105 protein-coding genes, 1 tRNA gene and 2 rRNA genes (1 of these 108 running past the window's edge) are annotated in these 113,360 nt (G+C 60.0%); 53 read left to right on the forward strand and 55 right to left on the reverse strand.

Translation table 11 applies throughout. From position 1 onward, the window contains the following. From OJHNALOF_RS03300 to OJHNALOF_RS03310, 3 genes are all read left to right on the forward strand, one after another. Window positions 1–110: ribosomal RNA gene (locus tag OJHNALOF_RS03300) — 23S ribosomal RNA — on the forward strand; the annotation flags it as partial. 86 nt (window positions 111–196) lie between these two features. Further along, window positions 197–311 (forward strand): 5S ribosomal RNA (rrf, locus tag OJHNALOF_RS03305). Window positions 312–584: 273 nt separating this feature from the next. Continuing rightward, window positions 585–1,964, forward strand: coding sequence for a PhoH family protein (locus OJHNALOF_RS03310; protein WP_094202172.1), 1,380 nt, complete (start codon window positions 585–587; stop codon window positions 1,962–1,964). A gap of 25 nt (window positions 1,965–1,989) precedes the next feature. On the opposite strand, the gene thiQ is transcribed toward OJHNALOF_RS03310, so the two are convergent. From thiQ to thiB, 3 genes are read right to left on the reverse strand one after another with little or no spacing between them, the layout of a single operon-like run. Then, the gene (gene thiQ, locus OJHNALOF_RS03315) at window positions 1,990–2,706 is read right to left on the reverse strand and encodes a thiamine ABC transporter ATP-binding protein (RefSeq protein WP_165661157.1); all 717 of its coding nucleotides are present in this window, start codon (window positions 2,704–2,706) and stop codon (window positions 1,990–1,992) included. Then, window positions 2,690–4,288, reverse strand: a complete 1,599-nt coding sequence (gene thiP, locus OJHNALOF_RS03320; protein ID WP_165661158.1) for a thiamine/thiamine pyrophosphate ABC transporter permease — start codon at window positions 4,286–4,288, stop codon at window positions 2,690–2,692. Before thiP ends, thiQ begins: the two co-directional genes overlap by 17 nt. Beyond that, the gene (thiB, locus tag OJHNALOF_RS03325; RefSeq protein WP_206063601.1) at window positions 4,288–5,259 is read right to left on the reverse strand and encodes a thiamine ABC transporter substrate binding subunit; all 972 of its coding nucleotides are present in this window, start codon (window positions 5,257–5,259) and stop codon (window positions 4,288–4,290) included. Before thiB ends, thiP begins: the two co-directional genes overlap by 1 nt. A 146-nt stretch (window positions 5,260–5,405) precedes the next feature. On the opposite strand from thiB, the gene OJHNALOF_RS03330 reads away from it, so the two are divergent. Continuing rightward, window positions 5,406–5,696, forward strand: a complete 291-nt coding sequence (locus OJHNALOF_RS03330) for a PilZ domain-containing protein (RefSeq protein ID WP_094202176.1) — start codon at window positions 5,406–5,408, stop codon at window positions 5,694–5,696. Between the two features lie 43 nt (window positions 5,697–5,739). Here OJHNALOF_RS03330 and leuD read toward each other — a convergent pair whose 3' ends face one another. The 4 genes from leuD to leuA are packed head-to-tail and all read right to left on the reverse strand — an operon-like array spanning window position 5,740 to window position 10,415. Further along, window positions 5,740–6,339, reverse strand: a complete 600-nt coding sequence (gene leuD, locus OJHNALOF_RS03335) for a 3-isopropylmalate dehydratase small subunit (RefSeq protein ID WP_165661160.1) — start codon at window positions 6,337–6,339, stop codon at window positions 5,740–5,742. Between the two features lie 10 nt (window positions 6,340–6,349). Continuing rightward, window positions 6,350–7,747 (reverse strand): 3-isopropylmalate dehydratase large subunit, encoded by a 1,398-nt coding sequence (gene leuC / locus OJHNALOF_RS03340; protein ID WP_165661161.1) that lies wholly within the window; start codon window positions 7,745–7,747, stop codon window positions 6,350–6,352. Then, complete coding sequence (gene leuB / locus OJHNALOF_RS03345; RefSeq protein ID WP_165661162.1) at window positions 7,747–8,847, reverse strand: 3-isopropylmalate dehydrogenase; 1,101 nt, start codon at window positions 8,845–8,847, stop codon at window positions 7,747–7,749. Before leuB ends, leuC begins: the two co-directional genes overlap by 1 nt. Before the next feature lie 2 nt (window positions 8,848–8,849). Next, window positions 8,850–10,415, reverse strand: a complete 1,566-nt coding sequence (gene leuA / locus OJHNALOF_RS03350; protein WP_094202180.1) for a 2-isopropylmalate synthase — start codon at window positions 10,413–10,415, stop codon at window positions 8,850–8,852. 716 nt (window positions 10,416–11,131) lie between these two features. On the opposite strand from leuA, the gene OJHNALOF_RS03355 reads away from it, so the two are divergent. From OJHNALOF_RS03355 to OJHNALOF_RS03425, 15 genes are all read left to right on the forward strand, one after another. Further along, window positions 11,132–12,850 (forward strand): acetolactate synthase 3 large subunit, encoded by a 1,719-nt coding sequence (locus OJHNALOF_RS03355; protein ID WP_165661163.1) that lies wholly within the window; start codon window positions 11,132–11,134, stop codon window positions 12,848–12,850. Next, window positions 12,850–13,344: an acetolactate synthase small subunit gene (gene ilvN / locus OJHNALOF_RS03360; RefSeq protein ID WP_094202182.1), complete on the forward strand. Its 495-nt coding sequence runs from the start codon at window positions 12,850–12,852 to the stop codon at window positions 13,342–13,344. The genes OJHNALOF_RS03355 and ilvN overlap by 1 nt, the downstream gene beginning before the upstream one ends. 90 nt (window positions 13,345–13,434) lie before the next feature. Further along, window positions 13,435–13,737 carry a DUF2845 domain-containing protein gene (locus OJHNALOF_RS03365; RefSeq protein WP_094202183.1) on the forward strand — a complete coding sequence of 101 codons (303 nt, stop codon included), beginning with the start codon at window positions 13,435–13,437 and terminating at the stop codon, window positions 13,735–13,737. Between the two features lie 173 nt (window positions 13,738–13,910). After that, entirely contained in the window at window positions 13,911–14,558 is a 648-nt protein-coding gene (locus tag OJHNALOF_RS03370) for a transcriptional regulator (RefSeq protein ID WP_240919632.1), read from the forward strand. Between the two features lie 12 nt (window positions 14,559–14,570). Continuing rightward, window positions 14,571–14,954: a RidA family protein gene (locus OJHNALOF_RS03375; protein ID WP_094202184.1), complete on the forward strand. Its 384-nt coding sequence runs from the start codon at window positions 14,571–14,573 to the stop codon at window positions 14,952–14,954. A gap of 53 nt (window positions 14,955–15,007) precedes the next feature. After that, window positions 15,008–15,409: a sulfurtransferase complex subunit TusD gene (gene tusD, locus OJHNALOF_RS03380; protein WP_165661164.1), complete on the forward strand. Its 402-nt coding sequence runs from the start codon at window positions 15,008–15,010 to the stop codon at window positions 15,407–15,409. After that, on the forward strand, window positions 15,409–15,765 hold the full coding sequence (gene tusC / locus OJHNALOF_RS03385; RefSeq protein ID WP_165661165.1) for a sulfurtransferase complex subunit TusC: 357 nt from the start codon (window positions 15,409–15,411) through the stop codon (window positions 15,763–15,765). Before tusD ends, tusC begins: the two co-directional genes overlap by 1 nt. 6 nt (window positions 15,766–15,771) lie before the next feature. Continuing rightward, window positions 15,772–16,056 (forward strand): sulfurtransferase complex subunit TusB, encoded by a 285-nt coding sequence (tusB, locus tag OJHNALOF_RS03390; RefSeq protein ID WP_165661166.1) that lies wholly within the window; start codon window positions 15,772–15,774, stop codon window positions 16,054–16,056. A 168-nt stretch (window positions 16,057–16,224) separates the two neighbouring features. Next, a complete protein-coding gene (rpsL, locus tag OJHNALOF_RS03395) occupies window positions 16,225–16,599 on the forward strand; it encodes a 30S ribosomal protein S12 (protein ID WP_014293656.1) in 375 nt (124 codons plus the stop codon). An 84-nt stretch (window positions 16,600–16,683) separates the two neighbouring features. Beyond that, on the forward strand, window positions 16,684–17,154 hold the full coding sequence (rpsG, locus tag OJHNALOF_RS03400) for a 30S ribosomal protein S7 (protein ID WP_094202188.1): 471 nt from the start codon (window positions 16,684–16,686) through the stop codon (window positions 17,152–17,154). Between the two features lie 75 nt (window positions 17,155–17,229). Further along, entirely contained in the window at window positions 17,230–19,332 is a 2,103-nt protein-coding gene (gene fusA, locus OJHNALOF_RS03405) for an elongation factor G (protein ID WP_165661167.1), read from the forward strand. A gap of 60 nt (window positions 19,333–19,392) precedes the next feature. Continuing rightward, complete coding sequence (gene tuf / locus OJHNALOF_RS03410) at window positions 19,393–20,577, forward strand: elongation factor Tu (RefSeq protein WP_165661168.1); 1,185 nt, start codon at window positions 19,393–19,395, stop codon at window positions 20,575–20,577. Between the two features lie 147 nt (window positions 20,578–20,724). Next, a complete protein-coding gene (locus tag OJHNALOF_RS03415; protein WP_165661169.1) occupies window positions 20,725–21,150 on the forward strand; it encodes a TIGR01244 family sulfur transferase in 426 nt (141 codons plus the stop codon). Between the two features lie 103 nt (window positions 21,151–21,253). Next, window positions 21,254–21,445, forward strand: a complete 192-nt coding sequence (locus OJHNALOF_RS03420; protein WP_094200490.1) for a (2Fe-2S)-binding protein — start codon at window positions 21,254–21,256, stop codon at window positions 21,443–21,445. Between the two features lie 121 nt (window positions 21,446–21,566). After that, window positions 21,567–22,028, forward strand: a complete 462-nt coding sequence (locus OJHNALOF_RS03425) for a methylglyoxal synthase (protein ID WP_094200489.1) — start codon at window positions 21,567–21,569, stop codon at window positions 22,026–22,028. A 9-nt stretch (window positions 22,029–22,037) separates the two neighbouring features. Here OJHNALOF_RS03425 and OJHNALOF_RS03430 read toward each other — a convergent pair whose 3' ends face one another. After that, on the reverse strand, window positions 22,038–22,610 hold the full coding sequence (locus tag OJHNALOF_RS03430; RefSeq protein WP_094200488.1) for a superinfection exclusion B family protein: 573 nt from the start codon (window positions 22,608–22,610) through the stop codon (window positions 22,038–22,040). A gap of 246 nt (window positions 22,611–22,856) precedes the next feature. Between OJHNALOF_RS03430 and OJHNALOF_RS03435 the strand changes: the two genes are divergently transcribed. Further along, the gene (locus OJHNALOF_RS03435) at window positions 22,857–23,288 is read left to right on the forward strand and encodes a heme-binding protein (protein WP_165661170.1); all 432 of its coding nucleotides are present in this window, start codon (window positions 22,857–22,859) and stop codon (window positions 23,286–23,288) included. 172 nt (window positions 23,289–23,460) lie between these two features. Further along, complete coding sequence (locus tag OJHNALOF_RS03440; RefSeq protein WP_094200486.1) at window positions 23,461–24,081, forward strand: TetR/AcrR family transcriptional regulator; 621 nt, start codon at window positions 23,461–23,463, stop codon at window positions 24,079–24,081. Window positions 24,082–24,084: 3 nt separating this feature from the next. On the opposite strand, the gene OJHNALOF_RS03445 is transcribed toward OJHNALOF_RS03440, so the two are convergent. After that, window positions 24,085–25,467, reverse strand: a complete 1,383-nt coding sequence (locus tag OJHNALOF_RS03445; protein WP_165661171.1) for an MFS transporter — start codon at window positions 25,465–25,467, stop codon at window positions 24,085–24,087. Between the two features lie 223 nt (window positions 25,468–25,690). On the opposite strand from OJHNALOF_RS03445, the gene xdhA reads away from it, so the two are divergent. From xdhA to OJHNALOF_RS03485, 8 genes are all read left to right on the forward strand, one after another. Beyond that, window positions 25,691–27,136 carry a xanthine dehydrogenase small subunit gene (gene xdhA, locus OJHNALOF_RS03450; protein ID WP_165661172.1) on the forward strand — a complete coding sequence of 482 codons (1,446 nt, stop codon included), beginning with the start codon at window positions 25,691–25,693 and terminating at the stop codon, window positions 27,134–27,136. After that, window positions 27,129–29,528 (forward strand): xanthine dehydrogenase molybdopterin binding subunit, encoded by a 2,400-nt coding sequence (gene xdhB / locus OJHNALOF_RS03455; RefSeq protein WP_165661173.1) that lies wholly within the window; start codon window positions 27,129–27,131, stop codon window positions 29,526–29,528. The genes xdhA and xdhB overlap by 8 nt, the downstream gene beginning before the upstream one ends. A 53-nt stretch (window positions 29,529–29,581) precedes the next feature. Continuing rightward, a complete protein-coding gene (gene xdhC, locus OJHNALOF_RS03460; RefSeq protein WP_165661174.1) occupies window positions 29,582–30,409 on the forward strand; it encodes a xanthine dehydrogenase accessory protein XdhC in 828 nt (275 codons plus the stop codon). 29 nt (window positions 30,410–30,438) lie between these two features. Next, window positions 30,439–31,752, forward strand: coding sequence for a guanine deaminase (gene guaD / locus OJHNALOF_RS03465; protein ID WP_165661175.1), 1,314 nt, complete (start codon window positions 30,439–30,441; stop codon window positions 31,750–31,752). Between the two features lie 200 nt (window positions 31,753–31,952). Continuing rightward, the gene (locus tag OJHNALOF_RS03470; protein ID WP_094200481.1) at window positions 31,953–32,687 is read left to right on the forward strand and encodes a GntR family transcriptional regulator; all 735 of its coding nucleotides are present in this window, start codon (window positions 31,953–31,955) and stop codon (window positions 32,685–32,687) included. 243 nt (window positions 32,688–32,930) lie between these two features. After that, window positions 32,931–33,326: a nuclear transport factor 2 family protein gene (locus OJHNALOF_RS03475; protein ID WP_094200480.1), complete on the forward strand. Its 396-nt coding sequence runs from the start codon at window positions 32,931–32,933 to the stop codon at window positions 33,324–33,326. 38 nt (window positions 33,327–33,364) lie between these two features. Next, on the forward strand, window positions 33,365–34,789 hold the full coding sequence (locus tag OJHNALOF_RS03480) for an FAD-binding oxidoreductase (protein WP_094200479.1): 1,425 nt from the start codon (window positions 33,365–33,367) through the stop codon (window positions 34,787–34,789). Window positions 34,790–34,911: 122 nt separating this feature from the next. Further along, the gene (locus OJHNALOF_RS03485) at window positions 34,912–36,378 is read left to right on the forward strand and encodes a PLP-dependent aminotransferase family protein (protein ID WP_094200478.1); all 1,467 of its coding nucleotides are present in this window, start codon (window positions 34,912–34,914) and stop codon (window positions 36,376–36,378) included. A gap of 56 nt (window positions 36,379–36,434) precedes the next feature. Here the strand turns inward: OJHNALOF_RS03485 and OJHNALOF_RS03490 are convergent, their stop codons facing one another. After that, window positions 36,435–37,475, reverse strand: a complete 1,041-nt coding sequence (locus tag OJHNALOF_RS03490; protein ID WP_094200477.1) for a YeiH family protein — start codon at window positions 37,473–37,475, stop codon at window positions 36,435–36,437. Between the two features lie 131 nt (window positions 37,476–37,606). Here OJHNALOF_RS03490 and OJHNALOF_RS03495 point away from each other — a divergent pair, with 131 nt between their 5' ends. The 5 genes from OJHNALOF_RS03495 (at window position 37,607) to OJHNALOF_RS03515 (ending at window position 43,805) form a co-directional block, all read left to right on the forward strand. After that, the gene (locus tag OJHNALOF_RS03495) at window positions 37,607–38,503 is read left to right on the forward strand and encodes a LysR substrate-binding domain-containing protein (RefSeq protein WP_094200476.1); all 897 of its coding nucleotides are present in this window, start codon (window positions 37,607–37,609) and stop codon (window positions 38,501–38,503) included. Between the two features lie 258 nt (window positions 38,504–38,761). Continuing rightward, window positions 38,762–40,525 (forward strand): sulfoacetaldehyde acetyltransferase, encoded by a 1,764-nt coding sequence (gene xsc, locus OJHNALOF_RS03500; RefSeq protein WP_094200475.1) that lies wholly within the window; start codon window positions 38,762–38,764, stop codon window positions 40,523–40,525. Between the two features lie 131 nt (window positions 40,526–40,656). Further along, on the forward strand, window positions 40,657–41,625 hold the full coding sequence (locus OJHNALOF_RS03505) for a bifunctional enoyl-CoA hydratase/phosphate acetyltransferase (RefSeq protein ID WP_165661176.1): 969 nt from the start codon (window positions 40,657–40,659) through the stop codon (window positions 41,623–41,625). Between the two features lie 15 nt (window positions 41,626–41,640). Continuing rightward, window positions 41,641–41,934 (forward strand): DUF6506 family protein, encoded by a 294-nt coding sequence (locus OJHNALOF_RS03510; RefSeq protein WP_165661177.1) that lies wholly within the window; start codon window positions 41,641–41,643, stop codon window positions 41,932–41,934. Between the two features lie 554 nt (window positions 41,935–42,488). Next, a complete protein-coding gene (locus OJHNALOF_RS03515; protein WP_094200472.1) occupies window positions 42,489–43,805 on the forward strand; it encodes an amidohydrolase family protein in 1,317 nt (438 codons plus the stop codon). A 169-nt stretch (window positions 43,806–43,974) separates the two neighbouring features. Here the strand turns inward: OJHNALOF_RS03515 and OJHNALOF_RS03520 are convergent, their stop codons facing one another. The 7 genes from OJHNALOF_RS03520 to OJHNALOF_RS03550 all read right to left on the reverse strand — a co-directional run bounded on the left by OJHNALOF_RS03520 (window position 43,975) and on the right by OJHNALOF_RS03550 (window position 52,587). Continuing rightward, a complete protein-coding gene (locus OJHNALOF_RS03520) occupies window positions 43,975–44,475 on the reverse strand; it encodes a universal stress protein (RefSeq protein ID WP_165661178.1) in 501 nt (166 codons plus the stop codon). 124 nt (window positions 44,476–44,599) lie between these two features. After that, on the reverse strand, window positions 44,600–45,943 hold the full coding sequence (locus OJHNALOF_RS03525) for a TRAP transporter large permease (RefSeq protein ID WP_094200471.1): 1,344 nt from the start codon (window positions 45,941–45,943) through the stop codon (window positions 44,600–44,602). Then, window positions 45,936–46,571 carry a TRAP transporter small permease gene (locus tag OJHNALOF_RS03530; protein WP_094200470.1) on the reverse strand — a complete coding sequence of 212 codons (636 nt, stop codon included), beginning with the start codon at window positions 46,569–46,571 and terminating at the stop codon, window positions 45,936–45,938. Before OJHNALOF_RS03530 ends, OJHNALOF_RS03525 begins: the two co-directional genes overlap by 8 nt. 60 nt (window positions 46,572–46,631) lie before the next feature. Beyond that, window positions 46,632–47,645 (reverse strand): TRAP transporter substrate-binding protein, encoded by a 1,014-nt coding sequence (locus OJHNALOF_RS03535; protein ID WP_094200469.1) that lies wholly within the window; start codon window positions 47,643–47,645, stop codon window positions 46,632–46,634. A 308-nt stretch (window positions 47,646–47,953) separates the two neighbouring features. After that, window positions 47,954–49,708 carry a cobalamin biosynthesis protein CobT gene (locus tag OJHNALOF_RS03540; protein WP_165661179.1) on the reverse strand — a complete coding sequence of 585 codons (1,755 nt, stop codon included), beginning with the start codon at window positions 49,706–49,708 and terminating at the stop codon, window positions 47,954–47,956. Window positions 49,709–49,710: 2 nt separating this feature from the next. After that, window positions 49,711–50,691, reverse strand: coding sequence for an AAA family ATPase (locus OJHNALOF_RS03545; RefSeq protein ID WP_094200467.1), 981 nt, complete (start codon window positions 50,689–50,691; stop codon window positions 49,711–49,713). A gap of 114 nt (window positions 50,692–50,805) precedes the next feature. Next, on the reverse strand, window positions 50,806–52,587 hold the full coding sequence (locus OJHNALOF_RS03550; protein WP_165661180.1) for a SulP family inorganic anion transporter: 1,782 nt from the start codon (window positions 52,585–52,587) through the stop codon (window positions 50,806–50,808). 166 nt (window positions 52,588–52,753) lie between these two features. Here OJHNALOF_RS03550 and OJHNALOF_RS03555 point away from each other — a divergent pair, with 166 nt between their 5' ends. Both OJHNALOF_RS03555 and OJHNALOF_RS03560 read left to right on the forward strand, forming a co-directional pair. Continuing rightward, window positions 52,754–54,079, forward strand: a complete 1,326-nt coding sequence (locus tag OJHNALOF_RS03555; RefSeq protein ID WP_165661181.1) for an aldehyde dehydrogenase family protein — start codon at window positions 52,754–52,756, stop codon at window positions 54,077–54,079. A 209-nt stretch (window positions 54,080–54,288) separates the two neighbouring features. Next, entirely contained in the window at window positions 54,289–54,693 is a 405-nt protein-coding gene (locus OJHNALOF_RS03560) for a DUF3461 family protein (protein WP_094200464.1), read from the forward strand. A 42-nt stretch (window positions 54,694–54,735) separates the two neighbouring features. Here the strand turns inward: OJHNALOF_RS03560 and OJHNALOF_RS03565 are convergent, their stop codons facing one another. Continuing rightward, complete coding sequence (locus OJHNALOF_RS03565; protein WP_094200463.1) at window positions 54,736–54,984, reverse strand: hypothetical protein; 249 nt, start codon at window positions 54,982–54,984, stop codon at window positions 54,736–54,738. A 210-nt stretch (window positions 54,985–55,194) separates the two neighbouring features. Here OJHNALOF_RS03565 and OJHNALOF_RS03570 point away from each other — a divergent pair, with 210 nt between their 5' ends. Continuing rightward, window positions 55,195–55,533 (forward strand): DUF3461 family protein, encoded by a 339-nt coding sequence (locus OJHNALOF_RS03570; protein ID WP_094200462.1) that lies wholly within the window; start codon window positions 55,195–55,197, stop codon window positions 55,531–55,533. A 142-nt stretch (window positions 55,534–55,675) separates the two neighbouring features. On the opposite strand, the gene OJHNALOF_RS03575 is transcribed toward OJHNALOF_RS03570, so the two are convergent. Further along, the gene (locus tag OJHNALOF_RS03575; protein ID WP_094200461.1) at window positions 55,676–57,019 is read right to left on the reverse strand and encodes an NCS2 family permease; all 1,344 of its coding nucleotides are present in this window, start codon (window positions 57,017–57,019) and stop codon (window positions 55,676–55,678) included. Window positions 57,020–57,110: 91 nt separating this feature from the next. After that, the gene (gene uraH / locus OJHNALOF_RS03580; RefSeq protein ID WP_094200460.1) at window positions 57,111–57,464 is read right to left on the reverse strand and encodes a hydroxyisourate hydrolase; all 354 of its coding nucleotides are present in this window, start codon (window positions 57,462–57,464) and stop codon (window positions 57,111–57,113) included. Between the two features lie 360 nt (window positions 57,465–57,824). Here uraH and puuE point away from each other — a divergent pair, with 360 nt between their 5' ends. From puuE to OJHNALOF_RS03595, 3 genes are all read left to right on the forward strand, one after another. Next, window positions 57,825–58,745: an allantoinase PuuE gene (puuE, locus tag OJHNALOF_RS03585; RefSeq protein WP_094200459.1), complete on the forward strand. Its 921-nt coding sequence runs from the start codon at window positions 57,825–57,827 to the stop codon at window positions 58,743–58,745. Continuing rightward, on the forward strand, window positions 58,745–59,260 hold the full coding sequence (gene uraD, locus OJHNALOF_RS03590) for a 2-oxo-4-hydroxy-4-carboxy-5-ureidoimidazoline decarboxylase (protein WP_094200458.1): 516 nt from the start codon (window positions 58,745–58,747) through the stop codon (window positions 59,258–59,260). The genes puuE and uraD overlap by 1 nt, the downstream gene beginning before the upstream one ends. 61 nt (window positions 59,261–59,321) lie before the next feature. Beyond that, a complete protein-coding gene (locus OJHNALOF_RS03595) occupies window positions 59,322–59,828 on the forward strand; it encodes an ureidoglycolate lyase (RefSeq protein ID WP_211284215.1) in 507 nt (168 codons plus the stop codon). Between the two features lie 68 nt (window positions 59,829–59,896). Here the strand turns inward: OJHNALOF_RS03595 and OJHNALOF_RS03600 are convergent, their stop codons facing one another. Together OJHNALOF_RS03600 and OJHNALOF_RS03605 are read right to left on the reverse strand one after the other, a co-directional pair. Continuing rightward, window positions 59,897–60,934 (reverse strand): AI-2E family transporter, encoded by a 1,038-nt coding sequence (locus tag OJHNALOF_RS03600; RefSeq protein ID WP_165661182.1) that lies wholly within the window; start codon window positions 60,932–60,934, stop codon window positions 59,897–59,899. 135 nt (window positions 60,935–61,069) lie between these two features. Next, entirely contained in the window at window positions 61,070–62,740 is a 1,671-nt protein-coding gene (locus tag OJHNALOF_RS03605; RefSeq protein WP_165661183.1) for a methyl-accepting chemotaxis protein, read from the reverse strand. 205 nt (window positions 62,741–62,945) lie between these two features. On the opposite strand from OJHNALOF_RS03605, the gene OJHNALOF_RS03610 reads away from it, so the two are divergent. Then, window positions 62,946–64,874: an alkaline phosphatase family protein gene (locus tag OJHNALOF_RS03610; protein WP_165661184.1), complete on the forward strand. Its 1,929-nt coding sequence runs from the start codon at window positions 62,946–62,948 to the stop codon at window positions 64,872–64,874. Here the strand turns inward: OJHNALOF_RS03610 and OJHNALOF_RS03615 are convergent. From OJHNALOF_RS03615 to OJHNALOF_RS03635, 5 genes are all read right to left on the reverse strand, one after another. Then, a complete protein-coding gene (locus OJHNALOF_RS03615; protein ID WP_094200453.1) occupies window positions 64,837–65,256 on the reverse strand; it encodes a VOC family protein in 420 nt (139 codons plus the stop codon). The genes OJHNALOF_RS03610 and OJHNALOF_RS03615 overlap by 38 nt on opposite strands. 121 nt (window positions 65,257–65,377) lie before the next feature. Continuing rightward, window positions 65,378–66,937: a BCCT family transporter gene (locus OJHNALOF_RS03620; RefSeq protein ID WP_165661185.1), complete on the reverse strand. Its 1,560-nt coding sequence runs from the start codon at window positions 66,935–66,937 to the stop codon at window positions 65,378–65,380. Window positions 66,938–66,957: 20 nt separating this feature from the next. Further along, window positions 66,958–68,076: a mandelate racemase/muconate lactonizing enzyme family protein gene (locus OJHNALOF_RS03625; RefSeq protein ID WP_094200451.1), complete on the reverse strand. Its 1,119-nt coding sequence runs from the start codon at window positions 68,074–68,076 to the stop codon at window positions 66,958–66,960. A gap of 11 nt (window positions 68,077–68,087) precedes the next feature. Continuing rightward, on the reverse strand, window positions 68,088–69,266 hold the full coding sequence (locus tag OJHNALOF_RS03630) for a UxaA family hydrolase (RefSeq protein WP_094200450.1): 1,179 nt from the start codon (window positions 69,264–69,266) through the stop codon (window positions 68,088–68,090). After that, entirely contained in the window at window positions 69,263–69,601 is a 339-nt protein-coding gene (locus OJHNALOF_RS03635) for an SAF domain-containing protein (RefSeq protein WP_094200449.1), read from the reverse strand. The genes OJHNALOF_RS03630 and OJHNALOF_RS03635 overlap by 4 nt, the downstream gene beginning before the upstream one ends. A gap of 202 nt (window positions 69,602–69,803) precedes the next feature. Here OJHNALOF_RS03635 and OJHNALOF_RS03640 point away from each other — a divergent pair, with 202 nt between their 5' ends. Together OJHNALOF_RS03640 and OJHNALOF_RS03645 are read left to right on the forward strand one after the other, a co-directional pair. After that, the gene (locus tag OJHNALOF_RS03640) at window positions 69,804–70,493 is read left to right on the forward strand and encodes a GntR family transcriptional regulator (protein ID WP_165661186.1); all 690 of its coding nucleotides are present in this window, start codon (window positions 69,804–69,806) and stop codon (window positions 70,491–70,493) included. A gap of 69 nt (window positions 70,494–70,562) precedes the next feature. Continuing rightward, window positions 70,563–71,381 (forward strand): DUF2797 domain-containing protein, encoded by an 819-nt coding sequence (locus OJHNALOF_RS03645; RefSeq protein WP_165661187.1) that lies wholly within the window; start codon window positions 70,563–70,565, stop codon window positions 71,379–71,381. Window positions 71,382–71,443: 62 nt separating this feature from the next. On the opposite strand, the gene OJHNALOF_RS03650 is transcribed toward OJHNALOF_RS03645, so the two are convergent. The 13 genes from OJHNALOF_RS03650 to OJHNALOF_RS03710 form a co-directional block, all read right to left on the reverse strand. Next, complete coding sequence (locus OJHNALOF_RS03650) at window positions 71,444–72,880, reverse strand: carbon starvation protein A (protein ID WP_094200446.1); 1,437 nt, start codon at window positions 72,878–72,880, stop codon at window positions 71,444–71,446. A 140-nt stretch (window positions 72,881–73,020) separates the two neighbouring features. Further along, a complete protein-coding gene (gene btsR, locus OJHNALOF_RS03655) occupies window positions 73,021–73,731 on the reverse strand; it encodes a two-component system response regulator BtsR (RefSeq protein WP_165661188.1) in 711 nt (236 codons plus the stop codon). Then, window positions 73,728–75,404: a sensor histidine kinase gene (locus tag OJHNALOF_RS03660; RefSeq protein WP_165661189.1), complete on the reverse strand. Its 1,677-nt coding sequence runs from the start codon at window positions 75,402–75,404 to the stop codon at window positions 73,728–73,730. The genes btsR and OJHNALOF_RS03660 overlap by 4 nt, the downstream gene beginning before the upstream one ends. A 132-nt stretch (window positions 75,405–75,536) precedes the next feature. Continuing rightward, a complete protein-coding gene (locus tag OJHNALOF_RS03665) occupies window positions 75,537–76,898 on the reverse strand; it encodes a hypothetical protein (protein ID WP_165661190.1) in 1,362 nt (453 codons plus the stop codon). A 69-nt stretch (window positions 76,899–76,967) separates the two neighbouring features. Next, entirely contained in the window at window positions 76,968–78,134 is a 1,167-nt protein-coding gene (locus OJHNALOF_RS03670; RefSeq protein WP_165661191.1) for an iron-containing alcohol dehydrogenase, read from the reverse strand. Between the two features lie 59 nt (window positions 78,135–78,193). Then, window positions 78,194–79,639 (reverse strand): NAD-dependent succinate-semialdehyde dehydrogenase, encoded by a 1,446-nt coding sequence (locus OJHNALOF_RS03675; RefSeq protein ID WP_165661192.1) that lies wholly within the window; start codon window positions 79,637–79,639, stop codon window positions 78,194–78,196. A gap of 380 nt (window positions 79,640–80,019) precedes the next feature. After that, window positions 80,020–81,276 carry an ABC transporter substrate-binding protein gene (locus tag OJHNALOF_RS03680; RefSeq protein WP_165661193.1) on the reverse strand — a complete coding sequence of 419 codons (1,257 nt, stop codon included), beginning with the start codon at window positions 81,274–81,276 and terminating at the stop codon, window positions 80,020–80,022. A gap of 17 nt (window positions 81,277–81,293) precedes the next feature. After that, entirely contained in the window at window positions 81,294–82,631 is a 1,338-nt protein-coding gene (locus OJHNALOF_RS03685; RefSeq protein ID WP_165661194.1) for a sigma-54 dependent transcriptional regulator, read from the reverse strand. Further along, window positions 82,624–84,321, reverse strand: a complete 1,698-nt coding sequence (locus tag OJHNALOF_RS03690; protein WP_165661195.1) for a PAS domain-containing sensor histidine kinase — start codon at window positions 84,319–84,321, stop codon at window positions 82,624–82,626. Before OJHNALOF_RS03690 ends, OJHNALOF_RS03685 begins: the two co-directional genes overlap by 8 nt. A gap of 134 nt (window positions 84,322–84,455) precedes the next feature. After that, entirely contained in the window at window positions 84,456–84,788 is a 333-nt protein-coding gene (locus OJHNALOF_RS03695) for a gamma-glutamylcyclotransferase (RefSeq protein ID WP_165661196.1), read from the reverse strand. Between the two features lie 242 nt (window positions 84,789–85,030). Further along, window positions 85,031–85,882, reverse strand: coding sequence for an NAD-dependent protein deacetylase (locus OJHNALOF_RS03700; protein ID WP_165661197.1), 852 nt, complete (start codon window positions 85,880–85,882; stop codon window positions 85,031–85,033). A 111-nt stretch (window positions 85,883–85,993) separates the two neighbouring features. Continuing rightward, the gene (locus tag OJHNALOF_RS03705) at window positions 85,994–86,881 is read right to left on the reverse strand and encodes a dihydrodipicolinate synthase family protein (RefSeq protein WP_165661198.1); all 888 of its coding nucleotides are present in this window, start codon (window positions 86,879–86,881) and stop codon (window positions 85,994–85,996) included. Window positions 86,882–87,077: 196 nt separating this feature from the next. Continuing rightward, window positions 87,078–87,977 (reverse strand): LysR family transcriptional regulator, encoded by a 900-nt coding sequence (locus OJHNALOF_RS03710; protein ID WP_165661199.1) that lies wholly within the window; start codon window positions 87,975–87,977, stop codon window positions 87,078–87,080. Window positions 87,978–88,198: 221 nt separating this feature from the next. Between OJHNALOF_RS03710 and OJHNALOF_RS03715 the strand changes: the two genes are divergently transcribed. From OJHNALOF_RS03715 to OJHNALOF_RS03725, 3 genes are read left to right on the forward strand one after another with little or no spacing between them, the layout of a single operon-like run. Beyond that, window positions 88,199–89,356 carry a M20 family metallopeptidase gene (locus OJHNALOF_RS03715; RefSeq protein ID WP_165661200.1) on the forward strand — a complete coding sequence of 386 codons (1,158 nt, stop codon included), beginning with the start codon at window positions 88,199–88,201 and terminating at the stop codon, window positions 89,354–89,356. Between the two features lie 14 nt (window positions 89,357–89,370). Further along, complete coding sequence (locus OJHNALOF_RS03720) at window positions 89,371–90,768, forward strand: YfcC family protein (protein WP_165661201.1); 1,398 nt, start codon at window positions 89,371–89,373, stop codon at window positions 90,766–90,768. Between the two features lie 13 nt (window positions 90,769–90,781). Further along, window positions 90,782–91,888, forward strand: coding sequence for a mandelate racemase/muconate lactonizing enzyme family protein (locus OJHNALOF_RS03725; protein ID WP_165661202.1), 1,107 nt, complete (start codon window positions 90,782–90,784; stop codon window positions 91,886–91,888). 73 nt (window positions 91,889–91,961) lie between these two features. On the opposite strand, the gene OJHNALOF_RS03730 is transcribed toward OJHNALOF_RS03725, so the two are convergent. Further along, window positions 91,962–92,420, reverse strand: coding sequence for a hypothetical protein (locus tag OJHNALOF_RS03730; RefSeq protein ID WP_206063553.1), 459 nt, complete (start codon window positions 92,418–92,420; stop codon window positions 91,962–91,964). 271 nt (window positions 92,421–92,691) lie between these two features. Here OJHNALOF_RS03730 and OJHNALOF_RS03735 point away from each other — a divergent pair, with 271 nt between their 5' ends. Continuing rightward, complete coding sequence (locus OJHNALOF_RS03735) at window positions 92,692–93,306, forward strand: TetR/AcrR family transcriptional regulator (protein ID WP_165661203.1); 615 nt, start codon at window positions 92,692–92,694, stop codon at window positions 93,304–93,306. Window positions 93,307–93,411: 105 nt separating this feature from the next. On the opposite strand, the gene OJHNALOF_RS03740 is transcribed toward OJHNALOF_RS03735, so the two are convergent. The 5 genes from OJHNALOF_RS03740 to rpsU form a co-directional block, all read right to left on the reverse strand. Further along, window positions 93,412–93,488 (reverse strand) — tRNA-Ile (locus tag OJHNALOF_RS03740). 280 nt (window positions 93,489–93,768) lie between these two features. Continuing rightward, a complete protein-coding gene (rpoD, locus tag OJHNALOF_RS03745; protein ID WP_094200434.1) occupies window positions 93,769–95,613 on the reverse strand; it encodes an RNA polymerase sigma factor RpoD in 1,845 nt (614 codons plus the stop codon). A gap of 231 nt (window positions 95,614–95,844) precedes the next feature. Beyond that, window positions 95,845–97,620 (reverse strand): DNA primase, encoded by a 1,776-nt coding sequence (dnaG, locus tag OJHNALOF_RS03750; RefSeq protein WP_165661204.1) that lies wholly within the window; start codon window positions 97,618–97,620, stop codon window positions 95,845–95,847. Between the two features lie 75 nt (window positions 97,621–97,695). After that, on the reverse strand, window positions 97,696–98,139 hold the full coding sequence (locus tag OJHNALOF_RS03755; protein WP_094200432.1) for a GatB/YqeY domain-containing protein: 444 nt from the start codon (window positions 98,137–98,139) through the stop codon (window positions 97,696–97,698). Window positions 98,140–98,154: 15 nt separating this feature from the next. Next, window positions 98,155–98,370 (reverse strand): 30S ribosomal protein S21, encoded by a 216-nt coding sequence (rpsU, locus tag OJHNALOF_RS03760; RefSeq protein WP_014293599.1) that lies wholly within the window; start codon window positions 98,368–98,370, stop codon window positions 98,155–98,157. Between the two features lie 174 nt (window positions 98,371–98,544). On the opposite strand from rpsU, the gene tsaD reads away from it, so the two are divergent. Next, window positions 98,545–99,570, forward strand: coding sequence for a tRNA (adenosine(37)-N6)-threonylcarbamoyltransferase complex transferase subunit TsaD (tsaD, locus tag OJHNALOF_RS03765; RefSeq protein WP_094200603.1), 1,026 nt, complete (start codon window positions 98,545–98,547; stop codon window positions 99,568–99,570). 58 nt (window positions 99,571–99,628) lie between these two features. Here the strand turns inward: tsaD and plsY are convergent, their stop codons facing one another. After that, window positions 99,629–100,237 (reverse strand): glycerol-3-phosphate 1-O-acyltransferase PlsY, encoded by a 609-nt coding sequence (gene plsY / locus OJHNALOF_RS03770; protein WP_094200431.1) that lies wholly within the window; start codon window positions 100,235–100,237, stop codon window positions 99,629–99,631. Window positions 100,238–100,340: 103 nt separating this feature from the next. Between plsY and folB the strand changes: the two genes are divergently transcribed. Continuing rightward, window positions 100,341–100,709, forward strand: coding sequence for a dihydroneopterin aldolase (folB, locus tag OJHNALOF_RS03775; protein ID WP_165661205.1), 369 nt, complete (start codon window positions 100,341–100,343; stop codon window positions 100,707–100,709). Window positions 100,710–100,772: 63 nt separating this feature from the next. Beyond that, complete coding sequence (locus OJHNALOF_RS03780; RefSeq protein WP_094200429.1) at window positions 100,773–101,573, forward strand: undecaprenyl-diphosphate phosphatase; 801 nt, start codon at window positions 100,773–100,775, stop codon at window positions 101,571–101,573. Here OJHNALOF_RS03780 and OJHNALOF_RS03785 read toward each other — a convergent pair. Together OJHNALOF_RS03785 and putA are read right to left on the reverse strand one after the other, a co-directional pair. Beyond that, entirely contained in the window at window positions 101,564–102,793 is a 1,230-nt protein-coding gene (locus OJHNALOF_RS03785) for a multifunctional CCA addition/repair protein (protein WP_094200428.1), read from the reverse strand. The genes OJHNALOF_RS03780 and OJHNALOF_RS03785 overlap by 10 nt on opposite strands. A 181-nt stretch (window positions 102,794–102,974) precedes the next feature. Then, complete coding sequence (gene putA / locus OJHNALOF_RS03790) at window positions 102,975–106,142, reverse strand: bifunctional proline dehydrogenase/L-glutamate gamma-semialdehyde dehydrogenase PutA (protein ID WP_165661206.1); 3,168 nt, start codon at window positions 106,140–106,142, stop codon at window positions 102,975–102,977. Window positions 106,143–106,283: 141 nt separating this feature from the next. On the opposite strand from putA, the gene OJHNALOF_RS03795 reads away from it, so the two are divergent. Beyond that, window positions 106,284–107,258, forward strand: coding sequence for a hypothetical protein (locus tag OJHNALOF_RS03795; protein ID WP_094200602.1), 975 nt, complete (start codon window positions 106,284–106,286; stop codon window positions 107,256–107,258). Window positions 107,259–107,349: 91 nt separating this feature from the next. On the opposite strand, the gene OJHNALOF_RS03800 is transcribed toward OJHNALOF_RS03795, so the two are convergent. From OJHNALOF_RS03800 to OJHNALOF_RS03810, 3 genes are all read right to left on the reverse strand, one after another. Then, on the reverse strand, window positions 107,350–107,967 hold the full coding sequence (locus tag OJHNALOF_RS03800) for a TIGR04211 family SH3 domain-containing protein (protein WP_094200426.1): 618 nt from the start codon (window positions 107,965–107,967) through the stop codon (window positions 107,350–107,352). 98 nt (window positions 107,968–108,065) lie between these two features. Further along, window positions 108,066–109,331 carry an inorganic phosphate transporter gene (locus OJHNALOF_RS03805; RefSeq protein ID WP_094200425.1) on the reverse strand — a complete coding sequence of 422 codons (1,266 nt, stop codon included), beginning with the start codon at window positions 109,329–109,331 and terminating at the stop codon, window positions 108,066–108,068. Window positions 109,332–109,353: 22 nt separating this feature from the next. Then, window positions 109,354–110,034, reverse strand: coding sequence for a TIGR00153 family protein (locus OJHNALOF_RS03810; protein ID WP_094200424.1), 681 nt, complete (start codon window positions 110,032–110,034; stop codon window positions 109,354–109,356). A 167-nt stretch (window positions 110,035–110,201) separates the two neighbouring features. Between OJHNALOF_RS03810 and OJHNALOF_RS03815 the strand changes: the two genes are divergently transcribed. Beyond that, window positions 110,202–111,713, forward strand: a complete 1,512-nt coding sequence (locus tag OJHNALOF_RS03815) for a CYTH domain-containing protein (RefSeq protein WP_165661207.1) — start codon at window positions 110,202–110,204, stop codon at window positions 111,711–111,713. Window positions 111,714–111,783: 70 nt separating this feature from the next. Here OJHNALOF_RS03815 and OJHNALOF_RS03820 read toward each other — a convergent pair whose 3' ends face one another. From OJHNALOF_RS03820 to OJHNALOF_RS03830, 3 genes are read right to left on the reverse strand one after another with little or no spacing between them, the layout of a single operon-like run. After that, the gene (locus OJHNALOF_RS03820; RefSeq protein ID WP_094200422.1) at window positions 111,784–112,122 is read right to left on the reverse strand and encodes a hypothetical protein; all 339 of its coding nucleotides are present in this window, start codon (window positions 112,120–112,122) and stop codon (window positions 111,784–111,786) included. Further along, window positions 112,119–112,745 (reverse strand): hypothetical protein, encoded by a 627-nt coding sequence (locus OJHNALOF_RS03825; protein WP_165661208.1) that lies wholly within the window; start codon window positions 112,743–112,745, stop codon window positions 112,119–112,121. Before OJHNALOF_RS03825 ends, OJHNALOF_RS03820 begins: the two co-directional genes overlap by 4 nt. Before the next feature lie 10 nt (window positions 112,746–112,755). Further along, a complete protein-coding gene (locus OJHNALOF_RS03830) occupies window positions 112,756–113,169 on the reverse strand; it encodes a YjfI family protein (protein ID WP_094200421.1) in 414 nt (137 codons plus the stop codon). Window positions 113,170–113,325: 156 nt separating this feature from the next. Between OJHNALOF_RS03830 and glnE the strand changes: the two genes are divergently transcribed. Beyond that, window positions 113,326–113,360, forward strand: partial view of a bifunctional [glutamate--ammonia ligase]-adenylyl-L-tyrosine phosphorylase/[glutamate--ammonia-ligase] adenylyltransferase gene (glnE, locus tag OJHNALOF_RS03835; RefSeq protein WP_165661209.1) — the beginning only. It continues 2,839 nt past the right edge of the window; the window shows 35 of its 2,874 coding nt (coding positions 1–35); its start codon is at window positions 113,326–113,328; its stop codon lies off the right edge, out of view.

The raw sequence follows: 113,360 nt of genomic DNA on the forward strand, positions 1-113,360 counted from the left end.
ACTTGATGCCTCTAAAGGGCCGTCCGAGACCAGGACGTTGATAGGCAGGGTGTGGAAGCGCTGTGAGGCGTGCAGCTAACCTGTACTAATGACCCGTGCGGCTTAACCATACAACACCCAAGAAGTGTGAGAGACTTGCGGTCTCGAGACTACAAACAGCATTCATCATAAAGTTTTTTCCGAATTAAGTTTTATGCCTGGCGGCCATAGCGTTGTGGAACCACCTGACTCCATGCCGAACTCAGCAGTGAAACGCAACCGCGCCGATGATAGTGTGGCAGCTGCCATGTGAAAGTAGGTCACTGCCAGGCACCCAATACCGAAAAGCCCGATACGAAAGTGTCGGGCTTTTTTCGTTTCTGAACTCGACTCGCTCCGTTTCCATGGTAACGGTCGTAAGCCCAGGTATCATCACCTCTCGTGTCCTAAACGGATGATTTATGTACAGTCAGGCTGTCCTCGTCCTTTCGGTGCTTGCCGAGCAAAGAAAAAAGGCATAGCGTTAAATTGTAATAAAGCTGTCACGGCCCGGTGTTTTAACTGGGCCATGACCATGACAAGGGCCAGGCCCGGGGAGCACGCCTATGGACGGCTACGACCGCAAACGCTTTATTCTCGATACCAACGTACTGCTGCACGAACCCCTCTCCATTTATTCCTTCAAGGAACACGACGTTGTCATTCCCATGACGGTGCTGGAAGAGCTTGATCGCATCAAGGACCGGCAAAAGGATGTCAGCCGGGATGCGCGAGTGGCCATTCGCACCCTGGAGGACATTTTCCACGACGCCACTCCCGAGCAGATTATTGCCGGGGTGCCACTGGGCCTGAAGGACGACGAGGCCTCGGGCCGTATTGCCATCATTTCGGATCGTCACCTGCCAGAAGGCTATGCGGTATTTACCGATGATGAGGCCGATAACCGTATTATCAATACCGCGCTTTACCTGCAGAAACAGCATGGCGACAGTAAGGCGGTGCTGGTTACCAAAGACATCAACATGCGGCTCAAGGCCAAGGGGGCCGGTCTTGAGCATGTGGAGGACTATCGCTCCGATCAGCTGGTGGACGATATTCGGTTGTTGTCCAAGGGCTTTTGCCATCTGGAAGACAGCTTCTGGGATCGGGTGGGAGAATGTGAAAGCGCAACCCATGGCCGTGAAGTCATCCATACCGTCTCGGACGAGCTGCTGCCGGGCGCCCATATAAATCAGTACCTGATTGACGACACCGACGACTTTGCCGGCCGAGTCCTGGACAAGGACAACGGCCAGTTGCGTTTTGTGGATCTGGGCCGCGAGCGCATGATGGGACGCAAGGCCTGGGGCATACAACCCAAGAACATCTATCAGGCCATGGCCCTGGATGCCTTGCTTGATCCCCATATCGAAATGGTGATCCTGACCGGCCCGGCGGGCTGCGGCAAGACCCTGCTGGCCATGGCGTCGGCCCTGGAAATGACCATAGAAAAGGGGATTTACGATCGTGTGATCGTGACCCGTAACACGCCGGAAATTGCCGAGAGCATTGGCTTTCTGCCGGGGTCGGAAGAGGAAAAGATGGCCCCCTGGCTGGCGGCCATCACCGATACTTTGGAAGTGCTGCACAAGCAGGATGAGTGTATGGACGGTTCGCTCAGTTACATCATGGGCAAGGCCAATATTCAGTTCAAGTCGGTTAACTTTATGCGCGGCCGCAGCATTCAGAACACCTTTGTGCTGCTGGACGAATGCCAGAACCTGACCGCGTCCCAGCTCAAGACCATCATTACCCGCTGTGGGGAAGGCACCAAGCTGGTGTGCTCGGGCAACCTGGCGCAGATTGACTCCAACTACCTGACACCGGTGACCTCCGGCCTGACTTATATCGTGGAACGCTTCAAGGACTTTGAAGGCAGCGCCAATGTCTACCTTAACGGCGTGATGCGCAGCCGGCTGGCATCCTTTGCCGAAGAGAACCTTTGAAAATAGCGTGAGGAGTGAAGCATATTCACTCCTCCTCCCTCTCGGCCGATCTTCCCAGATAGGCCTTCAATTCCGACGTGCGGGGCGCCAATAACAGGGCTCCGTCACCCTGTTCAATAATGCGGCCATCATGTACATAGGCAATGTGGTCGGCAACTCGGGCCGCTTCTTCCGGGTGATGAGTCACCAGCAGCACGATAAGCCCGAGTTGATCGGTTTGTTCTCGCAGCAACTGCAATAATTCAAAACGCAGTGCCGGATCCAGCGCCGAAAAGGGCTCATCCAGTAACAGCACCGGCCGCCTGCGCACCAGGCAGCGGGCCAGTCCTACCCGTTGTTGCTGCCCGCCCGACAGCTGTGCCGGCTTGCGTTTGAGCAGGTCACCAATGCCGACCTGTTTGGCTACCTCATGGACCTGTTGTTGTTGGGACTGTGTCAGTTTCAGTCCCGCGTGCAACCCGATGGCGATATTCTGGTACACGCTCATGTGCCAGAACAGGTTGTTGTCCTGAAACAGGGTGGTCATGGGCCGATCCGCCGGGGCCAGGTCATGCAAATCCTGGCCATTCAGGCTAAGTTCGCCTTCGTCGACCCGGGCAAAGCCACCCAGCATGGCCAGCAGGGTGGACTTGCCGGCACCACTGGGGCCAATCAGCGCGGTGATGGTGCCCGGCGCGGCGGTGAGGGAAAAACACTGGCGCTGCTCCGGGTAGCGGGCACTCAGGTTATTCAGCGTGAGCATGCTTGCCTCCGAGTACGCGCTCAATCAGCAGAAACAGTGTCAGGTTCAGTGCCAGCAACACCAGGGCGGTGGCAGCGGCATCGGTCATCTGGTAGCTGCCCAGCTGCTGATACAGCAGCCAGGGCAGGGTCTGCAGCCGCTGGCTGCCAAACAGGGCAATGGCACTCAGGTCCCCCAGCGACAGCATCATCGCCAGGGACAATGCCAGGGCCAGGGGTTGGCGCAGCAGGGGCCATTCCACCAGCCGAATGCGGTGCATGCCGCCGACCTTAAGGCTGGTGCACAGACGGTCGTAGCGGCGGGCCACCCGCTCCATCGGCTGTTGCAGGGTGCGCAGGCCATAGGGCAGGGCCATGAGCGCGTTGACCAGCACCACCAGCAGGGGACCCAGCGCAAACACATCGGCCACTCCCCGTAACAGAATAAACAGCCCGGTCGACAGCACCACCGCAGGCAGCACCAAAATCACGGAGCCGCTGGCTTCCAGTGTGCCCGCCAGCCCGCGGCGGCCAAGATGTAGTCGCAGATAGCGGCTGGTCAACAGCAAAGCCAGGGTCAGCAATACCGACAGCAGGCCGGCACCGAGGGCAATGGTCACCGACTGCCCCAGGGCCGACCATAAGCGAGCCGAGGTCAGTGCCGGCAGCAGCCTGGAGTTCAGCCCGGCGGTAATGATGGCCAGCAACGGCGGCAGAAAAATGGCCAGCGCCACTGTCATCACCAGTGCATCGGTCAGCCGGGTACGCCACCAGGGTGCATCGTGTCGCAGGCAGGTGCTGAGCCGATCCCCCCGGTATTGCGGCGGCTTGCTGAGGGTATATTGCAGCAGCAGAAAGGCGCCGCAAAACAGCAGTTGCAACAGGGCCAGGCTGCCGGCCAGGGGCAGATCAAAGTCGTAGCGCAGGGCCTGATAGATGGCCACTTCCAGGGTGGTGGATTTGGGACCGCCGCCCAGCGCCATCACGGTGGCGAAACTGGTAAAGCAGAGCATGAAGATCAGGCTGGCCAGCCCCGGCAGGGAGCCGCGCACCGCCGGCCAGATCAGCCAGCGAAACAGCTGCCGGCTGTTAAAGCCCAGCTGACTGGCCAGCCGCCACTGGCTGGCGGGAATGGCCTCGATGTTCTGCAGCAGAATGCGCGCCGCCAGCGGCATGTTGAAAAACACATGGGCCAGCAAAATACCGCTCAACCCATAGAGATAACTGACCGGTTCAAGGCCAAACTGGGTCAGCAGCTGATTGCTCCAGCCCTGCCGGCCGTGAACCGCCACCAGTCCGAATACCACCAGGATCACCGGCAGCACCAGCGACAGGCCAAACAGCCTGAGCAGCAGGGCCCGGCCGGGAAAGCGCCGGCGCGATAAGGCCTGGGCCAGGGGCAGAGCCAGTCCCAGGCTGAGCAGGGTGGACAGACCGGCCTGATAAAAGCTGAACCATACCACATGGCGCAGATAGGGATCGGCGAGCACCTGTCCGGCCTGACCGCCTCCCTGCAATAGCAGGGCGGCAATGGGCGCGGCGGTCAGCAGTACAATGGCAAGCAGGCTGAGACCACCCGGTAGCCACCATAAACGCCATGGCATCAGCGGGTGGTGGCACTCAGCCACTGGCGCAGCCATTGCCTACGCTGGTTGGCCACTTGCTCGGGGCTGAAGCTCAGGGGCTGGCTGGGGGTCACCAGCTCGGCAAAACCGGCGGGCAGTTCGGTGTCGATCACCGGATACATCCAGTTGCCGGCGGGAATGTGCTGCTGGAAACCGGGGCTGGTCATGAACTGCAGAAAACGCTCGGCCAGCTCGGGTTGGCTCGAGCCCTTGATCTTGCCGGCCACTTCCACCTGCATATAGTGACCTTCTTCAAAGGCGGCGGCCCGGTACTGGTGTTTCTGCTCTGCCTCGATGTGGTAGGCGGGAGAGGTGGTATAAGACAGCACCATGTCGGCCTCGCCTTCCAGGAACATGCCGTAGGCCTCGCTCCAGCCCTTGGTCACCGACACGGTGCGCCCGGCCAGATTCTGCCATACCTGCGGGCTTTCGTCGCCATAGAGCTTTTGTACCCACAACAGCAGGCCCTGGCCCGGGGTACTGGTGCGCGGATCCTGATACAGCAGGGTCAGCTCCGGGCGCTCCAGCAGTTCGGCAAAGCTGGCAGGCGGGTTGGCCAGTTTGTCTGCGTTATAGATAAAGGCGAAATAGCCGTAATCAAAGGGCAAAAAATAAGGGTGGCTCCAGCCGCCGGGCAGGGTCAGCCCCTCGGGGCTGAGACCGTGAGCCGCAATCAGGCCGGTTCCTTCCGCCGCCTGCAGCAGGTTGTTGTCGAGGCCCAGCACGATATCGGCCTTGGTATTCTCACCTTCCAGCCGGAGCCGGTTGAGAATGGACACGCCGTCATCCAGCGCCACCCATTCCAGGTTGCAGCCGCATTCGGCTTCAAAGGCGGTTTCTATGGCCGGTCCCGGACCCCATTCCGAGGCAAATGAGCTATAGGTATAGATAGTCAGCGTCGGCGTTTGTGCCGCCAACGGTGCGCTGGCCGCCAGCAGCAAGGCAAGCAGAGTCTTTTTCACTGGGCCACTCCCTGGTTGAATTGTCAGCATCGGGGCGAAACAGTTGCCTTAGCCGGCGAGCCCGATTGCGAGGGGTAAGGGCGCTATTGTAGGAAGATTTACCCTGTGAAACCAGCCATTGAAAGGACAAGCTCATGTTATTCGCCAACAAGGATCAGCGGCTTTACAGCCGTCTTCAGCTCAACACCACCGTGATCCTGGCCACCACTAGCACGCGCGTGCAGGGAACCTGCCTGAACCTGAGTCCGGAAGGCGTGTTGATGGAGGTGGAATGCGGCTGTTGCCAGCCGGGTCAGCTGTGGCAACTGGTGTTGCCGGCGGCCGGAGAGCGGGTACCGCCACTCAAGGCCATGGCCCGGGTGCTGCGGGTGGAGCAGGGCGTCACCAGTGATCTGGTGGCGCTGTTTCTGGAAGACGTGCATTAAAACGCCGGCACTGGGCCGGCGTTTTGCGTTTATCGATTGAGGGTTAGAGCCAGGCGGGCTGTTGCGCCTCATAGGCATCGATCTGATCCGCGTGCTGCAGGGTCAGGCCGATGTTGTCGAGGCCGTTCAGCAGGCAGTAGCGGCGGAACTCGTCAATCTCAAAGCCAAAGGCGAGCTCGCCGGCGCGCACTTCACAGGCTTCCAGATCCACGGTGATCTCGGCGCCCTTGCTGGCCGCCACATGCTGGAACAGGCTCTCTACCTGCTCGTCGGTCAGGCGCACCGGCACCATGCCGTTGTTGATGGCATTGCCGTAGAAGATATCGGCAAAGCTGGGTGCGATTACTGCCTTTAGGCCAAAGTCAGCCAGGGCCCAGGGGGCGTGCTCGCGGCTGGAGCCACAGCCGAAGTTTTCCCGGGCCAGCAGGATCACCGACTGGTCGTAGGGGGCCTGGTTAAGCACGAACTCCGGGTTCGGCTGCTCGCCGGCGTCATCGAGAAAGCGCCAGTCGTGAAACAGGTGCTTGCCAAAGCCGGACCGGGTCACCTTTTGCAGAAACTGCTTCGGAATGATCTGATCGGTGTCTACGTTGGCCGCATCCAGGGGGGCGGCGATACCGGTTAATTGCTTGAATCCGCTCATACTATTCCCCTTACAGATCCCGAATGTCGACAAAGTGACCGAACACGGCGGCGGCGGCGGCCATGGCCGGGCTCACCAGGTGAGTGCGGCCACCCCGGCCCTGACGGCCTTCAAAGTTACGGTTGCTGGTGGCGGCACAACGCTCGCCCGGCTGCAGCCGGTCGTTGTTCATGGCCAGACACATGGAGCAACCGGGCAGGCGCCATTCAAAACCGGCTTCGATAAAGATTTTGTCGAGGCCTTCGGCTTCGGCTTGGGCCTTCACCTGCTGGGAGCCGGGCACCACCAGCGCTTGTACCCCGGCGGCCACCTTGCGGCCACGGGCCACGTCGGCGGCGGCGCGCAGGTCTTCAATGCGGCTGTTGGTGCAGGAGCCGATAAATACCTTGTCGACGTGCACGTCGGTGAGCTTACCACCGGCGGGAATGTCCATGTACTGCAGCGCCTTGACGGCAGACTGACGCTCCACGGCATCGTCAAAGTCTTCCGGCGCCGGAATGGTGCCGTTGACCGGCATCACCTGACCCGGGTTGGTGCCCCAGGTCACCTGCGGCGCAATGGCGTTGCCGTCGAGCTCGACCACGGCGTCAAACGCGGCGCCTTCGTCGGACTTGAGGGTGCGCCAGTAGGCCACGGCCTGCTCCCACTGCTCGCCTTCGGGGGCGAACGGGCGGCCCTTGAGGTAGTCAAAGGTGGTCTGATCCGGGGCGACCAGGCCGGCCTTGGCACCCAGCTCGATGGCCATGTTACAGATGGTCATGCGCGCTTCCATCGACAGCGCCTCAATGGCGCTGCCGCAGAATTCCACCACATAGCCGGTACCGCCGGCGTGGCCGACTTCACCGATAATGGCCAGCACCACGTCCTTGGCGCTGATGCCCGGGTTGAGCTCGCCGTTGACCTGAATCTTCATGGTTTTGGCTCGGCCCTGCTTCAGGGTCTGGGTGGCCATGACGTGTTCTACTTCGGAGGTACCGATACCGAATGCCAGGGCGCCAAAGGCACCGTGGGTGGCGGTATGGGAGTCGCCGCAGACGATGGTGGTGCCGGGCAGGGTCAGGCCCAGCTCGGGGCCGATCACGTGCACTATGCCCTGGTACTTGTGGTGCAGGTCATACAGGGGCACGCCGAACTCTTCACAGTTCTTGGCCAGGGTTTCCATCTGAATACGGGCCATTTCACCGGAGGCGGCAATGTCGTTGGTCTCGGTGGACACGTTGTGATCCATGGTTGCCCAGGTGCGGTCGGGGCGGCGCAGCTTGCGGCCCTTTTCGCGCAGGCCGTCAAAGGCTTGGGGCGAAGTCACTTCGTGCACCAGATGGCGGTCAATGTAGAGCAGCGGAGTTTCACCGGCTTCATTACGCACCAGGTGGGCGTCAAATACTTTCTGATAAAGGGTCTTGGCCATTAGCTTGCTCTCCGAATGCGGGACACTATCTGCTCACCCATTTGACTGGTGGACTGCACCGGATGTTCGGCCTTGTCGCTGTAAAGATCGCCGGTGAAGTAACCGGCGGCCAGGGTTTCGGCCACGGCGCGCTCAATGGCCTGGGCCGCTTCTTCCTGCTTGAAACTGTAACGCAGCATCAGGGCGGCAGACAAAATCTGGGCGATGGGGTTGGCAATGCCCTTGCCGGCGATGTCCGGGGCCGAACCGCCGGCGGGCTCGTACAGGCCAAAGCCTTGGTCGTTCAGGCTGACGGAGGGCAGCAGGCCCATGGAGCCGGTGATCATCGCCATTTCGTCGGAGACGATGTCGCCGAACAGGTTGGAGCACAGCAGTACATCGAACTGGGACGGATCCTTGATCAGCTGCATGGTGGCGTTGTCGATGTAGATGTGATTCAGGGTCACGTCCGGGTAATCCTTGGCAACTTCGGTGACCACTTCGCGCCACAGAATGGAGGCCTGCAGTACGTTGGCCTTGTCCACGGAAGTGACCACACCACGGCGGCCCTGAGCCGCTTCAAAGGCCAGGCGAGCGATGCGCTCGATTTCATAGCGGTGATACACTTCGGTATCAAACGCCTTTTCTTCCGGGCCTGAGCCTTCCCGGCCCTTGGGCTGACCGAAGTAGATGCCGCCGGTGAGCTCGCGCATGCACACGATATCAAAGCCCCGGGCGCTGATGTCGGCGCGCAGCGGCGAAAAGCCCTCCAGACCCTGATAGATTTTGGCCGGACGCATGTTGCAGAACAGCTTGAAGTGACCGCGCAAAGGCAGCAGGGCACCGCGCTCGGGCTGCTCGTTGGGGGGCAGGTTTTCCCACTTGGGGCCACCTACCGAGCCAAACAGCACGGCGTCGGCGGCTTCACAGCCGGCCAGGGTGGCGGCGGGCAGGGGCGAACCGTGGTTATCGATGGCGATACCGCCCACGTCATGGTGGCTGAATTCCAGCTGCAGGCCGAACTCGGCCTGCACCTTATCCAGCACGTGAATGGCTTCGGCCATTACTTCCGGGCCAATGCCGTCACCCGGCAATACCGCGACCTTGTAGCTTGCGCTCATGTTCACACTGTCTCCATACGAATTTTTTTCTGAATTTCTTCTTTCTTTTCCGCGACCTGTTCGGCCCGGTAAATACAGTTAATCACGTGTATCAGCGCCTGGGCAGAGGACTCGACGATGTCGGTGGCCAGGCCCATGCCGTGGAACTTGCGGCCCTTGTATTCGGCGACGATGTCCACCTGACCGAGGGCGTCTTTTCCTTCGCCTTTGCTCTGCAGCTCATATTTGTCGATGCGAATGTCGTAGCCGGTGACCCGGTTGATGCACTGGTAGACGGCGTCGACCGGGCCGTTGCCCACGGCGGCTTCGTTGACCACGTCGCCGCCCACTTCCATGCGTACGCTGGCGGTGGACATGACGTTGCTGCCGGACTGCACGCTCAGGTACTTGAGCTTGAACTGCTCGGGTTCCTCGTGGATCTGGCTGAAGAACACCAGGGCTTCCAGATCGTAGTCAAACACCTGGCCCTTGCGGTCGGCCAGTGCCAGGAAGCTGGCATAGAGGGTGTCGAGATCATAGTCCTGCTCGCTGTAGCCCATTTCACTCATGCGGTGCTTGATCACATGACGGCCGGAGCGGGACGTCAGGTTGAGCTGGTTCTTGGGCAGACCGATACTCTCGGGGGTGATGATTTCGTAGGTGTTCTTGTTCTTGAGCACGCCGTCCTGGTGAATACCGGAGGAGTGGGCAAAGGCGTTGGCACCGACGATGGCCTTGTTGGGCTGCACCGGCATGTTGCACAGGTTACGCACCAGCTGGCTGGTCCGGTAAATTTCCTGGCTCTTGATGTTGGTGTGCACGCCGAGCAGCTCGCCCCGGGTCTTCATCACCATGGCCACTTCTTCCAGCGAGCAGTTGCCGGCCCGCTCGCCGATGCCGTTGATGGTACATTCAATCTGGCGCGCACCCTGCTGCACGGCGGCGATGGAGTTGGCCACCGACATGCCGAGGTCGTCGTGGCAGTGCACCGAGATCACCGCTTCGTGAATATTGGGCACCCGCTCGAACAGGGTCTGAATAATGCCGCCAAACTCGCTCGGCACGGTATAACCCACGGTGTCGGGAATGTTCACGGTGCGGGCACCGGCCTTGATCACGGCTTCCACCATGCGGCACAGGTTGTCGATGGGGGTACGACCGGCGTCTTCGCAGGAGAATTCCACGTCGTCGGTGTAGCCGCGAGCATGCTTGACCGCCGCCACGCTCATTTCCACCACGGAATCGAAGTCCTTGCGCAGCTTGCTCTGCACATGAATGTCGGAGGTGGAGATAAAGGTGTGAATACGGAACTGATCCGCTACCCGCAGGGCCTCGCCGGCGGCGTCGATGTCGGCCTTGAGGGCGCGGGACAGGGCACAGACCCGGCTGTTCTTGATGTGGCGGGCAATGGTCTGCACCGACTCGAAATCGCCGGGTGAGGAGATGGGAAAGCCCACTTCCATTACGTCGACACCGAGCCGTTCCAGAGCCTGGGCGATCTGCAGTTTTTCCTTGACGGTCAGGCTGGCGGAAAGCGCCTGTTCACCGTCCCGCAAGGTGGTATCGAATATAATGACCTGGTTCGACATGTCGCTTTCCTCTGTGTGTCCGTGCCGCCCGAAGCAGAATGAAAAAAAACCCGTGCGGACGGCACGGGTTTTTGAATGTGAAACTGTGTGAATGATGAATTCCAGCTACGCCTAACCCCGCGCGTTATTGCACCTTGTCGGTTAGTAGTAGTAGCTGAATTTGCTTTTGCATGGTCACTCACATCAGAAAGAATCCGTTAACAACGCTATACAGATAACGATTAACGACGGCGCTGTCAACTTTGTGCTGAACCCAAAACGATGGGGGTTAAACGGAATGCTAGCGCCACAAAACCTTAATGTGGTTTTTTGTGCTGCCTTTTGAGTTTTGGTCTAAATAATGATTCTGGCAATTGCGGGGTTATTGTTGTGATTGTTTTGTTGTTGCACTTGCGTCATTCGTTTGGAGTGTTTGGCGAGGCTTTGACCGCTGGCGCTAGCCGCGGCGTTTTGTTGGCGCTGTCCTGCGCGAGACGGGCGTGGCAGGCTGTTTAGCGCGGAGCCAAGGTATTTGCCAAAGCCCGTAGACAACGGATTTAAAGCAGGTTAAGGTGATTTTTCATCCTTTTTCTGCTTATCTTCAGCTTCGCTGTTGTAAGTTGTTGTTTTATAAATATAAAAAGTCACTCATTTTGTCACATTGCCCGGCTGCCGGCCGTGCGCCGTGGTGCCAGGGAGTGGCAAGGTGAACGGAGCAGAGCCTGGAGGGCTTTACCATGGAGATGTTATCAGGCGCAGAAATGGTCGTGCGGGCGCTGGAGGACCAGGGAATTGATTACCTGTTTGGTTATCCCGGTGGCTCGGTACTGGACATCTATGATGCCTTGTTTGAAAACAGCAAAATAGAGCACGTGCTGGTGCGCCATGAACAGGCGGCCGTGCACATGGCCGATGGTTATTCACGGGCCACCGGCAAGGTGGGCACCGTGCTGGTTACCTCGGGTCCCGGTGCGACCAACTGCATTACCGGCATTGCTACCGCCTATATGGATTCCATTCCCATGGTGGTGCTGTCGGGCCAGGTACCGACCAACTACATTGGTGATGATGCCTTTCAGGAAACCGACATGATCGGTATTTCCCGCCCCATCGTGAAGCACAGCTTTTTGTGTAAAAAGGCGTCCGATATTCCGCTGGCGATCAGGAAAGCCTATTACATCGCCGCTTCCGGCCGGCCCGGTCCTGTGGTGGTGGACCTGCCCAAGGACATTCAGAACCCGAAGGAAAAGCACCCCTACGTCTATCCGGCGTCGGTGGATATGCGCTCCTACAATCCTACCGGGGTGGGCCACAAGGGCCAGATCAAGAAGGCGATGAAGGCCCTGGCCGACGCCAAGCGCCCGGTGATGTATGTGGGCGGCGGCGCCATTACCGCCGACGCCAGCAGCCTGGTGGTACAACTGGCCGAGCAGTTCAACCTGCCGGTCACCAACACCCTGATGGGTCTGGGCGTGATGCCCGGTACCCACAAGCAGTTCATCGGCATGCTGGGTATGCATGGCACCTATGAAGCCAACAAGACCATGCATAACTCGGACCTGATCCTGGCCATCGGTGCCCGCTTCGACGACCGGGTTACCAACAACGTGGCCAAGTTCTGCCCCCATGCCACCATAGTGCATGTGGACGTGGACCCCACCTCCATCTCCAAGACTATTCAGGCTCACATTCCCATTGTGGGTTCGGCCGACACCGTGCTGGCCCAGATGCTGGAAGCCATTCGCGAGCTGGGCCTGCAGCCCGACACCCAGGCGCTGGACGACTGGTGGGTGCAGATCGAGCAGTGGCGTGAGCGTCAGTGCCTGAACTATGAAAAGAGCGACAAGTACATCAAGCCCCAGCAGGTGATGGAATCGGTCTACCGCATCACCGAGGGCAAGGCCATCATCAGTTCCGACGTGGGTCAGCACCAGATGTTTGCCGCGCTCTACTACCCCTATGACAAGCCCCGGCAGTGGATTAACTCCGGTGGTCTGGGCACCATGGGCTTTGGCCTGCCCGCCGCCATGGGCGCCAAGCTGGGTTGCCCCGAGGCGGTGTCGGTGTGCGTGACCGGTGACGGCTCCATTCAGATGAACATTCAGGAGCTGTCCACCTGTATGCAATACAACATACCGGTGAAAATCATCTCCATGAACAACAGCGCCCTGGGCATGGTGAAGCAGTGGCAGAAGATGTTCTATGAAGGCCGCCAGAGCCATTCCTACATGGACTCGCTGCCCGACTTCGTCAAGCTGGCCGAGTCTTACGGCCATGTGGGCATGAAGGTGACGGATCCGGCCAAGCTGGATGAAGCCCTGGAGAAGTGCTTCTCCATGACCGACAAGCTGGTATTCATGGATATTCAGATCGATCCGGAAGAGCATGTATATCCCATGCAAATCAAGACCGGAGCCATGGATGAAATGTGGTTGAGCAAAACGGAGCGAACCTGATGCGGCGTATTATTTCCCTGTTGCTGGAAAACGAGTCCGGTGCCCTGAGCCGAGTGGTGGGGCTGTTTTCCCAGCGGGCCTATAACATTGAAACCCTGACAGTGGCGCCCACCGAGGATCCCACCCTGTCGCGCATGACCATAGTCACCACAGGTGACGAGCGGGTGATCGAGCAGATCACCAAGCAGCTCAACAAGCTGGTGGATGTGCTTAAGGTCAGCGACCTGACCGACGGCGATCACATCGAGCGGGAAATTGTGCTGGTCAAGGTGCGCGCCGACGGCAGTAACCGCGACGAGGTTAAGCGCACCGCCGACATCTTTCGCGGCCAGATCGTGGATGTTACGCCGCACCTGTATACGGTGCAGCTGGTGGGCACCAGCGACAAGCTCGACGCCTTTATTCGCAACATGAGCGACACCACCGAAGTGGTGGAAGTGGTGCGCAGCGGCGTCTGTGGCGTGTCCCGGGGTGAAAAGGCCCTGCGCGCCTGAGCCGCCGGCCGCTGAATGCAAAAACCGCCCGCGGGCGGTTTTTTTGTGGCCGTAAACGGGGGCTCCTATGCTTTAACGCAGGAGGCTCTGATGCGCTATCACTCTTTGTTCTGGCTGTCGTGGTTCTGGCTGGTGCCGGCGCAGGCCGATACCATGCGCTGTGACAACCACCTGATCACCCGCGGTGATCCGGTGGCCCTGTTGTTGCTGCACTGCGGTGAGCCTCTGGTGCGGGAGCGGGCCTGGCGTCATTTTCATGACCGCTACGGTTACCGCCACAGCCGTGCCGACGGTGAACGCTGGACCTATCATTTCGGCCGGCATCAATTTATGCAGATCGTCACCATTCGCCACGGCCGCGTGGTGCGCATTGAAAACGGCCCCCGGGGCTGACCCCGATTAGCTTGACCCGGCTCCCGGGGCGTTTCAAAAAAAGTTGACATTCGTTACCAGCGATTGAAAATCAGAGCCAGAGATATGGGTGGGAGCCAGCAATGCCAACGGAGAGTGGAACGGCCCGGAGCGGGTCGGCCCTTGTGCTGAACAATACGGCCACGGATATCGCCTTGAGTGCACCGCACGAGGCGCTGTTGCTGTATGCGGAGCTGGTCGAGGGACTGGCGACGCTCTACGGCCGGCATGCCGAGGCGGTGCTCTATTCCCTGCATGAGCCGGCCGGCGTGGCCCTGCGGGTAGCCGGCGGCAACCGCCAGCCCGGTGCCGCCATGACCGATGCCGAGCAGCGGCTGCTGGCCGAGCTGCAGCGTCGGGGCGGCAACCGGCTGTGCCTCACCCATCAGCGCCTGGGGGCACCGGTGCGCAGCCTGTTGCAGGCCTTGCGCGGCCCCGCCGGTGAGCTCACCGGCGTGCTCTGCCTGCACCTGGATCTAAGCGCGCCCCTGCATCAGCTGGTGGCCGATTTGCTGCCACCGGAAAACGAGCGGCCCCAGGCCTCGGCGGAAAACTTCAGCAACAATGTGGAAGAGCTGGTCACCCTTACCGTGGAGCGCACCATAGACGCCATCAATGCCGATCCGGACGTGGCCAACAACGCCAAGAACAAGCAGATTGTCACCACCCTCTTTGAAAAAGGCATCTTCGACATCAAGGACGCCATTGCCATGGTGTCGGACAAGCTCAACATTTCCAAACACACTGTCTACCTCTATATCAGACAGAAGAAACGCGATGACGAAGAGACATCGCCCAAATAACCAGGAGAACCCATGACTAAAACCGTAATCGCCACCGACCAGGCTCCCGCCGCCATTGGCCCCTATGTGCAGGCCACCCGTGTAGGCAACATGGTCTACACCTCAGGCCAGATCCCCCTGGACCCGGCCAGCATGGACGTGGTGGAAGGCGGCATTGAGGCCCAGACCAAGCAGGTAATGGACAACCTGATGGCGGTACTGGCCGAAGCCGGTGCCGATGCCTCCAGCGTGGTCAAGACCACCTGCTTCCTGTCCGACATGAACAACTTCCTGGCCTTCAACGAAGTCTATGCCAGCTATTTTGCCGCCGGCGCCCCGGCCCGCTCCTGTGTGGAGGTGGCCCGCCTGCCCAAGGACGTGCTGGTGGAAGTGGAAGCCATCGCCCTGGTCAAGTAAGTGCCTCAAAGAGCGGCTACGGCCGCTCTTTTTCTTTCTGCGGATTTACTCTCATGACCGAGACTCCCCTGCATTTTGCCCTGCTGGTCACCGGCCCCTGTTACGGCACTCAAGGCGCCGCCGACGCCTGGCGTTTTGCCGCCGCCGTGCTGGCGCAGGGCCATGCCATCGACAGCGTGTTCTTCTATCAGGAAGGGGTGCATAACGGTAATGCCCTGGTGCAGCCCGCCGGTGATGAAGTTGACCTTCACCGGGCCTGGGTGGAACTGGCCGATCGCCATGCATTCACCCTGGACCTGTGTGTGGCGGCGGCGCTGCGACGAGGGGTGTGTGACCAAAGCGGTGCCAGTGAAACCGGCCTGGCCGCCGGCAATGTAACCGCGCCCTTTCGCCTCAGTGGCCTTGGCGCCCTGGCCCAGGCGGCGTTGACCGCCGATCGCGTGGTGCAATTCTGATGAACAAGGTTGCCTTTATATTTCATACGCCGCCCCATGGCAGTGCCGCCGGCCGTGAAGGACTGGACGCGGTGCTGGCCGCCTCGGCCCTGAGCGAGGAGCTGGCGGTGTTCTTTATCGATGACGGTGTCTATCAGCTCAAGTCCGGTCAGGCACCGGCGGCCATTCACGGCCGGGACTATGCCCCCACCTTTGGCCTGCTGGAGCTATATGACATTGAGCGAGTGTATGTGTGCGCCGAGTCCCTGGCCGAACGGGGGCTGACCCAGGCCGAGCTGACCATAGATACCATTCTTTGTGACGCGCACGAGATCGGCCGCCGCCTGGCCGAGCACCATGTGCGCCTGACTTTCTGAGGGCCTATGCTGCATACCGTCAAGGACTCCCCCTTAAGCCATCGCAGCCTGGAACGGGTGTTGCACCGCCTGCGGCCGGAGGATCACCTGGTGCTGTGGCGGGATGCGGTGATCGCTGCCACCCTGCCGGCCTGGCAGGCCCGGCTGCAGCCCCTGGCCGACGTCGGTCACCTGCATGTGATGCGCGAAGATCTCGAGGCTCGCGGCCTTGAAGCCCTTGTGGGCAAGCCGCTCACCATGACCGGCCTGGTCGAACTGGTGGTGGAGCAGGGCAGTCCCACGGCCTGGTAACCGGCATGGCGGGCACCAGTGACGGCGGTCGGCACGCAGAACATCCTGCCACGGCCCGCCGGTAACTGTATAAATCTTGACTTGCCTCAAGGGCAGGAATAGAATTTTGCGTCCCCGCATTTGGGGATGGATTTTTTCAACTGTAGAACGACATTATCAGGAGCTGTAATGGCAACTATTAACCAGCTGGTGCGCAAGCCTCGCCAACAAGCCGTTGCTAAAAGCAACGTGCCGGCGCTGGAAGCCTGCCCGCAGAAGCGCGGCGTGTGCACCCGCGTATACACCACCACTCCGAAGAAGCCGAACTCCGCACTGCGTAAAGTGTGCCGTGTTCGTCTGACCAACGGCTTCGAAGTGAACTCCTACATCGGTGGTGAAGGCCACAACCTGCAGGAGCACTCCGTTGTTCTGATCCGCGGTGGTCGTGTTAAAGACCTTCCCGGTGTGCGTTACCACACCGTGCGCGGCGCGCTGGACACCTCCGGTGTTTCCGCTCGTCGTCAGGGCCGCTCCAAGTACGGCGCCAAGAAGCCCAAGGCTTAATGGTTCTCCGTTAAGTAAGGCCAAACATTTATTTTATTAACCTGTTTTGTTTTGGGTTATTCCTGAAGTTACGGAGAGTTTGCAATGCCAAGACGTCGCGTAATCGGCCAGCGTAAAATCCTGCCGGATCCCAAGTTCGGATCCGAGCTGCTGGCAAAGTTTGTTAACGTAGTAATGGTAGACGGCAAGAAGTCTACCTCTGAAAAGATTGTTTACGGTGCCCTGGACATCGTTGCTGCCAAAACCAGCAAAGAACACCTGGCGCTGTTCGAAGAAGCCCTGGACAACGTTCGTCCTACTGTTGAAGTTAAATCCCGCCGGGTTGGTGGTTCTACCTACCAGGTACCGGTTGAAGTTCGCCCTGTGCGTCGCAACGCCCTGGCCATGCGCTGGCTGGTGGAAGCTGCGCGCAAGCGTGGTGAAAAATCCATGGCCCAGCGTCTGGCTGGCGAGCTGATGGATGCCTCTGAAAACAAAGGCTCCGCGGTTAAGAAACGTGAAGACGTTCACCGCATGGCCGAAGCCAACAAGGCCTTCGCTCACTACCGCTGGTAATGAGAGCGGGCGCGGCGCATGCCGCGCCCCTTGTGGCTCACTAAGGACATTCGACCTTGGCAAGAGGATCTTATTGTGGCTCGTACAACTCCGATTGAGCGCTATCGTAATATCGGTATCAGTGCTCACATTGACGCCGGCAAAACCACCACCACCGAGCGCATCCTGTTCTATACAGGCGTGAACCACAAGCTGGGTGAAGTGCATGATGGCGCCGCCACCATGGACTGGATGGAGCAGGAGCAGGAGCGTGGTATTACCATCACCTCTGCGGCCACCACCTGTTTCTGGGACGGAATGGCGCACCAGTTTCCCCAGCATCGCATCAACATCATCGATACTCCCGGACACGTTGACTTCACCATTGAAGTGGAACGTTCCATGCGGGTACTCGACGGTGCCGTGATGGTGTATTGCGCGGTGGGTGGTGTTCAGCCCCAGTCCGAGACGGTATGGCGTCAGGCCAACAAGTATCACGTTCCCCGTATTGCCTTCGTCAACAAGATGGACCGTACCGGTGCCAACTTTCTGCGCGTGGTCGAGCAAATCAAGACCCGCCTGAAAGGCATGCCCGTGCCGGTTCAGCTGCCCATCGGTGCGGAAGACCACTTCCGTGGTGTGGTGGATCTGGTCAAGATGAAAGCCATTGACTGGAACGAAGACGACAACGGCACCAGCTTTGAATATCACGATATTCCTGCCGAGCTGCAGGAGCTGGCCGAAACGTGGCACCAGAACCTGGTTGAAGCCGCCGCCGAAGCCAGCGAAGAGCTGATGGAAAAATACCTGGAAGAAGGCGAGCTGAGCGAGGAGGAGATCAAATCCGGCCTGCGCAGTCGCGTCCTCAACAATGAGGTGATTCTGGTTACCTGTGGATCCGCGTTCAAGAACAAGGGTGTACAGGCCATGCTCGACGTGGTGGTGGAGTACCTGCCGTCTCCGGTGGAAGTACCTGCCATTGCCGGTGTGAAGGAAGACGGCGAAACGCCCGATACCCGTCCCGCCGACGACGCCGCGCCTTTTGCCGCGCTGGCGTTCAAGATCGCCACTGATCCCTTTGTGGGCAACCTGACCTTCTTCCGCGTCTACTCCGGTGTGGTCAGCACCGGCGATACCTTGATGAACTCGGTCAAGGGCAAGCGCGAGCGCATCGGCCGCATCGTACAGATGCACGCCAACAAGCGTGACGAAATCAAGTCGGTGTGTGCCGGTGACATCGCCGCCGCCATCGGCCTGAAAGACGTGACCACGGGTGACACCCTGTGTGCCCCGGATGCACCCATCATTCTGGAACGGATGGAATTCCCCGAGCCGGTTATCTCCGTGGCGGTCGAGCCGAGAACCAAGGCCGATCAGGAGAAAATGGGCCTGGCCCTGGGCCGTCTGGCCCAGGAAGATCCTTCGTTCCGGGTCTGGACCGACGAAGAGTCCGGCCAGACCATTATTGCCGGCATGGGCGAACTGCATCTGGACATCATCGTGGACCGCATGAAACGCGAGTTCAAGGTGGAGGCCAACGTGGGCAAGCCCCAGGTGGCCTTCCGCGAAACCATTCGTGGTTCCGTGGAGCAGGAAGGCAAGTTCGTGCGCCAGTCCGGTGGTCGTGGTCAGTTTGGTCATGTCTGGATCAAGATCGAGCCCCAGGAGCAGGGCGCCGGCTACACCTTCGTGAACGCCATTGCGGGCGGTGTGATTCCCAAGGAATACATACCCGCCGTGGACAAGGGCATTCAGGAGCAGATGAAGCAGGGCGTACTGGCCGGTTACCCGATCGAAGACCTCAAGGTCACCCTGTACGATGGCTCGTTCCACGATGTTGACTCTTCCGAAATGGCCTTTAAGATCGCCGGTTCCATGGCGTTCAAGGCGGGTTTCATGAAGTGTAACCCGGCTCTGCTCGAGCCCCTGATGAAGGTGGAAGTGGAAACGCCGGAGGAGTATATGGGTGATGTGATCGGCGATGTAAACCGTCGTCGCGGCATCATCGAAGGCATGGAAGATGGCGCCACCGGCAAGATTGTGAATGCCCTGGTTCCGCTGTCCGAAATGTTCGGTTACGCTACCGACCTGCGTTCGCAGTCTCAGGGTCGTGCTTCCTACTCCATGGAGTTTGCCAAGTACGCCGAAGTGCCTGCGAACATGGCCGAGGCAGTGGTTGCTGCCCGCCGAGGTTATTAATTTTTGTTAAATCTTCCCGTCCGCCGTTTCGGACGGGAGCAAATCAGGAAGGACTAGTCCGTGTCTAAAGAAAAATTTGAACGTACGAAACCGCACGTTAACGTTGGTACCATCGGCCACGTTGACCACGGTAAAACCACTCTGACCGCTGCCATCACCAACGTGCTGGCCAAGCAGTTCGGCGGTGCCGCTCGCGCCTTCGACCAGATCGATAACGCTCCGGAAGAAAAGGCCCGTGGTATCACCATCGCCGCTTCTCACGTTGAGTACGACACCGAAACTCGTCACTACGCTCACGTTGACTGCCCCGGCCACGCCGACTACGTGAAAAACATGATCACCGGTGCTGCCCAGATGGACGGCGCGATCCTGGTAGTTGCCGCCACCGACGGCCCCATGCCGCAAACCCGTGAGCACATCCTGCTGGCCCGCCAGGTAGGCGTACCTTACATCGTTGTGTTCATGAACAAGTGTGACATGGTTGACGATGAAGAGCTGCTCGAGCTGGTAGAAATGGAAGTGCGTGAGCTGCTGTCCGAGTACGACTTCCCGGGCGACGACATTCCGGTTATCCAGGGCTCCGCTCTGAAGGGCCTGGAAGGCGACGCTCAGTGGGAACCGAAGATTCTGGAACTGGCCGCTGCCCTGGATTCCTACATCCCCGAGCCCGAGCGTGCCGTTGACGGTGCCTTCCTGCTGCCGATCGAAGACGTATTCTCCATCCAGGGCCGTGGTACCGTTGTTACCGGTCGTGTAGAGCGTGGTATCGTTCGCGTTGGTGAAGAAGTGGAAATCGTTGGTATCAAAGACACCACCAAGACCACCTGTACCGGCGTTGAAATGTTCCGCAAGCTGCTGGACGAAGGCCGTGCCGGTGAGAACGTTGGTGTTCTGCTGCGTGGTACCAAGCGTGAAGACGTTGAGCGTGGTCAGGTTCTGGCCAAGCCGGGCTCCATCACCCCGCACACCGACTTCGAATCCGAAGTATACGTACTGTCCAAAGACGAAGGCGGCCGTCACACTCCGTTCTTCAAGGGCTACCGTCCGCAGTTCTACTTCCGTACCACTGACGTGACCGGTACCATCGAACTGCCGGAAGGCGTTGAAATGGTAATGCCTGGCGACAACATCAAGATGGTTGTAAGCCTGATCGCTCCCATCGCGATGGAAGACGGTCTGCGCTTCGCTATCCGTGAAGGTGGCCGCACCGTAGGCGCCGGCGTTGTAGCCAAGATCATCAAGTAATTGATGACTGGCGCAACCCGCGCTGTAAAAAAGGAGGCTTCGGCCTCCTTTTTTCGTTTATGGCTTGCGTGCAGTCCTTTACGTTAGTAGCTTCTAATCTAAAGGCCTGCGGGCAGTCCGCGCCGAACACAGCATGAGGAAGCCAGCATGGATATCAAGCCGGTCACAGCGAATTTTGCGGTGGCGGATCAGGTGACCACCGAGGATTTGCCCCGGTTACAGGCCCTGGGCTACCGCACCCTGATCTGCAACCGCCCCGACGGTGAAGCCGCCGGCCAGCCGGCGGCCGAGGCACTGGCCGAGCAGGCGAGGGCCCGTGGCTTTGCCTGGGAGTGGATACCTATCAGCTCCGGTCAGTTTACCGAGGGCGCCATTGCGCGTTTTGACCAGGCACTGCAGGCACACCCGCAACCGGCGCTGGCATTTTGCCGCAGCGGCACGCGTTCCATCACCCTGTGGGCGCTGTCACAGGCTTCCCGTCAGCCGGTGGCCAAGCTGCTGCAGCAGTGCGCCGCCGCCGGCTATGATATGTCGGCCCAAGTCGATGCCCTTGCCGCCAGGCAGCGAAACTGAACCCGGCAAAAACGCCGTGATCGACGTCGTTTTTTTCAACAAAATTGACTTGCACTGATAACTGATATCATTTAGATTTGTCCTGAGAGCGGAGGACATTTCCATGTATGTGTGTTTGTGCAAGGGTATTACAGAGCGCCAGCTGAAAGAGGCCATCGCCGAGGGTCATAGCGAGTTTATGGATCTCAAGCGCGAGCTGGGTGTGGGTGCCCAGTGTGGCAAGTGCATACCCGTGGCCCTGGCCATTCTGGCCGAGGAGACCGCCAAAAACGCCGTCTATTACGAGGTGGCCTGAGTCCGGAGCTCACGATCATTGAAAAAGCCCCCGAAAGGGGGCTTTTTGTGTTTTGCAGGGCTGCTTATTTGAGGCAGCTTTGGCTACCATGGGGGCAGTTATCATTAAGGATGCCGTAGCCATGAAAGAGACGCAACGAACCCTTTCCGCCCGCAAGAACGTGGCCCTGGTGGCCCACGATCACAAGAAATCCCAGTTACTGGACTGGGTATCCACCCACGCCGAGGCGCTGCGCCCCCACCGCCTGTATGCCACCGGCACCACCGGCACCATGCTCGGTCGTCGGGTCGGGCTGCCGGTCGAGTGCCTGCTGTCGGGCCCCATGGGCGGCGATCAGCAACTGGGCGCCCTGATCGCCGAGGGCAAGATCGACGTGCTGATTTTCTTCTGGGATCCGCTCAACGCCGTACCTCATGATCCGGACGTCAAGGCGTTGTTGCGGCTGGCCTCGGTATGGAATATTCCGGTAGCCACCAATGCCGCCACCGCCGACATGCTGATTAACAGCGCTCAGATGAGCGCCGACTTCAGCATTTGCATTCCCGATTATGAAGGTTACCTGAAGGAAAGAACCGGCGACTGAAGTGCCGGCTCAGCCCCGGCCCAGCTGCCTGCTGGCATAGCGGGGTCGGTTGCTCATGATCTGACTTTTTTGCTCGTCGGTCATGCTGGCCGGGTTCAGTCCCAGCACGCGAAAGGTGAGCAGCGGCCTGGCCTCCAGGGTTACCATCAGTGGCCGAATCCCCTGCAGGACGGTGTCGCCGGGCTCGCCATAGGCATGGCTGAGAATACCCTGCTGCAACAGATTTTTGACGGCGGGCTCGGTTACCGGCAGTTTTATGACGTTTCTGCGCTGAATGACGAACTCCCGCAGCACCGCCTTTTCACTGGCGTCCAGATAATCCAGCAGTTCCTTCAGCAGCTTTTGTCGGGTCAGCCGTTGCTTTCGGTAAAACACGTGCTGAAACAGCATGATGGCCGCGATGGACAAAAAGTAGGTGGCCGACAGTACCATCATCAGCACAAACAGCAGGCGGTAATCTGCCAGCCAGGTACCCAGGGCGCCTGCAAACAGCCGCTCGGGCAGCAGGGTGATCATCAGGCAGCTGAGCATCAACCAGCACATCAACCAGTTCAGCGTGGAAACCTGTCGCAACTCCGGCATTGTTCGTCTCTCCGAGGAAGGGCCAGGCAGGCCCGAAAGTCCATGGCACAGTTCAGGCAAAATATGTGCCACTGAGGCCACACTGAGGGAATGTTAACACCGAGCGCAGGATGGTGGGAAAGGTAATAAGATAATTATCTTTATATTAAACGTATACAAAAATCTGTTAACTTTGTCCCGGTTTTATGTTTTATTAGGGCCCAGTTGGTAATACTTTAGTATGGCTAGACAGGGAGTCATTAAGTAATGAATACAGTTTCACTTGAACAGGCACTGGTGATCATTCAGGGCGCACTGAACCGGGCGAAGGAAGTCTCGGCCGCGCCGCTGACCGTGGCTGTGCTGGACAATGCAGGCGTATTGGTGGCCCTGCAGCGGCAGGACGATTCCAGTCTGATGCGCCCCGATATCGCCATTGCCAAAGCCTGGGGCTCCATCGCCCTGGGACGCAGCTCTCGCGGGCTGGCGGAAATGGCCGCAGCCCGGCCGGGCTTTATGCAGTCACTCAATACCCTGGGCGAAGGCAAAATTCTGCCGGCGCCGGGCGGGGTACTTATTCGTGATGAAAACAAGCGCATCATCGGCGCCGTCGGCATTACCGGCGATCTGTCCGATGTGGATGAAGCCTGCGCGGTAGCCGGCGTCGAGCATGCCGGCCTGCAGGCGGATTGCAGCTGAGGGAGCTGGCTCCCCGCTGGGATAACATGTTGTTTTGGTCGAGGGGTAACCTTGGTTACTCTTTTTTCACGCTCACCTTGTGGTGGGCGTTTTTTTTATGAATTTTTACCGTATTCCGGTATGGTTGGCAAAAACAAAGCCCGCATTTTGTGGACGGAGCCAAAAAATAACTATGTCACGGATAAGAGCAAGGAACGAAGAGAAGATTATTCGCGCAGCCAGCCGGGTGTTTGCCGAGCACGGCTATGCCGCCACCAAGACCGCCGATATCGCCGAGTTGGCGCAGTTGCCCAAGCCCAATATCTACTATTACTTTGGCAGCAAGGAAAACCTGTACCGGGCCGTGCTGGAAAGCGTCACCGAACCGTTGCTGGCGGCCTCGGCGCCCTTTGAAGAACATCAGGATCCGCTGACGGCGCTGACCGCCTACATTCGCGCCAAGCTGCTCATCTCCCGGGATTACCCCTATGCCTCCAAGGTGTTCGCCAGCGAGATCATGCACGGTGCTCCCCACCTGCCGGAAGACATCATTCAACGCCTGAGCGGCCAGACCCGTTTTCTAAGCGAGCGCCTGAGTCAGTGGATGGAGCAGGGGCTGATGGCCCGGCTGGAGCCCAAGCACCTGCTGTTTGCCATCTGGGCATCCACCCAGACCTACGCCGACTTCAACTGGCAGATCACCATGGCCCTGGGCAAGGACGAGCTCGACGAGACCGACTTTGATCAGGCCGCCGAGGTGATCACCCGCATGGTGATCGAAGGCTGCCGGGTCAGCCCCCTGGCCGAAGCCTGACAGTCAGCCCGAGGGGTTCTTGGCCTGGTTGCCCAGCTCCCGGTCGGGCATGATAAAACCCAGCAGCAGACATCCCAAGCCATAGCCGGCCAGTGACAGGTAGACCGGCGCCGACCAGTCGGCCTGTTGCTGCTGATACTGCCAGCCCAGCCAGATCACTCCCAGGGTGCCGCCCAGCGAGCGGCAGAAGTTCATCAGCGCCAGCCCAGCCCCCAGCTGGCTGGCGGGCAGGGCGTTCTGCACCGCGATGGAGCAGGCCACGATCAGAAAGCCGATGCCCACGCCGGCGGCAATTAAACCACCATACAGCCAGAGGCCGCTCAGGCCATGGTTCACCAATCCCCACAGCAGGCCACAGCCCAGTCCCAGCAGCAGGCCACCGGCCCAGGGAAAGGGACGGCAGTAGCCCACATGGGCAATGCGCTTGCCGCTGACAAAGGTGCCGGCGGTGACACTTAGAATAAACCACAGCAATACTCGGCTGGTGTCTTCCGGCCGCTGCCCCTGCTGCTCCAGCGCCAGGGGCAGATACACCAGCAATCCCAACCGCACCGCTTCCGACAAGGCCAGCAGCAGCACTGCCATGGCCATCAGCCGTTCCCTCAGCAGCCGCAACGGCAGCACGGGGTGAGGATGCCGCCACTGCTGCACCAGCAGCAACAGGCTGAGCAGCAGGGCCGAACCGATCAGGAGCGGCTGCCACGGCGCCAGTGCCGGCAGCAGCTCGGCGGTGTTGGTGGACAGTCCCCAGGCCACCCCCGCCAGCACCAGCAGCACCATGCCGGTGTGGTCGGGCCTGCTGCGGGTACCCCTGTGTCCCAGGCCCTGCAGTGCCCACCAGCACAGCCCCATGGCGAGTACGCCCAGGGGCAGCTTGAACAGAAACAGCCAGCGCCAGTCAAAGCGGGCAATCAGGGCGGCGCCCAGCAGCGGCCCGGCCACGCTGGATACCGCGAACAGGGTGGAGATCAGTCCCTGATAGCGGCCCACCTGACGAGGCGGTATTACATCGGCAATCACCGCAAACGACAGTGCAATCAGGCCACCGCCACCGAGACCGGTGAGTAACCGGGTGGCCAACAGCTGCGCCAGGCTGTCGGCCAGGACACTGGTCATCGAACCCAATATAAAGAGGGCAATGGCCGTCAGCAGGCAGGGCAGGCGGCCGAAACGATCGCTCAGCCGGCCATATACCGGCATGGTCAGGGTCATGGTGAACAGATAGCCGCTGACCAGCAGCGGCGCCAGGGCTGGGGCGTCAAAGGTGCGCCCCAGGCTGGAAATGGCCGGCATCAGCAGGGTGATTTCCAGCGCGCCCAGCATGATGGCCAGGGCTACACCGGCAAAGACCCGGTGTGCCTGCCGGTCTGGGGATGTCTCAAACATGATAAACAGGGCTCCCACTACACTTAAAGAAAACAGGCCGGGCCTTTCATGGCTTGCCCGAAACCGTCGTGCCAACAGGCAGTTAACTATGAAGTGGCGGGCATCGGCAACTTGGGTGTAAAATAATTGTTGACCCGTGAGTCAGATTTTAATTTAATTAGATGTGAAGATATTAACAACTCATTTGTTCGGCCAGGCGCCAGAACCCTGAAGGAGGCAAGCCGTGATCACCTTTCTGTTAAATCAGGAGCTGCGACAGGAGCAGGACCTGTCCCCCAATATGACGGTGCTCAATTATCTGCGCACCCGCGTTGGCAAGACCGGCACCAAGGAAGGCTGCGGCTCCGGTGACTGCGGCGCCTGCACCGTGGTGCTGGGCGAGCGTGACGGTGACCGCATGCGTTATCGCTCGGTCAACTCTTGCCTGACCTTTGTGTCGGCACTGCACGGCAAGCAACTGCTCACCGTGGAAGATCTCAAGTCCAAGGATGGCCGCCTGCACCCGGTGCAACAGGCCATGGTCGACTTTCACGGCTCCCAGTGCGGCTTCTGCACCCCGGGCTTTATCATGTCGATGTTTGCGCTGAGCAAGAACAAGCCGGCGGCCGGACAGCACGACATCTTTGAGGCCCTGGCCGGCAACCTGTGCCGCTGTACCGGCTATCGCCCCATAGTGGACGCCGCCAAGGCCATTGCCGAACAACCGCAACTGGCCGATGACTTTTCCCGCTACGAGCAGCAGCTGGTGGAGCAACTGGCGCAAATTGAGACCGACACCCTGGTGACCCTGAGCGGTGACGACAAGGTGTGCTTCTCGCCCACCAGCAGCGCCGAACTGGCCACCCTGCTGGAGCAGCACCCGGATGCCCGGCTGCTGGCCGGCGGCACCGATCTGGCGCTGGAAGTGACCCAGTTCCACCGCGAGCTGCCCACCATGATTTATGTGGGCAATGTGGCCGACATGAAAACCCTGGAAGAGACCGACGATGGCCTGGTGATTGGTGCCGCCCGCTCCTTGAGTGACAGCTACGAGGCGCTGAACCGCTACTATCCCGACTTCGGTGAGCTGCTGCACCGCTTTGCGTCCCTGCAAATCCGTAACCAGGGCACTCTTGGGGGTAACGTCGGCAACGCCTCGCCCATCGGCGATGCGCCGCCGGTACTGATTGCGCTGAACGCCACCCTGGTGTTGCGCAAGGGTGAGCGCGTGCGCGAACTGCCGGTGGAAGACTACTTCCTCAGCTACAAGGTGACGGCCCAGGAGCAGGGCGAGTTTATCGAGCGCATTATCGTGCCCAAGCCCGCCGCCAATCAGCACTTCAGGGTGTACAAGCTGTCCAAACGGATAGACGACGACATTTCCGCGGTGTGTGGTGCCTTCAACCTGATCATCGAGAGTGGCACCGTCACCGACGCCCGCATCGGCTTTGGCGGCATGGCCGCCACTCCCAAGCGGGCCTCCGGCTGTGAACAGGCGCTGCTGGGCCAAAGCTGGAACATGGCCACGGTCAAGGCCGCCATGAAGGCCCTGGAAGCCGACTTTGAGCCGCTGTCGGATTTTCGTGCCAGCAAGGAATACCGCACTCGCACCGCAGCCAACCTGCTGTACAAGTGCTTTATCGAGCAACAGGATCTGAAACTGGAAACCAGGGTGACGTCTTATGTCTAACAAACCGCAGAACACGCTCACCATCGATGAAATGATGGCGAAGATGAAACAGGAACTGCAAACCGGCGTGGGCAAGAGCGTGCCCCACGACAGCGCCGCCCGGCAGGTATCCGGTGAAGCCCAGTACATTGACGATCGGCTGGAATTCCCCAATCAGTTGCATGTGTATGCCCGGCTGTCCGACAAGGCCCATGCCCGCATCACCAAACTGGACGTGAGCCCCTGTTACCAGTTCCCCGGCGTGGCCATTGCCATTACCGCCGAAGACGTGCCCGGCGAGCTCGACATCGGCCCGGTGCTGGCCGGCGATCCGCTGCTGGCCGATGGCAAGGTGGAATATTACGGCCAGCCGGTGCTGGCGGTAGCCGCCAATGATCTGGAAACTGCACGCAAGGCGGCCATGGCGGCCATTGTGGAATACGAAGAGCTGCCGGCGGTGCTGTCGGTGGAAGAGGCCCTGGAAAAAGAGCTGTTTGTGACCGAAAGCCACAAGCAGCAGCGGGGCGACTCCGCCGCCGGCCTGAAAAAGGCCAAGAACGTGATCGAGGGCAGCCTGCATATCGGCGGTCAGGAGCATTTTTATCTGGAAACCCAGATAAGCTCCGTGGTGCCCACCGAAGACGGCGGCATGATGGTGTTTACCTCCAGCCAGAACCCCACCGAGGTTCAGAAGCTGGTGGCCAGTGTGCTGGGCGTGCCCATGAACAAGGTGGTGATCGACATGCGCCGCATGGGTGGCGGCTTCGGCGGCAAGGAAACCCAGGCCGCCGGCCCTGCCTGCATGGCTGCCGTGGTGGCCCGTCTCACCGGTCGCCCGGCCAAGATGCGGCTGCCGCGCATGGAAGACATGATCATGACCGGCAAGCGCCATCCCTTCTACAACCAGTACAAAATCGGCTTTGATGATCATGGCCGCATTCAGGCGGCAGAAATCACCGTGGCCGGTAACTGCGGTTATTCGCCGGATCTGTCATCGTCCATTGTCGATCGGGCCATGTTCCATTCCGACAATGCCTACTACCTGGGCGATGCCACCGTGATCGGCCATCGCTGCAAGACCAACACCGCATCCAACACTGCCTATCGCGGCTTTGGCGGCCCTCAGGGCATGATGACCATAGAGCACGTGATGGACGAAATCGCCTCACACCTTGGCAAGGATCCCCTGGAGATCCGCAAGATTAACTTCTATGGCAAGGCCGAGCGCAACGTCACCCATTACCATCAGCCGGTGGAGCACAACATCATTCACGAGCTGGTGGCGGATCTGGAGTTGTCGTCGGAATACGCCAAGCGCCGCGAGGAAATTCGTACCTTCAACGCCAACAGTCCCATCCTGAAGAGAGGGATTGCCATCACGCCGGTGAAGTTCGGTATTTCCTTTACCGCCACCTTCCTCAACCAGGCCGGTGCACTGATCCACGTCTACACCGACGGCAGTATTCACCTCAACCATGGTGGCACCGAGATGGGGCAGGGCCTCAACATCAAGGTGGCCCAGGTGGTGGCGGAAGAGTTCCAGGTGGACATCGATCGCATTCAGATCACCGCCACCAACACCGACAAGGTGCCCAACACCTCACCCACCGCGGCGTCGAGTGGTGCCGATCTGAACGGCAAGGCGGCCCAGAATGCGGCCCAGACCATCAAGCAGCGACTGATTGACTGGGCGGCGGGCCACTTCCAGGTCAGCCCGGAAGAAGTGGTGTTCAAGAACAACTTTGTGCAGATTCGCCACACCCTGATGTCGTTTCAGGAGTTCGTGCAGCTGGCCTACTTCAACCAGGTATCGCTGTCGAGCACCGGGTTCTACAAGACCCCGAAGATCTACTACGATCACGCCACCGGCTCGGGCCGCCCGTTCTACTACTTTGCCTATGGCGCCGCCTGTTCGGAAGTGGTAGTGGATACCCTCACCGGCGAATACAAGCTGCTGCGCACCGACATTCTGCACGACGTGGGTGACTCCCTGAACCCGGCCATCGACATCGGTCAGGTGGAAGGTGCCTTTATTCAGGGTGCCGGCTGGCTGACCACCGAGGAGCTGGTATGGAACGAGCAGGGCCGGCTGATGACCAGTGGCCCCGCCAGCTACAAGATTCCGGCGGTGGCCGACATGCCGACGGAATTCCGCGTCAAGCTGGTGGAAAACCGCAAGAACCCGGAAGACACCGTGTTCCACTCCAAGGCCGTGGGCGAGCCGCCCTTCATGCTGGGCATGGCGGTGTGGTGTGCGCTGAAAGACGCCGTGGCCAGCGTGTCCGGTTACCTGCGTTACCCCCACATCGACGCGCCGGCCACGCCCGAGCGGGTGCTGTGGGCGGTGGAGCAAATGCGAGGGCTGGTGGAGCAGGAAGAGGCCGCTGCCACTGACGCGGTTTCCATCAAGTAACCGGCCGGCAATCTGCATACCAGAGGGGCGGTGCGCCGCCCCGGGAGCGACACATGTTCAAGGACAACTGGATTCGAACCCTGGCCGAGCTGGAGCAGCGGGGCGAACCTTGCGTCATGGTCACCGTGGTGGAGCACAAGGGCTCCACCCCCCGTGACAGCGGTACCAAGATGCTGGTGACCGGTGAGGGCTGTTATGCCACCATCGGCGGCGGGCACCTGGAATACAAGGCGCTGGAGCTGGCACGGCAAATGCTGGCCGGTGGCGAACAGCACATGCGCATCGAGCGCTTCAACCTGGGCGCCAGCCTGGGCCAGTGCTGCGGCGGCATGGCCACCATCATGCTGGAGCCGGTGGTGCGGCCGCGTCATCACCTGGTGCTGTTCGGCGCCGGCCATGTGGCCAAGGCGCTGGTACATGTACTGGCGACGCTGCCGTTTCGCATTACCTGGGTGGACTCACGGGCCGAGGAGTTTCCCGCCGAGCTGCCCGAAGGGGTGACCGCCCTGGTCAGCGAGGATCCGGTGGACGAGGTGGATGATCAGCCAACCGGCAGTTACTACCTGGTGATGACCCACAACCACCAGCTGGATCTTGAACTGTGCGCCCGCATTCTCAAGCGCAAGGATGCCCGCTATTTCGGCGTGATCGGCTCGCGCACCAAGCGTAAGCGCTTTGATTACCGGCTGAAGGAGCGGGGCTTTGACGACGCCGCCCTGGCCGGCATGATCTGCCCCATCGGCCTGCCCGAGGTGGCTGGCAAACACCCGGCGGAGATCGCCGTGTCGGTGGCCGGTCAGCTGATCGCCGCCTATCAGGCCGGTGACGCGGCCGCCATTGCTGAGGCGAGCCCCGCCGCCACTCAGGCCGAGCACGCCTGATTTTATTGATTTCAAGGAGACGCGCAGAGATGACGCAACCCGTAGCCTACCGCGCCGCCATTTTGTACAGCCTGGGTGACCCGGCCAGGGTCGGCCTCGATGATTCCTTCGTCTGGCACGAAGATGGTGTGCTGGTGGTGGCCGACGGCCATGTTCAGGATGTGGGACCGGCACCGGAAGTGCTGGACCGGCTGCCCGCCGGTACGCAAGTGATTGCGCTGGAAAATCGGCTGATCACGCCGGGCTTTATCGATACCCATATTCATTTTCCCCAGACCGAGATGATCGCTTCATACGGCGACCAGCTGCTCGACTGGCTCAATAATTACACCTTTCCGGAGGAGCGCAAGTTTGCCGAGCCGGCCCACGCCGCCCGTGTGGCCGGGCTGTTTCTCGACGAGCTGCTGCGCAACGGCACCACTACCGCCATGGTGTTCGGTACCGTGCACCCGCAGGCGGTGGATGCCTTTTTCACCGAATCGTCCCGGCGCAATACCCGCATGATCGCCGGCAAGGTGATGATGGACCGCCACGCCCCCGACTACCTGCTGGACACCCCAGAATCGTCCTACGCCGACAGCAAGGCGCTGATCGAGCGTTGGCACAAGAACGGACGCCAGCTCTATGCGGTAACGCCGCGCTTCGCCCCGACCAGCACCGCCGAGCAGCTGACCGTGGCCGGCCGGCTGATGAGCGAGTATGACGATCTCTACATGCAGACCCACCTGTCGGAAAACAAGCAGGAGATCGAATGGGTCAAGTCGCTGTTCCCCGAACAAAAGGGTTACCTGGACGTCTATGACCACTTCGGCCTGCTCGGCGAGCGCTCGGTGTTTGCCCATGCGGTACACCTGGAGCAGGAAGAGAGCGAGCGCATGGGGGAAACGGACTCGGTGATTTCCTTTTGCCCGACTTCCAACCTGTTCCTGGGCTCCGGCCTGTTCGACCTGACCTCGGCCGAGCAACACCGCATTCGCGTGGGCCTGGGCACCGACGTGGGCGCCGGCACCAGCTTTTCGATGCTGCAGACCATCAACGAAGCCTACAAGATTCAGCAGCTGCAGCAGCAGAAGCTGCATCCGCTCAAGGCCTTTTACCTGGCTACCCTCGGCGGGGCCGAGTCGCTGCGCCTGGACGACCGGCTGGGCAACCTGCAGCCGGGCAAGGAGGCCGACTTCCTGGTGATCGACCTGCACGCGACTCCGCTGATGAAAGCACGTATACAAAATGCGCAGACTTTGTTTGAAAAGCTGTTTGTGCTGATGATGCTGGGCGATGACAGGGCCATTGCCGAAACCCATGTTTACGGCGAATGCCGGCATAGACGGGATGTCGCCAACTAGCGCATACGGGTGATTCGAGCACGAAAAAACGCCCGGGCCGGGCGTTTTTTGTGTTCAGTCACAGACTTGGACATTGCGGCTGTCGTAACGGCAAAAACCGCGTTAGATTGTATACGTGTAATGTAACAATTTTTTAACTGATAATGGTGGAGACGGCATGCCAATGCCGCCGAGCCAGGATCGCAAACGGAAACCAAAGCATGAGTTCACTCAGTCAACTGGAGCCAAGACCTGTCAAGTCGAGCTCAAACACCCAGGACGATATCGTCTACGAGCATATCTTTGACGCCATTCTGGAGCAACGCCTGGCGCCCGGCACCAAGCTCAGCGAGGAAGCCTTGGGAGACATCTTCGGGGTCAGCCGCACCATTATTCGGCGCGCCCTGCTGCGCCTGTCTCATGAACAGGTGGTGATCATTCGTCCCAACCGGGGCGCCGTGGTGGCCGCACCCAGCGTTGAAGAAGCCCGGCAGATCTTTGCCGCCCGCCGCGTGGTGGAGCTGGCGGTTACCGAGCTGGCGGTGCAGAACGCCACACCCGAGAGCCTGGCCCGCATGCGCGCCATGGTCAAGGAAGAGCAGGACGCCTTTGCCCGGGGCGACCGGGGCAGCGGCATTCGCCTGTCCGGTGAATTTCACCTGGAGCTGGCGCACATGGCCAATAATACGCCGCTGCTCAACTTTCAGCGCAGCGTGGTGTCCCAGACCTCGTTGATTATTGCCCAGTACGAAGTCGGTCATCAGGCCCATTGCTCTTTTAATGAGCACGAAATCCTGTTGAATGCCATTGAGTCCGGCGACAAGGACACGGCCATGCAACAAATGACCGAGCACCTGAATCACATCGAAGCCAAGCTCAATCTGGACGGCGACTCCGCCTCCACCGACCTGCACGTGGTGTTTTCCGGCGTCGCCAAAAAGCGCCGCGGTCGCTGATCTCTCATATCGTGTATCTGGGGTGGCACTCCACCCCGGCCTTGCCGTATTCCTCTTTCCTTTCTCTCTCTTTGCCCTTTTCCTGCCGTCATTCTTTCTCGTGATGGAGGGTGGTCCAAGCCGACACGGACAACTGGCGCTACCGGCCTCGCCCCCTTTCCCCCTAATGTTATGAGCATGTAAACGGCCCGACGTCGTCGGGTCAGGGTTCATCGCCACTTCAATGGCCAAGGGAGAATTGATATGTCCACCGAAAACCAGAAAACCATCGCCCTGCTGGAGCAGCTGTTCGCCGCCTTTAACCGCCACGATATCGACGGTGTCATGGCCTGCATGACCGATGATGTTGTGTTTGAAGGCGCCGCCGGCCCCGATGCCCACGGCAACCGTTTTGAGGGCGCCGATGCCGTTGCCGCCGCCTTTATCAATGTATGGACCAGCATGCCGGATGTGCAGTGGAACAACACCAGCCACTTTGCGGTAGGCGATCGGGGCGTGTCTCAGTGGACCTTCTGTGCCACTACGCCGGACGGCCGTCGCATTGAGGCCGACGGCGTGGATCTGTTCACCCTCAAGGGCGGCAAGCTGGCGCTGAAACAGGCCTTCCGCAAGGATCGTCCACTGCTGGATCCGCGCTAAGCCACGGCAGCCACACTCAGTTAACGGGAATCACAAATATGGATATGGTCAACAACACTCGGGCGGATTACCGCCAGCCGGCACAGGCCGACACCGTGCTGGATCGTTACGATCCCGGCTATGATCCCCTGGTGGCGCCCAACCCCGGCCGGGGTCAGCAGTACGCCCCCACCTACTGGGTTGCCACTGCCGGCACACCGCCGGAGGATGATGGTCCCGTAACCGCTGACATGGATGTCGACGTGGTGATTATCGGCAGCGGCTTTACCGGCCTGTCTGCGGCCCTGCACCTGGCTCGGGATCACGGCATCAAGGCTACCATTCTCGAGGCCAACCAGGTCAGCTGGGGCTGCACCAGCCGCAACGGCGGCCAGGCCCAGAATGCCTCGGGCCGCTTGACCCGCTCCCAGTGGGTCAAGCGTTGGGGGCTGAGCACCGCGCGTAAAATGCACGAAGAAGTGCGGGAAGGCTTTGACACCTTCAAGGGCCTGATTCGGGACGGCAATATCGACTGCGATCCCCAGGATGGCGGCCACCTTTATATTGCCCACCGCGACAAGGCGATGCGCAAGCTGGAAGCGGAAGCCAAGGTGCTGCGCGAGCAGTTCGGCTATGAAACCGAGATGCTCGACAAGGCCACCCTCAGCCGCAACTACGTCAACGAGGCCGAGGCGGTGGGTGCCATGCACGAGCCCGACGGCATCGGTGTGCACCCGCTCAAGCTGGCGCACGGCTATCACCGCTGGGCCCGCAGCCTGGGTGTGACCATACATCCCTCCAGTCCGGTGCTGGGCTGGGAAACCATCAATGGTGTGCACCACATCAAGACCCCGGGCGGCACGGTGCGCGCACGGGCGGTGGGCGTGGCTACCGGGGGCTACACCTCCCAGGGCCTGCACGGCAGCCTGAACAGCAAGATCATGCCAATACTGTCCAACTCCCTGGTAACCCGGCCGCTGACCGAGCAGGAGCTGGATGCCTGTAACTTCAGGACCAACGAGGTGATCACCGACACCCGTACCCTGCGTTACTACTATCGCAAGCTGCCCGACAACCGCGTGCAGATCGGCAGCCGCAGCTCCATTACCGGGGCCGATGCCAGCAACCCCAAGCACCTGCAAATGCTGATTGACGGCCTGCATCGCAAGTTTCCGCCGCTCACCGGCATTCAGATCGACTACTCCTGGTGGGGCTGGGTGGACGTCAGCCACGACATGATGCCGCGCATCTATCAGCCCGATGACAAGGAGCAGATCTACTATGCCCTGGGCTACGGCGGCAACGGTGTCATGTTCTCGGCCCATGCCGGCCGGCGCATGGCCCAGCGCATTGCCGGCATTCAGGAAGGTTTTGAGCTGCCCATTTACAACTCGCCGCTGCCGGGGCATTTGTTTGCGCCCTTCCGCCGCCTGGGCCAGCGCATGCTCTATCACTGGTACCATTTGCGTGACGAGCATCTGTAAATTTGCATTTGATTGTTAACAAGGGTTTTACTTTTTTGCCCTCTGAGTTACAAGGTTCGACTCAGAGGGCGTAGTGCGTGGTTTCGCCATAGAATTCAACTCACTGAAAGGTAAGCCTTTTCATGTTTCAGCTGTTCCACCTTTCCACGGAAAAAAACACCAGCCTGCAGCAGCAGCTGCGCGAACAAATCGCCGCCGCCATTCTTAACGGCAACATTCCCGTCGACAGCCCGCTGCCGTCCAGCCGCAAGCTGGCCAAGCAGCTCAGCATTGCCCGCAATACCGTGGTGTTGGCCTATGAGCACCTGCTCGACGACGGCTACCTGCTGGCCAGGGAGCGCAGCGGATATTTTGTGAACCCGGAGATATTGTCAAAGCGCCCGGAGCTGCCCGAAGCCAAGGCGCCCACCACAGCGGGCACGCCGCCGGACTGGAGCCGTAAACTCAAGGTGCGCCCCAGCGACCAGCACAATATCAGCAAGCCCAGAGACTGGCAGAAATACCCTTATTCCTTTATCTACGGCCAGTTCGATCCCAGCCTGTTCCCCAGCAACAACTGGCGTGAGTGCTGTCGCGACGCGGTGAGCATTCCCGCCATTCGCGACTGGGCGTCCGACAGCTTTGACAACGATGATCCCCTGCTGATCGAGCAGATCCGGACCCGGCTGTTGCCCCGGCGCGGCGTCTGGGCCTCAGCGGACCAGATCCTGGTGACGGTAGGGGCCCAGCAGGCCCTCTATCTGCTGGCCAAGTTGCTGCTCGACAAGGACAGCACCATCGGCATTGAGGATCCGGGGTATGTCGACATTCGCAATATCGCCACCATGAACCCCTCAAAGGTTCGCCCGCTGCCGGTGGATGAGCAGGGACTGATCGTCGATGAGCGGTTGTCCGGCTGTGACCTGGTGTACACCACTCCCAGCCACCAGTGCCCGACCACGGTGACCATGCCCCTGGAGCGGCGCTTTGAATTGCTGAAGCAGGCCAGCGAGCAGGACTTTCTGATCATCGAGGACGATTACGAAAGCGAGACCAACTTCAAGACCAATCCCACGCCGGCGTTAAAGAGCCTGGACAAGAACGACCGGGTGCTCTATGTGGGCAGCCTGTCCAAGACCCTGGCACCGGGACTCCGGCTGGGCTATTTGGTGGGGCCGGCGGAGCTGATTCGCGAGGCCCGCGCCCTGCGCCGGCTGATGCTGCGCCACCCGGCCGCCAACAACCAGCGCTCGGTGGCACTGTTTCTGGAGCGGGGCTATCACGACGCCCTGATCATGAACCTGGCCCGGGCTTACGAAGAACGCTGGCGGGAGATGGGCGCGGCGCTAGACGAGTTGTTGCCCAGCTCCAGCCGCCAACCCGGCTTTGGCGGCTCCTGCTACTGGGTGCAGGGCCCCGAAGGTCTCGACAGCCGCATATTGCGCAAGGAGGCGGCGGACAGGGGCATACTGATCGAGCCCGGCGACATCCATTTTCAGGGTGAAACAGTGCCGCTCAATTATTTTCGGCTGGGCTATTCCTCCATTGCCGCCGAGCGTATACGTCCCGGCATCGAAGCCCTGGTGGCACTGATCAAGGACATGACCTGACAAAAAGGCCCCGCCAGTGCGGGGCCTTGTTCGCCAGGGGAATAACGGGGGCGGGGTTACCCCATCAGCAGCAGATAGGCGATAACCAGCAGGGCGATAAAGGCGGTCTCCAGCACCACCAGCAGCACCGGCTTCCAGCCCACCGAGAGAATGTCCTTGAGCTGGGTGCGCACGCCCAGGGCGGCGATGGCGGTGAGCAGCAGCCAGGATGAGCTGTTGGCCAGGGGGGCGCTCAGATCCTGCGGAATCCAGCCCAGGCTGTTGAGTACAAACAGGACCACGAAGCCGATCAGAAACCCGGGAATGGCCACGCGGCTGCCGCCGCCGGCCTGACCCTGCTTGCTGGCGGCACGGCGGATCAGAATGCCGATGGTCATCACGATGGGCACCAGCATGGCCACCCGCAGCAGCTTGACGAAGGTACTGAGGTCACCCACCTCGGCCGACATGCTGTAGCCGGCGCCCACCACCTGGGCCACGTCATGAATGGTGGCGCCGATAAAGAGGCCGGCTTCCTGATCCGACAGCCCCAGGGCTTCGCTGATCATGGGGTAGAAGATCATCGCCAGGGTGCTGAGGGTGGTGACGCTGATCACGGTAAACAGGGTGTCGCGCTTGGCCTGCTCGCTCTGGGGCAGCACGCTGCTGATGGCCATGGCCGCCGAGGCGCCGCAAATGGCCACCGAGCCGCCGGTAAGGGTGCCAAACTCCTTTGAAAAGCCCAGCCAGCGGGCCATGACCACGCCAAAGCAGATGGTCAGCACCACCGCGGAGCACACCATCAGCATGGGCTGCCAACCCAGCGTGAGCACGTCGCCAAAGGTGATGCGCAGGCCCAGCAGGGCCACGCCCAGGCGCAGCAGGGTCTTGGCCGACAGCTCCAGGCCCGGGGCACATTGGGGTTCATGACTGAGAAAATTGAATGCCAGCCCCAGCAGCAGGGCCATCAGCATGGCGGGGGCACCGTAGTGCTGAGACAGAAAGCTGGCGGCAATGCCGATGGTGGCGGCCACGCAGATGCCGGGAAAATAACGTTTGCGGATTTCCTCGATGCGCTGCACCAGGCCCAGAACCGGGGAATGAGTGTCGGCGGCCATGGCCCCTCCGTAATCAAGAATGAATGTTGCTTTAATGTTATTGACGGACCAGGCCGGCGAGCCAATGCCGTTTTCGGCCAGGGCGATTACTTTTTTGCATAGGTGTGAATTCCAACAACAAGGACAACGTCATGGAAACCAAGTGGCTGCATGATTTTATCGCACTGAGCGAGCAGGGCAGCTTTTCACGGGCGGCGGAAAGCCGCTTTGTGACCCAGCCCGCCTTCAGCCGGCGTATTCGCTCGCTGGAAAACTGGCTGGGGGTGGCGCTGGTGTGCCGCAATCGCTATCCGCTGGAGCTGACCCCCGCCGGCGAGGCCTTTCTGGAGCAGGCGCGCCAGTTGTTGGCCCAGATTTATGGAGTACGCAGCCAGCTGCGCCAAAGCCAGCAGCACACGCCGGGGTTGAGCCTGATCACCCAGCCGGCGCTGGCGGTGACCTTTTTTCCCGCCTGGCTGCACCGGTTGCGGCCGGCCCTGGGCGAGGGCCTGGTGCGGCTCAACACCGGCCATTACCACGAAGCCATGGAGCAGTTCATGGCCGGGGCGGTGGACTTTTTGCTGTGCTTTTCCGGCCCCGACGGCGCCGAGGCACCGCAGCGACCGGACGTGGAGCGGCTGTGCCTGGGCCGGGATCGGCTGGTGCTGGTGGCGGCCACCGATGCGCAGGGGACACCGCTGTTCCGGCTGGAAGAACAGCGGCCGCTGCCCCTGCTGCTCTATCCCAGGGATGCCTTTCTCGGTGCCCTGGTGCAGCAGCAGTGCCTGCCGGCCCTGGGGGAGTTGCCCTGGCGACCGGTGTGTGAAAACGCCCTGGGAGAAGGGCTCAAGGCCCAGCTGCTGCAGGGTGAGGGTGCGGCCTTTCTGCCGGAAAGCCTGGTACGTGATGAACTTGCCAGCGGCCGGGTGGCACTACTGCCGGGCGTGCGCGCCCTGAATCTCGACATTGAACTGTGCCGGTTGGGTGCCCCCCGTTCCGAACTGGCCGCCCGTTTCTGGCAACAAAGCGCCTTGCTGGCCAGCGGCTGAACCGGCCTGGCCCCATTTTTTAACGCTGGCGTAACATGGTTGGCAAATCTGGCCCTATGTTACCCGGCCCCCCCTTCCTAAGCTGTTCCCCAAGCGAGTGACCTCGGGCTCTTGTCAGCCAGCGTTGTTCACCCGTCATTCATAACGAGAACAACAAACGCAAACCTGTTTGAACAGAAAACGGATTATTTGACTCAACCCAACCCAGGAGATGGCGACAGGCCGCCACCGACGGGAAACAGCAAAAGGAAGACAGCTATGCCACGTATGACTCCCAGTGAAGCTTTGGTCGAAACCCTGGCGGCCAACGGTGTTACCGATGTGTTCGGTATCATGGGCTCGGCCTTTATGGATGCCATGGACATTTTTGCCCCGGCCGGCATTCGCCTGATCCCTACCGTGCACGAGCAGGGCGCCGGCCACATGGCCGACGGTTATGCCCGGGTCAGTGGCCGTCACGGCGTCTGTATCGCCCAGAACGGCCCCGGCATCACCAACTTCGTGACCGCCATCGCCGCGGCCTACTGGGCCCACAGCCCGGTGGTGTGCATTACCCCGGAAACCGGCTCCATGACTCAGGGTCTGGGCGGCTTTCAGGAAGCGCAGCAGCTGCCCTTCTTTGAAACCATCACCAAGTACCAGGGCCACGTGGCCAACCCGGCGCGCATGGCCGAGTTCACCGCCCGCTGTTTCGACCGTGCCATGCTCGACAACGGTCCGACCCAGCTCAACATTCCCCGGGACTTCTTCTACGGCGACATCAATGTAGAAATTCCCGAGCCGATCCGCATTGAGCGTGGCGCCGGTGGTGAGCAGAGCCTGCAACAGGCCGCCGCCCTGCTGGCCGAAGCCCAGTTCCCGGTGATCATCTCCGGTGGCGGTGTGGTCATGGCCGACGCGGTGGAAGAGTGCAAGGCGCTGGCCGAGTACCTGGGTGCCCCCGTGGTCAACAGCTACCTGCATAACGACTCTTTCCCCGCCAGCCACCCGCTGTGGTGTGGTCCCCTGGGCTATCAGGGCTCCAAGGCCGGCATGAAGCTGCTGTCCCGCGCCGACGTGGTACTGGCGCTGGGCACCCGTCTTGGTCCGTTCGGCACCCTGCCGCAGCACGGTCTGGACTACTGGCCGAAGGAAGCCAAGATCATTCAGGTGGACTGCGACGCCAAGATGCTGGGTCTGGTGAAGAAGATCTCCGTGGGCGTGTGCGGCGATGCCAAGGCCGCTGCCGTGACCATTCTGGATCGCTTGCAGAACCTCAACGTTTCCTGCCTGGAAAACAAGGGTGCCCGCGCCACCGAAATCGCCTCCGAGAAGCAGGCCTGGGAAGCCGAACTGGACCAGTGGATCCACGAGAAAGACGATTATTCCCTCGACATGATCGCCGAGCAGTCGGAAGAACAAGGCAGCTACCTGCACCCCCGTCAGGTACTGCGTGAGCTGGAAAAGGCCATGCCCGAGAACGTGATGGTGTCTACCGATATCGGCAACATCAACTCCGTGGCCAACAGCTACCTGCGCTTTGAAAAGCCGCGCTCCTTCTTTGCCGCCATGAGCTTCGGCAACTGCGGTTATGCCCTGCCCACCATTATCGGTGCCAAGACCGCCGCACCCGAGCGCCCGGCCGTGTCCTACGCCGGTGACGGCGCCTGGGGCATGTCGATGATGGAAATCATGACCTGCGTACGGGAAAACATTCCGGTGACCTCCATCGTGTTCCACAACCGCCAGTGGGGCGCCGAGAAGAAGAACCAGGTCGACTTCTACAACCGCCGCTTTGTGGCCGGCGATCTGGAAAACCCGAGCTTTGCCGACATCGCCCGTGCCATGGGGGCCGAGGGTGTGACCGTCGACAAGCTGGAAGACGTGGGCCCGGCGCTGCAAACCGCCATCACCCGCCAGATGGAAGAAGGCAAGACCACCGTTATTGAAATCATGTGTACCCGCGAGCTGGGCGACCCCTTCCGTCGTGACGCCCTGTCCAAGCCGGTGCGCCACCTGGATAAGTACAAAGACTATTGCTGACAGGTACGGCTGCTCGCGAGAGCAGCCCTTTTACCCGGCCGCGCGCGGCCGGGTCTTTTCAACAGCCAACCCAATCCCGTTTGCCAAGCGGTATTCGGTTGTCTACTGGCCGTCATCAAAGGGAATCAGTGATGCTTAATACCAATCCAAAGGAGTGCCCCGCCCACCTGCTGGCGCAGGCCCGGCAATACGCGGCCGTGACCACTGTGGTGATCAATCCGGTCAATCAGGTGTCCCTGGCCAGTGCTCGCATGGCACAGGATGAGGGGTTGATCGAACCCATCCTGGTAGGCGATGAAAGCCGTATTCGTCATGAGGCCGAAACCCTGGGCTGGGATCTGGCCGGCGTGCGGCTGGTGCATGCCGCCGATGAAGCGGCGGCGGCCCAGGCCGGCGTGGCCCTGGTCAGCCAGGGCGAGGCCGACGCCATCATGAAGGGCCATGTGCACACCGACGTGCTGCTGCGGGCGGTGCTTAACCGTGCCGCCGGGCTGCGCACCGACAGCCGCCTGAGCCATGTGTTCTATATGACGGTGCCGGGCAGCTGCAAGGCGTTGTGCATTACCGATGCGGTGATCAATGTGCAGCCCGGGGTACTCGACAAGCTGCATATCGCCCGCAATGCCATTGAGTTTTTACATGCCCTGGGCTGCGACGAGCCCAAGGTGGCCGTGTTGTCGGGCACCGAAGAAGTAAGCAGAAGCATGCCGTCGAGCCAGGACGCCGCCGAGCTGGTCAAGCTGGCGGCCATGGGCGCGCTGCCCGGTGCCGTGGTGGAAGGGCCGCTGGCCTTTGACAATGCCGTATCCCGGGAGGCCGCGGCGATCAAGGGCATCGCCGGCAGGGTGCCCGGCGAGGCGGATATTCTGCTGGTACCCAACCTGGAGTCGGGCAACTTTCTGTTCAAGCAGATGGTGTATTTCATGGGGGCCACCGCCGCCGGCCTGGTGCTGGGGGCCAGAGTGCCGATCATCCTCACCTCCCGCGCCGATCCGCCCGAGGCCAGGCTGGCGTCCTGTGCCCTGGCCAGCATCGTCCATCACAACCGCCAGACCCCGGTTGCGGCCCGTGCCGCCGCGGCGGAACGCGTGACCGCCTGAACAAGGAGACCCGATATGACCCTCAGCCGTTACGGATTTATCGTCAAGGCCGCCGATCTGGAGCTGTTCAAGCATCATGGCCGCATCAAGAGCGACGCCTTTGATCTGGCGGTGTCCGGTGTCAGCACCCTGGACGAAGCCATTATGGCCGCCCAGGAAATGCTGACCCGCCGCATCGAACTGATCGAGCTGTGCGGCGGCTTCACCGCCGAAGAAGAAGCGGCGATCCGCGCCGCGATCAATGATCATGTGCCCCTGGGGCGCGCGACCCATCGTCCGGAGGATCAAGGCCGGATCCACTGGGGCTGATCCTTTTTAATACGTACTTATACTCACTCCTTTTTAACCGGGCTCAGGCCCGGTTCTTTTGTTTGCAAGACTGGGTAGCAAAAGCAGGGTAAAACCGACATCGGTGTCATTGGCCTTGCGACGGGTCGCAGCATAAAGACGGCGGTGTTACCTGGCCATTTGGGCACTTGATTACTCATAATGAAGTGTTTTTTATATTTTTGTTAACAGTTTATTGTTCTTGTCGTGTTACGGCCATCTTGCCGGCGCTCCTGCTGTTACATGCTGTTCCGGCTTCTGCTTGTCATCGGGAAATATTATTTTAGGTTTTGATTTTATTATCTTTTATTTTTCCCTTCGAATGCTTTCAAGCTATCGTACTTTCCCCTTATTTTGATGCGGTTTTATTGTCAGTTGACATCACAGTTACTGAATTAGACTGTTATTTTTATTGGTTGTTAATTTTAAATTTATTTATTGTTAGCAATGTCTCGGGTTGATAATCATCAGCTTGATCGCCGAATCGTTTCCGTTGGCGGAAATGTAATCACTCCATCTTCATAAGGACATAAAAGATGCACAACACGCTGCTCAGAAGCGCTCAGGGGCTGACGCTGGTTTCCCTGCTGGTATCGGCCGGCCTGCAGGCCCAGTCCATTCATTACAGCGGCAAGGCGCAACCCAATGCGCCCGAGCGGCTGGAGCCGGTACGTCTGGCGCTGACCAATGCCAATGTGCTGGATGTAAAAAAGGGTGAGCTGCTGAAGAACCGCACCATTTTGCTGAAGGACGGCAAAATAGAGTCCATCAGCACGAAGGCGCCTCCGGCAGAGCTGGATGTTCAGGATGTTAATGGCTATTACGTGCTGCCGGGTTTTTTTGACAGTCATTACCACGGGCACGGCCAGGACGCCGCCTGGTATGCGCTGGAGTCGGGCGTTACCACCATTCGCTCTGCCGGAGCCATGGGCATGAAGGACATGGCCTTTCGTGATGCCGTCGACAATGACTATTTTCCCGGCCCCGACATGGTGGCTACCGGCGTATACGTAAAGCGCCACCTCAAGGATGATGCCCTTGAGGATCCGCGTCTGTTCAGGTTCATGAATGTGGAGCTGCAGGGAGAGGAAAACCTGCGTGAGGCCGTCAGGATCAACTTTGATCGGGGGGCCGACTGGATCAAGACCCGGGTGGGTGGCAATACCGCCGGGGGCACTGCCGATGCTTTCTGGCTTTATTACAGTGAAAAGGAAATCGCGGCCATTGCCGATGAGGCCGGCAAGCACGGTGGCAAGATCATGTGCCACATTCAGGGGGAAGAGGCGGCCATAGTCGCGGCCCGGGCTGGTTGTGGCACCATTGAACACGGTCAGTACATTACCGAAAAGGGATTGCAGGCGATCAAGGAGGCCGGCGCGGTCTGGACGCCTACCTACATTTCCACCGAAGGCTTCTTACTGCCTCATGACGACTACAACACTCCCACGGCCCGGCGTGTGGCTCCCTGGATCCTGGAAAACCAGCAACAGATGCTGGCCAGGGCCCATGAGATGGGCGTGACTATGATTACTGGAGTGGATACCGAGTATGCGCCCGACAGCGTGTCGCGCATTGCCGGCGAGATTAACGCCTTTATTGAACACGGGGGCATGACCCCGCTGGATGCGATTCGGGCGGCCACCATTATTCCGGCAGAGGTGTTTGGCATGGACGATGACACCGGCTCGCTGGAAGCGGGCAAGGAAGCGGATCTGGTGGTGGTGGAACGCAACCCGCTTGAAGTGCCGATGAACCTTCATAATCCCATGATGGTGATCTCCAATGGCCACGTGGTGGTGCCGTTTCGTTCACCCTATCCCGGGCTGGATGGTCGGCCGGATCGTTCCTACTAACCGGAACCCACACGGATCTTGCCGTTAGTGTTAACGGCCCCGCCTTGCGGGGCCGTTTTTGGTTGGTGGTCGCCGGGTTGGCCGACAGATAAGAACCATGAGCACGAATGCCACGGCCAGGGACGAGGGCCCCCGCCGGTGCAAGGGAGAGGGAACAGGGAAAGACGGCTCAGGCCGTTTGCTTTTCCGGGCGGGGCACGATCAGGGTGGGAATGCGTGATTCCCGCAGCACGTTCTTGGCCACGCTGCCCAGCAGGGTGTGAAACCAGCCTTTCTCGTGGGCGCCCATGATGATGAGATCGCACTCCAGCTCCCTGGAGCGGGCCAGAATGGTCTGCTCCGGATAACCTTCCACCACCTCGCAGCCCACAATTTTGGTGCGCAGGGCCCGCTCTTCCGGCGCGATGTGCTCCCAGAAGTAATCCTGGCGTTGCCGCAGCCGTTCCCGGGCATGGTTCAGGCGCTGGTGCAGAAATTCCTCGCGGCTGCTCTGGTTGAGAACATAGGACTGCAGGGTGAGCTTTTCGTCGCTCGACAACCGCTCCACCACCTTGAGCACATGAATGTCGGCGCCGGTTTCCCGGGCCAGATACACGGCATACTGAAAGGCGTAAGAGGCGTTCTTGGACAGATCGGTGCAATACAGGATTTTTTTGACTTGCGGCAACATGGCCATGTCCTCCTGGCTGAAACGAAACACGATCAGCCGGCCGGCCGATCGAGCAACTGATCATGATGCCGCCGGCGCGAACGGGCCTTGATCCCGATCACGCCGGCGGCGTTTGTTACCCTGGCTAGTACCCGAGCAATCTGGGCAGGAACAGGGTGATCTCCGGTATGTAGGCGATAATGAACACCGCCAGCACCGAGGTCAGGGCAAAGGGCAGGGCCCGTAGGGAAATCTCCTCAATGGAGCTGCCCGATACCCCCGAGGCGATAAACAGGTTTTCGCCCAGGGGCGGGGTCTGAAAGCCGATGGACAGGCAGCACACCACCACGATGCCGAAGTGCACCGGATCTATTCCTAGGCTGTAGCCCACCGGCAGCAGCACCGGGGTGAGGATCAAAATGGCCGCCAGGGTCTCCATAAACATGCCCACAAACAGCAGGAAGAAGATGATCAGCGCCCAGATCAGATAGATATTGGTGGTCAGCTCCAGCATGGAGGCGGCCACGATCGCTGGAATCTGGTTCTCCACCAGCAGCCGCCCGAACACGGTGGCGGTAAACAGGATCAGCAGCACCCGCCCGGTGAGCCAGGTGGTGGTTTCCAGCGAGCGCAGCACGTCTTTCACCTTCAGCTCCCGGTGCACGAAAAAACCGATCACCAGGGTGTAGAAAATGGCGACAATGGCCGACTCCGTGGGGGTGAACAGGCCGCTGTAAATACCTCCGAGAATCACGATGGGGGCCAGCACCGACCAGGTGCCCTTGCGCAGGGCGGTGAGAATATTGGCGCCGGACCAGCCATCTGTGGTGCCGGTGTAATTCTGCTTCTTGCACAGGAAATAGTTCATGGTCAGCAGGCCGCAGGACAGCACCAGTCCGGGCAGCACGCCGGCGATAAACAGCTTGGGAATCGACACCGACTGAAACTGGCCGTGCTCGGCCACCGCCTCCGGGGGGGCCATCAGGCCAATGGCGGAAATGCCGAAAATCACCATGGGAATGGACGGCGGAATCACCACCCCCAGCCCGCCGGAGGAGGCGGTAATGGCGGAGGCATAGCCCTTGCCGTAGCCCCGATCGACCATGGCCGGAATCATCAGCATGCCCACGGCGGCGGTAGTGGCGGGGCCGGAGCCGGAAATGGCGCCAAAGAACATGCAGGCCATGACGGTGGCGGCCGACATGCCGCCGGTAAAGGGGCCGGCAAAGCTCTCCGCCAGATCCACCAGCCGCTTGGAGATGCCGGCGGCCTCCATCAGGGCGCCCGCCAGAATAAAGGCGGGCAGAGCCATCAGCGGAAACGAGCCCACCGAGGTAAAGGCGATCTGCACGAACTTGATGGGGTTTTCACCCAGATACAAAAACGACGCCAGCGCCGATACGCCGAGGGACACGCTGATGGGGGCCCCCAGCAGCAGCAGCGCCAGAAAGCTGCCGAACAGGATCAGCACGACGGATGATTCAACCATGATGGACTCCTGCCTTCATCTGATTCTGAGAGGAGGTTTTAGTTTTAGCGTCTGCCTCTTGGGCATGTTCAGCAGCCGGGCTACCTTTGGTTTGCTGGGCAGAATCCATGAGTTTTTCCACTTCCAGCGACTCGGGATCGCGAATGTCGATGCCCCTGATCAGCTTGTAGTAATTTACCTGCAGAATGCGAAAGGTCATCAGGGCAAAGGCGATCGGCAGTATCATGTAAATGTATTTCATCGGAACCCCCAGGGTCTGGGACTTCCAGAACAGGTTCATTTTGTTGAACACGAAGTCATAGCTGAGCCACACGAAGTAGCTGTTGAAGCCCACCCAGATCAGATCGGCCAGGGCCTCGCTCCACACCGCCACTCGAGGCGGGAACAGCTTGAACTGAAAGGTGACCCTGTTGTGGGCCGCCAGTTTGGTGGCGTAGCTGGCGCCGAAATACACAAACCACACAAACATGTAGGTGGAGAGTTCCTCGCTCCAGGCGAGGGAGTGGTCAAACAGTTGCCGTAACAATATCTGCATAAACAGGATCACCACAAAGGTGGCGAGCAGGGTGCTGCAGATCACCCTTTCGATATTATCTACGATGCGGTAGATGATGGTGCCGGCGGACATGGCCGTTTCCTCCCTGACGAACGCTGCCCCCGCGTGGCGGGGGCAGACCAAGTGACGAGATTAAATGGTGTCACGACCCAGGGATTGCAGGATTTGGTTCAGCTTTTCCTTGCCACCCACCATGTCGTAATACTTGGGCCACACCTGGCTCACGGCCTTGTCGATCCACTCCTGCTCACCGCCTTCGGGCTCGCTGATCTGCATGCCTTTTTCAGCCAGCTCGGCCTTGATGCGATCTTCCTGAGCTACCAGCCACTGAGCGCTGTGCTCGGTAGCGGCCTGGCCGGCGGCCAGAATGGCCTGCTGCACGTCTTCCGGCTGCTCCTGGAATACGGCTTCCGACATAATAAGGGGCTCAATAGAGAACAGGTAGCGAATGTTGGTGATGTACTTCTGCACCTCGTCGAACTTCATGGCCGACACCGTGATATAGGGGTTGTCCTGACCGTCCACCACGCCCATCTGCAGGCCGGTAAAGGTTTCGGACCAGGCCATGGGAGTGGGGGTGATACCCCAGGCGCGGTAGGTATCGATCATGATTTCGTTATTGGGAACGCGAATCTTTAGGCCTTGCAGATCGGAGAGGCTGGACACCGGCTGCTTGGAGTTGGTCAGCACGCGAAACCCGGAATAGGCCCAGCCCACAATACGCACACCGGCGTCACGCAGGGTGTTGTCAATCAGCTGCTGGCCCACTTCTCCTTGAGTCAGGGTCACGGCATCATCCACGCTCTGCACCATGTAGGGCAGGGTCAGTACGCCCACGGTGGGGGAGAAGGGGGTGACGTTGTTGATGGCCAGAATGGAGAAATCGAGCAGCCCCATTGACGCGTCGTTGACGGTGGCCTGTTCGCTGCCCAGCTGGCCGTTGAGGAACAGCTGAGTGTCGTGCTTGCCGCCGGTGCGTTGCTTCAGCTCCTCGGAAAAGGCCTTGCCCAGCTCGTGCTGGGTACCGCCGGCGCCGTCGCCCACCGCAATGCGGAAGGTCTTGGCCAGCAGTTGCGGGCTGGCCATGGCGGCGCCCAGGCAAAGGGCGAGAGACAGGGATTTCACAAAACGTTGCTTGAAGATCATGGTTGCTTGCTCCAGTTGTACGGCCCGGGTGTAAGCGGGCCCTTACCTTCCGTGATAGCGCGCGGTGCGAACACTGCGCGAGACTGGCTCAATGCTGGTCGTCCTGCCCTGAAGGGACTGCCAGGACGGCTGGCGATGGTGTTCGGCTTGTTCAAAAGCCTGACACCATCTTTGAATGTGGCGGTTAAATTGGTTAGGACCACTTGGATTGGCGGGCTGGGTCCAGAATGTAAATCCTTAAATATCAGTTGCTTAAAACTCTTTGTTGTAAATTTAATGTTAATTTTCTGTGTCTTTCCATGCCCTTGTCAACCGGCATGCGGGCCGCGCAGGGTGCGGCCCAGCAGCGCCAGGATCTCATCAAAAATCCGGTTGTCGGGGCTGTGCTCCAGGTCGAGCAACTGGTTGTGCCGGTAATAGCGGCTGAGATCCAGACCCACCCCCAGGGCACACAGCCGAATGCGCTGCTCGCGCTCCAGCCGGTCGGCCACGGCGATCAGGTGGCTGTCGAGAATGTCCTGGTTGTTGTACTGGCGAGTGGCGGTGTCCATGGGGCAGCCGTCGGAGATCACCAGCAGCAGGCGCTCGTCGGTGTCCTCGGCCAGCAGCCGCTGCTCCGCCCACAGCAATGCCTCACCATCCAGTCCTTCCCGGAACATGTCGCCCTTGAGCAGGGCGGCCAGGCTGCGCCGGGCACGGCGCCAGGGGGTGTCGGCACCCTTGTATACCAGATGGCAGCGCTCGTTAAGCCGGCCGGGATTGGCCGGCCGGCCTCGGCGTTGCCATTCTTTAAGGGGTTTACCGCCATTCCAGTGGCCGGTGGTAAAGCCCAGCACCTCGGTACGTGCTCCGGTGCGTTCCAGGGCTCGCACCAGCAGGTCAATCAGCATGGCGACGTGCTCCATGTGGGTACGCATGGATCCGGAGTTGTCCACCAGAATGGTCACGGTGGCATTGGCATGCCATTCGTCCCTGGGTTGCTTGAACACGCGGCGGTCGGCATGGCTGGTGACCAGGGTCGACAGCCGGCGACCGTCGAGTTGGCCCTCTTCCTCGCCAAAGCGCCAGCCGTCGTTCTGCGGCCGGGCCAGCAGCCGGCGCAGCTTTTTGGTCAGGCCGTTGAGGTTGAGGCCCTGCTCGCGAATGCGCAGGTCCAGCTGCTCACGCAGCCGCTCCAGCAGTTCGGGACGCACCTTTTTGTCTGCCTGCCACTCCTTGTCAAAGTGATTGGTGAACACACGATAGGCGGCTTCACCGTCACTGAACCGGGCGACAGCGCCACCGGCCTCGCCGCCACCTTCGTCGCCGTCACCGTTTAGATCCAGCAGCAGGCCAAAGCTTTTGCCCACCTGCTCCAGGGCCTCCTTGTCCTGTTCACCGTCGGCCAGCTGTTGCTGCAGATCGTCCACCAGCTCACTCACGGTGAGGGCAATGGCCTGTGCCTGCTCGGCAAAGGCGGCCTGCTCCTCGCGGTGACGGCGAATGCGGCCAAAGGGCTGGCCGATCTCCCGCAACAGGAACATGCGGGTCGACTCGATCAGGTGCTCGGTGCCTTCGTCGATGGGGCCGCCACCCAGTTGCACCCAGCTCATCATCGACAGGCTAAACAGCAGCAACCCCAGGTGGCTTTCGGTCTGGCCCGAGGCCAGAAAGCGGTTGCTCCAGGCACTGAACCTGTGGTGCAGGTTGCGGCGGCTGCCCGGCTGATGGGCGGGTACCAGGGATTCCACCCTGAGCTGCTCCAGCAGTTCAAACACCAGCCGGGCCACCGGCGGTGCGGGCAGCCAGTGGCGGTGAAGGTAGCCGTCGTGGTGGCGCAGGCGCAGGGCAATGGCGTCGGCCACCCCTCGGCAGGAGCCCCAGTCGTCCTGCTGGGAGTCCAGCTGCAGGTGCGGCGCGCGCAGCGGATAGGCCTTGCCCCGCCATTCCAGCCGGTGCCCTCGGTAGCGAACCTCGGACTCGGCCGACTGGGCCCGTATCAGTGCCGCGCACAGCTCTTCCAGCCGCTGCTGACGGCGGGCTTCGGCGGCGGCATCCTGAGGCGTGTGGGATGAGGCAGCCATGATTAAATGGCCGTCAGTTGCAGGGCTTGTGGCTCGACCAGCTCCTGGTCAAAACAGCGCTGGTAGTATTCGGCCACCAGCGGGCGTTCGGCCTCGTCACACTTGTTGAGAAACGACAGCCGGAACGCCAGCGCCGCATCGCCGAAGATCTCGGTGTTTTCGGCCCAGGCGATCAGGGTGCGGGGCGACATCAGGGTGGACAGATCCCCGGCGGCAAAACCGGCCCGGGTCAGCTCGGCCACCGCCACCATGCTGCTGATCAGTTCAAAGCCGCGGGCGTCGTTGTAGCGGGGCACCTTGCCCTGAATGATGCTGATTTCGTCTTCCCGAGGCAGGTAGTCGAGCTTGGCGACGATGTTCCAGCGATCCATCTGGGCCTGGTTGATTTGCTGGGTGCCGTGATACAGGCCGGTGACGTTGCCGAGCCCCACGGTATTGGCGGTGGCAAACAGCCGAAAATGCGGGTTGGGGGTGATCACCTGGTTCTGATCGAGCAGGGTGAACTTGCCGTCCTGCTCCAGAATGCGCTGAATCACGAACATCACGTCCGGGCGGCCGGCGTCGAATTCGTCAAAGATCAGCGCCACCGGCCGGCGCAGCGCCCAGGGCACTATGCCTTCCTGAAAGCGGGTGATCTGCTTGCCTTCCTCCAGCACTATGGTGTCCTTGCCCACCAGATCCAGGCGGCTGATGTGGCCGTCCAGGTTGACCCGCACGCAGGGCCAGTTGAGGCGGGCCGCCACCTGCTCGATATGGGTGGACTTGCCGGTACCATGCAGGCCCTGCAGCAGTACTCGGCGGTTGCGGGTAAAGCCGGCCAGAATGGCCAGGGTGACGTCCGGGTTGAAGCAGTAGTTGGGATCGATATCGGGCACGTGCTCGTCCCTGTGCTCGAACACCGGCACCTGCATGTCCACGTCGAGGTTGAACAGTTCGCGCACCGGGCGCAACTGGCTGGGGTGGTCGTGAAGAAGATCGGTCATGGCACTGGCCTCACTGGCAACGGCTGAAAGTAAAAAAAGTGTTAACCCACTCTAACCTTCACCCTCGCCCGGAACAGGGCCAGTTAGACACCGGCCATATGGCCAGTGCCTTCCTTAGTCTGCCTGCTTTACGTCGAGTTGCTGGCCCGGCGGCCGAATATGACACTCCCTGAAAATGCGGGCGGTGCAGGTGCGGCAAATATCCGCATTCAATTGATCATAAATGCGGTGGATGGCCTGGCCCTTGTTGATAAATACATGATCCCGGCGAATTTCGTCGAGGCGGTTGTTGCGCAATAGAAAGCGCAGCACCCCTTCCCGCAGGTTGCACAGATACAGATCGCCGCCCAGCTCCCGACGGCGTTCGGCCTCCTGTACCAGCATGTCGGCGCCGACCATGTCGACGAAGTTGATGCCGTTGGCCACGATCAGCAGCCGGGGCTCGCGAATGGCCTGCAGATATTCCTGCACATGGTTGACCGCACCAAAGAACAGCGAGCCCTCAATGCGAATCACCCTGAGTTGGGGGCAATAGGGCAGGCGGCGGCGTTCGGCGTTGACGAAAAACGGATGCTTGCTGTCCGGATCGGGCAATATCGACACCACCCTGGGAGTGGAGGTGCGCTTGAGATAAAACACCAGCGACAGTATCACCCCGGTATAAATGGCGAATTCCAGCTCTACCAGCAGGGTGGCGCCAAAGGTGGCGGTGAGCACCGTGGCTTCGGAGCGGGAGCCGCGAATGATCATGCGAATATGGCGAAAGTCGATCAGGTTCCAGGCCACCACCAGCAGCAGACCGGCCATGGCCGGGCGTGGCAGCCAGGTGGTGATGCCCGGGATCAGCAGAATAATCAGCAGTAAAAACCCGGAAGCAAAGATACCCGCCATGGGGGTGCGGGCGCCCGAGGTGTAGTTGATGCCGGAGCGACTGAAAGAGCCCGACGAGGCGTAACAGGAGAAAAAGGCGCCGACGATGTTCGACAGCCCCTGGCCGACAAACTCCTGATTATCGTCGAGGCGCTGGTGCGAGCGGCTGGCGATGGCCCGGGAAATGGCGGCGGCCTCCACCAGCCCCAGCAGGCTGATGGCCAGTGCGCCCGGCGCCAGCGCACTGATGCTGGCCAGGCTGAAATCGGGCAGGCTGAGCGGCGGCAGGCCTGAAGGAATGGCACCCACCAGGGCGATATGTTCATGGCCAGGATCCATCAACACCGCCAGGCCGCTGGCCAGCGCCAGGGCGATCAGCATGTTGGGCCAGCGCGGCCGCCAGCGCTTGATGAGCACACAGGCCAGCACGGTTAACAGCGCCAGCGACAGGGTGTAATAGTCCACTTCCTTCAAATGATGCAGCAGCTGCCACCAGGTGCTGGTGACGCTGCCGTCATTGTCGACGCTGATCCCCAGCAGGGTGGGTAGCTGACTGGAGGCGATCACCACGGCGGCCCCGGCGGTAAAGCCGATCACCACCGACTGGGACACGAAATTCACCAGCACCCCGAGCCGGGCCAGGGCCAGCACCAGCTGAAACACCCCCTTCATCAGCGTCAGCGTCAGGGCCAGGGCAATAAAGGCGGCGGTGCCGGGTTCGGCCAGCGGGCTCACCGAGGTAAACACCACCACCGACATGGCGGCGGTGGGCCCGGAGATCAAATGCCAGGAGGAGCCGAACAGGGCGGCAATCACCGCGGGAATAATGGCGGCGTAGAGGCCGTACTCCGGCGGCAGGCCGGCGATCAGGGCATAGGCCACCCCCTGGGGCAGCACCACGATGGCGTTGGTCAGGCCGGACTGGGCGTCGGCCCGAAGGCTGGCGCCATTGACCATGGGCCACCAGCCAAGAAAGGGCAGCAGGCGCTGCCAGCGAGAAGCCTGGCCGGCTTTCGGCTCGGGCATGGAAATCCTCCCTGGTTCCATTAAACAGGGGAAACTGGCCATTGCCGGCCAGTTAACAAGTCAATAACGTCGGTGAAAATCTGGTGTCGAGTGTCACCATAGCCTTGAGTATACCAGCCGATATCATCGATGAGGGTGCGGACAGCCCGGCCCAAGGAGCCTTGCGATGACTTTTGTTTCCTTTGATCCCAGTTCGGGCCGTGTGCTGGCCCACCATGCCTGCCTGAGTGAAGACCGGCTGGAGCAGCTGCTGCACCAGGCCTATCAGGCCGCGCAGGCATGGCAGCACGAGGCGCCGTCGGAACGGGCCGCCCTGCTGTACCGGCTGGCATCGGCGCTGTCGGCCGGCCGACAGCGCCTGGCCCGGGAACTCTGCCTGGAAACCGGCACCCTGCTGAAGGATTGCTTGCGGGAAGTGGAACGCTGTGCCGAAGAGTGCGCCCATTTCGCCGCCAACGGACAGGCCATGCTGCCTGCGGCGCGCAGCCAGGTCAGCCAGCGGCCGCTGGGACTGATGCTGGCGCTCACCGCCGGCCCGGCCCCGCTGTGGCAATGTGTTCGGTTGCTGGCGCCGGCGCTGATGGCCGGTAATGGGCTGTTGCTGAAGCCGGCGGAACACCTGTCCCGGCTGGTGGAGCTGCTGGCGCGGTTGATGACCGAGGCCGAGGTGCCGGAAGGCCTGATCACCCCCCTGCGCATATCCAAGGAGCAGGTGGCCGGAGTGGTGGCGGATGCGCGCATCGGCGGCCTGGCCTACAGTGGCGAGCGCCAGGGCGGGGCCATCATGGCCGCCTTGGCGGGGGGCCGGCTCAAGCCGGTGATCCTGGAGCTGGCCGAGGCGGATCTGCAGTTGATCCTGGACGACGCCGACCTGGAGCCGGCGGTGGAGTCGGTGTTGAATGGCTGTTTTCGTTACCGGGCCAGCTGGCGCCAGAGCGAGGGCGGAGTGTTGATCACCCCCGGCCTGGCGGAGGCGTTTCTGGAGCGGCTGGGTGAACGGCTGGCTTCGCTGCGTTTGGGCCGGCCCGACGACAGTGACACCGAGCTGGGACCGCTGGCCAAAAGCGGTCAGCGGGAGTGGCTGGAGCGTCAGCTGCGTGAGGCCGAGCGCCAGGGCGGGCGCATTCGTTGTGGCGGTTATCTGCCCGACGAGGAAGGCTGGTATTACCCGGCCACCCTGATCGAAGGGCAGGATCCGGCGACGACGCTGTTTCCCGCCTGGCCCGCCGGCCCCGTCAGCAGTGTGCTGCGGGTGGCGGACGAGCACGGCATGCAGGCCTTGTGCCGGTCCATGTCTCCCGATGGTATCGCCTCCATCTGGACACGGGATCTGGCCCGGGGCGAGCAGCTGGCCCGGTCGTTGCCCTTTGATCTGTGCCGGGTCAACCCGAACCCTTACCACAACAGCCACTGGCCGCCGCAGTCCAGCCCGGATCAGCGGCTGCCGTTAAAACGCTTCAGTCGCAGTAAAACGGTGCTGGTGTCTGCCTGAACCAGTCGGCCTGACGAGCTCAGGCCGACTGGTTCCAGTGAGTCGGGTTAACTGGCCCTGTCCGGTGGCAGCCGGCCATGGCAGACTTGCCGCCCCTGTTGCTTTTTTGGCCTTCGCGCCGGTGCTGCTCAAGGAAGAACGCCGTCAGCAACAGCCTTTTCGCCGGCGGGCGAAATGTGTTGAACACCGATTTTTTGAGATGGGCAGCAATGACCGAACACTACTCGACCCTCACCCAGATGGGTATTACCTCTTTTGACAACATCAGCCGCTATCAGCTCAGGCGTGAAGCCCGGGCCGACGTGCTCAAGATCTATTACCACAGGCCCAAGGGCTCGCTGTTGTCGCGCAGCAAGAAGTTCACCTTTGCCCGGCCTGGCTCCCTTGGCCCCATGGAATTTCAGAAAACCGAGCAGTGGCACCGGCTGGAAGACACCAGCCCGGTGCTGCGCCAGGCGCTGCTGGAGTTGCACCGGCTGCTGGGCGGCGAAACGCACAGCGACGAGGCGACCCTGGATACCAAGCAGCAGTTGCTGGCGGATCTGGAGCACATGGAGCGGGTGATGCAGGACAAGCTGGACGAATTGCGCCGACAGATAGAGGCGCTGAAGTAAGTTCTGAAGCGCAGGCATTCAGCCTGCGCTATCACTCGATCCTCAGGCCTGAACCGCCTGCTGCTGGCGCAGCATGGACTCGGCCATTTTTTTGCCAAATAGCTCCATGACCGCGGCCTCGTCGTCGCCGGCTTCCTGCAGCGCCGCCACCATGGCTTCCAGGGTGGGCTGGGTCTTTTCCACCAGTTGCTGCACATATTGCTCGGCGCTGACGCGAGTCAGGGCTTCGTACTGTTCAAACAGCGCGGCGAGCTCCGGGCTCAGTTCCAGGGTGAGGGTAGTTGCTGCCATAACGGCTCCTTGTCTTGTTTTGTTATATGCACAGGTAGTGTCCTTCACTCTAGGAGCGGCCAGGGTTTGGCATTAGCACCAGGACGGGCCGATCAATGGAGCCAGCTGGTCTCAGCGGCCGCCGGCAACTGGCTCTAATCACAGTCTGCGCAAGTGACTAGCCTTTGGTTAACACAATGTAAGCGAGTTGTTCGCGAACCGGAGGTTGTTATGAATCAGGCCTATCCCACCCTGGCTGCCATGGGCATTGAAGACATCGACCGTATCAGCCGTTTTCGCCTGCGTGACGCCGACACCCACAAGGAGCTGAAGGTCTGGTTCGAGCGCGATGCCGACTCCTGCCTGCCCGCCAGCCTCAAGTTTCGTTTTCCCCAGGTGATCAACCGGGAAGTGGCCCAGGCGCTGGATGCTGCCATTGACGAGCTGGAGCGGCTGCTGGGCCGGCAAAGTTCCCGGGAGCGGCTGCTGCAGGAGCTGGCCCGCTTTGAGCAGGTGATGAATGACAAGATGAGCGAGCTGCGTCGGCGCATGAGCCGGCTGGCGGGGTGAGTGTTCAAGATCCGGTTGTGAGGCCCGCTTTACAGGCCCGACTGCACTCGGGCGAGTCAGCCAGCGGCCCGATAAACCGGGACCTGCAAACCAACAAAAAAGCCACCGCGAACGGTGGCTTTTTGTATGCGGCAGTGGCTGCTTACATATAGATAAACTTGGCCACGAAGATGGCGCTCAGTACATAAACACCTACCGACACCTTGTTGGCCTGGCCGGTGGCTACCTTGAGCACGGCGTAGGCCACAAACCCCATGGCAATGCCGTTGGCAATGGAGAAGGTCAGCGGCATCATCAGCGCGGTCAGCGCCGCCGGGGCCATTTCGGTGTAATCCTGCCAGTCGATATTGGCCAGGCTGCTCATCATGGCAAAGGCCACGTAAATCAGCGCCCCCGCGGTGGCGTAGGCGGGCACCATGCCGGCCAGCGGCGCCAGGAAGATGGACAGCAGGAACAGGGCGGCAATGGTCACGGCGGTCAGGCCGGTGCGCCCCCCGGCGGCCACGCCGGCCGAGCTTTCCACATAGCTGGTGACCGGCGGGCAACCGATAAAGGTGCCCACAACCGAAGAGGCGCTGTCGGCCTTGAGGGATTTCTTCAGGCCTTCAATGCTGCCATCGGCGCGGCGCAGGTTGGCACGCTCGGCCACGCCCATCAGGGTGCCGGCGGTGTCAAACATGTTCACAAACAGGAACGACAGGATCACGGTCACCATGGCCACATCCAGCGCACCCATGATGTCCAGCTTGAACAGGGTGGGAGTGATGCTGGGCGGTGCGGCAAAAATGCCGTTGTATTCCACCAGGCCCATGCCCAGGCCCACCAGGGTGGTGCCAAGCACGCCGATCAGCACGGCACCAAACACACGGCGGTGGGCCAGGGCGGCAATGATCAGGAAACAGACGGCGGCCAGCCAGGCGTTGGGGTTGGTAAAGTCCCCCATGCTCACCAGGGTGGCGGGGTTGTCCACTACTATGCCGGCGGTTTTCAGGCCAATCAGGCCGAGGAACAGGCCCACGCCCGCGGTCATGGCATAGCGCAAGGACTCGGGAATGGCGTCGAGTACCCATTCACGAATCTTCCAGAAACTCATGGCGGTAAAGATGATGCCGGACCAGAACACGGCGCCCAGGGCCACTTCCCAGCTGTAGCCCATCTCGCCGACCACGGTAAAGGCAAAGAAGGCGTTCAGGCCCATGCCTGGTGCCAGCCCCACCGGCCAGTTGGCGTACAGCCCCATAAACAGGGTGGCCACGGCGGCGCCAAGGCAGGTGGCCACGAACACGGCGCCCGCGTCCATGCCGGAGCTGGCCATGATGGTGGGGTTGACGAAAATAATGTACGCCATGGTAATAAAGGTGGTCAGACCGGCAACCAGCTCGGTTTTGACCGTAGTGCCATGGGCGCTGAGTTTGAACAACCTGTCCAGAAATCCCGAAGAGGTGGGAAGGGACTGAGGGGTTGGCTCGTGCTTGGCGTGTTCCATAACCGGAAATCCTCGTGGGTAGTGTGCAGACTGCCCATGCCGCCAGTCGTTCCCTGAGCCGGTGGCATGGGCAGGAGCCGTCTGCGACCCTTTAGCTACCGCGGTAGGTAGAGTAGCTGTAGGGCGCGATCAGCAGGGGTACGTGATAGTGCTCTTCGCCCTCGGCAATACCGAAACGGATAACAACGTCATCCAGGAACGCCGGCTCGAGCAGTTCAATACCTTGTTTCTTGAAGTAAGGAGAGGTGTGGAAGACCAGCTGGTATTTACCGGAAACATAGTCTGCACCTTCCAGGATGGGCGCATCGGTACGGCCGTCATGGTTGGTGTATACGGTGTTAATCAGCGTGGTTTGCTCGCCATCCACCTTGTACAGTTCAACCTTGATGTCGGAGCCGGGCAGGCCCTTGGCAGTATCGAGTACGTGAGTAGTTAATCTTCCCATTTTCAAGTTACCTTGCGCGTAAAGCGTCTTCAAAGTCCAAGGTACTGCCGACGGTCTTCGCCGGCAGAAGTGTTTTTACATCAAGACAACTGTCGAGTCTACATTATTTTAACATAAAGATATTTTTTTGACGCGCCAGTTCACATTTTTCAGCGCTGGGGTCTTGATTCATTGTCGATTGTCTTTGCTTTGGCGCCGCAAAGCAAGAATTGCCGGACCATTCCGATACAAAAACTAAACCGGTCATTTACATAAGTTGATTTTATTGTATACAATGGGAAGATTGTGACGACCGTCAAACTCTCTTTATCCGGCTGCTCCCGGCCGGCAGATAACCCGTTGTTTTTTAGGAGTTTTCCGATGAGCCAAAACAAAGACTATCCGCGCGACCTCGTCGGGTATGGCGCCAACCCGCCTCACCCCAAATGGCCCGGTGATGCCCGTATCGCCATCAACTTCGTACTGAACTATGAAGAAGGCGGTGAACGCTGTGTGCTGCACGGCGATGGTGAGTCTGAAGCCTTCCTGTCCGAAATGCCGGCGGCCGTGTCCTTCCCCGACGCTCGTCACATGAGCATGGAATCCATCTATGAATATGGCAGCCGTGCCGGTGTTTGGCGCCTGCTGCGCCTGTTCAAGCGCTACGACATTCCGCTGACCATCTTCGCCGTGGCCACCGCCATCGAGCGTTATCCGGAAATCGCCAAGGCGTTCATGGACGAAGGCCACGAGATCTGCTCCCACGCCTACAAGTGGATCACCTACCAGTTCATGAGCGAAGAAGAAGAGCGCGAGCACCTGTACAAGGCGCTGGACATCTTTGAGCGTGTTTGTGGCGAGCGCCCGCTGGGCTGGTACACCGGCCGTGACAGCCCCAACACCCGCAAGCTGGTGATGGAAGAGGGCGGTTTCCTGTATGACTCCGACTCCTACGGTGACGACCTGCCTTACTGGGTAGACAACAACGGCAAGGGCCACCTGGTGATTCCGTATGTCATGGACACCAACGACATGCGCTTTGGCCAGGGGTGCTACAACACCGGTGAAGAATTCTACCAGTACCTGAAAGACGCCTTTGACGTACTGTATGAAGAAGGTGCCGAAGCACCCAAGATGCTGTCTATCGGCATGCACTGCCGCCTGCTGGGCCGTCCGGGCCGCATGGCCGGTCTGGAGCGTTTCATCAAGTACGCCCGCAGCCACGACAAGGTGTGGTTCACCCGCCGCATCGACATTGCCAAGCACTGGCATGAGCACCACCCCTACAAAGGAAACAAGTAATGAGCCTGTTCAAGACCTGCAAGCCCAGCACCCTGGGCCGCGACGAATTCGTCAAGACCTTCGCCGACATCTACGAGCATTCTCCCTGGGTGGCCGAGCAGACCTTCGATCAGGGCCTGACCGAGGCCGACAACGAGATTGAACATCTGCACGCCCGCATGAGCGGTGTGATGCTGAATGCCGACAAGCAGGCTCAGCTTGACCTGATCAATGCTCACCCGGATCTGGCCGGCAAGGCTGCCCAGCGGGGCGAACTGACCGAAGCCTCCACCAACGAGCAGGCCGGTGCCGGCATCAGCGAGTGTACCGCCGAAGAGTTTGAGCGCTTCACCTTCCTGAACAACGCCTACAAGGAAAAATTCCAGTTTCCTTTCATCATGGCGGTGAAGGGTTCCAATCGTCACCAGATCCTGGCGGCCTTTGAAGAGCGCATTCACAACGACTACGACACCGAGTTTGATCGCGCCGTTGCCGAAATCAACAAGATTGCCGCGTTCCGTCTGAACGACATGTAATCCAACCGGCGAGGCGCGTTCGTGCCTCGCCTTTCTTTCTTCTCTGCAGGAGGCAGCAATGATCAAAACTCTCAAGATCGAGCCGCTGACCAAGGAAGCCTTTGCTCCCTTTGGCGACGTGATCGAATCCGAAGGTCGTGATTATTTCATGATCAACAACGGCTCCACTCAGCGTTATCACAAGCTGGGCGAAGTGCAGCTGGACGAACAGGGCCAGGGCATCATCAATATTTTCCGCGCCGAAATGCTGGAATACCCGCTGCAGGTGAAAATGCTGGAGCGCCATCCCTTTGGTTCCCAGTCGTTCATTCCGCTGTTCGGTCATGACTTCCTGCTGGTGGTGGCGCCGGTTGGCGACGGCAGCATGCATATCGACCCGGCCACCGTGCGCGCCTTCCGTGCCACCGGTCGTCAGGGTGTGAACTACCACAGGGGCGTATGGCACCATCCGATCATGGCGCTGCGCGACAACGACGAGTTCCTGGTGGTGGATCGCAGCGGTCCGGGCAACAACTGTGACGAATTTTACTTCGACGAGTCGATTCAGCTGAGCATCGAGCTCGACTGAACCGGCATTGCCGAATAAGAAAAGGCCCGCACACCGTGCGGGCCTTTTTTGTCGGGGAAAGCCGCGGCTTAGCGGCCGTTGAACTCCCGCGTAAAGATATCCCAGAACACCAGGAACAGTGCCGCCACCAGGGGGCCGATGACAAAACCGTTGACCCCCATCAGGCTGATCCCCCCAAGCGTGGAAAACAGCACCAAGTAGTCGGGCAGCTTGGTGTCCCGGCCCACCAGCAGCGGCCGCAGCACATTGTCGGCCAGGCCGATGACCAGGGCGCCAAAGGCCACCAGCACGGCGCCCGACAGCCACTCGCCGGTGGCGAACAGGTAAATGGCCACCGGCAACCACACCAGGGCCGCGCCTATGGCCGGGATCAGCGACAGAAACGCCATCACCACCCCCCACAGCAGCGGGCCGGGAATGCCCAGCACCCAGAAAATAAAGCCGCCCAGGGCTCCCTGGGCCATGGCCACCAGAATGTTGCCCTTGACCGTGGCCCGGGTCACTTCCGAGAACTTGGCAAACAACATGCGCTCACGGTCGTCGCCCAGGGGCAGGGCCCGCACCATCAGCTCGGTGAGCTGGTTGCCGTCGCGCAGCAGGAAGAACGCCAGATACAGCATCAGCGCCACGTCCACCACAAAGCCAAAGGTGCTCTGGCCGGCGGTGAGCGCCTTTTCCGCCAGCACCTTGCTGCCGGCCAGGGCGGTTTCCGAGAGCTTGGCGCTGTCCAGGTTGATGCCCAGCTGGCCGAGCAGATCGGGCAGCAGCGGAAAGGCGTTGCGCACCTGGGTCAGCAGCTTGCCCGGACTGACCTCGCCCTGATCGATACGCTGATACAGCGCCAGTCCTTCCTGAATAAAGGAGGTGGCGATAAACAGCACCGGCAGCACCACGATCACCACACATATCAGCAGGGTCAGCAGGGCGGCGCGGTTGGGCTTGTGGCCAATGCGTCCGAGAATACGGTGCTGCAGCGGCGAAAAGATCACGGTAATGGCGCAGGCCCAGAAAATGGCGCCCCAGAAGGGTTTGAGCACCAGGCCGAACAGCAGGCTGACCAGCAGCAGGGTAAACAGAAAGGAACGTTGTTCGAGTTTTTCGCGCATGTTGGCAAGGATCCGAAAGAAACGGACAGCCAGTGTAAAGAAGGGCGGTGGGACTGGCCAGCGGTTAAAGGGGGCCGGCGGTCAGAGGCCGCCGGCATGTGCACTCAGCTTGCAGCTGGTTACTGCCGCTCAGACTCAGCTGGTGCGGTAGCGACCCACCAATTGTTGCAGGCTGCTGGCCAGCTCACCCACCTGACGGCTGGTTTCGCTGGCGGCCCGGGAGCCGGCGTTGGTCTGCTCGGCAATGGCCACTATCTGGTGCACATTGGTGTTGATGCTTTCCGACACCTGGGTTTGCTCTTCCGCGGCGCTGGCGATCTGGGCGTTCATCAGGTTGATGGTGTTTACCGCGGTGCCGATGTCGAGCAGGGCCTCGTCAATGCGTCTGGCCTCGGCCACGGTGTGACTGCTGCCGTCGCGAATGCTTTCAATGGCCTGTACCGCCTCCTTGGCTCCCTGCTGCAACTGGGTGATCATGGTATGGATCTCCTCGGTGCTGGTCTGGGTGCGGCCGGCCAGGGTGCGTACCTCGTCGGCCACCACCGCAAATCCCCGGCCCTGCTCGCCGGCCCGGGCCGCTTCGATGGCGGCGTTCAGCGCCAGCAGGTTGGTTTGTTCGGCCACGCCGCGGATCACGTCAAGAACGGTGCCAATCTGCTCCGATTCCTTGCCCAGCCGCTGAATGATATCCACCCCGGCCGCCACCTGGTTTTCCAGGCCGTCAATCACCGCTATGGTGCCCTGCAGCTGGTGCTGGGCATTGGTCACCAGGCGCTCTGCCTGTTCGGCGGCCTCGGCGGCGTTGGCGGCGCTGCTGGCCACTTCCTGGGCGGTGGCCGACATCTGGTTCATGGCGGTGGCCAGCTGATCGCTTTCGTGGTGCTGGCGATCAATGCCGGCTTCGGTTTCCCGCATAAAGCGCTGCAGTTCGTCACTGGCCTGCTGCAGGGTGTTGGCGGAGTGGCGGGTGTTCTGCACCAGCTCGCTAATCTGCCCGGCAAACTGGTTAAAGCAGCGGGCCAGGGTGCCCAGCTCGTTGTGCTGACCGGCATCGAGCCGGCGGGTCAGATCCCCTTCCCCTTGAGCGATGTTTTCCATGGTGACCACCGCCTGGCGAATGGGGGCGTGAATGCCCCGGGCGATGACCAGGCCGACGGCGGCAATCAGTGCCAGCAGCAGGGCCGCCGACAGGGCGGAATTGATCATGCCCTGGCGTACCGAGGCCGACAGCTCCCGCTCCAGGGTTGCCACTGTGGCCAGCAGATCGTCGATGTAAAAACCGGTGCCGAGCAGCCAGTCGGTGCCGGGTACGGGCATGATATGGGCCAACTTGGGCGCCCCCTCAGCGCTGTTGGGCTTGGGCCAGCTATATTCCACATAGCCGCCGCCGTCCCGGCTCAGCTCGATGTATTCCTGCACCAGGTGGCGGCCGTCCGGGCTGGTGGCATTGAGATAGTTATTGCCTTCCCGGCCCGGGTTGTCGGCGCTGACCACCTGTACGCCCCGGTGATCGTAAACGAAGAAATAGCCGGCGCCATTGTCAAAGCGCAGCCGGCGCAGCTGATCCCGGGCAATGGCGGTATCGCCCCGGGCCAGCAGTGGCTGAATGCTGGTGATGGCCAGCTCCATGTAATTGGCCAGTTGCTGCTTGCGGGATTCCAGCAGGGAGCGATGCAGGCTTTCGCCGCTGAGCTCCTTGAGGCGCATGGATTGGGATACATTGACCCAGGTGCTGACCGCGGCCAGCAGCAACAGGGGCAGCAGGGCCAGCAACAAAATCTTTTGCCTGATGGAAAGTCGTTTCATCCTTGATCTCACCATTTGGTTGTTTACATGGTTGTATCATTTTGTTTCATAAGTGTCATTAAAGATGATACAAGATGACCGCGTCGTCACCGAGTGGCGCCTTCAAGGGTAACGGCAGAAGTCGTCCGGCCTTGAGGGGGCTTTTCTTTCAAGCTCGAGCGGCAGTGGTTATCATGGCCATGTTGATTTACCCATCGGATGTTTCATGGATTCCACCATTCTCGCCGGCCCCCTGCTGCGCCGCGCCAACAGTGAACGCCTGGTATTCTGGCTGGCCAGCCGCGAAGCCCTGAACTTTCGGCTGTGTCTGCCCGGCCGCGACCCGCTGCCATTTTCCGGTGACGGCCACCGGCAACTGCGGGTGGGCGAGTCGTGCTTTATTCAGTTGCTGGATCTGAGGCTGGACGACCCCCTGCCCACCGACACCCATCTGCCCTACGATCTGCAATGGTGCCGAGTGAACGAACAACACTGGCAGGGCATGGCCGACTGGGGCGGGGAGCTGTGTTACCAGGGGGAAAGCCTGCCGGCGCTGGTGATTCGGGAGCGGCTCGACAGCCTGCTGCACGGCTCTTGCCGCAAGCCCCATCATGCCGCCCCCGACGGTCTGGTGGCGGCGGATGACTGGCTGGCCGAGCGCCACCGCCAGCCTCGGCAGCGGCCGGCGCTGCTGATGATGAGTGGCGACCAAATCTATGCCGACGACGTGGCCGGCCCCATGCTGACCGCCATTCACCAGTTGATTGACGTGCTGGGGCTGTACGACGAGCAGCTGGAGGGGGCCCTGGTGGCCGACAGCGCCGAGCTCTTTGCCAGCCCCCTCAACTATTACCGGCGCAATGAGCTGCTGCCCGACACGCGGGCCAACGTGCCGCTGCAAAAGCGTTTTTTTGAAGGGGCGCGCAAGCCCATCTTTACCACCAGCAGCGCCGCCAACCACCTGATCACCCTGGCCGAGGTGCTGGCCATGTATCTGCTGGTGTGGTCGCCGGTGCCCTGGCGGCTGCTGCCCGATGACCGGCCACGGCTCGACGGCAAGCTGGCCGAGCGTTATCAACACGAGCGGGACCGGCTTGCGGCCTTTGTGGATGGCTTGCCGGCGGTGCGCCGGCTGCTGGCCAACCTGCCCAGCCTGATGATCTTTGACGATCATGACGTGACCGACGACTGGAATCTCACCGCCGCCTGGGAGGAAAGCGCCTATGGCCATCCGTTCTCCCGGCGGATCATCGGCAATGCCCTGGCGGGCTACCTGATCTGTCAGGGCTGGGGCAATGATCCCGACGCCTTTGCCGGCGAGCCCCTGGAGCGCTTGCAGGCCTGGAGCCAGGATCCTACCGGCGCGCACCAGGATCGGCTGATCGACAGCCTGCTGGCCTTTGACGGCTGGCAATATCAGCTCGACACAAAACCCCGGCTGCTGGTGCTCGACACCCGTACCCGGCGCTGGCGATCCGAGTCCAATTTCAGCCGGCCGTCCGGATTGATGGACTGGGAGGCGCTCACCGAGCTGCAGGGCGAGATGTTGCACCAGGAGTCGGTGGTGGTGGTGTCGCCCACACCGGTGTTCGGGGTGAAACTGATCGAGGTGATCCAGAAGATCTTTACCTGGCTGGGCAAGCCGCTGCTGGTGGACGCGGAAAACTGGATGGCCCACAAGGGCACCGCCAACGTGATCCTGAATATCTTTCGTCATGCCCGCACGCCGGCCAACTACGTGATCCTCTCCGGCGACGTGCACTACTCCTTTATGTACGACATTCGCCTGCGACACCGCGGGGGCGAGCCCCATATCTGGCAGATCACCAGCAGCGGCATCAAGAATGAGTTTCCGCGCCGGTTGCTGGACGTGCTCGACCGGCTCAACCGCTGGCTCTATGCGCCGCGCTCGCCGCTGAACTGGTTCACCCGCCGGCGTCGGCTGCGCATTACCCCGCACTCACCGGTGGCGGCGTCTAAGGGCGAGCGGCTGCTCAACCGCGCCGGTATCGGCCATGTGCGTTTTAACGAGCAGGGCGAGCCGGTGTGCGTGCAGCAGATTACCCACGAGGGCGTGGTGGACTTTCTTGAGCCGGTGGACAGCCTGAAGCCGGGGCTCAGTGCGCGGCCGGACCGAGAGGCTGACCAAAGCTGAATTCCACCTGGTTGCCGTTGGGATCCTTGACCCCGCAGTAATAGCCCACCGGAAAGGGCTCGTCCCGGGGCGGCCACAGCAGGCAGCCCGCCCGTCTGGCCTGCTCGGCCAGGGCGTCCACCGCCGCGCGGCTGGGCAGGGCAAAGCCGAAGTGGCGGTAGTCCCGCTCACCCAGGTGCAGATCCTCGCCGCCGTTCATCAGCACAAACACAAAGTCCTGCTCCCGGCCCGGCTCCGCCAGCCACACGATGGTCTGGGGGCCGCTTTCCCGCCGGTGGGTTTCTGTCATGCCGCAAAAGTCCCGGTAAAACAGCAGGCAGGCGTCGAGATTGCGCACATGCAGGGCGAGGTGAGTCAGACGCGGATAGTGCACGGGGGCCATGGCGTGCTCCTTGATGAGTTGAGGGGGGCGTGAGGCTGAGTATGGAAGCAGGGGCTCAAAAAGCAAAAAGGGCAAAAGCACACGCTTTCGCCCTTTTGAGTTTTCCGGTTTACAAGCTGGCTCAATCGGCCGCGATGACTGCCGGTTGTTCGTCGGAATGTGAAGCCTGCCGGCTCAGGGTCTCCCTGCCATTAAGCCAGCGAAAGAAACCGTACAGCATGATAAAGATCACTACCATCAGCGGCAGTGAAGTGACGATGGCCAGGGTCTGCACCGTGCTCAGGGGGGCGTCGATAAACATCATCGCCAGGGGCACCGCCGCCAGGATCAGGCACCAGAACAGCCGTAGTGCCGTAGGCGGGTTGGCGTTTTCGTCGAGCTGGTTGGAGGCGGTGGCCGCCAGGGTAAAAGACGCCGAGTCCAGGGTGGTGGCAAGGAACAGCACCGACATCACCGCAAACACCAGAATAAACAGGGTACTGAACGGCAGGGTCTTAAGCACTGCCACTACGGTAGCCGAGCCGCCAATGCTGTTGAGCGATTCGGTGACGTTGACCAGATCGTGGAGATGGGTACTCATGCTGTAGCTGCCCAGTACACCAAAGAAGATAAAGCAGCCGGCGCTGCCACCCACGACCATGCTGAGGATCACTTCCTTCAGGGTGCGGCCCGCCGACACCTTGGTGACGAACAGCGCCATAAAGGGCACATAGGTCATCCAGTAGGCCCAGTAGAATACGGTCCAGGATGTCGGGAAGGATCCACCTGCCACCGGATCGGTCCACAGGCTCATGCGAATAAAGTTCTGCAGCATCAGGCCGTAACCGTTGACGGACTGATCGATGATAAAGGTAGTCGGCCCCAGCACCAGAATGGCCAGTACGAACAGCACCGCCAGTTTGGTGTTCATGTCGCTTAGCCTGGCCATGCCCTTTTCGATGCCCACGTAGGAGCTGACGGTAAACAGGGCGGTAATGGCCAGCATCAGTCCCAGGTTCATGCCAAAGCCGTTTTCGGTGCCCAGCAGCGAGGCGATGCCTTCGGTCACCATGGGCACGCTCAGCCCAAGGGTAATGCCCATGGCGCCGACGCAGCTGAAGATGAAGATGGTGTCGATCACTCGGCCCACGGCGGCATTGTAGAAACGCCCCATGATGCTTTCACACACGGCGGACAGCTTAAGCTGGGAATTCTTGCGCACGTGAAAGGAATAGGCCACCGGCAGTGAGGCAATGCAGTACAGCGACCAGGCCGAAATGCCCCAGTGGAACATGTTGTAGCTGGTGGCCCACTCTGCCGCCATGGTGGAGTGGGGGGCAATGTCGTAGGGCGGGTTCATGTAGTAATAGCCCCATTCCAGAAAAGCCCAGTACACGGTGGCCGATCCCAGGCCGGCGCAGATCATCATGGCCAGATAGGTAAACAGGCTGTACTGGGGCTTGTGTTCACCCAGGCGAATGTTGCCGTGTTTGCCAAAGGCGATGCAGGCCAGCACGATGACGCTGAAAAAGCCAAACAGCAGGTACAGTGAACCGAACTGCTCGGTGAGCATGCCAAACAGTCGCTTGGCAATGGCATTTCCCTGCTCGGGATAGACAGACAGACCCGCCACGATAAAAAAGATGGTGGTCAGACTGACCAGCATCAGCGGTTTGTCGATGGTGTTTCTTGTTTGCTTCATGCTGAATGATTCCATTTCATTTATGACACACGGTACCGGTCGAGGATGTCTTCGTTGAGCTCCACACCCAACCCGGGTGAGTTCGGGACCGGAACATGACCCTGTTCAAAAGGCAGGAGGTTGGCCACCAGTTCGGTGAACAACGGACTTTGACTCTGGGAGTATTCCATCAGGGTGCCGTGTTCACTGGCGGCAAGGAAATGCACCGAGGCGGCCAGCAAAATGCCGGTACTGAATCCGTGGGGTACCAGTTGCACGCCATACAACTGAGCCAGATCGTAGATCTTCCTCATTTCGGTGATGCCGCCGCAGCGGGTGATGTCCGGCTGTACGATATCGACCCCGGAATGCTCCAGAAAATGTTTGAATTCGTAACGAGTGGTGAGCGATTCGCCCCCGGCCAGCTTGGCCTTGAGCTTTCCCGCCAGCCGCTGATAACCGGCCAGATCGTCGGCCAGTACCGGCTCTTCAATCCAGTTCAGGTTGAAGGGCGCCAGGCGTTCGGCCATCCAGGCGGCGTGCCCCGAGGTGCGCCACTTCGACGCCAGATCGATCTGCACTTCTATGTGCTCGCCCACGGCTTCACGCACCGCCTTGACGATGCGCACATCGGTATCGGGATCGTCGCCGAACACGCCGCCGCCAAACTTGATGCTGGTAAAGCCCTGGGCTACCAGTCCGGCGGCAATGGCACCGTTGGCCTCGGGGTCGGCATCGGGAATAAAGGTGCCGTAGGCCTTGATGCGATTCCGGTACCGCCCGCCCAGCAGGGTATGGAGCGGCACCTGGTAAAACTGACCGGCAATGTCCCACAGGGCTATGTCGATCGCGCTGATGGCATGAATGCCGGCGCCCCGGCGGCCCACGTAGTTGGACGCCCAGTACATTTTGTTCCACAGCCGCTCTATCTCCAGCGGGTTTTCACCGATCAGCAGCGAGCGCAGACCGTGGCAATAGAGGTTGGACTGGGGCGTTTCAATGCAGGCCTTGATCACGGCGGGAGAGCTGTCTGCTTCACCCACGCCAATCAGGCCGGTGTCGGTGTGCACCCGCACAATGACCGCGTCTTCGCCCCACTCGCACTCCTGATCCGCCGCCGGCACCCGCAGGCAAATCACTTCCACATCGGTTATATGCATTTAATCCTCTTTTAAACCGGTTGGGCATGGATCAGCGTTTCCAGGCGCTGGTCCTTCTGATAGAGCGAGCAGTAGGCAAAGCCGACTTCCTCAATGGCGGTTTGTTCTCCGTCGATAACCCGGCCCAGGCAGTCGAGCACGTCGCCGGCCGCCTGCTCCACGCTTTGGGTAGCCGACATGATGCCGCTTACATCCACGTCGATGTCTTCGGTGATAAGCAAAGCATTGCCGCTCACTCGAATCACCGGCACGATCGGGTTGCTGAAGCCGGCCCCGCCGGTGGTCCACAAAATGACCTGGGTCCCCAGGGCGGCAAAGTGCATGCCCGAGCCACCGCACAGGTGAGTGGTTTCCGACAGGTACATACCCGGCGCTTTAGGTGTTTCGATTCCTTGCGGGGTAATGCGCAGCACGTCCTGAATGGGGCGGGTGCCGGTTTTGTGCAGGGCGCCCAAAGCCTTTTCTTCCAGGGTGGTGAGGCCGCCGACACTGTTGCCGATGCTCATGGTTTCCACCTCGGTACCGGGCACGTGCCAGCGCTGCTCTTCTTCCTGGATCAGCCGCTCCAGCTTGTCGGCCACCGCTGGGCTGACCGCCCGCTGGCGCAGAATGCTTTCGCAGCCAATCAGCTCAATCAGTTCGCCGGCCACACAGCTGGCACCGGCATCTACCAAGGCATCCACTGCGCGACCCACCGCCGGGTTGGATGCGATGCCGGAGCTGGTATCGGAGCCGCCGCATTTCACTCCCACCAGCAGCTCGCTGAGGGCCACCGGTGCTATCGGGATTGTCGCCGCCAGCGCCACCAGCTCTTTTGCCAGGGCGACACCGTCGCGAATGCTCTGACGCGTGCCCTTGTTCCTGATGATCGACAGCCGCCGGACCGGTTTGCCCGCCTGCTCTATCGGAGTGGCGATCAGGGTCGGGTCTATGCTGCCGCAGCCCATGTTGAGTAGCAGTACTCCCGCCACATTGGGATTAAGGGCGGCACCGGTCATGATATTGACCAGTTCTTCGTTGCCGGCATACATGCAGGTGTAGTGATTGGTGACGATGACGCACTCGCTGACCTGCTGACGCACGGCCTGGGCGATGCCCTCGGCACATTCATCAATGGCGATGATCAAAATGTGGTTGCGAATGCCAACCTGGCCATTGGGGCGCCGGTAACCCTGAAATTCCTGTTTCATTCGGTTTCGATCCGCATCTGGTCAATGATCTGCCCGATAATGGCGGGCGGAATGTCGAGCCGCTGGCTGCGCACGTTTTGGACGTGCACCAGCTCACCTGCTGGAATTGCGGAGATGGCAACGCCAATGGCATGGCCTGCCTTGCTCACGGGCTGCCCGGAAGCAATGGCGTGCAGCGCCATCTTGTTGCCAAAGGGAATGGCCTGGAGTGCCTGATAGCGGCCAACCAGCCGATTTTTATCGTCGATAACGTCGACTGCTTGATGCTTTAGCGCATCGCTCAGCAGGGTGGCCACGTTGTCCTGTTGGGCCAGACGAATGGCTTTAACTGTCATATGAACTATCCTTTTGTTGATTGTCCTACAATCTACAGTCGGCGATTATACATATGTTAAAACCAAGTAACAGCGTAAAATGTGTGTATTTTTTGGCTGCTCATCACACATATTTGAGCGGCGGAATGCCGGCAGCACGCCTTTCGTGGTGCGGAATCCGGTACAATGCTTTCGCTCGATTCACTCTAACGATTGATATGTAATGAAAAAAATCATTAAAAGCAGCCTGGAGGAACAAGCCGCCGATTATCTGCGCGAGCTGATCCTCAGTGGTCATTTCCGAATGGGGCAAAGGCTGGTGGAAAGTGCCCTGGCCCGGGAGCTGGAGCTGTCGCGCAGCACGGTGCGCATGGCACTGAACACTTTGGCCCACGAAGGCATAGTGGTTCAGACCCCCTATGTGGGCTGGCAGGTGATAGATCTGAATGAGCATGATCTGTGGGAGCTGTTTCATTTGCGGGTGGCTCTGGAGCCTATTTCCGCCTGGCTGGCGGCCGAGCGGCTGAGTGCCGAAGGCCGCGAGCGGCTGCGGCAAATGATGAATCTGTTTCTGGAGAAGGCCGCTACCCCCGGGGTGGATAGTCAGGAGCTGAGCAGAATGGAGCTCAGCCTGCACAGCCTGATTGTGGAGCTGAGCGAGAACCAGCGGCTTTACGGCATATACCAGAACGTGGCCAACCAGATGCTGATTTATTTCAACATTGATCTAGTCACCCATGAGCCGGCGGAGATTGCCGCCAGCCATCAGCCGTTGGTGGACGCCATCTGTGCCGGTAACGCCGAGCTGGCGTCACGGCTGGCGAAAGAAAATATCACCACCTTTAGCGAGATCGGCGAGAAGTTCAAGGCGCGTTTTGAGCAGTCCCGCCAGCGAGACGCGGCCGAGCGCTGATCCGGCGCCGGGACTCTCCTTCACTCGGCTGATAGAATGGCTTCATACCATAACAATGATGAAGCAAGCATGAGCAACCTCACCGGAACCCTGATCAAGATGCCGGCGCGGCTGGATGCGCCCGTGGCCTATGAACTGGCCCTGGGCGAGCACCGCATCGACCTCAATGCCCGCCTGGGCCAGCCCCTGAAACTGACTTTCGGCGGCAATATCTATTGCGATGCCTGCGGCCGCAAAACCAAAAAAAGCTACTCTCAGGGCCACTGCTTTCCCTGCATGAAGAAGCTGGCCCGCTGCGACATGTGCGTGATGAAGCCGGAAACCTGCCACTATTTTGAGGGCACCTGCCGTGAGCCCGAGTGGGGCGATCGCAACTGCATGGTGCAGCACATCGTCTATCTGGCCAACACCTCGGGTATCAAGGTGGGCATCACCCGCCATACCCAGGTGCCCACCCGCTGGATTGATCAGGGTGCTACCCAGGCGCTGCCGATTCTGAGCGTGGCTACCCGCCAGTTGTCCGGTTTTGTGGAAGTGGCCCTGGCCGATATGGTGGCCGACAAGACCAACTGGCGCGCCATGCTGAAGGGCGATGAAACGCCCATCGATCTCAAGGCCGAAGCCGAACGCCTGCTGCCGGAAATCAAAGAGAAGCTGGCCGAGCTCACGCTCAAATACGGCAACGAGGCCATTACCGTGCTCGACGAGCCCCTGGTGGAGCTCAGCTACCCGGTGCTGGAATACCCGACAAAGATTGTCAGCCACAACTTTGACAAGAACCCCGTGGTGGCCGGCACCCTGCTGGGCATCAAGGGGCAGTATCTGATCCTCGACACCGGGGTGATTAACCTGCGCAAGTTTACCGGCTACGAAGTCACCCTGGACTGAGTGTGTCAGACAAAAAAAGCCGGCCACAGGGGCCGGCTTTTTGGTCCTGGCGGCAACCATTATCAGGCTTCGTCGGCCAGCATGCCCTCGTTACGACCCTTGATACGGGTGATGAGCAGGGCGGTGACCACCAGGGTAATCACCAGGCCGGCCACGGTAGACAGGGTCATTGGCAGACCCGCGCCCAGGGTGGCGGAGTTCAGCAGGAAGCTGATAACCACAGTGGTCATGAACATGGCCGGTACGGTGGCAATCCAGTGCAGCTTGTTGTGGCGCAACAGGTAGGCGGCGGCGGTCCACAGCATCATTACCGCGGTGGCCTGGTTGGCCACACCGAAGTAGCGCCAGATCACGCCGAAGTCCACCTGGGTCAGCACGGCACCCATTACAAACAGCGGAATGGCCAGCAGCAGACGCTTGGGCAGTCGGGTTTGCGGCATATTGAAATACTCGGCCAGGATCAGGCGGGCGGAGCGGAAGGCGGTGTCGCCGGAGGTAATGGGCAGCACAATCACGCCCAGCACCGCCATAAATCCGCCCACGACACCCAGCAGGCCGGTAGAGGCTTCATACACCACGTTGGCCGGGTTGCCGGCCATGCCGGTGTTCAGGCCGTCCACACCACCAAAGAACGACAGGGCAATGGCGCACCAGATAAGGGCGATAATGCCTTCGCCGATCATGGCACCGTAGAACACGAAGCGGCCATTGCTTTCATTTTCCACACAGCGGGCCATCAGCGGTGACTGGGTGGCGTGAAAGCCCGATACGGCGCCACAGGCGATGGTGATAAACAACGCCGGCCACAGCGGCATGTCGTTGGGGTTCAGGTTCTGCAGGAAGTCGCCGGCTTCAAAGCCCGGCAGCATGCTGTGCTCGCTGGATACCACCAGTGCCAGGGTCAGGCCGACCGACATGAAGATCAGCAGGGCACCAAAGAAGGGGTACAGGCGGCCGATGATCTTGTCGACCGGCACTATGGTGGCCAGCAGGTAATATACGAAGATCACGCCGATAAACACCGACACGCTCACGCCGGTTATCTTGGCCAGCAGGCCGGCGGGGGCGGAGATAAACACCACGCCCACCAGCAGCAGCAGCACAATGGCGAACACGTTCATGAAGTTTTTGGCGCCCCGGCCCAGGTACTTGCCGGCCAGGTTGGGCACCGACTGCCCGCCGTTACGCACCGACAGCATGCCCGAGAAGTAGTCGTGCACGCCACCGGCAAAAATGCAGCCCAGCACAATCCACAACATGGCGGCGGGACCGTAGAGCGCCCCCAGGATGGGACCGAAAATGGGGCCCACGCCGGCAATGTTGAGCAGCTGGATCAAATACACCTTGCCCTTGGACATGGGCACATAGTCCACCCCGTCTCCCTGGGTAAACGCCGGCGTCTGTCTCTGGGTTTTGACGCCAAACACCTTCTCCACAAAGGTGCCATAAATGAAATAGCCGCCGAGCAGGAGCCCGACACAGAGCAGAAACCAGGTCATGACATCATCCCTCTTGTATCCGGTTTGTAAAAAGATTGTCAGTGTATGTAACCGGAGCGCCGGCGAAAGCGGCAAATGGGTAAGCGGTCGTAACCGTGGGGTGAGCGGTCGATAGCGAAAGTGAACGATCGCTCAGTTGGCTAGTGAAATCCCAGCAGCTGCTTCAGCGATTTGAGATAGCGGCGTGACACTGGCACGCGGGCGCCGGTGCGGGTAAGGATCTCGGCGCCGGCGGAGCGCATTTCAATTTCGGCTATGGCGCCGGGGGCTACCAGGTATTGCCGGTGGCAGCGCACCAGCGGGGTTTTTTCTTCTATGACCCTGAGGGTCATGTTGGTGTGCACCTGTTCGCCGGCGGTGGCCACGTGCACGCCGCCGATATCGCTGAACACGTATTCCACCTCCGGCACCGGCACCACCTTGAGGCGTTGGCCGCTGTAACAGGGCAGGTGTTCGAGCCGGGCGGGGGCCAGCGTTGCCACCGGCTGCGGCCGCAGATCCCGGCGTACTTTTTCCAGGGTTTGCTGCAGCCGCTGCTCGTTCACCGGTTTGAGCAGATAGTCAAAGGCGTGGCGCTCAAAGGCCTGCACCGCAAATTCGTCGTAGGCGGTGACGAACACCACCCTGGGCATGGTGTCGGGATCCAGCATGGCGAGCAGCTCCATGCCGGTGATGCGGGGCATCTGAATATCCAGAAACACCAGTTGCGGCCGAAGCTTGCCGATGGCCTGCATGGCTTCAATGGCATTGCCGCACTGGCCCACAATCTCGATATCGGGGGCATCGGCCAGCTGGGCCGCCAGCTCCTCCCGGGCAAAAGGCTCGTCGTCAACAATCAGGCAGGTGATCATGGTGAGGACTCCGTAATCGGCAGGCTAATGTCAACCCGGGTCTGTTCACCGGGCTCGCAGCTGACATTCAGGCCGTAGTCGGGCCCGAACAGGTTCTGAATGCGCTTGTGCACCAGGTTCATGCCCAGGCCGTCCGACTCTTTTGCGGGCCGGTACAGCCCGGCGTTGTCGGTGACCTCCAGGTGCAGGGTGGAGCCCTGACGGGTGGCGGTGACGCGAATATGACCGGTGTCCAGCAGGTGGGAGGTGCCGTGCTTGACCGCGTTTTCGATAATGGGCTGCAGGGTAAAGGCCGGCACTCGCAAACCGTGCAATGCCTCGGGAATATTCAGCTTCACTTGCAACTTGTCGACAAAGCGGGCCTTTTCAATGGTCAGGTAGGCATCAATGTGTTCCAGCTCGTCTCCCAGGGTGACCAGGCCGGTGGTGCGTTTGAGGTTGATGCGCAGAAACTGGCTGAGGTGCTGCAACAGCTGGCGTGCCCTGTTCGCATCTCGCCGAGTAATGGCGCCTATGGTGCCCAGGGCGTTGAACAGAAAATGCGGATTGATCTGGGCCTGCAACAACTTGAGTTCGGTTTGGGTGAGCAGGCTGCGTTGCTCCAGAAATCGGCCAAACAGGATCTGGCTGGACAGCAGCCGGGCAATGCCTTCTCCCAGGGTGCGGTTGATATTGAGAAACAGCTTGTTCTTGGGCTCATAGAGCTTGATGGCGCCCACCACCTCGTTGTCACTGCGCAGCGGAATCACCAGGCTGGAGCCGAGGCGGCAGTGGGGTGACATGGAGCAGGAGTAGGGCACATCCACGCCGTCGGCAAACATGACCTTGTTTTGCTGAATTGCATCCAGGGTCATTTGCGAAGAAATGGGGGCGCCGGGCAGATGGTGGTCGGCGCCGATGCCGATAAAGGCCAGCAGTTTCTCCCTGTCGGTAATGGCCACGGCGCCGACCCAGGTTTCTTCTATCAGAATGCGCGCCACCTGGGCGCTGGTTTCTTCATTAAAGCCTTTGCTGAGCAGACCCACGCTGCGCTCGGCGATTTTCAGCGCCTTGGTGGAAAAGGCGGAGGATTGTTTGTCGAGCATGGCTTTCTGATCGCGCACCATGCTCATGAACAGGGCCGCGCCCACCGAGTTGACCAGCAGCATGGACGGTGCAATCTGCAGCACCAGTTCAAGGGCCTCATCAAAGGGCCGGGCCAGCAGCAGAATAATGGCCATCTGCATCAGCTCGGCAAACAGGGTAAGCAGGCATACCCGCAGCGGATTGAAGATCAGCTCGCTTCTGCCGGTGCGGCGCAGGTAAAGGCTGACCAGGCCGGCGGAGAGGCCTTCCAGGGTGGTGGACACGGCGCAGGCCATATCGGTAAAGCCGCCCAGGCTGTAACGGTGCAGGCCCCCGGTCAGGCCCACCAGGGTACCGGTAACCGGGCCGCCCAGCAGGCCGCCCAGCACCGCGCCCATGGCCCGAGTATTGGCAATGGCGCCATGGGTCTGCTCCCCAAAGTAGGTGGCCATGATGCAAAAGCCGGAAAAGACCAGATAAATAAAGACTTTATGGGGCAGTCGGGTCGAGGGTTCGGTCAGCAGCCTGAACAGGGGGGTCTTGCTGACCAGATAGACAATGACCAGATACAGGGACATCTGCTGAATAAGCAGCAGCACGAGCGACATGGCGGCTCCTTGGGAGTGAAGGGCTGGCGCTGATTCTACAATCCTACCGCAGTCTTTACATCAGGACAGCCCTCGCGCCCTTTTCGTTGCCGCAGCCCCGATGAAGGGCCGCGGCACGGGGCGATGTCCGCCTTACAGATCCTTGGCGAAGGTGGCGTCCTTTTCTCCCCTGAAGAAATCGCGTCCATACACCAGCAGGCAGAGCACGACGCCAACCGCAAAGGCCCAGGTTGCGCCGCGAGTGGCCAGCACGGCGGCAACGATGCCCGCGATGCCCAGATCCCGCTGTGAACGGGCCTCCATTACTCCGATACGCACCGACACGTAGCCCTGGATCAGCAGGGTGAGCGCCAGGGCCACGCCGAGAATAGGCTGCACCAGGGTGACAATCGGCATAAACAGCAGGCCGGTATTGGTGCCCCAGCGGAACGAGCCCGCCCCACCGAAAATGGAATACATGGCCTTCTTGCCCTGACTGAAGCGCTCTACAATCACAACGTGCATGGCAGCCCACAGCGGTCCGCACATGGCCACATCGGGGCCAATGATCGACATCACCGAGTTACGCGCGCCAAAGATCATGTGCGCACGATCCGGGTTGTATTCGACCACTTCATCCGGACGTTCCTGATCGGCTTCCTTGAGAATGGCCCGGCTTTGCAGCACGTCGCCAAACAACACGATGTAGGCGGCCAGTACGGTGGGAATACAGCTGATAAACATGCCCAGCGGCGGCATGCCCACGCCAAATACGGTGTATTCGTTCCAGAGTGTGGCGAAGTCGGGAGAAGAGAATCCCCACTTAATATCGGGCCAGGAGGTTTCACCAACGGTCGGCGCGATGATAATGGCGAGCACCACTATCGGAAATACTCCCAGTTTGCCGATCATGTTGAACAGCTTGTTATGGGTCTTCAGGCGCGCAAAGTGGCGTGAAAAGATAACGTAAAAGGCGATGCCCACCGCCACCGAGATGGTAATCGGATAGGTGTCGAACCGGCCATCCACCTTGAACACCGTCATGACGGCGGCAATGCCGGCACCGATGATGACCCCCGACTTAATGGCTTGCGGAATGGCCGTCACGACGCGATGTGCCAGGCCCGATGCGCCAATGGCAATGGAGAACAGCCCCAGCAATAACTGGAAGGATATCAGGGCATGTATTCGCTCCGGCCCTTCCGGAAAGCCGGCGCAATAGGCCATCAGCAAGGGAATGGCAGGGGTGATCCAGCCGGGAATCACCGGGTCGCCCAGCAGGTGGTGCAACAGATAGAACAAACCGTTCAGCATCACTACCGCCAGGGCAACGTCAAAGGGCATACCCAGCAATTCGGTCATCAGGGGAATGGCGGCCAGATCCACGGCGCACATCAGCAGCCCCTGAAAGTAGTCCGGCCATTCGATTTTATAGTGAATAAAAGGCAGGCGGATCTTGAATGGTCCGGCCGGCCAGTAGGGCGTTTCCTGCCCGTCAACTCGCTGTTTTAGCATGTTTTTACTCTATCCTTATTATCTTGAAACAACCCGCCGGACAAGGTCGGGCGGGTTGTGGCTCATGGGTCAGTACGCTTCCCGATACAGTGCCAGGGCATCGGCCTCGGTCACTGCCACCGGGTTGTTCATCAGCAGCCGGCTTTGCAGCATGGCGTCTTTGGCCAGGGTGGGCAGGCTGTCTTCGCTGACGTTGACGTCACGCAGGCGCTGGGGGGCGCCGGAGCGGTTCATCAGCTCTTGCATGTATTCCACAAAGCGCTCGGAGCGCGCCTGCACGTCTGCCTTGTCGGGGCCGAGCACGACATCAGCCAGCTCCGCATACAGCGGCGCGGCGGCAGCCATGTTGAAACGCAAAACCGGTCCCAGCATCAGGGCATTGGTCAGGCCGTGGGGCAGGTGATAGTGACCGCCCAGGGGGTAGGCCAGGGCGTGCACGGCGGCGACCGGGCTGTTGGAAAAAGCCTGACCGGCCAGGTTGGAGCCCAGCAGCATGGCTTCGCGGGCGGCACGGTTGCTGCCGTCCTGACAGGCGGTAACCAGGTTGCCGCACAGCAGGCGCAAGGCTTCCCTGGCGAGCGCATCGGACAGGGGGTTTTTACGGTGCACCGAGGTGTAGGCTTCAATGGCATGCACCATGGCGTCAATGCCGGTGGCGGCGGTGGCTGCGGCCGGCAGGCCGACGGTCAGCTGTGCGTCCAGCAATACCCTATCGGCATACAGCTGCTGTGCCACCACGCCCATTTTGGTGGTCTCACCCGTGGTGAGAATGGTGATGTTGGTGACTTCGGAGCCGGTGCCGGCGGTGGTGGGCACCTGTACCAGCGGCGTGCGGCTGCCCTTGATATTACCAATGCCATACATGTCGGCCAGGGGCTGCTCAGACTTCAGCATGACGGCAACCAGCTTGGCGATGTCCATGGACGAACCGCCACCCAGGCCCAGCACGATGTCGGCGTCGACCGCCTTGCCCTGCTCGACACAGGCAAGGAGCACGGCTTCGGGCGGATCGGCAACGACGTCGTCAAAGACGGCAACGTCAAAGCCACAGGCCGCCAGTGATGCTTTGGCCTCGTTCAACAGGCCCTGCTCGTGCAGAAATTTGTCGGTCACGATCAACAATTTACGTTGCTCGAACCATTCTCCCAGCAGCTCGCCCAGGCGACTGGCTCCCCCCCATTCAAGGTGCATTGAACCGGGGGTGTTGAAGGTAAAGGGTTTGAATTCTTCGGTCATGATGGGGTTTTCCTCAACTCCAAAAACGGACGGTGCGGCCACCGCCCGTCTGTTGTGCCTTAGAGCGCGCTGCAGATGTACTTGAGCTCCAGGTATTCATCGATGCCGTACTTCGAGCCTTCGCGGCCAAGTCCGGACTGCTTCACGCCGCCAAAGGGCGCCACTTCATTGGAGATCAGGCCGGTGTTGTGGCCGACCATGCCGTACTCCAGCGCCTCGGAGACACGAACGGTGCGGGCGTGATCCCGGGTATAGAAGTAGGCGGCCAGTCCGAAAATGGTGTCGTTGGCCATGGCGATGGCCTCTGCTTCGGTGTCGAAGACGAAAATGGGTGCCATGGGGCCAAAGGTTTCTTCCTGAGCGACCTTCATCTCGGTGGTGACGCCGGTGAGAATGGACGGCTGCAAATACAGGCCGCCCAGGCGCTCGCCGCCGTACAGCAGGGTGGCACCCTTGGCCAGGGCATCCTGAATATGCTCTTCCACCTTGGTGATCGCTTTCTCTTCGATCATGGGGCCAATGTCGGTGCCGGCTTCGGTGCCATCGCCGACGTTCAGCGCACGCACCTGCTCTGCCAGCTTTGCGGCGAAGGCGTCATAGACACCGCGCTGTACCAGAATGCGGTTGGCACATACGCAGGTCTGGCCGGCATTACGGAACTTGGAGGCCATGGCGCCCTGCACGGCCAGATCAAGGTCGGCGTCGTCAAAGACGATAAAGGGGGCATTGCCACCCAGCTCCAGAGACATCTTCTTGATGGTGTCGGCACACTGGGCCATCAGCAGACGGCCGACTGCGGTCGAGCCGGTAAAGGACAGTTTGCTGACCACGTTGCTGTCGGTCAGTACCTTGCCGATGCCACTGGCTGAGCCGGTCACAATCTGCAATACACCGGCTGGTACGCCGGCACGCTGGGCCAGTTCACCCAGTGCCAGGGCCGTTAGCGGAGTGAGGTCGGCCGGGCGAACGATCATGGAGCAGCCGGCGGCCAGGGCGGGGGCCACCTTGCGCGTGATCATGGCAGCCGGAAAGTTCCAGGGGGTGATCGCCGCGGTCACGCCGATGGGCTGACGCAGCACGGTGATGCGCTGATTGGCACTTGGGGCCGGAATGGTATCGCCGTATACCCGCTTGGCTTCTTCGGCAAACCATTCGATAAAAGAGGCCGCATAGGAGATTTCCCCCCGGGCTTCGGTAAGGGGTTTACCCTGCTCGCGGGTCATGATCAGGGCGAGGTCGTCGGCATGCTCCAGCATCAGCTCGAACCAGCGGCGCAGTATGGCTGAGCGCTCCTTGGCCGGGCGGGCCGCCCAGGCTTTCTGGGCGATTCTGGAGGCCTCAATCACGGCCGGGATTTCTTCCGGTGCCAAATTGGGGACGTGCGCCAGGGTTTCACCGTTAGCGGGGTTGGTTACCGCAATGGTGGCGTGTGATGCGGCAGCAACCCACTCACCGTTCACCAGGCAAAGATCTTTCAGCAAGGACGCATCCTTGATTGTGGTCATAACCATCTCCGTTCAAGTTGTGTGGCCATGGCGGTTGTCACCATGGAAAGTGAAAGGCGTTAATTACCGGACGTATTACCGGACGTAGTACATGCAGAAGTTCAGCGGCGCCGTGAGCGCCATAAACTTGATGGCAGGGCAATGGCCCCGAATGGGGCATGGAAGCAGTGTTGTTCCTTGACTCTGTGCATACCGGTTTCCTCTGGTGTTCCTTACGCCCTATGTGAACAGGGCTACCAACACCTATTAGCAAACCGAATGCCAATTTTTACGAATTTTAAGTGTTTGTTTCTAAAGCTTTATTAAAAGGTTTACAAACTGAGGTAAAAAGGATGAGCGATATCCGCTCATCCTTGAGCGGCCTGTTGAGCGGCTTCCGCTCAGGGAAGGGGGGTGGGGGGGTAGACTTTCCAGTCGCCCAGCAGCCTGCTGGCGGGAGGCAGGCTGTCATCGGGCTGGCTGCGGCCAATGGCAATCACCTGTTGCAGCTGGTGAGTGGCGGGATCCATGTAGGAGGTGAAGCCGGGAGGGTCTTCCGGCAGGGTTAGCCGCAGTCCTTCCAGCGCCGTGCGGATCTCGGCATCGCTGGCATTCACACCGGCCACGCGCAATGCCTCGGCAATGGCCAGAATGCCGGCAAAGGCTCCCTGGGCGGCATAGGATGGGTAGCGGCCACTCAGGGCGTGAAACCGTTGCACAAACCAGCGGTTATAGTCGGTGTCAGGCCAGTTGTTGTGATGCCGGGCCGAGAGGATCAGGCCGGTTGGCATATCATCCTTGAGGGCGGCCAGGACTTCGTAGTTGCCACCGGCATCGAAATTGGCAAAAGGCGCATGCTGAAACAGGGAGGCCTGATTGGCCTGTTCAATAAAGGCAACCAGGTCGCCGCCCCAAAGCGAGTTGATGATGAGATCCGTAGGTCGTTGTTTCAGGGCCTCGATATGGGGGGTGTAATCGGGCTCATGCAGGTTGGGCCAGAGCGCGGTTACCACGCTGAAATGCACCCCGACCTGTTGTAACGCGTGCTGCAGATCCCGCCACATCTGGTAGCCGTAGTCATAATCTGGCCCCAGGTAGGAAATGCGCAGGGGCGATGCGGCCGTGCTCTTGAATGAGTCCTTGATATAGCGGGCGGCGGCATACATGGACTGGCGGCTGTTATTGTTCACTCGAAAATAGTAGGGGGAAGCCCCCGGTTGCGTCAGTCGGGGGGACGCATGATCGGTGCCAATGAAGAAGGCGCGCTCCATTGCCACCACCTGGGCCACTTCCAGGGCAATGGCGGAATTGACGACGCCGCAGATAAAGCGGGCATTGTGTTCGCGCACCAGCTCACGGGCCAGACGTGTGGCGCGCGAGGACCGGGAGCGGGTGTCGGCAATAAAAATTTGCAGGCGAGGGTAGTCAACGGGCTGTTGTTGCAGCCAGTCCAGGGCAACCTGAATGCCAACCGCGCTGTCCAGGCCATACAGACCGCCACGGCCACTGAGCGGATATAGGCAACCCACGCGCACCTGGGCCTCATGGGCATCGGCACCGAGCGAAATGTCGGCTTGCACGGGCCGGGCCGGCAACAACGCCAGCAGCGTCAACAGCGAGCACAGCAGTGAGGAAAGACGATGGCACGGAGTGAGCATCAGGGGCGTTCTCCTGCTTAAAGGCCGAGGCGCTGCATTCTGCGCTTGAGTGCATGGCGGGAGATGCCCAGGCGCTCGGCCGCCAGTCCCTTGTGCCCGCCGGTTTCCTGCAGGGCATCCAGGATCAGCCGGCGCTCCTTGTCCTCTATTGCTTCGGCATAGGCCGATGTCACCACCGGCGTGGGGGTGTCATTCAGGTATTCATTGGGCAAATATTCGAGAGAGATGTCCTGACCGGCATGCAAAATGGTGATGCGCTCCACCAGGTTTCTCAGTTCGCGCACATTACCGGGCCAGGCATAAGCGCGCAGCAGCCGCAACACCTCTGCGCTCCAGCGCGGTGGTTCACAGCCCTCCTGACGGGCAAAGCGATGGCTGAAATGATGAATCAGCAGGGTGATATCGTCACCCCGTGCCGCCAGGGGCGGGGCGTGAATCGGCAAAATATTTAGGCGATAGTAAAGATCGGAACGAAAGTGTCCCTGTTCGACTTCGGCCTTGAGATCCCGGTTGGTTGCGGCCATCACGACCACGTCTGCCTGGATTTCCCGGTTGCCACCAATGGGCCGGTAGCTGCGGTTTTCAAGAAAGCTGAGCAGCTTGGCTTGCAGAGGCAGGGGCAGCTCTCCAATTTCATCCAGAAACAGGGTGCCACCATCGGCCAGCGCAATCAGTCCGTTACGGTGCTGAGTAGCCCCGGTATAGGCGCCCCGCTCTGCACCAAACAGCTCGGCCTCAATCAGTTGCTCGGGCAGGGCGGCACAGTTGATTTCGATGAAAGGGGCATCGGCAAAGCGCACGTCATGAAGGCTGCGCGCCACCAGTGCCTTGCCGGTGCCGGAAGGGCCCGAGATCAGCACGGTTTTGCCGGAGCTGCGACCGATAAGTTCCAGGGTCTGGCGCAGTTGCTCCATTTGCGGACTGTTACCAACCAGCCGGTGAGTATGCTCATGGCGCCGGCGGTGAAAGCTGAGCTCCCGCGCCATGTGAGAGTGCTCGCTGCTGCGTCGAATCAGCATCACCAGTTCATCCCATTCAAAGGGCTTGGTGATGTAGTCGAGCGCGCCTTCCTTGACGGCCCTGACGGCGGCCCGAGTATCACCGTGGGCCGAGATCATGATCACCGGAATGTCTGGCAGTGTTTTGCGCAATTGCGGCAGCAGTTCAAGCCCGGACATGTCCGGCAGCCCCAGATCCAGCAAAATGACATCGGGCAGCGCCGAGCCGGCCAGCTCCAGGCCTTCTCGCGCGGTGCCGGCACCCAGAACCTCAATATGCTGATCCATCAGGGCAAAGCGAATGCTGCGGATCAGGTTGCGTTCGTCATCGATAACCAGAATGGTCAGGTTATTCATTGTGGGGTTTCCTTTGTTCCGGTTCTGGGCAATGCAGCTCGACACGGGTGCCCTGACCTGTTTGGCTGTCGATATGCAAGGTGGCATGGTTACTGGCTGCCAGCACCTGGCAAATGGCCAGCCCCAGCCCGGTGCCGGTTTCCCGAGTGGTGAAAAAGGGCTCGGTAATGCGAGGCAGCAGCGTTGCCGGAATGCCCGGGCCGTTATCGGTGACCGCCAGCAGCACCTGGTGATTATGTTGGGTGGCGCTCAGCCGAATTCGTCCACCGCCGGTGGGCATGCTTTGCAGGGCATTTAAAATGAGGTTCATCAATATCTGCCGCATATGCCCCTTATCGGCCAATATAAACAGGTCGTGGCCACAGGTGGTTTCCAGCCTGACTTGTTGCCTTCTGGCCGAGGCATCGACCAGGGCCACGAGTCCTTCATAGAGCTCACTGACTTGAATGAGCTCGGCCTGGGGCGGACGCGGCCGGGCAAAATCAAGCAAGTTGGTCATCACCTCCTTGACCCGCTCTATTTCCTCTTCAACCATCTCCAGCATGTCTTTGTGCATGGGATTTGGTTCGCGTCGGGCCAGGGTCTGAATGGTGGTGCGAATGGTAGTGAGCGGGTTGCGAATGTCATGGGCAAGGCCTGCGGCCAGCTGGCCCAGGGAAGCCTGACGCTCCATGTCCACGGTGGCGCTGATCACCTGTTTAAGCTGTCCGCGCATGCGCTCTACGGCCTGGGTGAGGCGTCCTATTTCTATGCTGTTGAGTTGCTCAACGGGTGTTTCAAGGTCTCCGTTGGCCACCTGCTCTACGCTCTGTACCAGCACATCCACCTGGCGCTTGAGGCGACGGGACAGGTACCAGTGCAGCAGCATCAGGGAGAGCACAGTGCCGGCGACCAGCCCGATGAGCCAGTAACGCATTCTGGCGCTGGGAGGCTCGACCAGTTCGGCATTTTGCACCAGCTGGAGCGTCCATCCCGGCACCAGCTCATGTCGACTGAAGCGGCCGGTGGGTAACGCGGGTTGGCCAACCGTATCGTAGTGACGGCCGTCCGGAGTGCCCAACAGGGTTTTGTAAACGCCGCCCAGTTGCAGGCTTCTGGCAATGCTGGCCAGGGTATTAAAACGCAAAATCAGGGCCATGGATGGCGCTGGCGCCGATGGCGACAGCGGGCTGATAGCCATTGTCTTGCGCATCAATAACGCCGAGGGTGCGTTCCAGGTGTGCTCCCCGGGGCCGATAAGATCGACGTTTTCAAATGTTGAGGGCGGGCTCGAGCGCATGTTCCGGTAGCCGGCCTGGGTCAGCGCCTGGGCAGGAAAGCTCCACAGCAGATGTTCATCGGCGTCGAAGAAGGCAACGCCGTAAATGGCCTTGTTATCCAGTTGCAGCCGCAACAGGCTTTTCAGCTCGGGAGACAGGCTGTGGTAGCCCGTGGGGGTAAAAACGGCCGCGCTGTCAAATTGATCGACAAGGGCTTCAAGCTCATAACGACGCTCCTGCAGATGGGTGCGAAACTCGTTGCGAGTGGCAGCCAGCTGGACTTTCAATTGGCCATCGGTAATGCGCGTAACCAACTGGGCAAAATAGCTGTCGTAGAGGGTAGCAAAAGACAGTAGCGGAACCAGTGCGACAAGCAACGAAAGCCAGAGGTACTGAGAGCTGAGGTATCGGGAACGTTGCTTGATTGCCATGCGAGACTACAGGTTAAAAAGGAAGCGGCTGACCATTTGCACCAGAGTGAACTTAACACATGCCAGGACATCTGACGTGCAGAGCCTGGCCGTTCTGTGAGCTCAGCCATCAAGGGCATGGCGCGCTGCCGTGGTCAGGCTTTGCTCAAGGTATAAACGTATGCTTCCACCGTGCTGCCATTTGTCAGCGTGACCTTGGTCAAGACCCGCTCATAACCCTCACCTTCAAATTCATCCAGGGCGGCCCAGTGCTCGGACAAATTTTGCGAGCTAAAGACAAAGCCTTCAATCTTCCCGCCGTTGTCATCCAGGTCTATTCCGGGGTAACCCATGGCAGCCCCCCAGCCTTCCTGGCGTAGCGTTCCCGTGATGGTGGCGGTCTCCCAGGAGCCGCCAATGGCGGTCAGCACATGCTCATTGGGCCTGCCCGGCCCCAGGGTGCCGTAAACGAACAGTCTTGTGGTCATTCATCCTCCTCATGGCAGCGACCCTTTTTCGCGCTGCGGGTATCTATGTTGAGACCGTTCCCTTGTCGTACGTCGCATTCCTGGCTGAGGTGACGTGTTTGATAGTCACACTTACTTTTCATCGTGAGCGTCAGGTGCATGCCTGATCGCATGAGGTCACGTCCGAAAATTATACCGAATGGGCCAAGGGGAATGGCAAGCTCGTTGTCGTAATGGTTTGAACCGGCTTTTAGAAAGGCGAGTTATTGCGCATTCAGCCCGTGCAATGCCGCCTGCAGCAGCGGGGTGATGGGCGCATTCAGCTTGAGGCTGAGCAGCGCATCGGCGCGGGTTTTCCCCAGCGTGAGGGCGGCTATGGGCTTGTTCCATTCCTGCGCCTTGCGGCAGAAGCGAAAGCCGGAATAGACCATCAGCGACGAGCCGATCACCAGCAGACCGTCGGCAGCTTCAAGGGCGTCCAGGGCATTCACCACACGCTGTTTGGGCACATTGTCGCCAAAGAACACCACGTCGGGCTTGAGAATGCCGCCACAGCGGTGGCACTCGGGAATACGAAAACGGCTAAAGTCCACTTCCAGATCGGCATCGCCATCCGGCGCCGTGGCGGCGGTGTAATGGGTGAAGTCCGGATTCAGTTCGGCGCTGCGCCGATGGGTGTCGTCCCGGCTGCAGCGGTAGTCGCAGCTCATGCATACCACTTGATCGGAGCGGCCGTGCAAGTCCACCACTCGGTGACTGCCGGCGCGCTGGTGCAGGCCGTCGACGTTCTGAGTGACCAGCAGGCTGACATGCCCCAGTTGCTCCAGTTGTGCCAGGGCATTGTGGGCCGGGTTGGGCAGGGCGTCGCGCATCACCGGCCAGCCCACCAGGCTGCGGCCCCAGTAGCGCTTGCGGGTGTGTTCGCAGCGCATAAAGTCCGGGTGCTGCACCGGCTGCTGACGCTTCCACTGGCCCTGTTGATCCCGGTAGTCGGGAATACCCGAATCGGTGCTGATGCCGGCACCGGTCAGCACCAGCAGGCGAGGGTATTGATGAATAAACTCAACCAGCTCGGTGTGGGCTTCGGTCATGGTGCGGGCTTCTCTGATCGGCATAGTGAACAGTATTCAATATATTGACGGGACAGGCCAAGGGGGAATGTCTTTCATTTAAACCTTACTGAAGGCCTGGCCCTTTTATGCTCGATGACCATGGGCAAAGGGCAGTTACAACGCCAGCTTAGTCAGCAAGGAGGCCAGTGTCGTCCGCTCAGTGTTATTCAGTGCTTGAAGAGGAGCCGGCAAGCAAGGAGCGTTCACATACCCCAGCAATTCCGCTGCGGCAGCCATGACTCGCGCGCTACCATGCTGGTTGTACATGGCCCAGAGTGGAGCCAGTTGCCTTGATAGCTGTTCGGCCAGTGCGGCATCACCCCGCTGCGCCGCCCTGATCAGTGCAAGGGCGGCTTGGGGAAAGAGGCCTCCCAGCACCGAATACCAGATTTCACAGCCGGCGTTAAGGCCGGTCGCAGCCCAGGGATCTCCGCTGATGCCGATGGATACATGGGACGGTATCAGCTTACGCAGACGTGCCACCCGCTCCCTTGCGGCCTCTGGTTCGGCGGGAACACCGGGAATTTTGATGGAAGCGACGCCGGGCAAGCGTGCGATACGGCCATGCAGCTCGTCACTGAATTCAAAATGAGTGGTTCGGGGATTGTCATAGACACAGAGCGGCACCGACAGTTCGTGACTCACGCTGCAATACAGCTCGTACACTTCTTCACTGGTCAATGGCTGATAGGACACCGGTGCCAGCAACAATGCACTGGCACCGGCCAGCTGGGCATCTTCGGCAAGGCGCAGCACTTCTCGGGTACTCGTCGCGCCTATGCCCACCATCACCGGTACCTGGCCGGCATGCTGTACCGCCAGTCGGGCGACTCTCGCCCGCTCGGCCCGGTTCAGATAGGCATAGCTGCCGGTGGAACCTAGGGCACCGATAGAGTCCACCTTTGCCTCGGCCAGGCGCTCAATCAGGCACACAAATGCCGCTTCGTCCGGTCCTTTCGCATTCATGGGGGTAAGGGGAAACGCGCTTAAACCACTAAACATGTTGTCTGGCTCCTGGGTGGTGGGCATAGCCTGATGGGGATATTGGGTTATATGGCTACCATTCTTCCTCGTTTTCTTCGATGTATTTTGGGGCTGTCCGCATGTTTGGGGACCACCGGCGCTGAAAGAGCCGTCGTTTTTAATATGGTTCGTTTCCGCTCCGGCCGATGGCTTGCCGTTCTTGTTGTTCCTTGCTCTAGGAAACTGGGCCCGCGATTGACTCACTTTTGGCAATGGCCAACAGTGTTTCAATTTCTTCGGATGTGCTTCCTTTACGCCATGCCAGCTTCAGTGATGAGTCAATATCGAGATCATCCAGTTGATAGGCAATCAGGTTGTCATCACCAGCAGCGAGTATGCCGGGCATGATGGCGTATCCCATTCCTGTCGCGACCAGGCTGCGAATGGTGATGTCATCGTGACATTCCTGAATAACATTGGGGGTGATCCCGGCATCGCGAAAATGCTGGTCTATACGGTCGTAGCTGCCCGGAGTAGAGGTCCGCTTGAAGCGGATAAAGGGCAGACCGTCGAGATCATGTAACGAGTTGGGAGGGGTTACCAGCAGGCCCGCATAACGGTTGCTGATCACGGCCATGGGATAGGTACTGATGGTAAATGTATCAAATAATGATTCATCCTCATCTTCCATAAATAATATACCGGCGTCTATGCGGCCTTCGAGAATGGCGGAGGTCTGAGGGCCAGACAGCATGGATTCAAGTGACAGCTTGATGTTCGGGTTCTGGGCGCGAAACCTGCTGATCAGTCCTGATATTCCGGGTATGTAGGGATGAATGGTGGTAATACCAATGGCGAGACTCTCGGTGTTTTCGTCTGCAATTTCCTTGGTCTGCATGATGATGCTGTCGAACTCATCCACCAGCCGGCGTGCGCTTTCATACAGAAACTCCCCTGCCGCCGTTAAGGCGACACCTTTGTAGTTCCGGTCCAGTAACCTAGTGTTCAGGCTTTCTTCCAGCAGTCGTATCTGACGAGTCAGGGCCGGCTGGGCGATAGGGATTTTTTTGGCCGCAGAGGTGATAGAGCCTTCGTTAACGACCGACAAAAAGTACCTCAGTTTCTTTATATCCATAACGTGCTGCGACCTGCATGACATACCAGAAAGGCATGACTCTATAGAGAAGAAGTATTGTTCCGCCTTTGATTCGTTGAATATGCTGAAAAACACTTTTTAGTGCAACTTCACGGACGCTGAGATTCCGTGGTTGTTTTCATCTTCTTATGCGCTGTATTTATTAAATAAATCAGTGGGTTGGGGAGATTTTGAAGACGGGAAATCGAGGGTTCTGGTTAATGAACAAGCAGGATATTGAGCGCATAATTGCTTTTCGACAAGAGTTGCACCGCTTTCCGGAGTTGTCTGGTGCCGAGCAGCAGACGGCAGAACGAATCGTCTGCATGTTACGTGCTATTGGCGTGGATGAAATCTACCAAAACATTGGTGGCCATGGTGTGGTCGGCGTTATCCATGGTTTGACCGCCGGAGCCAGTGTTGGTTTGAGAGCAGACATGGATGCGTTGCCGATCGCCGAGACGAATGTGACCGGACATGCTTCCGAGCATCAGGGAGTGATGCATGCATGCGGCCATGACGGCCATGCGGCGATGTTGATAGGGGCGGCGATGTCTCTGCTGGAGAACAGACCGGCATCTGGCCGTGTTGTACTTATCTTCCAACCCGCCGAAGAATTGGGTACCGGGGCCCCCGCGATGCTTGAGGACGGCTTGCTGGCACGTTTCCCGGTGGAGGCCATGTTTGGGTTGCATAACTGGCCCGGGGTGGAAGCGGGTCGTTTTGTGATACACGGTCGGCCTCATATGGCATCTAGCGATGACTTTGAAATCGAATTTCATGCAGAAGGTGGGCATGGCGCCATGCCTCACCTTTCGTCGGATCCGGTACTGGCTTCCGGGCTATTTGTAACGGCTCTGCAGCAGATAGTCAGCCGCAATATTAATCCTGAAGACATTGCGGTGGTCAGTGTCGGGAGCCTGCAAAGTGGCTTTGCCAGTAACGTGATCCCCACTTCTGCCAGTCTGAAGGGAACGGCCCGCAGTTTCAGGCCTGAGGTCAGACAGGACATTGAAAAACGGATTCACGATATTGCACAGGGAGTGGCGCTGGCAACAGGGTGCACTCAGACCATTGATTACCGGCGTTCAACGCCTCCGGTAGCAAATGATCCTGACCTGACGGTGCTGTCCCGCAGCGTGGTAGAGGAGCTATGGGGCGCTGAGGGGCTGGTTGAGCATCCCATTAGCATGGGAGCAGACGATATGGGGGCGTTTCTGGAAGAGGTGCCCGGTGTGTATGCATGGATTGGTAATGGAGCCGGCTGCCATGCCCCCCAGCTCCATCAGCCGGATTACGACTTTAACGACAGTATTCTGGAGAAGGGAAGCCGTTTTCTTTCCCATGTTGCCAGACGTTTTCTCGACAATAACCAGTAAGCCAAGGAGGCTATATGAGTCAGATGGACAGGACGGTTACGCTTGAGGCAACATCGCGTCGGCAATTTGCCTTTCCTCATATTTTTGTGGTCTTGTTTACCTTTATCTGTATTGCGGCTGCAATGACCTATCTGGTTGATGCAGGCAGCTATGAGCGTGTTATTTCAGAGCAAGGTAAAACGGTGGTGGTGCCCGGCAGCTACTCCGTTATGGAAGGGCAGCAAGCAACGCTGCTAACTCCCTTTATGGCTGTTTTCAGCGGAATGAAAGAAGGCAGCAGTATTATCTTCTTTATTTTTATTTCCGGTGGCGCATTCGGTGTTCTTAAGGCTACAGGTGTGCTGCAAAAGCTGGTTAACAGCATCAGCCGCAGCCTCTCGGGTAATGATCTTATCCTTATTCCATTACTGATGCTGCTGTTTGCCATTGGCGGTGCAACATTTGGAATGGCGGAGGAAAGTATTGCCTTCATCATTATTTTGGCACCCATCATGAAGATGCTGGGCTATAACGCCATGGTGGCCGCTGCCGTGCCGCTGGTTGGTGCTGGTGCCGGATTCTCAGCTGCATTCATGAACCCGTTTACGGTTGGTGTGGCTCAGGATATTGCGCAGCTACCCATGTTCTCCGGCCTTGGTTTGCGGGTTGCCTACTGGTTTGTATTTGTCGGGGTCAGTATTGCGTTTGTGACGTTATATGCAGCCAGGGTGAAGTCACCACCAGGCTCTGCGGCTGAGCTGAATAAAGAAATATCCGATCTCGCTCCGCTCGGCACCGCCGACCGTTTCATTCTGACGGCGTTTGCTGGCTCTATCCTGCTGATTGCATATGGCGTGATACGTCATGGCTGGTATATCGGTGAGATATCCGCTGTCTTCCTGATGATGGGCATGGCCGTTGGCGTGTTTGCCCGGATGAGCCCGAACGAAATCGCCGAGCATTTTGTGAACGGACTTAAGGAAATTGCCATGGGCGCCCTGGTGGTGGGGTTTGCCTTCGGTATTCTTATTGTACTTAAGGACGGCAATATACTGGATACCATTCTTTATCAGCTGGAGCAGGTGATTGGGAGCATGCCTCCTGTACTGACGGCTGTCGGTATGTTCCTTGTCCAGCTGGTGCTTAATTGCCTGGTGCCGTCCGGTAGCGGACAGGCTGCGCTGACCATGCCTTTGATGGTGCCACTCGCCGATCTGGTGGGAGTCACCCGGCAGACCGCGGTGCTTGCCTTTCAGCTGGGGGATGGCATTACCAATATCATCACACCGACTTCCGGTTACTTTATGGCAGGATTATCGGTAGCGGGAGTGTCTTGGGGTAAATGGATTAAATGGATTCTGCCACTGTTTCTGATACAGCTGGCGCTTGCGATCAGTATGGTTACCCTTGCTTACTATATTTCCTGGTCTTGAAGGACATATTTCTATGACAATTAAAAAAATCACTGTTTATGGTATTCGTCTGCCTCTCAAACAGCCATTCAAGATTGCTTACGATACCTATGAAGATATTGAAAGCATTCTGGTGAAGGTTGAGTCAAGCTCAGGAAAAGTTGGCTGGGGAGAAGCCGTCGTTGACCAGCATGTGTCGGGTGAAACCTGGCAGTCGGCCCGGCAAATCATTGCCAGGGAGCTGGCTCCTCTGCTTATCGGGAAACCGGTAGACAGTATCGGTTATTTCCATCGTGTAGCCGAAACCCGAATACGTCATAACCCTTCCGCCAAGGCCGCACTGGATATTGCCTTGCATGACTTGCTGGCCAGGCAGTGTAACGTTCCGCTCTACACATTACTGGGCGGCCGTCACCATACCCGTATTGAGCTGCCTTGTGTGATCAGTATGCTGGATCCGGAAGAAATGGCGCGTCAGGCGCAGGATGCCTGCAAGCGAGGCTATAGCTCAATCAAGATAAAACTGGGTGATGCTCCGGAACTGGATATTGAACGTATTGCGAAAGTGCGCGAGGCGATGAAGCCGAATGTGAAGCTGAGGGTGGACGCCAATCAGGGATGGAGCGCCAAACAGGCATTACAGGTGATCCGTCAGGCGGCTCCTTATCGGGTTGACTGGTTTGAGCAACCGGTCTCCATTGAAAATCTGGAAGCCCTGGCACGGATCACCGGCGCCACCGACGCATTGATCATGGCCGATGAGCCCATTCATGGCGTACGCGATATGCTCGAGGTGATCAGGCTGAATGCGGCGGATCTGGTGAATATCAAGCTGATGAAATCCGCAGGCCTGCATGCGGCCCGTACCATGGCCGAGCTTGGCCTGGCCGCAGACATTCCTTGTCAGATTGGCTCTATGGTGGAGTCGAGTGTGGCTACTCTGGCGGGAGCTCACCTGGCAATGGCGCATTGCAATATCGTGGCCAATGACATGGTTGGCCCGGCGATGATTTCAGATGATGTTGCCGTTATGCCAGGTAACGAAACACACATTGAGCTATCTGATAACCCGGGGCTGGGAGTCGAGGTTGACGATGCCAAGGTCCAGTCGCTCAGCGTGTTTGAAGACCGTATTGACTGATTGATGCAATAAGCACTGTAACGTGGGCTGGTTGTCTGACCTGCCCACGTTTATCGTTTATATGGCTTTGCAATTAGCTCAAACGATGCCAATGACTTCTCACTCCCAGAAAGTAACTGAGGCCAATTGCCAGGCTGATCAGTGAACTGACCAGCATAAATACCGGTCTTTCCGTGGCCTGGTGTAATAGCGGAAAGCGACCGGCTATCAGCAGGAATAACACACCGTAGACGGCGCGAAACAGATAAACACCAGTAATGATGCAAAGCACCGGGCGTTGCCAGGGTAAACGGGCAATTAACCCCGATCCCGAGAAAGCATACATGGCGGCAGCGGCCAGGAGCGAGCTGATCATCAGGGTGAGTAATGCCGGATACCAGCTGCTCTGCTCGGCCAGTTTTGCCATTTGTTCGCCCGCGCCGAAAAAACGATACCAGTCCGGGCCACCGGCAATAACAGCCAGATGTAACAGGGCGGCGAGCAGACTGGCCATTCCTCCTGCGTTTAACAATACCTTGCTCTTCATCGCCATGACTCTCTGCACTGTCCCTTGTGTCTTAAACGGACTCGGGCTCTTTTTTCTGTCCGGGTTTCAGGCAGAGATGCAGAAAAGGCTTCACCCCATCCCGCCATCCTAGAATCAGGAACAGTAATGCCAGCCCACCCGGGACCAGTATGACTTTTAACACGGGCCCGAGGATGTAGCTGTAAAAGAACAGAAATGGCAGAAACAGGACGTAGCCAAGTACACGAATACAGAGAGATTTCATCATTCTCACCTTAAAAATTGAGCGTGCTCATCAATGTATTTTGAGCGTGCTCATTTTTCAACTAGAATCGTGTCATTAGCTAAAAACAAGACGACAGGAAAGATGGACAAGAAGCAGAAAACCCGTGAACAGATCCTGGCTGCAGCCTGGCAGCTCTTTGCCGGCCAAGGGTATGCGCAAACCAGTACCCGGCAGATTGCCGTTGCCGCGAAGGTAGCGACAGGTACTGTGTTTGCGCACTTTCCCACCAAACTGGACTTATTAAAAGCAGGTTTACAGAGCAAGCTGGATGAAACCCTGGCTTATGCAGGTGAAACCGATACGGAGCACAATCCCAAAGACAGGCTGCAGCACTATGCGGTATACCTCTACCATTTTTACCTTGAGCAAGGAGAGTTCAGCCGCGAGCTGTTCAGGGAGCTTATCTGGCAGTGGCATGATCTGGAGGCCGAGCTGGAAGCCTTTAAATGTACCCTGTTTTCCCGCAGCCGTTACAACCGGGCTGCGGCCGACCTGTTGATGGACTGTTACTTCATGACGTTACTGAACGGCCTGCAGGGCCGGCAAAGCCGGGATGTCATGCTGAAAAATCTGCGTGATAAGCTGGCCCTGATCGATGATGGGCTGTTCCTGAGCGCGAGTGGTTGAATGCCGGAAAGCTGTTTAGTCAGGGAGCGCTCAGGAGCCAGAAGCATAGTGGCGGCACAAAAAAAGCCAGCGCATTGATGCTACTGGCTTTTTGCTGTGTCTGTATGGTGGCCCCTCCCAGACTTGAACTGGGGACCTAACGATTATGAGTCGTGTGCTCTAACCAACTGAGCTAAGGGGCCAAAAGTGCGCTGATTATAGGGGAACGGGTGGGGGCCTGTCCAGCCGGTGTGAAAGCTTAGGCGCTTGATTTTTAAGCGGTTGGAGGGGTAGGCATGGTGATAGCAGAGAGGAGGGCAAAGGGAGCTGCTTCACCGTACCCTCTGCGGCAGGGATGCCGCAGCGGAGCCCACAGGGAGGTGTTCACGGCGTGTCGGAGAAGCAATTCCTTTGCCCGACTTGAGCGGAGGGCAAAGAAAAAGGGCGCCGAAGCGCCCTTTAAATCTTGTGTTGCGGTTGTGCTTACTCGTCGAGGAAGCTGCGCAGCACTTCGGAGCGGCTGGGGTGGCGCAGTTTGCGCAGGGCCTTGGCTTCAATCTGGCGAATACGCTCACGGGTAACGTCGAACTGCTTGCCCACTTCCTCAAGGGTGTGGTCGGTGTTCATGTCGATACCAAAGCGCATGCGCAGTACCTTGGCTTCCCGGGCGGTCAGGCCGGCCAGCACGTCCTTGGTGGCGTTACGCAGGCTCTCGCTGGTGGCGGAGTCCGCCGGCAGCGACAGGGTGGTGTCCTCGATAAAATCGCCCAGATGGGAGTCTTCGTCGTCACCGATGGGGGTTTCCATCGAGATCGGCTCCTTGGCGATTTTCAGCACCTTGCGGATCTTGTCTTCCGGCATGGCCATGCGGTGCGCCAGCTCTTCCGGGGTGGGCTCGCGGCCCATTTCCTGCAGCATCTGGCGGGAAATTCGGTTGAGCTTGTTGATGGTCTCGATCATGTGCACCGGAATACGAATGGTACGGGCCTGATCCGCAATAGAGCGGGTGATGGCCTGACGGATCCACCAGGTGGCGTAGGTCGAGAACTTGTAGCCTCGGCGATATTCGAACTTGTCTACCGCCTTCATCAGGCCGATGTTGCCTTCCTGGATCAGATCCAGGAACTGCAGGCCGCGGTTGGTGTATTTCTTGGCAATGGAGATAACCAGACGCAGGTTGGCTTCCACCATTTCCTTCTTGGCACGGCGGGCCTTGGCCTCACCAATGCTCATGCGGCGGTTGATGTCCTTGATCTGGGAGATGGTGAGGCCGGTTTCCTCTTCCACCACCTTGAGCTTGCCAATGGCGCGCTGCACGTCTTCGGCCACGGCTTCCAGCCGGGCAGACCAGGTCTTGCCGGCGGCCAGCTGGGCGTCAAACCAGGCCTGCTCGCTTTCGTGGTGGGCAAAGGCCTGCACGAAGGTCTTCTTGGGCATCTTGCACTGCTCAACGCAGAGCTTCATGATGATGCGCTCCTGCACCCGCACCCGCTCCATCATGTCGCGCATGCTGTTCACCAGACGGTCGAACTGCTTGGGCACCAGACGGAACTGACGGAACAGGTCGGCCAAGGCGGTGATCTGCTCGGCGGCCTCGGCGGAGGTGCGACCGTGGGCGGCAATGCTGTCTCTTACGGCTTCGTACTGAACGCGAAGCTGGCCGAATTTTTCCCGGGCCACTTCCGGATCCGGGCCGTTGTCGCCGTCGGAGTCGTCATCGTCGTCTTCGTCTTCATCCTCGTCGTCGTCTTCGTCGTCGAGGTCCTTGTCGCTCAGCTCGGAGCCAATGTGAGTGGCGGTGGGGGCCACGTCGTCGGCTTCATCCAGATCAACAAAGCCGGAAATAATGTCGCTCAGCTTGATGTCGCCGGCTTCAAAGCGGTCGAATTGATCCAGCAGCGAGGTAATGGCTTCCGGATATTCGGAAACCGAGCTCTGCACCTGGTTAATGCCGTCTTCAATGCGCTTGGCGATGTCGATTTCGCCTTCGCGGGTGAGCAGCTCCACGGTACCCATTTCACGCATATACATGCGCACCGGGTCGGTGGTACGGCCAATTTCAGATTCAACAGACGCCAGCGCCTGGGCGGCGGCTTCGGCAGCGTCTTCGTCGGTGTTGGTTTCCGACATCATCAGGTCATCGGCGTCGGGGGCGTTTTCCACCACCTGAATGCCCATGTCGTTGATCATCTGGATAATGTCTTCGATCTGATCGGAGTCGACAATATCCTGAGGAAGATGATCATTTACCTCGGCGTAGGTCAGGTAGCCCTGTTCTTTACCTTTGGCAACGAGAAGCTTAAGCTGTGACTGCGGGGTTTGCTCCATAGAACTCGTCCGGTTAGATGTTGCAAGAGGGTGTAGCACTCTGGGGCACACATTTTGTGGCGCGCAAGTGGCCGATTATAACAAAATTTGACCAGTCTGACTAACTGATCCGAGCTTGCCAACACCTCGCCCTTGAGCCGAGCGTGCTGCAGCCTGCATTGGTTTCTTCAATTACCCGTGGTCCGGGCCTTCATTACAATTTTGGGGCAGTGTGCCCGTTTTTCAAATGCTTCAGGCCGTGCCGCCCTTGCTCTCGGTCAGCAACAGCACCAATTCCTGTTTTTCCGATGGCGTCAGTCCGTCCCGGCTGCGGCTTTTTTGCTGTAACAGCTCAATGCGCTGTGCCAGGTAATCGTTGATAAGCACCACGAAGATATCCTGCAATTCCTGCTCGATATGGTCGCCGGCAACCGCGTTGTCGGCCATGGCCAGCCGCGACAGGGCCGGCTCGGACGGGTGTCCACGCCAGTGTTCCAGCAGCTGGGCGGTGCTGAGGGCGGGTTGCTCTCGCACCTGGCCCAGCAGGGCCAGCAGCAGCTCCATGCCCGGAAGAGATAGCTCTTCCAGCGCCGGAATATCCGGTAGCCGGGCTGCGGCAGCCGGATATTGTAGCACAAGGGCAATGGCCCGTCGAAGTGGCGTCAGTTTTAGTTTTTGCGGCCGGCTCGGTGCCGGTTTTTCCTTGTCGTCGGCGGGCTTTAACCGCGCAAACAGCTCCTTTACCCGGCGCTCGTTCTCGCCCCAGTTGAGCTGGCGCGACAGCCGGGTCACCAGGCCTTCCCGGGTAAAGCCCTCGGGCACCCGCATAATGGCCTCGGCGGCCTTGTGGGCCAGCTCATGCTGTCCGGCGTCGCCTTCCATGCTGTCTTGCGCCAGGCGCTCAAACAGAAAGTCGCCGAAGTCCTGGGCATTACCCAGGAGTCGTTCAAAGGCGTCCTTGCCCTGGCTGCGCACCAGGCTGTCGGGATCTTCACCATCGGGCAAAAACACAAAGCGCAGGCTGCGGCCGTCCTGCATCAGCGGCAGGGCGTTTTCCAGTGCCCGCCAGGCGGCCTCACGGCCGGCGCGGTCGCCGTCGTAGCAGCAGATCACCTCGCGAGTGGTGCGATACAACAGTTGCAGCTGATCGGGGGTGGTGGAGGTGCCGAGGCTGGCCACCCCATAATCAATGCCGAACTGGGCCAGGGCCACCACATCCATATAGCCTTCCACCACCAGCACCCGCTCCGGGTTGCGGTGGGCCTGGCGCACTTCATAGAGGCCATAGAGCTCGCGGCCCTTGTGAAACACCGGGGTCTCCGGTGAGTTCAGGTATTTGGGGGTGCCGTCGCCCAGCACTCGGCCGCCAAAGCCGATGGTACGGCCGCGCCTGTCCCGAATGGGGAACATCACTCGATCGCGAAAACGGTCATAGATCCGGCCGTTGTCGCTTTGCAGCAGCATGCCGCCGTCGATGAGCTGGCGTTCTGCGTCGCGATTGCCGGCGAACTGGCGCTTCACCCTGTCCCATCTGTCGGGCACATAGCCGATGCCAAAACGCTTCACCACTTCGCCGCTCAGGCCTCGGCCCTTGAGGTAGTCAATGGCCGCCGGCGCGTTGCGCAGCTGCTGCTGGTAGAAACGGGCAATGTCATTCAGCAGACCGTAGAGATCCTGACGCTCGGCCCGGGCCGCCGCCTGTTGCTGGGGCGAACTGCCACCTGTGCTTTCCCGGGGCACGGTAAGGCCGTGCATTGCGGCGAGCTCGTCAATGGCGTCGAGAAATTCCAGTCCGTCATATTCCATCAAAAAGCCAAGGGCGGTGCCGTGGGCGCCACAGCCGAAGCAGTGATAGAACTGTTTATCCGGGCTGACCGTAAAGGACGGGCTTTTTTCGTTATGAAAGGGGCAGCAGGCCTGATAGTTCTTGCCGGCTTTTTTGAGTCTTACCCGCTGATCGATAAGGTCGACTATGTCGGTACGGGCGAGGAGGTCATCAATAAATTGTTGGGGGATTCTGCCAGCCATGATTCACCGTTAAAGCAAAAAACAAAGCCGTGCATTCTCTCGAAGCACGGCCCGTTGGCAGCTCAGCGGCGGTAATCAGGCCAGTTTGGCCTTGATGGTGGCGCTGAGCTTGCCCATGTCTGCACGGCCCTGGACTTGCGGCTTGAGTGCCGCCATCACCTTGCCCATGTCCTGCATGCCGGTGGCGCCGGTGTCGGCGATGGCCTGCGTGAGCAAAGCGTCCAGCTCGTCTTCGGTCAGGGGTTGCGGCAGGAATTCCTGCAGCACCGCAATTTCCTGGCGTTCACCGTCGGCCAGTTCCTGACGACCGGCCTGCTCGAACTGGCTGGCGGCATCCTTGCGTTGTTTCACCATTTTGGTGATTACCGCGATGATGCCGTCATCGTCCAGGGTTTCGCGGCTGTCGATCTCTTTTTGCTTGATCTCGGCCATCAGCATACGCAGGGTGCCCAAGCGAGCCTTGTCTCGGGCGCGCATGGCATCTTTCTGCTGGGCTGACAGCTGGTCTTTCAAAGACATGAGATCAACAACGCCTTAGTACAGACGAGTGCGACGTGCGTTTTCGCGAGCCAGCTTCTTGGCGTGACGCTTAACAGCGGCAGCCTTGGCGCGCTTGCGCTCGGTAGTCGGCTTCTCGTAGTGCTCGCGACGACGAACTTCAGACAGAATACCGGCCTTTTCGCAGGAACGCTTGAAGCGACGCAGGGCTACGTCGAAGGGCTCGTTTTCACGTACTTTAATTACTGGCATGTGCCTCTCACCTCGGTTAACTGGCCTGTTACCAACCAGCATGACAATAAAATGGTGCGAAATTCTACTATTAACCGGGCCCGGATGTAAAGACCGGCAACCCTTTACTGGTTAAAAAAGCGCGGGCAGGGTAACATGGTTGCCTATTTTTCGACAGCGTTATTCATTTTTCCCATGCGTGTACTTGGCATCGAAACCTCCTGCGATGAAACCGGCATCGCCATCTATGACGACCGGCTCGGCATTCTCTCTCACCAGCTTTACAGCCAGGTGAAACTTCATGCGGACTACGGCGGTGTGGTGCCCGAACTGGCCAGCCGGGATCACGTGCGCAAGACCATTCCGTTGATCGAGGCGGCACTGAAAGACGCGGGTTGCAGCCAGGACGACATCGACGGCGTGGCCTACACCGCCGGTCCCGGATTGATGGGCGCGTTGCTGGTGGGCGCCACCATAGGTCGCAGCCTGGCCTTTGCCTGGGGCAAGCCGGCGGTGGCGGTGCACCATATGGAGGGGCACCTGTTGGCCCCCATGCTGGAAGAGCGCATGCCGGCCTTTCCCTTTGTGGCGTTGCTGGTGTCCGGTGGGCACACCCTGCTGGTGCGAGTGGATGGCATTGGCCGCTATGAGATCCTCGGTGAGTCCATCGACGATGCCGCCGGCGAGGCCTTTGACAAGACCGCCAAGCTGATGGGGCTCGACTACCCGGGCGGTCCGCGCCTGGCCAGGCTGGCAGAGCAGGGCGTGCCCGGCCGCTTCAGGTTTCCTCGGCCCATGACCGACAGGCCCGGACTGGATTTCAGCTTTTCTGGGCTCAAGACCGCCACCGCCACCACTATCGCCGCCGAAGGCGATGATGAGCAGACCCGGGCCGACATTGCCCATGCCTTTCAGCAGGCGGTGGTCGACACACTGGCCATCAAGTGCAAGCGGGCGCTGGAGCAGACCGGGCTCAATCGCCTGGTGGTGGCCGGTGGCGTTAGCGCCAATGTGTCACTGCGGGAGCAGCTGAAAGCGCTGATGAACAAGCTGAACGGCGAGGTATTCTATCCGCGTAATGAATACTGCACCGACAATGGCGCCATGATTGCCTACGCCGGCCTGCAGCGGTTAAAAGCCAATCAGGTTGAACCGCTGCTGGTGCGCGCACGGCCGCGCTGGCCGCTGGACGAACTGCCCCCTGTTGACGGTGAGGGGTGAGGAGACAGGAGTGAGGAGCGTATCGGGGTTTTACCGTACGCCTCACTCCTCACGCGGTTCACTTCTCTCGGTTGCGCTTGAGCCGGTTGAGGATGGGGGTTTCCTCATGGTGATACAGCCGGCTGATATTGCGATGATGACGAATAATGATAAGGCAGGACAACAGCGCCACCGCCAGGGTGTATTCGGGCTTGATAAAATACACAAACAGCGGCGCGAACAATGCGGTGATCAGCGAGGCCAGGGACGAGTACCCAAACAATCCCAGGCTGACCAGCCAGGTCAGCATCAGCAGGCCGGCCATGTCCATGCCCAGGGGCAACAGCGCCCCCAGGGCGGTGGCCACGCCCTTGCCGCCGCGAAAGTGAAAGAATAACGGAAACATGTGCCCCAGGCAGGCGGCCATGGCAATCAGCGCCAGGTAAAGCGGGCTGATGTCGAGAAACCAGCCGAGGTACACGGGCAGGGTGCCCTTAAGAATGTCGAGCAACAGCACCCACACCGCCGCGCTGCGGTTGCCGGTGCGCAGTACATTGGTGGCGCCGGGGTTGCCGGAGCCATGGGATCTGGGGTCCGGCAGCCGGTAGAGGCGTGAGATCAGCACGGCGCTGGACACCGAGCCTCCCAGGTAAGCCAGTATGATCATGAACAGCGTTAGGGCGGTCATCTCGTGGTTTATACCCCGGGGTCAATCCGTTATGATGGCGCGCTGATTGGGCCTCAGGGCCTGCTCGCCAAAGACAGCCACAGCTTAACAGAAGACAGTGACGATGGATAAAGTGTTTGTGCAAGGCCTTGAAGTGTTGACCACCATAGGCGTTTACGAGTGGGAAAAAGGCATTCGCCAGAAAATTCGTTTCGATCTCGAGATGGGCCATGACAATCGTCCGGCGGCGGCGGGTGACGACATCAGCAAGGCGTTGGACTATGCCGCCTTGTCGCATAAAGTGACCGCCTATGCCGAGCAGAACCACGTGGAACTGGTGGAAACCATGGCCGAGCACATCGCGCGACTGATTCTGACCGAATTCCCGGTGCAGTCGGTAAAGGTGCGTCTCACCAAACCCGCCGCCGTGCCCAATGCTGCCGGGGTTGGCGTGGAAATCGAGCGTTTCGCCACTCGCAACCTGCGCGATTAACGTCATTCCATTGTCATTGAGCGCCGTTATACTGGAATCCTTCTTGTTTCAGAGCGCGGCGTCATGGAAGTTCATGCCATTCTGCTGGCCCTTATTCAGGGTCTGACCGAGTTTCTCCCCGTATCCAGCTCCGCTCACCTGGTGTTACCTTCCGTCTTGCTGGGCTGGCCCGATCAGGGCATGGCTTTTGACGTGGCCGTGCACCTGGGCAGCCTGCTGGCGGTGCTTTACTACTTTAGGCGTGAGGTGGTGACCCTGGCGCAGAGCTGGTGGGTTTCGCTGCGCGGTGGCGGTCACAGTGCCGAATCGAAACTGGCCTGGTGCATTATCCTGGCCACGGTGCCCGCCTGTGTGGCGGGGCTGTTGCTGGGGGATCTTATCGGTGCCTATTTGCGTTCGGGCTGGGTGATTGCCATGGCCACCATCGTCTTTGGTCTGCTGCTGTGGTGGGCGGATCGCATGGCCCGCCAGTGCAAGAATGAGTACCAGGCCGGCTGGCGGGGCGCCCTGATCCTGGGCTGTGCCCAGGCACTGGCGCTGATCCCCGGCACCTCGCGCAGTGGTATTACCCTCACCGCCGGTCTGATGCTGGGGCTCACCCGGCAGGCGGCGGCGCGCTTTTCCTTTTTGATGTCGATTCCGGTGATATTGCTGGCGGGCAGTCATCAGGCCAGTGGCCTGGTGGCAAGTGGCGCCGTCATGCCGTGGCCGGCGGTATCCCTGGGCGTGCTGGTATCGTTTGCCAGCGCCCTGGCCTGCATTCACCTGTTCCTGAACCTGCTCAACCGGCTGGGAGTACTGCCCTTTGTGCTGTACCGGCTGGCCCTGGGTGCCGTCTTGATCGGGGTACTGACTCAGGCCTGAAGCAATTGCTCGAGTCGTGCCAGCCTGGCTTCACGAATGGCCTCGCCAATGGCGGGGCCTTTTAGTCCCTGAGCCACAAAGGGCTGGGCGGTAATGCGCTTCAGCTCCTGCAGCCATTGCCATAATTGCTGCCGCTGAGGATAGGGGCGGTTTTCAAAGCCGGCCCGGCCCTGCAGATCCGCCTGGGCGCAGAGCAGCAGTTCGGCAAAGCGTTCCGGCTTGCGCCAGGCGTCGGTGTGGTCCATCAGCTCCAGCACGGTGTGGGCCTGCTGCGGCGCCGGCTCGGCCAGCCGGTGCATGCAAATGTGCCAGCGGCTCATCAGCATCGCCAGCTCCTTGTGTTCGGTGGGTACCTTTAACCGTGCGCTCAGGGCGCGAATGGGGGTGATGCCCAGTTCGCCGTGGTCGTGATGACTGGGCCATTTTTCCGACGGGGTCAGGGCCTTGCCCAGATCGTGGCACAGGGCGGCGAAGCGGCAGGGCAGGCTGGCCCCCAGCTCGGCGGCCCGTTTGACCACCATCATGGTGTGCAGGCCGGTGTCGATCTCCGGGTGCCAGTCTTTGGGCCCGGGAACACCAAAGAGGGCGTCCACCTCCGGAAACAGTACCGCCAGGGCGCCGCAGGCACGCAGCACCTCAAAAAATACCTGAGGGTTGTCGCTGGCCAGTGCCTTTTCGGTTTCCTTCCACACTCGTTCCGGCGTCAGGGCGGTGAGCTCGCCACTGGCGGCCATGTTCTGCATCAGGGCGTGTGTTTCCCGGGCAAGCGTAAAGCCCAGGTGATGAAAACGGGCGGCAAAGCGCGCCACCCGCAGCACTCGCAGCGGATCTTCGGCAAAGGCTTCGGACACATGGCGCAGCACTCGCGCCTCGATATCGGCGACACCGCCGTAGGGATCGATAAGCTCCCCCGCATCGTTTTGTGCAATGGCGTTGATGGTGAGGTCCCGTCGGCGCAGATCCTCCTCCAGAGTGACCTCGGGGCCGAAATCGCAGATAAAGCCGGTGTAGCCGCTGCCGGCCTTGCGTTCGGTGCGGGCGAGGGCATATTCCTCTTTGCTGTTGGGGTGCAGAAAAACCGGAAAGTCCTTGCCCACCTGGGAGTAGCCAAGGTCGAGCAACTGTGCGGGCGTGGCGCCCACCACCATGTAGTCCCGCTCTTTGACGTTCAGGCCCAGCAGTGTGTCCCTGACCGCGCCCCCCACCAGATAGATTTTCAAGGCCCGTTTCCCCCGTATGCAAAACCGCCATTATAACGGCTGAAAATGAAAAAGGCGCCTCGGCGCCTTTGAGAAGCATTTTCACTATTTTGCTTTGTGTCAGTGACACTTTCATGCGTCATTCCGGCCCGCGGGCCGAAGTGGTGTATTTGGACTTGGTTTACCTTCATCTTTCGGCTTTTTACCCCTCACCCAGCGACAGCAAGGTGGCGTTGCCGCCGATGGCGGTGGTGTTGTTGGTAATGGTCTTCTCGGTAATAAAGCGGCTCAGGTAATGGGGGCCACCGGCCTTGGGACCGGTGCCGGACAGGCCGCGGCCACCAAAGGGCTGCACGCCCACCATGGCACCAATCTGATCCCGGTTGATATAGACGTTGCCCACCTCGGCGCGCTTGGCCACATGGGCGGCGAATGACTCGTTACGGCTGTGCACCCCCAGGGTCAGGCCGTAGCCGGTGGCGTTAATGTCGTCGAGCACGCGGTCGATGTCTTTCGCCTTGAAGCGCACCACGTGCAATATGGGGCCGAATTGCTCCTTCTTGAGTTCGCCTATGCTACCGACCTCCAGCGCCGTGGGGCGAATGTAAAAGCCGTGGGCACAATCCGCGCTCATGGGAGCTTCGGCAATGATCTTGTTGCCGGCGGCCTTCATGGCGTCCAGGTGGGCCTGCAGCCCTTTTTGAGCATCGGCGTCGATCACCGGACCCACGTCGGTGGACCAGTGCGCCGGATCGGCCACGCTCAGCTCCTGCATGGCCCCTTCAAGTATCTCCAGCACGCGGTCGGCGATGTCGTTCTGCAGATACAGCACCCGCAGTGCCGAACAACGCTGGCCGGCGCTCTGAAAGGCGGCGCGCAGCACGTCCCGCACCACTTGTTCGGGCAGGGCGGTGGAGTCCACTATCATGGCGTTCTGGCCGCCGGTTTCCGCTACCAGCGGCACTATGGGGCCGCTGCGTTTGGCCAGGGTCTGGTTAATCAGCCGGGCGGTGTCGGTAGAGCCGGTAAAGCAGATTCCGGCAATGCGTGTGTCCTGAGTGAGCGCCGCACCGGTAACGGCGCCATCCCCGGGCAGCAGCTGCAGCACATCACCGGGAATGCCGGCTTCATGGGCCAGGGTCACTGCCAGATGGGCGATCAGGCTGGTTTGCTCGGCGGGCTTGGCCAGCACGGTGTTGCCGGTGATCAGGGCGGCGCTGACCTGACCGAGAAAGATCGCCAGCGGAAAGTTCCAGGGGCTGATGCACACAAAGGGGCCGCGCCCCTGAGCCTGCAGCAGGTTTAGCTCACCGGTGTAGCCGGGCAACTTGGTGGGTTCGGCCATCAGCCGCCGGCCTTCAACGGCGTAATAACGGCAGAAGTCTACTGCCTCGCGCACTTCATCAATGCCGTCCTGCAGCAGCTTGCCCGCTTCACGGGTGCACAGCGAGATAAACTCGGCGCTGTGGCTTTCAAGCAGGTCCGCCAGCTTTTCCAAGGCCTGCGCCCTGACCTCGACCGGGGTATCGAGCCAGTCACGAAAGGCGTTGTCGGCATGGCCAATGGCCTGCTCTACCGTGGCCTTGTCGGCGAACACCACTTCACCCACCTTGTGCTCCCGATGCTGGGGGCTCAGTACCGGGCGTTTTTCACCGGTCACCGCCTTGCCGGCCACCAGGGGCGTGGCCTGCCAGGACTTGCTCGCGAGTTGTTCCAGCCGCTGGAACAGGGGGGCACGCACCGCCTCAATGTTCAGGTTAATGCCGGCGGAGTTTTTACGATCGGAAAAAATGGCCGGTGGCAGGGGAATTCTGTCATTGGCCAGGCTGCGGCTTTCCCGCAGGCTGGTGACCGGGTGGCTGATCAGGGTATCGATGGGGGTATCGGGATCCACCAGCTTGTGCACAAAGGAGGTGTTGGCGCCGTTTTCCAGCAGTCGCCGCACCAGGTAGGGCAGCAGATCCTTGTGGGCGCCCACCGGGGCGTAAATGCGGCAGTTAAGGCTGGGGTTTTCGGTCAGCACGGCGTCGTACAGCTCCTCACCCATGCCGTGCAGGCGCTGAAATTCAAAGTGGCGTTCGCCGGCCATGTCGAGCACCGCCACCACGGTGTGGGCGTTGTGGGTGGCAAACTGCGGATAGATGGCGCCTTCGGTGGCCTGGCTCAGCAGGTAGCGGGCACACACCAGGTAGGCCACATCGGTGCCCGCCTTGCGGGTATAAACCGGATAGCCGTCAAGTCCAGCCTGCTGGCTGTGCTTGATTTCGCTGTCCCAGTAGGCGCCCTTGACCAGTCGCAGCGGAATTTCATCGCCCTGCTCCCGGGCCAGGGCGGTGAGCCAGCACAGCACCGGCAGGGCCCGTTTGGAATAGGCCTGCACCACCAGCCCCAGGCCGCCCCAACCCCGGTTCACCTCGCTGCGATAGAGCTTTTCAAACAGATCCAGGGAAAGCTCCAGCCGGTCCATTTCTTCCGCATCTATGGTGATAAACACATCGAGCCGGCGGGCGGTATGCAGCAGATCGTTGACCGTGGCATACAGCTCGGTAAGCACCCGCTCGCGGCTGGCCTCTTCATAGCGCGGGTGCAGGGCGGAGAGCTTTATCGAGATGGACGGCCGCGGCACCGAGGGGTTATTGAGCTTTTCACTGCCCACGGCGGCAATGGCGCTGGCGTAGTCGGCCCGGTATTTCTCGGCATCGGCGGCGGTCATGGCCGCCTCGCCGAGCATGTCGTAGGAATGGGTGTATCCCTGCTCCCGGGACTTGCGGCTGGCCTTGAGGGCTTCGGCTATGGTCCGCCCCAGCACGAACTGCTTGCCCATGATTTTCATGGCGGCGTACATGGCCGAGCGCACTACCGGCTCGCCCAGGCGGTTGATCATGCGGCTGAGTACGTTGGCCGGGTTGCCGTCCAGGGTTTTGTCCATGCGTACGATGCGCCCGGTAAGCATCAGGCCCCAGGTGGAGGCGTTGACCAGGGTGGAGTCGCTCTGGCGAAAGTGTCTGGCCCAGTCGGCGCCGGACAGCTTGTCTTTGATCAGCTCGTCGGCGGTATGGCTGTCGGGAATGCGCAGCAGTGCCTCGGCCAGGCACATCAGAATGATGCCTTCCTGGGTGTCCAGGCTGTATTGCTGCAAAAAGGCGTCGATGCCGTCGCCGCCGTCGCTTTCTTCCCGTACACGGGTCACCAGTCGTCGCGCCCGTTCGCCCAGTCGTGCCAGCTGATCGCGGCCGGCGGGCACCTGTTCCAGCAATCGGGCCAGCCAGGCATTTTCGTCCACGGCGTAGTTATGGGTAATGTCCTGGCGCAGCGTGGCCAGATCGGACGGGCGATAGTCGGGGGCAAAGACATTGGCGACGGTAAACATGGCGAGAGTCCTGAGGTTACGAGTGGTATAGCGAAGGCGCCTTGCTGCAATGAATATAGTTCAAACCGCCGTGACCGAGCCCTTGCCAGAGGATCCGCGCATCCTATAATGCCCGCTCGTTTTGTTTGTGGTATTCAGTCCGTGCATTATCAACGTCTTCCCAAGGGGCCCTTTGCCCTGTTCGTGATTTATCTCATTACCGGCGCCTCCATCGCCGCCTCCATGGTGTTTTCCCTGTTGCTGTTTTTGTCCCTGGAGCAGGGGCCGCTGATGAAGGCGATGTTCGGTGGCCTGGCGCTGGTGTTTGAGGTGGGCAAGTTCTACATCTGGTATGAAATGGGCGAGCGGCTCAATCGCCGGGATCGATGGGGGGCGGGCAAGGCGTTCTGTTTCTACGGCATTCTGGCCGCGCTGTCGATCGCCGGCAGCGTGGGCGGCATCAACGCCGCCACCAATACCCTGCTGCAGGGGGACGAAGCCAAAGCGGCGCTGGTGCAGAGCTATGACGACAAGATTGCCGCCCTGGGGCGGGAAATTGAAATCAACGAGCAGGCGGCCCAGGCCTATATCGAGATGGAGCGTATTGCCACCGGCATGACCCGCATGCTGCAGCGCAATCAGGCGCTGATGGCCCAGCAGGATGAGCTGCGTCGGGAGCGGGATCGTGTGGCGGTGGAAAGCCAGAGCTCGCTGATGGGGTTGATGAGCAGTCTGGCCGAAGGCCTGGGCTGGCCGTTGTCCCGAGTACAGTTCGGTATAGTGGCGGCGCTGTCGATGCTGCTCGACTTCTTTGCTGCCTTCTTTATTTCACTGCTGGGCGAGGAGATTCGTTTTCGCCGTCATCATCGCCAGCACGGCGCCCTGCCGGCCCCGGTTCAGCCCGTGACCGAGCCGGTGAATGAGCCTTCCGGCGCTGTTACACCCATGCAACGCCCGGATTACTACCACGAGCTGGTGGCGCGGCTGAAGGCCGGCGAGCTGCGCTGCGCCAAGGGCGCGGTGTCGGCACTGCTGAACAAGTCCCGGGAAGAGGTGGAAGACATTTTTCACTGGCTGCAGCAGGATGGTGTGGTCTACCGCAAGCCCAACCGGCACTTTGCGCTGAGTGAGGAATAAGCGCCGCAGACAAAAAAAGCCGCCGGCAATGCCGGCGGCTTTTTTATGCCCGGAACCCGTTCCATATTCCGGGTCCCGAATACTCGAAAAATCAGTTCATCCATCTGTCCTGGCGCTTGCGCCGACGCAGGGGCACCATCGGCAGCACAAAGCCTACCAGGGCGCCCACACCGGCCACCAGGCCGCCGTGCACCAGCCAGTCCAGGCGCATGCGGTGCTCCTTGTCATCCATCAGGCTGGAGAGCCGCTGGTTCTCGCTGGACAGCTGCTCGTGGCTGGCACTCAGCTCGCTCAGCCGGGCCTTGAGCGTGGTCAGTTCCTGCCGCTGGCGCTCGATCAGGTTGACCTTGTCGGCCACGTCCTGGGCATGGCGCTCGTCGGTGTTGGCCAGCTTGTCTCGGGCGTCGCTAAGCTCGTTTTCCAGCGTCGGCAGGCGGGAACGAAAACTTTCCTCGGTCTGCAGAAAGCGGCCGTCTACCCAGCCGGTACGGTCGTCGGCATCCCTAATTTGCACATAGTCGGTGTCGGCGTCGCGTTTGAGGTAGTCCACCGGCTCGCCGGCATTAACGGTACCGATAATGCGGTACTGGTTGCTCGGGCCGGCATGAATAAAGGCATAAACGTCATCGGAAATGTAACGGGTGGCGGCGCTGGCCTGGCTCACCCACAGCAGGCCGCACAGCAGCGGCAGCAGAAGTTTTGCGTTCACCTGAAGATCCTTGGGTGTTGATGATGGGGCCATGGTAATGGCGGCGAGAGGGCATAACAAGAACAAGGGGGCCGAAGCCCCCTTGTTGTCGAGTGGTATCAGGTAAACATCCACTGAATGGCATAGAAGAATACGATGGCCAGTATGGCGCCGGCGGGCAGGGTTACTACCCAGGAAACTGCGATATTACGCACCACATTGAGGTTCAGGGCAGCGATGCCCCGGGCCATGCCGACACCGATCACCGCCCCCACCAAGGTCTGGGTGGTGGAAATGGGCAGACCGGTACCCGATGCGATCACCACTGTCGCAGCGGTAGCCAGCTGGGCCGCAAAGCCCCGGCTGGGAGTAAGGTGGGTAATGCCGGTGCCCACGGTGGCCATGACCTTGTGGCCAAGGGATGCCAGACCAATGACGATACCGATGCCGCCCAGGGGCAGTATCCACCAGGCAATGGACGCCTTGCCGGCAATCTGCCCGGCATTTTCCACCGTGCTGACCACGGCCGACAGCGGACCGATGGCATTGGCCACGTCGTTGGAGCCATGGGCAAAGGCCATGGCACAGGCGGTAATCACCATCAGAATGCCAAATACCTTCTCCACGTTGGAGAAATGCATGTCCTTGTCATCGTTGGGATTGTAGCGCTGGCGCTTGATATAGACGGCGCTCAGAACCGCCAGGGCCAGGGAAGCCAGTACCGACAGGCCCCAGCTCTGCACATCGGTCAGTTCCAGGCCCACGTGCTTGAGGCCTTTCTTCAGGGTCACCAGGCAGATCACCATGGCGGTCAGGAAGATATAGGCCGGCACGTACTTCTTGGCCGCCGCCAGGGGGTTGTCGGCGTTGAAAATCAGTCGCTGCACGCTGACAAAGGTAAAGTAGGCCAGCAGACCCGACAGCGCGGGAGTAATGATCCAGGAGCCGACGATACCCAGCACCATGGTCCACTGAATCGCTTCCGAGCCCAGAGAAACCAGGGCAAAACCGATAATGGCACCGATAATGGAGTGGGTAGTGGACACCGGCCAGCCGAAGCAGGAGGCCAGCAGCAGCCAGGCACCGGCAGCCAGCAGCGAGGCAATCATGCCGAACACCAGCAGATCCGGATGGCCGTCAAAGGCCCCGACATCAATGATGCCCTTGCGAATGGTGGAAGTGACCTCGCCGCCGGCCAGATAGGCACCGGCAAATTCGAAGATCATGGCGATAATGATCGCCTGCTTGATGGTCAGTGAGCGGGTACCGACTGAGGTGCCCATGGCGTTGGCCACATCGTTGGCGCCAATGCCCCAGGCCATGAAAAAGCCGAAGACGGCCGCCACCAGAATAAGCGTGGTGCCGTAGTTAGCAATGATATCCATTTATTTACCTTGGTTGTTTCACTCAGGAACGAGACAGCATCAGTTCCAGGCGGGAACCAACCCGCTCGGCCTGGTCTGCCAGATCGCCGACCCACTCAAGGATCTTGTAGAGAAACATGATGTCGATGGGATTGTAGCTGTCTTCAATGGCCTGCAACTGTTTGCGCAGCTTGGCCTGCATGACGTCGGTATCGTCCTCGATGAGGTCGAGTTGATGGATCATGTCGGTCACCAGATCCATTTCCCGGCCCTTGAAACCGGTTTCCAGCAGTTCGTCGAGCTCGTCGATGGCCTTGGCCGCCTGGGCGGTGGCATCAATGCAACGGTTGAGGTAATCCATAAAGGCGGACTTGAGTTCGACCGGAATGGCCATCTGGCGACCCACGATGCGGCCGGAGATGTCCTTCGCCTTGTTGGCGATTTTGTCCTGCTGAGTGAGCAGTTCCAGCATGTCGGTACGTTCAACCGGCATAAAGAGACCGCGGGGGAGTTTGAGGCGGATTTCCCGCTTCAGCGCATCGGCTTCCCGTTCAAGCTGGGAGATGCGACGCTGGATTAATTCGGCGTTTTCCCAGTCCTGCTCCCACATGGCGTCGAAGAAGGGAACCAACTGCTGTGCAGCTTCATGGACCTTCATCACATGCTTCTGCAATGGCTTGATAGGAGACTTGGCAAAGAGTCCCAAAATAGTATTAACTGGCATAGCCAACCCTGTGTCGGTGAAAAAACACTCGATACGTCAATGTGGCGCGAATGGTAACGTAACTCCCCAGGCAAGAAAACAGCATTTTTCATAAAACTGTCATGCTACTGTGGTGGGGTTTTTGCTTTCACTTTCAAAACAGAAGGTTGGTTTTTCCGGACACCCTTATGGATACAGAAATCGAGATCAAGTTTCTTGTCTCGGGCCCCCTCGGCGACACCCTGCCCGATCTGCTGCCGCCCTGTCGAATTCTTGAACACGACCGCCAGCACCTCGCCAATACCTATTTCGACACCGCCGAGCTCGGATTGCGCCGGCTCGGCGCCGGGCTGCGCATTCGCAGCCGCAACGGCGAGCTGGAACAGACCGTCAAGCTCGCCGGCAGCCAGGTGGGCGGCCTGCATCAAAGACCCGAATACAATGTGCCCCTGGATGTGCACAATCCGGATCTGTCGCTGTTTCCCGCCAGTATCTGGCCCGACGGCGCCGACCCGCACGCCCTGCAGCAGGGGCTGCAGCCGCTGTTTTGCACCGATTTTATGCGCCATCGCTGGCTAATAGAGCTGAATGGTACCGAAATCGAGCTGGCCCTGGACGAGGGTGAGGTGCAGGCAGGAGAGCTGCGCGAGCCCATTTACGAGCTGGAGCTGGAGCTGGTGCGGGGGGACGCCTCGGTGCTGTTTGAGCTGGCCGATGCCCTGGTGCAGCGGGGCGGGTTGCGCCTGGGGGCGGTGTCCAAGGCCCAGCGTGGCTACCGGCTGGCGGGGCTCAGCCCCATGCCCGAACTGCAGGCGCTGGAGCCGCCGGTATTGCAGCCGGATGAATCCTGTGAGCAGGTAATGGTGACCCTGCTGCATCAGGCCCTGACGCACTGGCAACATCACGAGGAAGGCTGGCTGGCCCGGCCCGGCATCGACTGGTTGGTACAGTTGCGGGAAGGTGCCGCCCTGGTGCACCAGATATTGCTGATGTTTGGCGAGCGGGTGTCACTCCGGGTCAACAGCGGCTGGGTCGACGATTTGCTGTGGCTGCAACAGCAGCTGTCCTGGCTGGATCGGGCCCAAATGCTGGCCCACCTGACGACCGACAAGGGCCACTACCTGCGCCGGCTCGACTGCCGCAAAAGCCTGCTCAGGCTGCTGGGTGAGCAACAGCAGGGGCTGCCGGCCGAGGAGCGGCTGCGCGAACTGCTGCACGGCCCCCGTTATGGCCGCCTGGTGCTGGGCCTGACCCACTGGCTTTACCGTCAGGACTGGCGTGCCGGGCTGACCCGGGAGCAACAGGCACTGTTGTCGGCACCGGTGGATGAGTTGGCCGCGCCACTGCTGGAAGACAGCTGGCAGACCCTGCGTCACAGCGCGCTGGGGGCCGATGAGTTGAGCGTGGAGCAGTATATTCAGCAAAAGGGCAAGCTGCGCCGCAACCTCATGGTGGGCTTGTGTTTCAGCCCGTTGTTCCCGGAGGCGGAGCGGCTGGGCTTTCGCATGCCCTGGCTCGATATATTGCGCGGCATTGAAGATCTGGACATGCTTTCGCCCCTGCCGGAGCTGGTGGAGCGGCTGGAGGCCGAGGAGGCCGACGAACTGGAACAGTGGCTGGATCGCAAGCAGGGCTTTTTGCTGGAAGCCCTGGAGCAGTCCCGCCGCCAGGCCCTGGAGTTGACGCCCTACTGGCGCTGATTTTTTCAGGCCGAAAGCAAGTTGCCCGAATACACTCGGGCAACTTGCAACTGGATTTGTCTTCCTGCCTTCAGCCCTTTGAAGGGGCCTTGGTTTTGCTGTATTCCAGCAGCTCGTCCATCACCCTGTGCTTGATCTCCAGTTGCTGTTCCGGCTCCAGGCCGTAACGCTGGGCCAGACGTACGTAATCGTCCGGGCTGAGGGAAACCGTCAGCCGGGGGCGCTTGGGCTTGGCCGAGGTGGGCAGGCTCAGAATATGACGGATCTGATCCGAGGGGCTGAGGCCGTTGTCCAGGGCCTCGCGGCGAATGCGGTATTGCAGTTGTTCATCCATGTCAAAGGCTACCTGCACCGCCCGGGCGGCGCGCACCGAGCTCTGCCATTTATCGGGCAGCTTGCGTTGATTCATGGGCGAGTATTCCGTTGTTGCCGCAGCCGGGCCAGCACCTCGTCGGCACTGTGGCGGCGGGGCTCGCCGCCGGCGGGGGCGAGTTCATCATCGGTGTGTTGCTGTCGCTCACGGGCGCGAATATCGGCCAGGGCCTGTTTGGCGTTGACCAGGGTGACCGCCGGATGCTCGCGAATGGCGGCCATGGTCTGGCGCACACAGCGGGTGGTGTTGGCCATGGCCAGCTGCCGGCAAAGATCGTGATAGTGGCGTTCTGCCTCGTGCCAGCGACGGCGGTAATGGGCCAGGCGCTTTTCGTCATGGGCTTGTTGCGCCGCCAGCCCTTCCTGCTCGTTTTCCAGCTCCGCCAGTGTCTCGGCCAGGGTGTGGGCCTGTTGGTCATCGCCGTCCAGCGCCGCCAGCACGGCCTGCTCCAGCCCGGCCTGGCGCTCGCCCAGCCGCTGCCGTCGGTCGGTGGTGGTGGTCAGCACCGTCCTCAGTTGTTCGCACTGGCGCGCCAGCCCCGTCATGTGCTGCTCCGCATGGCGGCAGTCCTGCACCAGCTGCACACATACCCGTTCCGAATCCAGGCCGCCGTCCTTGGCATCCTGCAGGCTGCGCAGTACCTGACCCAATACGCTCATCGTGGCGCCCTCACAACAAAAATTCCGCCATGTCTTCGATCACTTCCAGACAGTTGTCGCTCAGCACCGCCAGCTCGTGTTCGATGTCGGTCAGGGCCGAGTTGAGCGACAGGGCGCCAAACACCACATACCAGTCGTCGAGCCGGGCAAAGGCCGACAGCGGCATGGGAATGTTCATGTCGAGCATGGCTTCCAGCATGGCCTGGCGCCGTGCCGGATTGACCTGACTCTCGTCCCACAGGTAGCTGATGCACAAAATCTGATCGTCAGACACGGAAATAAACAGGGGCAGCTCTTCCCGCCCTTCCACCGTGACCCGCAGTACTTCCACTTCGCCGGGAATGGGGTAGCACTGAAAGGCAAAACCGGTGGTCGAAGCCTCACCCAGCTGCTCCAGGTGACGGCCGATAACTGATAGTTCCATGAAGTATCCTGACATAATAAGTCGGCTAAAGACTAATTCAGCCGGCCTTGCCTTCGCAAGTGCGGCGTGGTGCGTGATAATTTGCGCTCGGCCCGCTGTGCCGTGCCGGCAAGGGTGGTAGTCTGAGCCCTATCGCCGATACAGAAGGAATTGCCCATGTCTGCATTGCCCGCCCTGCTCGCCGCTCAGGC

The sequence above is a fragment of the Oceanimonas sp. MB9 genome (assembly GCF_011319775.1).
GTDB classification, from domain to species: Bacteria; Pseudomonadota; Gammaproteobacteria; order Enterobacterales; family Aeromonadaceae; genus Oceanimonas; species Oceanimonas doudoroffii.

Coding starts and splice junctions, on each gene's coding strand:
- OJHNALOF_RS03310 (WP_094202172.1), top strand. CDS start 585: ATGGACGGCTACGACCGCAAACGCTTTATTCTCGATACCAACGTACTG.
- thiQ (WP_165661157.1), bottom strand. CDS start 2,706: ATGCTCACGCTGAATAACCTGAGTGCCCGCTACCCGGAGCAGCGCCAG.
- thiP (WP_165661158.1), bottom strand. CDS start 4,288: ATGCCATGGCGTTTATGGTGGCTACCGGGTGGTCTCAGCCTGCTTGCC.
- OJHNALOF_RS03330 (WP_094202176.1), top strand. CDS start 5,406: ATGTTATTCGCCAACAAGGATCAGCGGCTTTACAGCCGTCTTCAGCTC.
- leuD (WP_165661160.1), bottom strand. CDS start 6,339: ATGAGCGGATTCAAGCAATTAACCGGTATCGCCGCCCCCCTGGATGCG.
- leuC (WP_165661161.1), bottom strand. CDS start 7,747: ATGGCCAAGACCCTTTATCAGAAAGTATTTGACGCCCACCTGGTGCGT.
- leuB (WP_165661162.1), bottom strand. CDS start 8,847: ATGAGCGCAAGCTACAAGGTCGCGGTATTGCCGGGTGACGGCATTGGC.
- leuA (WP_094202180.1), bottom strand. CDS start 10,415: ATGTCGAACCAGGTCATTATATTCGATACCACCTTGCGGGACGGTGAA.
- OJHNALOF_RS03355 (WP_165661163.1), top strand. CDS start 11,132: ATGGAGATGTTATCAGGCGCAGAAATGGTCGTGCGGGCGCTGGAGGAC.
- ilvN (WP_094202182.1), top strand. CDS start 12,850: ATGCGGCGTATTATTTCCCTGTTGCTGGAAAACGAGTCCGGTGCCCTG.
- OJHNALOF_RS03365 (WP_094202183.1), top strand. CDS start 13,435: ATGCGCTATCACTCTTTGTTCTGGCTGTCGTGGTTCTGGCTGGTGCCG.
- OJHNALOF_RS03375 (WP_094202184.1), top strand. CDS start 14,571: ATGACTAAAACCGTAATCGCCACCGACCAGGCTCCCGCCGCCATTGGC.
- tusD (WP_165661164.1), top strand. CDS start 15,008: ATGACCGAGACTCCCCTGCATTTTGCCCTGCTGGTCACCGGCCCCTGT.
- tusC (WP_165661165.1), top strand. CDS start 15,409: ATGAACAAGGTTGCCTTTATATTTCATACGCCGCCCCATGGCAGTGCC.
- tusB (WP_165661166.1), top strand. CDS start 15,772: ATGCTGCATACCGTCAAGGACTCCCCCTTAAGCCATCGCAGCCTGGAA.
- rpsL (WP_014293656.1), top strand. CDS start 16,225: ATGGCAACTATTAACCAGCTGGTGCGCAAGCCTCGCCAACAAGCCGTT.
- rpsG (WP_094202188.1), top strand. CDS start 16,684: ATGCCAAGACGTCGCGTAATCGGCCAGCGTAAAATCCTGCCGGATCCC.
- OJHNALOF_RS03415 (WP_165661169.1), top strand. CDS start 20,725: ATGGATATCAAGCCGGTCACAGCGAATTTTGCGGTGGCGGATCAGGTG.
- OJHNALOF_RS03420 (WP_094200490.1), top strand. CDS start 21,254: ATGTATGTGTGTTTGTGCAAGGGTATTACAGAGCGCCAGCTGAAAGAG.
- OJHNALOF_RS03425 (WP_094200489.1), top strand. CDS start 21,567: ATGAAAGAGACGCAACGAACCCTTTCCGCCCGCAAGAACGTGGCCCTG.
- OJHNALOF_RS03430 (WP_094200488.1), bottom strand. CDS start 22,610: ATGCCGGAGTTGCGACAGGTTTCCACGCTGAACTGGTTGATGTGCTGG.
- OJHNALOF_RS03435 (WP_165661170.1), top strand. CDS start 22,857: ATGAATACAGTTTCACTTGAACAGGCACTGGTGATCATTCAGGGCGCA.
- OJHNALOF_RS03440 (WP_094200486.1), top strand. CDS start 23,461: ATGTCACGGATAAGAGCAAGGAACGAAGAGAAGATTATTCGCGCAGCC.
- OJHNALOF_RS03445 (WP_165661171.1), bottom strand. CDS start 25,467: ATGTTTGAGACATCCCCAGACCGGCAGGCACACCGGGTCTTTGCCGGT.
- xdhB (WP_165661173.1), top strand. CDS start 27,129: ATGTCTAACAAACCGCAGAACACGCTCACCATCGATGAAATGATGGCG.
- xdhC (WP_165661174.1), top strand. CDS start 29,582: ATGTTCAAGGACAACTGGATTCGAACCCTGGCCGAGCTGGAGCAGCGG.
- guaD (WP_165661175.1), top strand. CDS start 30,439: ATGACGCAACCCGTAGCCTACCGCGCCGCCATTTTGTACAGCCTGGGT.
- OJHNALOF_RS03470 (WP_094200481.1), top strand. CDS start 31,953: ATGAGTTCACTCAGTCAACTGGAGCCAAGACCTGTCAAGTCGAGCTCA.
- OJHNALOF_RS03475 (WP_094200480.1), top strand. CDS start 32,931: ATGTCCACCGAAAACCAGAAAACCATCGCCCTGCTGGAGCAGCTGTTC.
- OJHNALOF_RS03480 (WP_094200479.1), top strand. CDS start 33,365: ATGGATATGGTCAACAACACTCGGGCGGATTACCGCCAGCCGGCACAG.
- OJHNALOF_RS03485 (WP_094200478.1), top strand. CDS start 34,912: ATGTTTCAGCTGTTCCACCTTTCCACGGAAAAAAACACCAGCCTGCAG.
- OJHNALOF_RS03490 (WP_094200477.1), bottom strand. CDS start 37,475: ATGGCCGCCGACACTCATTCCCCGGTTCTGGGCCTGGTGCAGCGCATC.
- OJHNALOF_RS03495 (WP_094200476.1), top strand. CDS start 37,607: ATGGAAACCAAGTGGCTGCATGATTTTATCGCACTGAGCGAGCAGGGC.
- xsc (WP_094200475.1), top strand. CDS start 38,762: ATGCCACGTATGACTCCCAGTGAAGCTTTGGTCGAAACCCTGGCGGCC.
- OJHNALOF_RS03505 (WP_165661176.1), top strand. CDS start 40,657: ATGCTTAATACCAATCCAAAGGAGTGCCCCGCCCACCTGCTGGCGCAG.
- OJHNALOF_RS03510 (WP_165661177.1), top strand. CDS start 41,641: ATGACCCTCAGCCGTTACGGATTTATCGTCAAGGCCGCCGATCTGGAG.
- OJHNALOF_RS03515 (WP_094200472.1), top strand. CDS start 42,489: ATGCACAACACGCTGCTCAGAAGCGCTCAGGGGCTGACGCTGGTTTCC.
- OJHNALOF_RS03520 (WP_165661178.1), bottom strand. CDS start 44,475: ATGTTGCCGCAAGTCAAAAAAATCCTGTATTGCACCGATCTGTCCAAG.
- OJHNALOF_RS03525 (WP_094200471.1), bottom strand. CDS start 45,943: ATGGTTGAATCATCCGTCGTGCTGATCCTGTTCGGCAGCTTTCTGGCG.
- OJHNALOF_RS03530 (WP_094200470.1), bottom strand. CDS start 46,571: ATGTCCGCCGGCACCATCATCTACCGCATCGTAGATAATATCGAAAGG.
- OJHNALOF_RS03535 (WP_094200469.1), bottom strand. CDS start 47,645: ATGATCTTCAAGCAACGTTTTGTGAAATCCCTGTCTCTCGCCCTTTGC.
- OJHNALOF_RS03540 (WP_165661179.1), bottom strand. CDS start 49,708: ATGGCTGCCTCATCCCACACGCCTCAGGATGCCGCCGCCGAAGCCCGC.
- OJHNALOF_RS03545 (WP_094200467.1), bottom strand. CDS start 50,691: ATGACCGATCTTCTTCACGACCACCCCAGCCAGTTGCGCCCGGTGCGC.
- OJHNALOF_RS03550 (WP_165661180.1), bottom strand. CDS start 52,587: ATGCCCGAGCCGAAAGCCGGCCAGGCTTCTCGCTGGCAGCGCCTGCTG.
- OJHNALOF_RS03555 (WP_165661181.1), top strand. CDS start 52,754: ATGACTTTTGTTTCCTTTGATCCCAGTTCGGGCCGTGTGCTGGCCCAC.
- OJHNALOF_RS03560 (WP_094200464.1), top strand. CDS start 54,289: ATGACCGAACACTACTCGACCCTCACCCAGATGGGTATTACCTCTTTT.
- OJHNALOF_RS03565 (WP_094200463.1), bottom strand. CDS start 54,984: ATGGCAGCAACTACCCTCACCCTGGAACTGAGCCCGGAGCTCGCCGCG.
- OJHNALOF_RS03570 (WP_094200462.1), top strand. CDS start 55,195: ATGAATCAGGCCTATCCCACCCTGGCTGCCATGGGCATTGAAGACATC.
- OJHNALOF_RS03575 (WP_094200461.1), bottom strand. CDS start 57,019: ATGGAACACGCCAAGCACGAGCCAACCCCTCAGTCCCTTCCCACCTCT.
- uraH (WP_094200460.1), bottom strand. CDS start 57,464: ATGGGAAGATTAACTACTCACGTACTCGATACTGCCAAGGGCCTGCCC.
- puuE (WP_094200459.1), top strand. CDS start 57,825: ATGAGCCAAAACAAAGACTATCCGCGCGACCTCGTCGGGTATGGCGCC.
- uraD (WP_094200458.1), top strand. CDS start 58,745: ATGAGCCTGTTCAAGACCTGCAAGCCCAGCACCCTGGGCCGCGACGAA.
- OJHNALOF_RS03600 (WP_165661182.1), bottom strand. CDS start 60,934: ATGCGCGAAAAACTCGAACAACGTTCCTTTCTGTTTACCCTGCTGCTG.
- OJHNALOF_RS03605 (WP_165661183.1), bottom strand. CDS start 62,740: ATGAAACGACTTTCCATCAGGCAAAAGATTTTGTTGCTGGCCCTGCTG.
- OJHNALOF_RS03610 (WP_165661184.1), top strand. CDS start 62,946: ATGGATTCCACCATTCTCGCCGGCCCCCTGCTGCGCCGCGCCAACAGT.
- OJHNALOF_RS03615 (WP_094200453.1), bottom strand. CDS start 65,256: ATGGCCCCCGTGCACTATCCGCGTCTGACTCACCTCGCCCTGCATGTG.
- OJHNALOF_RS03620 (WP_165661185.1), bottom strand. CDS start 66,937: ATGAAGCAAACAAGAAACACCATCGACAAACCGCTGATGCTGGTCAGT.
- OJHNALOF_RS03625 (WP_094200451.1), bottom strand. CDS start 68,076: ATGCATATAACCGATGTGGAAGTGATTTGCCTGCGGGTGCCGGCGGCG.
- OJHNALOF_RS03630 (WP_094200450.1), bottom strand. CDS start 69,266: ATGAAACAGGAATTTCAGGGTTACCGGCGCCCCAATGGCCAGGTTGGC.
- OJHNALOF_RS03635 (WP_094200449.1), bottom strand. CDS start 69,601: ATGACAGTTAAAGCCATTCGTCTGGCCCAACAGGACAACGTGGCCACC.
- OJHNALOF_RS03640 (WP_165661186.1), top strand. CDS start 69,804: ATGAAAAAAATCATTAAAAGCAGCCTGGAGGAACAAGCCGCCGATTAT.
- OJHNALOF_RS03645 (WP_165661187.1), top strand. CDS start 70,563: ATGAGCAACCTCACCGGAACCCTGATCAAGATGCCGGCGCGGCTGGAT.
- OJHNALOF_RS03650 (WP_094200446.1), bottom strand. CDS start 72,880: ATGACCTGGTTTCTGCTCTGTGTCGGGCTCCTGCTCGGCGGCTATTTC.
- btsR (WP_165661188.1), bottom strand. CDS start 73,731: ATGATCACCTGCCTGATTGTTGACGACGAGCCTTTTGCCCGGGAGGAG.
- OJHNALOF_RS03660 (WP_165661189.1), bottom strand. CDS start 75,404: ATGTCGCTCGTGCTGCTGCTTATTCAGCAGATGTCCCTGTATCTGGTC.
- OJHNALOF_RS03665 (WP_165661190.1), bottom strand. CDS start 76,898: ATGCTAAAACAGCGAGTTGACGGGCAGGAAACGCCCTACTGGCCGGCC.
- OJHNALOF_RS03670 (WP_165661191.1), bottom strand. CDS start 78,134: ATGACCGAAGAATTCAAACCCTTTACCTTCAACACCCCCGGTTCAATG.
- OJHNALOF_RS03675 (WP_165661192.1), bottom strand. CDS start 79,639: ATGACCACAATCAAGGATGCGTCCTTGCTGAAAGATCTTTGCCTGGTG.
- OJHNALOF_RS03680 (WP_165661193.1), bottom strand. CDS start 81,276: ATGCTCACTCCGTGCCATCGTCTTTCCTCACTGCTGTGCTCGCTGTTG.
- OJHNALOF_RS03685 (WP_165661194.1), bottom strand. CDS start 82,631: ATGAATAACCTGACCATTCTGGTTATCGATGACGAACGCAACCTGATC.
- OJHNALOF_RS03690 (WP_165661195.1), bottom strand. CDS start 84,321: ATGGCAATCAAGCAACGTTCCCGATACCTCAGCTCTCAGTACCTCTGG.
- OJHNALOF_RS03695 (WP_165661196.1), bottom strand. CDS start 84,788: ATGACCACAAGACTGTTCGTTTACGGCACCCTGGGGCCGGGCAGGCCC.
- OJHNALOF_RS03700 (WP_165661197.1), bottom strand. CDS start 85,882: ATGCCGATCAGAGAAGCCCGCACCATGACCGAAGCCCACACCGAGCTG.
- OJHNALOF_RS03705 (WP_165661198.1), bottom strand. CDS start 86,881: ATGTTTAGTGGTTTAAGCGCGTTTCCCCTTACCCCCATGAATGCGAAA.
- OJHNALOF_RS03710 (WP_165661199.1), bottom strand. CDS start 87,977: ATGGATATAAAGAAACTGAGGTACTTTTTGTCGGTCGTTAACGAAGGC.
- OJHNALOF_RS03715 (WP_165661200.1), top strand. CDS start 88,199: ATGAACAAGCAGGATATTGAGCGCATAATTGCTTTTCGACAAGAGTTG.
- OJHNALOF_RS03720 (WP_165661201.1), top strand. CDS start 89,371: ATGAGTCAGATGGACAGGACGGTTACGCTTGAGGCAACATCGCGTCGG.
- OJHNALOF_RS03725 (WP_165661202.1), top strand. CDS start 90,782: ATGACAATTAAAAAAATCACTGTTTATGGTATTCGTCTGCCTCTCAAA.
- OJHNALOF_RS03730 (WP_206063553.1), bottom strand. CDS start 92,420: ATGGCGATGAAGAGCAAGGTATTGTTAAACGCAGGAGGAATGGCCAGT.
- OJHNALOF_RS03735 (WP_165661203.1), top strand. CDS start 92,692: ATGTATTTTGAGCGTGCTCATTTTTCAACTAGAATCGTGTCATTAGCT.
- rpoD (WP_094200434.1), bottom strand. CDS start 95,613: ATGGAGCAAACCCCGCAGTCACAGCTTAAGCTTCTCGTTGCCAAAGGT.
- dnaG (WP_165661204.1), bottom strand. CDS start 97,620: ATGGCTGGCAGAATCCCCCAACAATTTATTGATGACCTCCTCGCCCGT.
- OJHNALOF_RS03755 (WP_094200432.1), bottom strand. CDS start 98,139: ATGTCTTTGAAAGACCAGCTGTCAGCCCAGCAGAAAGATGCCATGCGC.
- rpsU (WP_014293599.1), bottom strand. CDS start 98,370: ATGCCAGTAATTAAAGTACGTGAAAACGAGCCCTTCGACGTAGCCCTG.
- tsaD (WP_094200603.1), top strand. CDS start 98,545: ATGCGTGTACTTGGCATCGAAACCTCCTGCGATGAAACCGGCATCGCC.
- plsY (WP_094200431.1), bottom strand. CDS start 100,237: ATGACCGCCCTAACGCTGTTCATGATCATACTGGCTTACCTGGGAGGC.
- folB (WP_165661205.1), top strand. CDS start 100,341: ATGGATAAAGTGTTTGTGCAAGGCCTTGAAGTGTTGACCACCATAGGC.
- OJHNALOF_RS03780 (WP_094200429.1), top strand. CDS start 100,773: ATGGAAGTTCATGCCATTCTGCTGGCCCTTATTCAGGGTCTGACCGAG.
- putA (WP_165661206.1), bottom strand. CDS start 106,142: ATGTTTACCGTCGCCAATGTCTTTGCCCCCGACTATCGCCCGTCCGAT.
- OJHNALOF_RS03805 (WP_094200425.1), bottom strand. CDS start 109,331: ATGGATATCATTGCTAACTACGGCACCACGCTTATTCTGGTGGCGGCC.
- OJHNALOF_RS03810 (WP_094200424.1), bottom strand. CDS start 110,034: ATGCCAGTTAATACTATTTTGGGACTCTTTGCCAAGTCTCCTATCAAG.
- OJHNALOF_RS03815 (WP_165661207.1), top strand. CDS start 110,202: ATGGATACAGAAATCGAGATCAAGTTTCTTGTCTCGGGCCCCCTCGGC.
- OJHNALOF_RS03820 (WP_094200422.1), bottom strand. CDS start 112,122: ATGAATCAACGCAAGCTGCCCGATAAATGGCAGAGCTCGGTGCGCGCC.
- OJHNALOF_RS03825 (WP_165661208.1), bottom strand. CDS start 112,745: ATGAGCGTATTGGGTCAGGTACTGCGCAGCCTGCAGGATGCCAAGGAC.
- OJHNALOF_RS03830 (WP_094200421.1), bottom strand. CDS start 113,169: ATGGAACTATCAGTTATCGGCCGTCACCTGGAGCAGCTGGGTGAGGCT.